This window comes from Jidongwangia harbinensis, assembly GCF_020216025.1.
Classification (GTDB): Bacteria; Actinomycetota; Actinomycetes; order Mycobacteriales; family Micromonosporaceae; genus Actinoplanes; species Actinoplanes harbinensis.
The window spans coordinates 54721-166959 of sequence record NZ_JAIWNC010000005.1 but is presented as its reverse complement, the minus strand read 5'-3'; the positions used below and the strand labels follow the sequence as shown (position 1 = coordinate 166959).

The window sequence follows — 112239 nt, the reverse complement described above, 5'->3', positions numbered from 1 at the left end:
ATCGCCGAGGTGGGCGTCGGCCTGGCCGCGCCGGACGGCGCGGTGGAGATCGACGCGGACGGCGGCATCGTGATGCCCGGGATGATCGACACCCACCGGCACATGTGGCAGACCGCGATGCGCGGATACGGCGCCGACTGGACCCTCACCCAGTACTTCGTCTGGTATTACCTCGAGTCCGGCAAGCTGTTCCGCCCCGAGGACATCCATGCCGGCAACCTGCTCGCCGCGATCGAGGCGGTCGACGCCGGCGTGACCACCACGGTCGACTGGTCGCACGGGCTGCAGACGCCGCAGCACGCGGACGCCGCGGTCGATGCGCTGCAGTCCGTGCCCGGGCGGTTCGTGCTGGCGTACGGCAACATCCAGCAGGGCCCGTGGGAGTGGGCCACGAGCGACGGCTTCCGTGACTTCGTCCGCCGCCGGATCTCCACCGGCAACGACATGCTCGGCTTCCAGATGGCGTTCGACGTCACCGGCGACCCGACGTTTCCCGAGCGGGCCGCCTTCGAGGTCGCCCGCGAGCTGGGTGTGCCGGTCACCACCCACGCCGGCGTCTGGGGCGCCACCAACGACGACGGCATCCGGCTCATGCACGAGAACGGCTTCATGACCCCGCAGACCGTCTACGTCCACGCCGCGACGCTGACCCACGACTCGTACCACCGCATCGCCGCGACCGGCGGGTCGGTCTCCGTCTCCACCGAGAGCGAGCAGAGCGCCGGCCAGGGTTACCCGCCCACCTGGACGCTCCGCGACCACGGCATCGGCGTCTCGCTGTCCATGGACACCAGCGTGTGGTGGAGCGGGGACCTCTTCTCGGCGATGCGGACCACGCTGGGCGCGGACCGTTCGCGGGAGCACATGGAGGCGCACAGCCGCGCCGACACGGTCACCCACCTGCACCTGCGTGCCGAGCAGGTGGTCGACTGGGCCACCCGGGGCGGCAGCCGGGCGCTCGGCATGGATTCCCTGGTCGGCAGCATCGAGGCCGGCAAGAAGGCGGACATCGTCCTGCTCAAGAACGACGACTCGCCGGTCATGTTCCCGATCCTCAACCCGTACGGCCACGTGGCGTTCCAGGCGCAGCGCGGGGACGTCGACACCGTCATGATCAACGGAAAGCTGGTCAAGCGGGCCCACAGGCTGGTCGACATCGATCTGGCCGCGGCGAGGCGGAAGGTCGGTGCCACGATCGAGCACCTGATCGGCGCCATGGGGGAGGAAGCCTGGGAGAAGGGTATGAACCCCGACGTCCCGGAGACCAAGGTGATGGACAACCCCTACACGTACACCGAGTGGAATGCCGGATCGGCCCAGTGGAAGCATTGAGTCTCATGGCGCTCGAAGGAGGCAGGATGGCACGCGATGACGCCGGTCCTGACTTCATCGAGGCACTGGCCCGGGGGCTGGAGGTGCTCCGCAGCTTCAAGCCCGGCCGGCCGGTGGCCACGCTCGCCGAGGTGGCCGCCGAGACCGGGCTGGCCCGGCCCACGGTCCACCGCATCCTGAAGACCCTCGAGGTCCTCGGCTACGTCCGCACCGCCGACCGTGGGTACGCGCTGCTGCCCCGGGTGCTCGAGCTGGGCATGACCTACATCAACTCGCTGGGCATGTGGGACATCGCCCGGCCCCACATGGAGAAGCTGGTCGCGCAGACCAACGAGTCGACCTCGATGGCGCAGCTCGACGGCAGTGACATCGTCTATGTGGCCCGGGTGGCGGTTCCGAAGATCGTCACGCTGTCGGTGACCATCGGGACGCGGTTCCCGGCGGTCGCCACCTCGATGGGCAAGGTGCTTCTCGCCGACCTCACCGCCGACGAGGTGGACGAGGTGCTGGAGGAGGCGAGCCGCTCGGGCATCGTGCCTCGCTGGCGTCCCACGCCGAACGAGCTGCACCGTGCCCTGCGGGAGGTGCGCGCCAAGGGCTGGGCGCTGGCCGACCAGGATCTGGCGCCCGGGGTCCGATCGATCGCCGCGGGCGTTCGCGACGGCGACGGCCGGGTGGTGGCCGCCATCAACGTCACCGTCCACGCCGCCGAGACGCCGGTCGAGAAGCTGACCGGGGAGTACCTTCCGCTGCTGTTGCACGCCGCGGCGGCCATCGGCAACGACTGGGCCCAACTCGACGCCCAGCCGGTGGCGCGGGGCGCCGGATAATGCCGCAATCAGGACATGAGTAATCACTCACGCGTTTCATAAGTGGCGCTACTGGCCGGAACCGGTTCCTTACGGGCAGGATCGCACCATGGCCTCCCCCCGGCATCTACTGCCCTTTCCGATCTCTCTGACCGGTGACGGCATCGAGTTGCGTGAGTGGACGCCGGACGACCTGGAAGACCTCGTCGAGCTGCTCGACGAGCCGGACATCGCCCGGTGGACGCCCATGCCGTCACCGTTCGACGTCGAAGCGGGCCTCGCCTATCTGAAGCGCGCTCACCAGGGCCGGCTGAACGGTCAGCGGATCCAGTTGGCGATCACCGCGGACGGGAGCAAGCCGCTCGGCGAGGTGCTGCTCTTCGGCGTGGACTCCGGGCTCAAGGAGGCCGAGCTGGGGTACCTGGTCGGCGCCGCGCATCGTCGGCGCGGCCTCGCGTCGGGTGCCCTGTCGCTGCTCGCCGAGTACGCCCAGGACACCCTCGGTTTGCGGAGACTGCTGCTGCGCATCGACCCGGCCAACACGGCCAGCACCTCGGTGGCCCGGCGGTGCGGGTTCCGGCTGACCGGTGAGCCGCCGATCCTGCAGGAGGGACCGTACGGGCCGAGCAGCCTGGACACCTGGGAACTGGTCGAATCGCAGGTGGTCAGCCGGCTCGAGCGGCTCAAAAATGTCGCAACCCGGCGGTACGGTCGACGCAACTGAGAACGCCGCTGGGCACCAGGTCTGACGGGAGGGTCGGTGTGGCTGCCGAGGTGACGGTGGACCGGACGCAGGTAATGGCCTACCGGGTGCGAGCGCTGGGGCTGGCCGAGCGCGGCAAGGAACGCCCGGGCGACCTTCCCCTGCTCGATCTGGGCGTGCAGGAATACATGCCAGGCTCGGTGCAGGTTGCGCTCGCCGCCCGCACCTCCGCCGACCTGTCCGACGACCGGCTGCTGCTGGTCTGGGCCGCGCGGGGAGCGCCGCACCTGCATCGGCGCACGGATCTCCGCGCGTTGGCGCGGGCCCTGTGGCCGTTCAGCGACGCCGATGCCACGGCGCGGATTCAGAGCCAGCAGATTCCCGAGGGGATGAAGCTGGGCATCGAGGCCTTCACCGTGACCGCCAAGGCCATGCGTGAGGTCGTCACCCGGTCGATGCCGCGCGGCGAGGTGAGCACCGAGGTGAGCAAGCGGGTGCCGGCCTCGCTGACGTACGACTGCCGGTCCTGCCAGGCCCGGCACATCGCCGGCAACGTCTGGCAGCACTCCGGTCTGCCCGGCGGGGTCCTGGTCGAGTCGCGCGGCAAGGATGCGAGTCTCGGGCCGATCGAGGGCTGGCCCGGCGTGCCCACCCGGAACGACGGCATCGAGCGGCTGATCACGCTGTACCTGACGATGCTCGGCCCGGCCACGCCGGTGGAGGTCGCGAAGTACTTCGGCAGTGCGGCGGCGGAGATCAAGAAGGTTTGGCCGGACGGCCTGACGGAGGTCAAGGTCGACGGGCGCAGGTCCTGGCTGCCGTCGCCGGCGTTGTCCGACCTCAGGTCGGCGAAGCCGGTGCCCGGCGTGCGGTTGCTTCCCGCGATGGATGCACTGCTGCAGGCGCGGGACCGTGACCTGCTGGTTCCGGAGCGGGCGCGGCAGAAGGAAGTGTGGAAGATGCTCGGCAACCCGGGAGTCGTGCTGCGGGACGGGGAGATCGCGGGGGTGTGGCGGTCCAAGACAGCCGGCCGGAAACGGGTCGATCTGACCGTGACGCCGTTCGGGTCGATGCCGGCCAAGGTGCGGAAGGCGGTGGAGGCCGAGGCGGGGGAGGTGGCGCGGGCGCGTGGCGTGACCGAGGCGCGAGTGAGTTTCAGCTGACTACGACGGGCCGCGGGGCGGGGCCCTCACCAGGCCGGCGGCAGTGGCTCCGAGTCAGCAGGCCGGTAGCGCGCCGGCCGGCAGCGGTACGCCAGCGCGCCGACCAGCACGGTCGCCCACAGCGCGGCGATCGTCGCGGCTATCCACCACCCGGCCAGCGCGAGCAGCAACGCGGTCGCCCAGATCACGGTCGCGGCCAGGGCCACCGAGAGCGGGACGCGTTCCCGGACCGGCTCGCCCGCCATGCGGGCACAGAAGTCCGGGTCGTCGTGCCGGAGCTGACGCTCGAGCTGCGCCAGCCGTCGGCTGTGTTCCTTGCTCAACATGTCGCCACCTTCCCCGGTCCCACAGCCGGTTGAGTGTCATGGATCGGGCAAGAAATCATCCCGGTCGATCTCCATTGTTACCCCCCTTGGTCAGTAGGGATGCGTCCGGATGTGCCTTTTTCCGTGCCGACTACCTATCGTCCAGTCAGCCGTCACCGACCGTTGTGGACAGTCGCTTCCGGGTGATCGCGTGACGCCCGAGAGGACATGCGAAAGGCGCGGAGCCGTTTGCGGGAACCCGCGCGGTGGTGGCTGGCGCGTTCGCCACGACCGGACCGCCTCTTCCGCCCGAGCCGGCGGGGAGCCGGGCGGGGGCCGGACGACTGGTCGGCGGCGGGGAAGCCGAGTCGCGTCAGCTCCAGCCTGCCCTACGTGTGGACTCCCGGCGGCCACCGCACCGGAAGTCCGCACGTGCCGATGGTGGCTGCAGGCTGTGCGGATGTGCGGCGGCCACCGCACCGGAAGTCCGCACGTGCTGATGGTGGCTGCAGGCTGTGCGGATGTGCGGCGGCCACCGCGCCGGAAGTCCGCACGTGCTGATGGTGGCTGCAGGCTGTGCGGATGTGCGGCACCCACCGCACCCGAACTCCACACGCACCATTGGTGCGCTGAAGGAACTGTGGCACTGCGCGAGCGGCGCGGACCTGCTACTGCCCGCGCTCAAAGCTCGAAAGTCGAGTCTGCTTCAACCACCAAAAACCCGCAGGGTCCACCGCTGGTTCGTGCCGCTCCGCGCGAGCCGGTCAGGGCCTGTGGTCAGGCGGTCAAGCCCCGCGTGAGCCGGTCATGGCCTACCCCTCGACCCGGGACAGCCACCGCGTCCGAGTCCGTCGATCTTGGACTTGTGGTGGTGACATAAGCCGCGTCGCACCGACAAGACAGGCACCACAAGTCCAAGATCGACGTCACGAGAGGGCGGGGAGAGGGGGGCGGGGGTGGGGTCAGGCGGTGCGGCGTTTGGCGGCGGCGGTGGCCAGGCGTTCCAGGACGTCGACCGTGGGCTGCCACCCCATGCAGGCGTCGGTGACCGACTGGCCGTAGGTCAGGTCGCCGCCCAGGTTCTGCCGTCCGGGCACCAGGAAGCTCTCCAGCATCACGCCGCTGATGCCGCGTTCGCCGGCCTCGACCTGACCGGCCACGTCGTCGGCGACCAGCGGCTGGCGCAGGTGGTCCTTGCCGCTGTTGCCGTGCGAGCAGTCGATGACCAGCCGCTCCGGCAGCTCGGCGCGGCGCAACAGCTCGAGTGACGCGGCGACGTCGGCCGCGCTGTAGTTCGGCTTGCCGCCGCCGCCGCGCAGCACCAGGTGGCAGTCGGGATTGCCGCTGGTGTGCAGGATCGCCGGCGTACCCGAGAAGTCGATGCCGGGGAAGACGTGCGGCGCGGCGGCCGCGTTGATCGCGTCGATGGCGGTGGAGATGCTGCCGTCCGGGCGGTTCTTCATGCCGATCGGCATGGAGAGGCCGGACGCGAGCTGGCGGTGGACCTGGGATTCGACGGTACGGGCGCCGATCGCACCCCAGGCGACGGTGTCCGCGATGTACTGCGGCGTGATCGGGTCGAGGAACTCCACGGCGACCGGCAGGCCGTGGCGTACCACCTCGAGCAGCAGGTTGCGGGCGATCCGCAGGCCGGTGCCGACGTCGCCGGTGCCGTCCAGCGCCGGGTCGTTGATCAGGCCCTTCCAGCCGACCGTGGAGCGGGGCTTCTCGAAGTACACCCGCATCACGATCAGCAGGTCGTCGGCGAGCCGGTCGGCCTCGGCGCGCAGCAGGGTGGCGTACTCGCCGGCGGCGACCGGGTCGTGCACCGAACACGGGCCGACCACCACCAGCAGCCGGGGATCTCGGCCGGTCAGCACGTCTTCCACTTGATGCCGGCTGTCCAGCACGGTGTCCTGCAGGTCGGGGGTGAGCGGGAGCTCGTGGTGGAGCAGCGCCGGGCTCATCAGCGGTACGACGGTCTCGATGCGCTGGTCCCGGACCCGGTGCCCGTTGGACACGTCTCCGGTGCTGGCAGTGTGGCGGAGCCGCTTGGGCGACACGGTCACGGCTGTCGATCCTTCCGCCGGTCGCCCGGGGGCCGGTGCCCCGTGCGTGAGCCGGCTGCTCGTCGCAAACGAAAAGGCAGCGACGGTCGTCGCTGCCTTGGCCGGCTCTGGCGGGTGTCTCAGGTCATGCGTGCATGGCCGAGGCACCGGACTGAGCCGGCCTCGTAAACCACGGATACATGCGGGACACGTGACCATCCTAGCGGATGACCGGATAGGAATCGGCCCGCCCTTGTGATCAGATGGTCGCCATGACGGACGTGAGCGCCCCGGACGTGCTGGACGCCCTGGCCGTGCTGGCCCCGAGCGAGCGGCGCCGGGCCGTCTCCCAGGTGGTGCTGCGGGTCTGGGAGACGCCGACGGTGCTGCTCCAGGAGATCCCGCCGGCCCAGGCGCTCGCGGCGATCGCGGTGATCGCGGCCGGGGTGCCGGAGTCGTACGGGCGGGCCTGGCGGGACGACCGCCTCGCCGCGGCGGCGCTGCCCGGGGTGAGCAGCGAGCTGGCCGGCCGGGCGTTGTGCGCGCTGGACGTCATCGTCGGCCGGGACCGGGAGTCGGTGCCGCTGCAGATGCACGTCAGCGACGGCGACGCGGCCCGCGAACTGCTCGACGACCTGCGTGACGTGCTGATGGAGGGCATCCGCCAGGGCCGGTGAGCGGCGGCCTCAGGCGGGCCGGCCAGGTCCCGGATCGGGACTGGCGGCCAGGATCTCCGCGGCCGGCGGTTGCCGGTTCAGCGGCAACCGGACCAGGAACTCGGTGTGCCCGGGCGCGGAGTCGACCGACACCGTCCCGCCGTGCGCGCTGACCACCGCGTGCACGATCGACAGGCCCAGCCCGGTGCTGCCGGCCGACCGCGATCGGGAGCCGTCGCCGCGGGCGAACCGTTCGAACACGTGCGGCAGCAGCGGTGCCGGGATGCCCGGGCCGGCGTCGGTGACGGTGAGCAGGGCGACGTCGCCGTCGGCGCGTACGCCCACCGTGACCGTGGTGCCGTCGGGCGTGTGGGTGCGCGCGTTGGCCAGCAGGTTGGCCAGCACCTGATGCAGCCGCGCGCCGTCGCCGACCACCACCACCGGGTCCTCGGGCAGGGCGAGCTGCCAGTCGTGTCGCGGCCCGGCGGCATGGGCGTCGCTGACCGCGTCCACCGTCAGCATGGTCAGGTCCACCGGCTCGTGGGCGAGCGGGCGGCCGGCGTCCAGCCGGGCGAGCAGCAGCATGTCCTCGACCAGCGTGGTCATCCGGTGTGCCTCGGACTCGACGCGCCGCAGCACGTGCGCCACCTCGTCCGGGACCGGGCGGCGGCTGCGCCGGCTCAGTTCGGCGTACCCCCGGATCGCAGCCAGCGGGGTGCGCAACTCGTGGCTGGCGTCCGCGACGAACTGGCGTACCTGGGTCTCGCTCCGGTGGCGGGCGGCGAGTGCGCTGCCGACGTGGTCCAGCATGCGGTTCAGCGCGGCGCCGACCTGGCCGACCTCGGTGCGCGCGTCGGCGTCGGGTTCCGGCACCCGCTGGGCGAGATCGACCTCGCCGCGGTCCAGGCGCAGTTCCGAGACGCGGGTCGCGGTGGCGGCCACCCGTTCCAGCGGCGCGAGCGTACGGCGGACGATCACCGCCCCCGCCCAGCCGGCCACCAGCAGCGCCAGCAGCACCACCCCGCCGGTGACCGCGGCGGCCTGGAGGAGCGTCTTCTGGGTCTCGGCCAACGGCAGCCCGACCACCACGACGGCGCCGCGTGCGCCGGTGCCGGCGACCACCCGGTAGTCGCCGACGCCGGTGCCGAGGTCCACGTCGACGGGCCGGGCGCCGGGCGGCACCGCGGCCAGCGTGGCGACCGCGGCGTCGGAAAGGGTCTCGTAGTCCAGGCGGGGCTGTGGCCCGGAGCCCACCGGGTCGGTGTCGCCCGGCCGGAACACCACCAGGCCACCGATCAGTACGGCGGTGTCCGGATCGCCGGTGTCAATCCTGGTCAGGACCACCGAACCGGGCGGCACCCCGGGCGGCGGGGAGTCGGCGAGCACGGGCCGGCCGGGCCACGGTCCGGGCCTGGACCCGGGGCCGCCGGTGACGCGCTGGGCCATCTCCGCCAGCTGGGCGTTGAGGCGGTCGTACAGGGAGGCATGCAGGTAGATCTCGGCGGTGCCGCCGACGACCAGGCCGAGCACCGACAGCAGGCCGATGATGACGGCGACCAGGCGGGTACGCAGCGACCACCCGCCCGGCCCGCGCCGGGCGGGTGTCGCCGGCGCCTCAGTCGGCGGGCTTGAGGACATAACCGGCCCCGCGCATCGTGTGGATCATCGGGGTGCGGCCGGCGTCGATCTTCTTCCGCAGGTACGAGATGTACAGCTCCACCACGTTGGCCTGGCCACCGAAGTCGTAGTTCCACACCCGGTCCAGGATCTGGCTCTTGCTGAGCACCCGGCGCGGGTTACGCATCAGGTACCGCAGCAGCTCGAACTCCGTGGCGGTGAGCGGGACCAGGGTGTCGCCGCGGCGTACCTCATGGCTGTCCTCGTCCAGCGTGAGGTCGCCGACCACCAGCTGGGACCCGGTCCGCATCGCCGAGCGGCCGGTCCGCCGCATCAGCCCGCGCAGCCGGGCGACCACCTCCTCCAGGCTGAACGGCTTGGTGACGTAGTCGTCCCCGCCCGCGGTGAGCCCGGTGATCCGGTCCTCCACCGAGTCCTTGGCGGTCAGGAACAGCACCGGTACGTCCGGTGTCTCGCCGCGCAGCCGGCGGAGCACCTCGAGCCCGTCGATGTCGGGCAGCATCATGTCCAGCACGACGGCGTCCGGCCGGAAGTCCCGGGCGGTCCGCACGGCGGTGAGCCCGTCGGGCGCGCTGCGTACCTCCCAGCCCTCGTAGCGCAGGGCCATCGACAGCAGCTCGGCCAGGGTCGCTTCGTCGTCCACCACCAGGACCCGGACCGGGGTGCCGTCGGGACGGCGGATCTCGCTGCCGGTCTCGGCGTTCGCCATCGTCATGCTCCCACTGTCGCGGGCCCGGCTTTGCGTCGGCTTTCCGCTTCCTGTGTACCAGCTGTGGGCGCCGCGCCCGCTATCGCCGGGCCACCGCGAAGGCCGCGTCGCGGAACTGCCCGGCGCCGTACTTGAGGCGTTCGGTCCAGTACGGCCGGTTCCAGTTCTCCCAGGTGACGTCGCCGGTGAACTGGTCGGTGCCGGAGGCGGACAGGACCACGCCGATGCCCGGGCTGACCCGGGTGGCGAGCGTGGCGACCCGGGCCGTGGTGGACTGCGGCACGCCGACCCGGTGCGAGGACGGATCGGCGAACCCGAGCATCGCCCAGGGCACCCGGACCACGACGTCCTCGCCGTCGTGCCACCACAGCGCGCGGCTGTCGTCGGCCGGGTCGCCGTACCGCAGCGCACCGGCGTTCTGGATCTCCACCGGCAGCCGCTGCCCGGTGGTGGGCACGACCAGGTCGCGGTTGACGATCAGCTCGAACGGTTTCCAGCCGGTCACCGCCGCTCCGCGCAGCGTGGCCGGTACCCGGTAGTCCAGCGGCATCGGGTCGAGCTGGTCACGCAGGTACGCCTGCCCGGTCCGGCCCACCAGGTCGAGCCGCAGCGCCGCGTCGGCCCGCCCGTCGCCGGAGCCGGGCGGCGGCGGCCCGGTCATGGCCGGCAGCACGTCGAAGCCGAGCGTCAGGGCGCCGGGCGGGGCGTCGCCCAGGCCGATCCGGAGATGCACGTACGACTCGTCGACGCGGCCGGTGACCCGGCGGGCCGGCCAGCCGCCGGCGGTGTCGTACCGGAAGTCGGCGGGTGCCTCCGGCTGCCCGGCCGGATCCATCGCGAGCAGGCCGAAGTGCTGCTCGTTGGTGAACACGTCGTGCCACAGCTGGCGGCGCTCCGGGTCCTGGTGGCCGATCGTGTTCCAGGTGAACTTGAACCACTCGTCGGCCCACCCGAACAGGAAACCGCCGGACAGCCCCTGGTCCTTGATCAGCTGCAGCATCTCGGCGTCGATCCGCATCGCGTCCCGCTCGCTGTGGTCACCCTGGGAGCGGCCGAGCGGGCCGTGGTGCGCGGACCCGATGGACGACGGCACGCCGAACTCGGTCACCACCGTGGGCAGGTCGCCGTGGTGCCGGCGCAGGGCGGTCAGATAGCCGGCGTACGGGTCGGCGCGGCCGGCGTACCGGAAGTCGCGCAGCGCGGGCTCGTGCCGCTGGAAGTCCGGGTAGTAGGGGTAGGCGTGGTAGCTGGCGAACGTGCCTCCCGGCCAGCGCGCGGTGGGCAGGACGTGGTTGGCGTCCACCCCGACCAGGTCCTCCTGCGCGAGTGGTTCGTCGGGGTGCCGCAGCGGGTCGGTGGTGGGCCAGTTGACGAACGCGATCGGGTGGCTGAGCCCGCGCTCGGCCACCGCCGTCGCCAGCTCGTCCATCCGGGCGGCCAGCCACCGTTCGGTGGGGCTGGCGGCGGCGGTGCTCCGGAAGTACCGGCCGGCGACGGCCGGGGCGCGGACGTTGCGCCGGTCGGACCGGTGGGTCGCGTCCGGGTCCCACTCGACGCCGATGATCCAGCCGGCCAGCCACGGCGTCACGTCGGTGTCCCAGGCGCCGCTGGCCCGGCCGCGCATCTCGGCCCGGCGCAGCGTGCCGGTCGCGGCGGCCACGGCGTCCCGCAACTCCTGCCGGAACGCCGTGGTGACCGCGGCGTCGTAGAGGTCGCCCTTGGTCACGTACGACTCGTCGGGCAGGTAGACGCCGTGCATCAGGTACAGCGGGCGGGCCGGGTTGGCCCGGTTGTAGGCGGCCAGTTCCCGGTAGAACGCCGGCGGGTGGATGGTGTAGATCCGCAGCACCCGGATGCCGAGCCAGCCCATCGCGGCGAACCAGGCACGGTACTGCTCGGCGCCGACGGACAGCTCACCTGGCTGGTGTCCAGGCGTGGTGCTGCCCAGGTTGATGCCGGGCAGGAAGGTCGCGTCGCCGCTCACGGTATGCAGGGCCAGCCGGCCGTCCGCGGCGGTGGCGAGCGTGTCGAGGCCGGCCACGCGCCGGTGCGCGGGCGCCCACGACGGCTCGTCCGGCGGCGGCGCGATGCCCTCCAGACCGGCCACGGCGATGTCCGGGGTGGTCTCCACCGGCATCGGGGTCGCGCCGGCCAGGGTCAGGCACATGGCGAGCGTGACGACGCCGATGACGGCGGCCTTGACCGGCCCGTACCGGTGTCGTTCGGGCGCTTGGACCAGATGACCCGGAAAGTCCCCCACAACGGCATTCTCCGCCGCCACGGTTGCAATATGCGGGGAATTGTCAGGAAGCTGGGGAGACGGAACACTCGCCGATCGGTCGATGTTGTGCCAGCGTGGAACCTTGTCGGCGACGCGAGCGTGGGGAGCGTGTTCGTGGATCTTCTCGGGGATTACCGCAGAGCGACCATGTTCTTCGAGTCGGGCGATCCGCTGGGCGCCGCCCGGCTGCTCGAACCGATTGTCGAGGCCGAACCGGACAACACCGCGGTCCGGCAGTTGCTGGCCCGGGCGTACTTCAACTCGGCGCAGCTGGCCGGTGCCGAGGCGCAGTTACGGGCGCTGATCGAGCGCGACCCGTCCGACCACTACGCGCATCACGTGCTCGGCCGCACGCTGGAGCGCGGCGGCCGGTTCCGGGAGGCGTTGCCGCACCTGCGGCTGGCCGCGGCGATGAAGCGGGACGACGACTACGCCGAGGCGGTCCGCCGGGCCGAGGCCTGGCTGGGAAAGTCCGGCGCCGACGCGGGCGGGGCGCAGTGACGCATAGGATCGCGCGGTGAAGCTGAAGCTGGACCTGCACGACATCTTCAACAAGGGCACCGAGATCGACAAGGCGCTGCGCGGCATCATCGACGAGGCGATCGAGAAGAAGGCCACGCTCGTCGAGATCATCCCGGGCAAGGGCAGCGGGCAGCTGAAGAAGAAGGTGCTGCGCTTCCTGGACCAGAAGGAGATCAAGCAGCTCTACCACCGGGTGGAGAAGGACGGCGACAACTGGGGCCGGCTCTTCATCCACTTCCGGTTCGCCTCCGGCCAGGACCGCGGCCGGCGCCGGCGCTAGTCGCTGTTGCGCGGTCGGTGATTGACGGCAGGCGGTTCGACCAACCGGCCTGAGTGCTGTTTTAACGGTCGTCTCAGATTCGCTCGATAGGCATATGCATCGGACAAGCGACGTAACCCGTATGCAGGAGGCTATCGATGGCAGTCAACGCAAGGCCGTCCGGACCGGCGTGGAAGTTCGGAGCGGCCACCATGGCGCTGGCGACGGCGTTCACTGCCGTCGCCGCCTGCGGATCAGATGCCGACAAGAGTCCGGCGCCCGCTGCGCCCGGCTCGCACAGCGCGCACGCGGGCGCGGCGCCGGCTCCACAGCAGCCGCTGCGCGCCGGCGAGCGGTTCGTCGACCTGAAGGTGCCCGAGGCCTACGCGCCCGCACCCCCGGAGGGTGGCGGCTCGGACGAGTACCGGTGCCAGATCATCGATCCGGGCCTGACCAAGACGCAGTTCCTGACCGGGACCCTGTTCACACCGTCGAACGTCGCCATCGCGCACCACGCCAACGTGTACGCGGTGCCGGCGAAGGGCGCTGCCGCGGCGCGCGAGCACGACGCGAAGACCCCCGGTGTCGGCTGGCAGTGTTTCGGCGGGACCGGCGTCCCCGGCTACGAGTGGGAACAGGAGACCGCGACGTGGGTGAACTCCTGGTTCCCGGGCGGCCCGGAGGACCTGTTCGACCAGGACGTCGGCCACAAGGTGGGGCCGGGCAGCCTGCTCATCCTGCAGACCCACTACAACCTGCTCGCGCTCGACGGCAAGCCGGCCGAGCCGGACCGCTCGGCGGTGCGGCTGCGGCTGAAGGACGGCACGCCCAAGACCCGGGCACTCGAAACGTGGACGCTCGACGCACCGACCGAGCTGCCCTGCACCGCCGACGAGTCGGGACCGCTCTGCGACCGGGCGGCCTCGATCGCGGACGTGACGAAGCGGTTCGGGGAGGACGTCGGCACCATGGCGGACCGTCAGGTGGAGGAGTGCACCCCGGGCGGCAAGCCGAAGCCCGGTAACACCCAGACCTGCGACGAGGAGGTGGAGGAGCCGGCGACGCTGTACGGCGGTTACAGCCACATGCACTATCTCGGGCGGTCCATCAAGCTCGAACTCAACCCGGGTACGCCGAAGGCCAGGGTCCTGCTGGACGTACCGAAGTTCGACTTCGACGCCCAGCGGCTGATCAAGCTGCCGTCGCCGGTGGACATCGGTCCGGGGGACACGCTGCGGGCGACGTGTACGCACGACGCGGGGCTGCGCAAACAACTGCCCCAGCTGAAGAAGCTGCCGCCCCGCTACGTGGTGTGGGGCGACGGCACCAGCGACGAGATGTGCACGAACATCATCTTCGTCTCCCCCCGCAAGTCCTGACGAAGCGCCGCGGCCCTCTAGACCGGGTACGTCCGGGCCACCGCCACCAGCTCGGAGGTGTGTGAGCCGAGGACGCCCACGTCGGCCGGGCGGGGCCGGAAACCGGGGAGGGCGCCCAGGCCGTCGCTGCCGTCCATCGCCCGCAGCCGGACCGGCCCGGCGGCCCGCACCGTGAGCACCGCCTCGACGCCGGCCGGCGGCGGCGCATGGAAGACGAAGCCGAACCCCCACGGCCCGCCCGCGGTCCGGTCGGTGGGCACCGGTCGCCCGCCCACGGTGGCCGCGGTGACCGGGGTGTCCGCGCCCACGTGCAACGCGACCAGCCGGACCGGGCGCTGGGGCGCCAGCCGCACGCGCACCGTGCGGCTGGCGCCCGACCGGGTGTCGCTCAGCACGGTCACGGTCGGCGCGGGGAGCGTCGCCGCCGGCTCCGCGGCCCGGGTGCGCACCTTCTCGTCGCCGAACGCCGGCAGGACGTCGGTGACCCGGCCCGGCGCGCCGCCGACGTACTGCGCGGTCCACCGGTGCAGCGTGCGTTCCCCGCTCAGCCACTGCGCCCGGCCGGTGTCGGCGTCCAGCGCGTACATCAGGTGGGTGAGCGACGGATGGGCCGCGTCGAACCGGTCCACGGCCAGGCCGGTCGCGGCGCACCCGACCACGGCCAGCGCCGCGACCAGGGTGGGCAGCGCACCGGCCCGGCGGGCCCGTAGCACCGCCAGGCCGCGCCGGCCGCCGGCCGCCGGATGCCACAGGTCGATCACCGGCAGCAGGGCGAGCCCGAGCAGCACGGTGAGGAACGCGCCGGCTCCGGCCAGATTCAGCCCGAGCGCCGGGAACAGCATGACCACGGTGGGCGCCAGGACCAGCAGGGCCACGGCGCCGCCCGCGGTGACCGCGAGGACCGCGCCCCAGCCGCCGCGCCCCGCGATCGCGGCGAGCCCGGCGAGCGCGCCGGCCAGTGCCGGCAGCGCGGCCAGGTAGGAGCCGCCCGGCGCGAACGCGGCCAGCGCCAGGGCGAGCACGGCCAGCCAGCCCAGGCCGCCCACGGCCAGCGCCACCGGGGTGATCCGGCGGCGGAGCAGGGCGTACCAGGCGAACACCACGGCCGCGGTCAGGGCCACCACGGCCAGCCGGAACCAGAGCGGGCGGTACGGATCGATGGGCAGTTGCCCGTAGCCGGGCCGGATCCGGCCGAGCAGCCACCACAGCACCTGGGCGAGCACCGGCGCGGCGACCATCGGTACCAGGGCGAGCAGGAAGCCGCCGGCCAGCCGCCCGGCGCCGGCCATCCCGCGGCGCCGGACCAGGCCGGCCAGCACCAGCACGGCCAGCACCGCCAGGCCGGCCAGCGGCCAGGTCAGCGCGCCCGGGTAGTGCACCAGCAGGCCGGGCACCGGGAAGTAGGTGGCGTCCCCGCCGGCGTCCACCGTCGCCAGGTCGCGGCCACCGAACGACCGGGTCAGCGACAGCAGATTGTCGCCGTGGTGCTGCAGGCTGTCGGTGTCCATGGCGGACGGCACGTCGGTGGGCGCGTGATAGACCGCGGACCCGTCGATGTACGCCGTGTTCAGTCCCGCGAAACCGGCCTCCCGGAACGGCGTGAAGTCGGTGTCGTTGGGCAGCAGCCGGTACACCTCGACGGCGAACGAGGTGCCGACCGGGGCGGGCACGTCCGCGTACGTACCGACCAGCCCGGCGTTGTCGCGCGACGTCTCGAACATGATCGCCGGCCCGCGGCTGCCGCGCGCCTCCACGTTGAGCACCACGCCGCCGCCCCGGGCCAGCGGGTGCTGGTCGACGAACGCCTTGGCGCCGCACAGGCAGGCCTCCTCGGCGTCGGTGAACACCAGCACCACGTCGTTGCGTGGCCGGGGCCCGGTGCTGAGCGCGCGGGCCGTCTCCAGCAGGGCCGAGGTGCCGGCCGCGTCGTCGTTGGCGCCCGGCCCGGTCTGCGCCGAGTCGTAGTGGGCCACCAGGAACACCCGGCCGGTGGGCGCGCTGCCGGGAATCCGGGCGACCACGTTGCGTACCCGGGCCAGCCCGACGCCGCCGGCGCTGGCGGACAGGTCGGCCCCCTGGACCGAGACGGTGTCCTGCACCTGCGGGTCGAGACCGAGACCGCGCAGCACGGTACGCAGATGGTCGCGTACCCGGTCGTTGGCCGCGCTGCCCGCCACGTGCGGCTCGGTGGCGATCGTGCGGACCTGTTCGAACGCGCGGGCCGCGCTGAACTCGCCGGCCGGCGCGCCGGCGTCGCGTGCGGCCGGCGGGCGCACCGCGGCCAGGGCCGCCGCTCCGGCGAGCGCCAGCAGCACGGTGGCGGCCAGCGCGGCCACCAGGCGGCGCCGGGGACGGACGAGGGCGCTGTCGGCCGCGGTAGGCATGGCCTCATTCAATCGTGTGTGCAACCTTCCTTGCCGGTACGACGTGTAGTGCGCATGACGAGCACCACGGAGAGCGCACGGAGGGGAAGGGGGCCGACGATGCCGGCGGCCGATTCCCCCACGAGCTTCGACGAGGTCTACGCCGCCCAGTACGCCGACCTGACGGTGCAGCTGTACGCGTACTTCGGCGACCTGCAGGAGGCCCAGGACGTCGTGCAGGAGGCGTTCTGCCGGGCGCTGCGCCGCTGGTCCTCGGTGTCGCGGTACGACGACCCGGTGGCCTGGGTGCGCCGGGTGGCGTGGAACCTCGCGGTCAGCCGCTGGCGGCGCTCGCGGACCGCGATGTCGTTCCTGCGCCGGCAACGCCGCCAGGAGCCGCAGGTCGACGGGCCGAACACGGACCGGGTGGCGCTGGTGGACGCGCTGGCCACGCTGCCGGCCACCCAGCGCCGCGCGATGGTGCTGCACTACCTGGGCGACCTGAGCATCGCCGAGATCGCCGACCGGGAGAACGTCGCGGTCGGCACCGTCAAGTCGTGGTTGCACCGGGGCCGTACCGGCCTCGCCGCCCAGCTGCGTCCGGACCACCCGGAGGTTCCCCGTGCCTGACGAGTTCACCCCGCTCTTCGCGGACCTGCGCGGCCGGGCGATCCCGCAGGTGCAGGCGCCCGGCGCCGTGGCCGCGCACCAGACGGTCCGCCGGCGCCGGGTCGCCACGTCGATGGTGACGGGGACGGCCGCGGCCTTGATCCTGGCCGCGGGCGCGACGTTCGCCGGCACGCAACGTGGACCCGATCGGGACCAGGTGCCGGCCGCGTCGCCGAGCGAGTCGATCAACCAGTCCGTGTCGGTCGCCGGCAGCCTGGTGCCCGGCGCGACCCACGTGAACCTGGTGGCGAGCAACGCGGAACCGGTGTTCGCCGACGTCGCGCAGGGCCGCTACCGGCTCAGCGTGGGCTGCCTCGGGTCGGCGCCGCTGCCCCTGAAGATCGTGTACCTGGGCGCGGTCCAGCACCAGGACACCGTGGCCTGCTCGGACGACGGCGTGGTCCGTGACTACGAGTTCGCCCTGACCAGGTCGGGCGTGGTGAGCGTCCGGTTCGACATGACGGCCCAGGCCGACGTGTACGCGATCAAGCTCACCGGGATCTGAGTGGAACCGTCCCGGTCCCGGCTGGCGGTGCTGGACGGCCTCCGCCTCGTCGCGGCCCTCGCCGTCCTGGCCTACCACTACACGGTCGCGTGGCGGATCGACGGGGTCCGGCTGCCGGAGTACTTCCTGCCGCGGACCGTGCACGTCACGGTCTACGGCTTCCTCGGCGTGGAGCTGTTCTTCCTGATCAGCGGATTCGTGATCTGCCGGAGCAGCTGGGGCCGGACGCTCGGGCAGTTCTTCGCGTCCCGGGTGAGCCGGCTGTACCCGGCGTACTGGGCGGCGGTCCTGCTCACCGGCGCCGTGGCACTCGCGTTCCCGCTCACCGGCGGGGTGGGCGACCCGGAGCGGCCGACCGTCGTCGACATCATGATCAACTGGACCATGCTGCAGCAGCCGCTCGGCCACCCGGCGGTCGACGGCGTGTACTGGACCCTCCTGGTGGAGCTGAAGTTCTACCTGATCATGGCCGTGGTGCTGATCCGGGGGCTGACGTACCGGCGGGCCGTGCTGCTGTGCGCCGGATGGATGACGGTGGCGGTGCTGGTGCCCTCGCTGCAGAGCCCGATCCTCGAGGCGCTGACGATCAGTGACTACGCGCCGTACTTCATCGGGGGCATCGCGCTCTACCTGATCCACCGGTTCGGTCCCACCCCGCTGCTCTGCGGCATCACCGGTTTCGCCTGGCTGGTCTGCCTGTCCCGGGTCGAGGACCGGATGGCCGAGGTCAACGCGGGGTTCCCGGTCCCGGGCTGGCCGGGCCTGGTGATCATCACGCTGTGCTATCTGGTGCTGCTGATGGTGGCGCTCGGCCGCACCGACCGGATCAGCTGGCGCCGGCTGACGGCGGCCGGCGCGCTGACGTACCCGTTGTATCTGCTGCACGCGCAGATCGGTCACACGATCATCCGGGCGGCGTACCGGCACACCCCGATCCCGGTGTGGCAGGCCGTCGCGGCCACCACCGTGCTGATGCTCGGCCTGGCCTGGCTGGTGCACCACTACGTCGAGCGGCCCCTGGGCCGCCGACTGCACACCATGATGCTGAGCGCCGGGTACCCGGCAGCGCGGTCCGGCCGGTGGCATAGCGTTGACGCGTGACCGTGCCGCTCGATCCAGCCGCCGTGGTGGCGGAGTTCATCGCCCGGGTCGGACAGTACGACCCCGCGCCGGACGCCGCCCCGGTGGCCGTGGTCGGAGTCCGCACCGCGCTCGGTGAGGGCGTGTACCCGATGAGTGATCACGTCGTCCGGGCGATGTGCCGTGCGCTGGTCGCCTACCACGACCCGGACGACCGCGGGAGGTGCACCAACTGCGGTGGCCACCGGCTCGACGAGAACCTGCACTGCCAGGACTGCGGGCGGCTGCACGGCATCCTCGGCCAGGTGATCGCCCAGCACGCGCGGCGGATCGCGGACGCACACGGCGACGACGTCCCGGGTCCGGGAACATGAGGTTCGCTCCACATGATCGCCGGACGGGTGGTCGGTGTTGTGCGCCCGCGCGGGTTGGTACACGATCAGCGGGTCACGCCCGGAACAGTCGAGTGGGGTATCGGCATGACTGAACGGTCGGTCGCGCCCCGGACGTACCCGGGGGCCGGCGCGGCGCCCGAGCGCCTGCGCGTCCTGCTGGTCGAGGACGACGAGGGCGACGCCTTTCTGGTACGCGAACTGCTGAGCGAGGCCGAGGCGCCGTTCGAGCTGACCATCGCCACCAGCATGCGGGAGGCCGCCACCAGCATGACCGGCGTCCAGTGCGTGCTGCTCGATCTCGGGCTGCCGGACGCCGAGGGCATCGACGGGCTGCGCCGGTTGCTGGCCATGGCCGGCAGCGCCGCGGTCTGCGTGCTGACCGGACGCTCCGACGAGCACCTGGGCGTCGCCGCGGTGGCCGAAGGGGCCCAGGACTACCTGGTCAAGGGCCAGGTGGACGGCGTGCTCCTGGTCCGGGCCCTGCGGTACGCGGTGGAGCGCAAGCGATCCGACGAGAACGCCCGCCGGCTGCGCGAGGTGGAACTGCGCCAGGACGAGTCGGCCCGCCTGGAACGCGGTCTGCTGCCCCAGCCGCTGATGGACACCACCCGGGTCGCGGTGCACACGTTCTACCGGCCCGGCCGGGCGCTCGGCCTGCTCGGCGGCGACTTCTTCGACGTCGTCCAGGTCGGCGAGGACCGGCTGCACGTCATCGTGGGCGACGTCTGCGGGCACAGCGTGGACGAGGCCGCGCTCGGCGTCGAACTCCGGGTCGCCTGGCGTGCCCTGGTGCTGGCCGGCGTGCCGGACGACCGCATCCTGCCCGCGCTCGAACAGGTGCTGATGACCGAACGCCGGGCCCGCGAGGTGTTCGCCACCGTGGCGTTCGTGGTGCTGGACCTGGCGGCCGACCGGGCCACCGTCCGGCTCGCCGGCCATCCGCCGCCGGTCGTGCTGGCTCAGGGCCGCGCCGCCCCGGTCAACGCGCGCACCGGCATCGTGCTCGGCGTACGACCCACCCCCACCCCCGCCACCGACGTGGAGTTCCCGGCCGATGACTGGTCCCTGCTGATGTACACCGACGGGCTGATCGAGGGCCACACCGGTGTGGGCAAAGAACGCCTCGACGTGGACGGCCTGTGCGGGCTGCTCGACGAACCGGAGGGCCGCGGCATGCCGCTGGACGGGCTGCCGGCCTGGCTGGTCGGCCGCGCCGAGCAGGGCAACGGCGGCCCGCTCGCGGACGACGTCGCGATGCTGCTGATCGCCCGCGGCGGCGGCCGGTGAACCCGCTGAGCCTGCGCACCTGGACGCTGCGCCGGCGGGTCGCGGCGCTCTGCGCCACGGTCGGTGTGCTGCTCACCATGCTGGGCGTGTTCGCGGCGTTCACCGCGGCGGAGAGCAACGAGCACCTGGACACCATCCTCTACAAGACCGGGCCGATGCGGGCCGCCGGGGAGAGCCTGAACACCGCGATGGTGGACCAGGAGACCGGCATCCGCGGGTTCGCGATCAGCGGACGGGAGGCGAACCTCCAGCCGTACCGGTCCGGGCGGGCGGCCGAGGACCGCTACCTGCGCGAGATCGAGGACCTGCTCGGTGCCGGTGACCGGGACATCCGGGCGGCCCTGGCGGACGTCCGGGTGCGCGCCGACCGGTGGCGGGCGGCCGTCGCCGAACCGGTGCAGGCCGCGGTCCGCACCCGGGGCCCGGAGGCCGGCCGGTCGCTGATCGAGGCGGCCAGCACCACCGAGTTCAACGGGGTCCGGGCCGCCATCAACCACCTGCAGGACGAGATCATGGTGATCCGCACCAGGTCCGCGCGGGTCGCCGAGAGCACCGCCGGCACGCTGGTCGCCATCGAGATCGCGGCGGCCGCCATCGTGGTGCTGGCCGGTGCGGCGCTGATGCTGCTGCTGGACCGGATGGTCAGCCGCCCGGTGCTGGAACTGGCCGAGCAGGTCCGCGAGGTGGCCGGCGGCGCGTACGACCGGCGGATCGCCAGCGAGGGGTCGCCCGAGCTGGCGCGCCTGGCCGAGGACGTGGACGGGATGCGTAAACAGATCGCCGCGGAGCTGAGCGAGGTGCGCGCGGCCCGGGCCCAGGTCGAGTGGGTCAACGACCAGCTCAAGACGCAGGCCGAGGAACTGGTCCGGTCGAACCGCGACCTGGAACAGTTCGCCTACGTCGCCTCGCACGACCTGCAGGAGCCGCTGCGCAAGGTGGCCAGCTTCTGCCAGCTGCTGCAGCGCCGGTACGCCGGCCAGATGGACGAGCGCGCCGACCAGTACATCGCCTTCGCGGTCGACGGTGCGCAGCGCATGCAGCGGCTCATCAACGACCTGCTGGCGTTCTCCCGGATCGGCCGGCTCACCAGCGGCTTCACCGACGTCGACCTGGACCGGGTGCTGTCCGAGGTGAAGAGCCAGCTGGAACCGCGGGCCGGCGACGACGCCGAGATCGTCTGGTCCGACCTGCCCACCGTGGAGGGCGAGGAGCCGCTGCTCACCACGCTGTTCGTCAACCTGATCGGCAACTCGCTCAAGTTCCGCCGGCCCGGCGTGCCGCCGCGGATCCGGATCAGCGCGGGGCAGGTCGGCGAGGAGTGGCAGATCAACGTCCGGGACAACGGCATCGGCATCGAGTCGGAGTTCGCGGACAAGGTGTTCGTCATCTTCCAGCGGCTGCACGCCCGGGACGCGTACGAGGGCACCGGCATCGGCCTGGCGATCGTCAAGAAGATCGTCGAATACCATGGCGGCCGGATCTGGCTGGACCTGGACGTCGACGAGGGCACGTCGATCTACTTCACCCTCCCGCTGCTGGCCGGCATCCCGGCGAAGGAACCCCTGAAGGAGGTCACCACGTGACCGGAGCGACACGCCAGGACGGCACGCCGATCGAGGTGCTGCTGATCGAGGACGACCCGGGCGACGTGCTCATGACCCAGGAGGCGTTCGAGGAGCACAAGGTACGCAACCGCCTGAACGTGGTGTCCGACGGTGCCGAGGCGCTGGCGTACCTGCGTCGCGAGGGCCGGTACGCGGACTCGGTCCGCCCCGACCTGATCCTGCTCGACCTCAACCTGCCGCGGCGCGACGGCCGGGAGGTGCTCGAGGAGATCAAGCAGGACGAGGACCTGGGCCGCATCCCGGTGGTGGTGCTCACCACGTCGGCGGCCGACGAGGACATCCTGCGCAGCTACCAGCTGCACGCCAACGCGTACGTCACCAAGCCGGTGGATTTCGAGCGCTTCATCGCGGTGATCCGGCAGATCGACGAGTTCTTCGTCAGCGTCGTGAAACTGCCGCCCCGTGCTTGACCAGGTAGCCGATCTGATCCGGGAGGTGGCGGCCACCATCGTGCTGCCGCGCTTCCGGCGGTTGCGGGACGACGAGGTGGAGCAGAAGTCCCCGGGTGACATGGTCACCATCGCCGACCAGGAGTCCGAACGCGCGCTGACCCGTGGCCTGACCGCCCTGCTGCCCGGCTCACAGGTGGTCGGCGAGGAGGCCGTGGCCGCCGACCCCGAGGTGCTGCAGCGGGTCGGTGACCGCGGCGCGGTGTGGATCGTGGACCCGGTCGACGGGACCAACAACTTCGCCGCCGGCAAGACCCCGTTCGCGGTGATGGTGGCGCTGCTGCGGGACGGCGAACCGGCCGCCTCGTGGATCCTGGACGTGGTCGACGAGCGGATGACCGTCGCCGAGGCCGGCAGCGGCGCGTACATCGACGGGGTCCGGGTGAAGACCCGGACCGACGACCCCGGCCCGGCCGCGCTGCGCGGCGTGGTCGCGCACAAATATCTCCCGGCCGAGCTGCGGGAGCGGTCCGCGCCGAACTATCCGCGGTTCGCCGGCGTCAGCGCGGGACACCACTGCGCCGGGTACGAATACCCCGCGGTCGCCACCGACGAGCAGCAGTTCGCACTGTTCTGGCGGATTCTGCCGTGGGACCACCTGCCGGGCACGCTGATCCTGCGCGAGGCCGGCGGCACGGTGCTGCACCTGGACGGCAGCGAGTACCGCCCCACCGACCGCGAACGTGGCCTTCTTGTGGCGTCCAATCCGGACGTGTGGCACACCGTGAACGAGACGCTGTTCCCCTAGATTCGTGCGCATGTCGGCGTACCTTGATGGGCTTTTCGGGTTGGGCGGGCGCCTCGCGGTGGTGACCGGAGGCAGTTCCGGGATCGGCCGTGCCATGGCGGTCGCGCTGGGGCGGGCCGGCGCGCGGGTCGTGCTGGTGGCCCGGCGGGCCGGGCCGCTGGCGGAGACGGTGGCGGAACTCGCCGGGCACGGCGCGGAGGCGGCGGCGGTCACCGCGGACCTCGCCGACCGGGCCGGTGTCGCGGCCGCGATCGACAGCATCTCCCGGTACGGCGCCCCGGACGTCCTGGTCAACGCGGCCGCGGTGAACCGGCGCCCGCCGCTGGACCAGCTCACCGACGACGACTGGGACGTCACCCTGGCCGCGAACCTCACCGCCCCGTTCCTGCTCGGGCAGGCGTTCGGCGCGGCGATGGCGGAGCGCGGCTGGGGGCGCATCATCAATGTCGTCTCGCAGCAGGCGTTCCGTGCCTACGGCAACAGTGGCGCGTACGGCGTGTCCAAGGCGGGCCTGGTGGCGTTGACCCGATCGCAGGCCGAGGCGTGGTCGCGGAGCGGCGTGTGCTGCAACGCGGTCGCGCCCGGGGTGGTGCACACGCCGCTGACCGAGGCGGTCTTCGCCGATCCTCAGAAGGCGGCGGGGCACGCCGCCCGCACGATGATCGGACGGAACGGCGTACCGGAGGATTTTGCCGGTTGTGTCGTTTTCCTGGCCGGCCCGGCGAGCGCTGCGGTTACCGGGCAAACACTCTTCGTCGACGGTGGATATTCGGCGACCTGAGCGTGCTGTATCCAGGTGCGCCCGCCGGGTAGAGTCGCCACCGCTTCACGACTTGGGAGGTCGATCGTGGCGGCGACGCTTCTCAGACGGCTGACGGCTGCCGTCGCTCTGCTCGTTGCGGCTTCCGCGTTGGCGGTGGCGCCCGGAACCCCGGCCGGGGCCGAGCCGGACGACCCGGAGGGCGGCAGCAAGACGCTGCGCGCTGCCCTGGAGTCCGCGGCCCGCGGCCACATCGAGGCGAAGAACCGCCTGGAGAACTCCAGGAAGCGCCAGAAGAAGCTGCGGACCGCGCTGGTCGCCGCGCAGCTGGACGTGAAGCAGATGCAGGTCCGGGTCGCCGAGGTCGCCAACCGGTCCTACCGCCTGGGCCGGTACAACGCCATGTCGATGCTGCTGAACGCCAGCACCCCGGACGTCTTCCTGGACCGCGCGCAGAACCTGGACATGATGGCCCAGCTCGACGGCCGCACGCTGGTGCGTTACCGCCAGGCCCTGGACACCCAGACCCGCGCCAAGACCGCGCTCGACCGGGAGGTCAAGGAGCAGCAGAAGCAGGTCACCGTGCTGGCCAAGAAGAAGAGGGAGGCCGAACTGGCGCTGGCCAGCGTCGGCGGCGGCCAGGTCGCGGGCGGCTACGTCAACGCCAACTCACCGCTGGCCAAGCGGGCGCCCCGCAACTCCGACGGCTCCTGGCCCAAGGAATCCTGCACGGTGAACGACCCGACCACGTCCGGCTGCATCACGCCGCGGCTGCTGCACGCCTACCAGCAGGCCCGCGCGGCCGGCTTCAAGCGGTACACGTCCTGTTTCAGCCAGCGGTCCTCCGGCGAACATCCCAAGGGACGTGCCTGCGACCACTCCGCCGCACCCGGCGGCTTCGAGAACGTCAACGCCTCCGGCGGCGACCGCACGTACGGCAACAACCTGGCGGCGTACTACGTGAAGAACGCCGACCGGCTCGGCGTGCTGTACGTGATCTGGTACCGGCAGATCTGGCATCCGAGCAACGGCTGGACCTCGTACAGCGGGTCCGGCGGCCCGAACGCCACCCACACGAACCACGTGCACCTGTCCGTCATCTGACCGGACCCGGATAGGTACTCTTCCGGCGATGGACACCACCGAACCCCCGCGTGCCCTGCCGAACAAGCTCGCCACCGCCCTGGTCTTCTTCGCCAGCGGTGCCGTCCTGGTCCTCGAGATCGTGGCGCTGCGCCTGGTCGGTCCGTACGTCGGCGTGACGCTGCAGGTGAGCAGTTCGGTGATCGGCATCGCGCTGGGCGCCATCGCGTACGGCACCTGGCTCGGCGGCCGGCTCGCCGACCGGTTCGACCCGCGCCTGCTGCTCGCTCCGGCGCTGATCCTCGCCGCGATCGGCACCGCGGTCACCTTGCCGCTGGTCCGCTGGGGCGGGGAGGTGCTCCGCGGCGGTGCCGCGCCCGCGGTCCTGCTGCTCGCCGCGATGGCGGTGTTCCTGCCCGCGTTCCTGCTCTCCGCGATCAGTCCGCTGGTGGTCAAGCTGCAGCTCGGTGACCTGCGCCGGACCGGTCAGGTGGTGGGCCGGCTGTCCAGCGTCGGCACGCTCGGCGCGATCACCGCCACGCTCGGCACCGGCTTCGTCGTGGTCGCCGCCATGCCGAGCAGCTGGATCCTGCTGACGCTGGCCGCGGTGCTGGCCGTCGCCGGGTTCGGACTGGGCTGGTGGCTGCGGCGGCAGGACCCGGCGGCGAGCCTGCCCGGCCGGGCGCGCACCCGGGCGGTGCTGGCCACCGTGGGGCTGGCCGGTGCCGGCCTGGGCGCGGTGGCGCCGACACCGTGCGACGTGGAGACCGCGTACCACTGCGCCCAGGTCACGAACGACCGCGACGCGCCCGGCGGACGGTTGCTGATCCTGAACTCGGCGCGGCACTCGTACGTCGACCTGAACGACCCGACGCACCTGGAGTTCGCGTACACGCAGTGGCTCGGCGCGATCACCGACATGGTGCGGCTGCCCGGCACCCCGATCGACGCGCTGCACATCGGCGGCGGCGGGTTCACGGTGCCCACGTACGTGCGGACCACCCGGGCCGGCAGTGACCAGGTGGTGCTGGAGCTGGACGGCGAACTGGTCGAGCTGGACCGGGAACTGCTCGGCCTGCGTACCGGTCCGGACCTGCGCGTCCGGGTCGGCGACGCCCGGGTCCACGTGGCCGAGGAGCCCACCGGCGGGTACGACCTGGTAATCGGCGACGCGTTCGGTCACCTGGTGGTCCCGTGGCACCTGGCCACCCGGGAGATGGCCGCGGACATCTCCCGGGTGCTGCGCGCCGACGGCATCTACGCGCAGAACGTCATCGACTACCCGCCGAACCGGTTCATCCGGGCCGAGCTGGCCACCGTGGCCGACGTGTTCCCGCACGTCGCGCTGGTGGCGCCGCCGGCCGCGCTGGCCGGTGAGACCGGCTCCAACTTCGTCATCGTGGCGTCCCGGTCGCCGCTGCGGCTGGACCAGATCCGCCAGCGCCTCGACCTGGTGGACGAGCCGGTGACGCTGCTGAGCGGTGCCGACCTCACCCGGTTCATCGACGGGGCCCGGGTGCTGACCGACGACTACGCCCCGGTGGACCAGCTGCTGCAGGGCTGAAACCGGCCGTCCGGGCACACCGCGCCGCATAACGCCGCCGCCGCCCGGACGGGTTTTCCGGTGCGGCATCCCGGCGACGAGAGTTCCCCTCACAATCGGCTTATGGGGCGGATGTGGCGAAGCGCGCAGCGCATCGGTGACCGCTACCGCCTCGTCGAGAAGCTCGGCACCGGCGGCATGTCGGTGGTCTGGCGCGGCTACGACGAGATCCTCGGCCGTGCGGTCGCCGTCAAGGTGCTCACCCCGCAACTCGCCCGCGACCACACGTTCCGGGACCGGCTCCGCCAGGAGGCGCTGGCCGCGGCCCGGCTGTGCCACCCGCACATCACCGGGATCTTCGACTTCGGCGAATCCCCGCTGTCCGAGCGGCTCACCGTGCCGTACGTGGTGATGGAACTGAACGAGGGCGAGTCCGTCGCCGCCCGGGTGAACCGCGACGGGCCGCTGCCCTGGCGGGACGCGGTCACCATGGTCGCCGAGGTGGCGTCCGCGCTGGCCACCGCGCACGCCCGCGGCGTCGTGCACCGCGACGTCACACCGGCCAACGTGATGCTCACCAGTGCCGGTGCCAAGGTGGTCGACTTCGGCATCTCGGCCCTGGTCGGGCAGCGTGACGCCGCCCCGGACGGCAGCCTGCTCGGCACGCCCGCGTACCTGGCGCCGGAACGTCTCGGCGGCCGCCCGGTGTCGCCGGCCACCGACGTGTACGCGCTGGGCCTGCTGCTCTACCGCACGCTCACCGGCCGGCTGCCGTGGCCGGCCGAGAACACCACCGAGGCGCTGCGCGCCCACCTGTACGCCGACCCGGAACCGGTGCCGGCCCTGCCCGGGATGCCGGCCGGGGTGGCCGACCTCTGCCTGAGCTGCCTGGCCAAGGACCCCGGCGACCGGCCGGCCGCGGCGGACGTGGCGCACCGGCTGGCCGCCGTGGTGGGCCTGCCGGCGATCATCGCCGACGCACCCGTGCGCGCCCCGGCCTCGCTGCTGCCGGCGCACCGGCCGCCGGGCGGGCGGCTGGCGTCGTGGTTCCCGGCGGACCGGGCGGCCGGGCGGGACCTGGCGTCGCACCGGGCGGCCGGGGTCCTGCGCCGGCTGAGCGCGTCGGTGCCCGGGCGGGCCATGCGCCTGCGCCTCGGGCTGCGGGTGGCCGCCGCGCTAAGGCTGGGCGGCGTGCAACCGCTCGGCGGCGGCCTGTTCGTCGGCGGGCGCGTCCCCCGCGACCTGCTCACCGGCGGCCGGGCCGGAGAGGCCCTGGTCGCCGGCCGGCACCGGGTGCAGGCGGTCGCGCTCACCGGCACCCTGCTCGCCGTGGTCGGTGCGACCTGGGTGTCCAACCGGGAACCCGCCGAGGTCGGTCCCGCCCAGGCCGCCGCGGCCGGAACCGGCGCCGCCTCCGGGGTCCTGCACCGCGCCGCCTGCAAGGTCCGCTACCAGGTGGAACGGGACACCGGAAGTGACTTCGAGGCGCGGCTCACCCTGGTCAACACCGGTGGGCAGGCGGTGGAGGACTGGCGGATGGAGTTCGCCTACCCGGGCACCCAGCGCCTCACCCGCCCGGCCGACGCGGTGACCCAGAAGGGCCGCCGGATCGTGGTGCGGGGGAGCGGTGACCTGGCCGCCGGACGGTCCGTGACGATGACGCTGCGCGGGGCGTACCGCAGCCGCAATCCGCTCCCGATCGCGTTCCGCCTGGACGGCCATCCCTGCGAGGCGGAGATCCTCGGCGCCGCCACGGTGCCGGTGGCGGAGACCCAGGCGGACCGCCGCCGCCCGCCCAAAGCCAAACCCCGACGGGGTACGACGTCCGTCCGCAAGTCGCCCGCCTCGCCACCGCCGGCCCCGGCAGCGCCGACCGTCCGGCCGACCCCGGCGCCGTCCCGTCCGCCGACCGCACCGCCGGCGCGGCCGCTGGAGAAGCCGTCGGAGCTGGAGCCCCGCCGGGCGGGCGGGTTCTCCGTCGCGGTCTGAACCTAGGTGCTCGCGGCGAAGTGCTCCACCTTGGCGGTGTCGCCGGCCACGATCAGGATCGACCCCTCCGGCACCACCGTCTCCGGACGGGCGTACGTGAAGTCCTCACCCGGCAGCTTGGTGCCCACCACCGTGACCCCCCACTTGCTGCGCAGGCCGATGTCGGACAGCGACCGCCCCACCGCGTCCTTCGGCGCGCGCACCTTGGCGATGGCGAAGCCGTCGTCGAACTCGATGTAGTCCAGCATCCGGCCGGTGATCAGATGCGCCACCCGCTCGCCCATCTCCGACTCCGGATAGATCACGTGGCGGGCGCCGACCCGGGACAGGATCTTCCCGTGCTTGGTGCTGGTCGCCTTGGCCCAGATCTCCGGCACGCCGATCTCGTTCAGCGTCAGGACGGTCAGCACGCTGGTCTCCAGGTTCGTCCCGATGCCCACCACGGCCCGGCCGAACTCGTGCACGCCGAGCTGGCGCAGCGTGTCGGTGTCCGTGGCGTCCGCCTCCACCACGTGGGTGAGCCGGTCGCCCCAGTCCTGCACGATGCGCGCGTCGGCGTCGACGCCGAGCACCTCGTGGCCCAGGTTCATCAGGGATTCCGCCACCGCGCCGCCGAACCGGCCCAGGCCGATCACCACGACGTTGTCGTCGCGTGCGTACTTGTCCTTGTCAGCCAACGAGTGGTCGCTCCTCGGGATAGCGGTACAACCGGCGACGGGTGTTCAGCGCGATCGCGGTGCCCACCGCGATCGTGCCGACCCGGCCGACATACATCAAGACGGTCAGCAGGATCTGCCCGGACGGCGGCAGTGTCGGCGTGATGCCGGTGCTCAGACCGGTGGTGGCGAACGCGGAGGTGACCTCGAACAGCGCCCGGTCGAACGGCACGTCGTCGGTCAGCGCGATCAGCCCCAGGGTGCCGGACGCGACCAGCGCCACGCCGAGCAGGGCCACGGTGACCGCCTGCCGCTGCGTCTCCTCGGCGATCCGCCGCTTGCTGATCACCACGTCCGGCTCACCCCGGACCTCGGCCCAGATCACGAACGCCAGCAGCAGGAACGTGGTCACCCGGATGCCGCCCGCGGTGCTGGCACTGCCGCCGCCGATGAACATCATCGCGTTCGTCACCGCGACCGTCTCGGCGTTCATGCTGCCCAGATCGATGCTGTTGAAGCCGCCCGACCGGGTCATGATGTCCTGGGTGAACGCGGCCAGCACCTTGGTGGGCGTGCCGAGCGGGCCGAGCGTGTTCGGGTTGGACCACTCGAAGGACAGGAAGATCAGGAAGCCGAGCGAGCTGAGCAGCACGGTGCCCCACACGGTGAGCCGGGTGTGGGTGGACCAGCAGCCCGGCTTGCGCCACTCCCGGGCCAGCTCGAACAGCACCGGAAAGCCGATCGCCCCGGTGAACACGCCCAGCGCCAGCGGCATGCAGATCCACCAGTCGCCGACGAAGCGCACCAGGCTGTCCGGGTACAGCGCGAAGCCGACGTTGTTGAACGCCTGCACCGCGTGGAAGACCGCCTCCCAGACGGCGCGGCCGAACGAGTAGTCGTACCCGAGCCAGAACCGCAGCGTGAGCACCACGCTGATGGCGCCCTCGGTGACGAGCATGACCAGGGCGACCCGGATCAGCACGCCGCCCACGTTGCCGTCGAACAGCCCGTTGCTCTCGGTCTGCGCCATCAGCCGGCTGCGCAGCCCCAGCCGGCGCGAGACCAGCAGGCCCAGCAGCGTCGCCAGCGTCATGATGCCGAAGCCGCCGATCTGCGACAGCACGGTGATCAGCACGTGGCCGAACGTCGACCAGTACGTCGGGGTGTCGACCACCGCGAGGCCGGTCACGCAGACCGCCGAGGTGGCGGTGAACAGGGCGGTCACGAACGGCGCGTGCCCCGGGTCGGCGCGCGCCGCGGGCAGCATCATCAGCGCGGTGCCGACGGCCACCGCACCGAGAAACGCGATCGGCACGATCCGGGCGGGATACCGCCACGGGGAGCGCTTGCGCACCCGGTACCTCCGTCCGCTCGTGTCGACCATGGTCATACCACCTGGCGGCGACAATTGCCCGCCGATCCCGCGGTACCCACCGTCGTGCGAACCGGATACCGTGACCTGATCCACTCCTCAGAAGGGGGATGTGATGCACCTCGGCATGGTGACGGTCTTCGCCTCGACGCGAGGACCCGCCGCGTAACTGCGCGGTTAGCGCTTCCTCGCCCGGGGCGGTCGGTCCGACCGTTTCTTCCCAGGCTTGAGGAGTTCCTTTTGCGTGCCCTGACTTCCGCGCGCCTCGGCGCGGACTTCACCAAACTGTGGACCGCGTCCGCGGTCTCCAACCTTGGCGACGGCGTGACCATGGTGGCCGGTCCACTGCTGGTCGCGTCGCTCACCACCGACCCGGCCGCCGTGGCCGGCGCGGCGTTCGCCACCCAACTGCCCTGGCTGCTGTTCGCCCTGATCAGCGGGGCGTGGGCGGACCGGGTCGACCGCCGGCGCCTGGTCGTCACGGTCAACGTCTGCCGCGCCACGATCATGGCGGTGCTGACCGTGGCGGTGGCCACCGGCGAGGCGTCGGTACCCCTGATCTATGCCGTGTCGTTCCTGCTGGGCGTCGGCGAGACCCTGGTGGACACGGCGTCGGCCTCGTTCGTGCCGGCGATCGTGCCGGTCGAGCGGTTGCCGGCCGCGAACTCGCTGCTGACCGGGACGTTCACGGTGGCGAACCAGTTCGCCGCCAAGCCGTTGGGGGCCTGGCTGTTCGTGATGGGTGCGGCGTTGCCGTTCGGGCTCAACGCCGCGTCGTTCCTGGCTTCCGCGGCGCTGATCGCCGGAATCCGGTCGGTGCGGCGGCCGGTGGGCGCTGGTCCGGCGGGCGCTGGTTCGGTGGCTGGTCCGGTGGCTGGTCCGGTGGCTCGGCCGGTGGACGCTGGGCCGGGTGCTGGTTCGGTGGACGGGCCGGTTGCCGCTGGGGCGGTGGCTGGTCCGGCGGGCGCTGGTTCGGTGGACGGGCCGGTCGCCGCGGCACGGCGGTCGCTGTGGACGGACATCGCCGAAGGTGTGCGCTGGCTGTGGGCGCACCGGCTGCTGCGCACGCTCGCCCTGACGATGGCGTTCGGCAACCTCGTCTTCTGCGCCGCGTTCGCGATCTTCGTGCTGTACAGCCGGGAGCGACTCGGCCTGTCCGGCGTCGGATACGGCGTGCTGCTCACCGCGTTCGCCCTGGGCGGCCTGGCCGGCACGGTCACCGCGCCGTGGCTGCTCCGCCGGGCCGGGGCGAGCACCCTGCTGCGGATCGGACTGCTTGTCGAGGTCGCGCTGCACGCCACCCTGGCGGCGACGACGGCACCCCTGGTCGCCGGGGCGATGATCGTCGTCTTCGGCATACACACCGTGGTCTGGGGCGTCGTGATCACCACGATCCGCCAGCGCGCCGTGCCGTCGGCCCTGTTCGGCCGGGTGACCGGCGCGTACGCACTCATGGACCTTGGCGGCGCGGCGCTCGGATCGCTGCTGGGCGGCCTGATCGCGCAGGCGTACGGCATCGTGGCCACGTTCTGGACGGCGGCCGCGGCGATGGGGCTGGTGGCCGTCGGCGCCTGGCGTTCGCTGGCTGCTGCGTCGGACGAGTTCCGGGACCCGGCAGCACAGCGGTAGCCGGGTCCCCGGTCGGCGGGCGGTCGCCCGGCATGCGGCCGCGCGCCGGCAGGTCTGGGCGGTCTCCGCGATCTCCGCCCGGATCCGACGTGACCGGACCGCGTCGCCTAAGGTCGCAGTCATGGCGAGGCTAGCGGTGGTCAGTGGGGGCGGAACCGGCATCGGCCGGGCGACAGCCGGGATGCTCGCCGGCGAGGGCTACGACGTGATCATCGTGGGCCGCCGGGCCGAGGTGCTCGCGGACGCGGTGAAGTGGATCGGCCCGCAGGCGTTCGCGGTCACCGCCGACCTGGCCGACCCGGACCAGGTCGGCGCCGTGGCGGACGCGGTCGCCGGCCGCGCGGTCGACGTGCTGGTCAACAACGCGGGCGCGTTCGTCGGCGGGGACGACAGCACCCCGGCCGGCCTGGCCGCGCGCTGGCACGCCGCCTTCGACTCCAACGTACTCACCGCCGTGCTGCTCACCGAGGCCCTGTACCCGCTGCTCCGCCGCCCGGGCAGCAAGATCATCCTGACCAGTTCGATCGCCGCTCAGCGGGGCGGCGGTGGCCCGTACTCCGCCGCGAAGGCCGCCCTGCACGGCTACGGCCTGGACCTGGCCGCGCGGCTGGGCGCGGAGGGCATCACGGCCAACGTGATCGCGCCCGGATACGTGACCGACAGCGAGTTCTTCGCCGGGCGGATGACCGAGGAGGGACACCGGCAGCGGGTCGCGGCCACCTTGGTAGGGCGCGCGGGGGTGCCGGACGACATCGCCGAGGCGGTGCGCTGGCTGGTCGGCCCGGGCGGCAGCTTCGTCACCGGGCAGATCATCAACGTCAACGGCGGTTCGGTGCTGGGCCGCTGACGCTCGCCGGGCCGGCTTTTCCGGCCGGTGTCGGTCTCCTTGCGGCCTCTCCGGCCGGTGTCGGTCTCCTTGCGGCCTCTCCGGCCGGTGTCGGTCTCCCCGCAGCCTCCTCGGCCCGTGTCGGTCTCCTTGCGACCTTTCCGGCCCGCGTCGGTCACCGTGCGGTGCTTCAGGCCCAAATGCCGGTCGCCCTTCCAGCCTTCCCGGCCCGCTCTGATCAACGTGCCGTGTCCTCGCACGCACCTCGGTCTGCCTGCCTGCCCGCGCGGCCTCGCGTCTATCGGCCGGCGCCGGTGAATGGCTCCTCGCCCTCCCGGTTCGCGCGGAACCGCAGCGCCGACCACCGGTCGTCGATCGCGACCTGACCGTTCGGCCGCATGCCGAACTCCGCCACGACGGGCCACAGGCTGTCCCGGTTGACGTCGCTCCGGTTCCCCTTCGGGTAGGCCACCCAGAGCACGCCCGGCGCGTGCAGGTCGGCCGCGTGCTCGGCGAGGATCCGGCGCGCCGAGGCGGCGTCCTCCACGAAGATCACCGCGGTGCTCGCGGTGACCAGCTTGTCGGTCTCGCGGACCCCGTCCGGCATCGGCGTCAGCAGTGCCGTGTGCGCGGGGTCCGACACCCAGACCGTGGTGTGCGGCTTGATCTGCAGTTTCTCGGCGATCGTCTGGCTCATGCCGCTCACGATTTCACGGGCCGCCCGGATCGGATCCCACTTTCCTCCGGCCTGTGGATAACTGCCGTCGGCCTGTGGACAACCGCTTTCTGTCGGGCCGGGCTGGTAGACATGCGGCGTGGCCGAGATGACGCAAGGGGCAGTGGGTGAGGCGGAGCGCGCCGCCGTGCGGGAGTGCGCGGAGGAGGTGCTGCGCAGGCTCGCCGGGGAGCACGCGGTGCTGCGGGAGGATCAGTGGCGCGCGATCGAGGCGCTGGTGGTCGACCGCCGGCGGGTGCTGTGTGTGCAGCGCACGGGGTGGGGCAAGTCCGCGGTCTACTTCGTCGCCACCGCGCTCCTGCGCGACGGGGTGACCGCCGAGGCCGGGGAGCCACCGGCCGGCCCGACCGTCATCGTGTCGCCGCTGCTCGCCCTCATGCGCAACCAGGTGGAGGCGGCGGCGCGCGCCGGCATCCGGGCCCGCACCATCAACTCGGCCAACCTCGACGAGTGGGACGAGATCACCGCCGAGATCCGGGCCGGTGCGGTGGACGTCCTGCTGATCAGCCCGGAGCGGCTCAACAATCCCGACTTCCGCGACAACGTGCTGCCCGGCCTGGCCGCGACCACCGGCCTGCTGGTCGTGGACGAGGCACACTGCGTCTCGGACTGGGGCCACGACTTCCGGCCCGACTACCGGCGACTGCGGACGTTCCTGGCCGGCCTCTCCGGGCGTACCCCCGTGTTGGCCACCACCGCCACCGCCAACGCCCGGGTCACCGCCGACGTCGCCGACCAACTGGGTGATGCGCTGGTGTTGCGCGGCCCACTGGACCGCGATTCGTTGCGCCTGGCCGTCCTGGAGCTGCCCCAGGCGGCGCACCGGCTGGCCTGGCTCGCCGATCATCTGGAGCGGCTGCCGGGTTCCGGCATCGTCTACACGCTGACCGTGGCCGCGGCCGCGGAGACCACCGAGTTCCTGCGGTCGCGGGGCTTCCCGGTGGCCTCCTACACCGGTCAGGTCGAGGACGCGGACCGGCGTGCGGCCGAGCAGGACCTGCTGGACAACAAGATCAAGGCGCTGGTGGCGACGTCCGCGCTCGGCATGGGCTTCGACAAGCCCGACCTGGGCTTCGTGGTGCACCTGGGCGCGCCGCCCTCGCCGATCGCCTACTACCAGCAGGTGGGCCGCGCCGGCCGGGCCGTCGAGCACGCCGAGGTGGTGCTCCTGCCCGGCCGGGAGGACGTGGCCATCTGGCGCTACTTCGCCTCGCTGGCGTTCCCGCCGGAGGAGCAGGTCCGCTCGGTCCTCGCCAACCTCTCACCGGACCGGCCACTGTCCACGCCCGCGCTGGAACCGCTGGTGGACCTGCGCCGCGCCCGGCTCGAACTGATGCTGAAGGTCCTCGACGTGGACGGCGCGGTGCGCCGCACCCGGGGCGGGTGGCTGGCCACCGGAGAACCATGGACCTACGACACGCAGCGCCTGCGCCGGGTCGCGGAGGCGCGGACCGCCGAGCAGCAGAGCATGATCGAGTACGCCGGCACGACCGGTTGCCGGATGGAGTTCCTGCGGCGCAGTCTCGACGACCCGGGCGCCGCGCCGTGCGGGCGGTGCGACAGGTGTGCCGGGCCCCAGTTCGACGCGGAGGTGTCGGCGGACTCGCTGGCCGCCGCGCACGCGTTCCTGGGCCGGCCCGGCGTCGAGATCGCCCCCAAGAAGCTCTGGCCGACCGGCATGGACTCGGTCGGCGTACCGCTGAAGGGCCGGATCGCGCCGGCCGAGCAGATCGCGCCGGGTCGCGCCGTCGGGCGCCTGTCCGACCTGGGGTGGGGTGACCGCCTGCGGGCACTGGTCGCGCCGGAGGCGCCGGACGGCCCGGTGTCCGACGAGGTGGTCGCCGCGGTCGTCGAGGTGCTCAAGGCCTGGGCGCACGGGGACGACCGGTGGGCGCAACGCCCGGCGGCGGTGGTCGCGGTCGGCTCGCACCGCCGCCCGGAACTCGTGCAGAGCATCGCCACCCGGGTGGCCACGATCGGCCGCCTGCCGCTGCTAGGCACGCTCACGTCGGCCCATGTGGGGGATGCCGGGCCGCGCGGCAACAGCGCGCAGCGGGTCCGGGCGTTACACGAGGCGTTCGGGGTGCCGCCGGAGATGGCGACCGCCCTCGCCGAGCTGGACGGGCCGGTCCTGCTGGTCGACGACCTGGTCGACTCCGGGTGGACGATGGTGCTGGCCGGGCGCGCGTTGCGGCGGGCGGGCGCTCCCGCCGTGCTGCCGCTGGCCCTGGGAGTGGCGGGCTGACCTCCGGTCACTCCGAGACGCCGGGCCGCAGCGGCGATGCGGCGGTCCAGGTCCGCGGATGGGCAGACCAGACGGCACGCCGGACCTAACGATGCAAAACGGTCTAAAGCGACGCTTGGCGGTCACGTGTCACCTTATACGGGAGGGGGGTATGCTTCGTGCATGTCTGACGACGTCACGACCTCACACGCAGGACCGCACGGCTACTCCGGAGACAAGCAGGCGCTGCTCGGGCGGCTGCGCCGGATCGAGGGGCAGATCCGCGGACTGCAGCGGATGGTGGACGAGGACACCTACTGCATCGACGTGCTCACCCAGATCTCGGCCGCGAAGAGCGCGCTGCACTCGGTCGCGGTGGGGCTGCTCGAAGACCACCTCGCGCACTGCGTCGTGGACGCCGCGCGGGCCGGCGATCCGAGCGCCAAGGTCAAGGAGGCATCGGACGCGATTGCCCGCCTCGTGCGGTCCTGAGTCCGTCGCGAGCAGATGAGGCGGCACGTCCGGCCGGTGGGTGACCGGGGCAGCGGCCGGACCTGACCGGGGACCACAATCGACAGAGACCACCCGATCCGGCCGCGCGGCGGGACGATGGCCGGGACCTCGAGTCCGGGCCCGAAGGGAATGACCATGGCAGTCACCAGCACCTACACCGTGACCGGAATGACCTGCGGGCACTGCGTCCATGCCGTCACCACCGAACTGACCGAACTTCCGGGCGTGGCCGACGTGCAGGTGGATCTCGGCACCGGCGCGGTCACCGTGACCAGCGCGGAGCCGCTGTCCGCCGACGCGGTCCGGGCCGCGGTGGACGAGGCCGGCTACGCACTCGCCGATGCCTGACACGGTCGAGGAGACTCCGCCCGCCGGGGACCGGACGAACTTCCGGCTCGCCGCGCTCGGCGCCGTCCTGGTGGTCGTGCTGTTCACGGCGTACGGCATCGGGCGGTTGAGCGAGGGCGGCACCGGCAACGCCGCACCGGAGGCGAGCGCGACCGCCGGCGAGCCGGCCCGGGACGGCGCGGGCGCGGCGGTGCCCGACGACACCGGTACGGCGCCGCACGAGCACGGCGGCGACGGGACGGTGCCGCACGAGCACGGCGGCGCCGGGCCGGTCACTCCGGTGGGCGGCGCGCAGACGGCCGGTGCGGAAGGCGTGGGGGGTCTGGCGGTCACCGCCGCGGGGCTGACCATCACCCCGCGCGGCACCACGTTCCCGGCCGGCCGGGCGCAACCGCTGCGCTTCGCCATCGCGGGGCCGGGTGGTGCGCCGATCACCACGTACGCCATCGTGCACGACAAGCCGCTGCACCTCATCGTGATCCGGCGCGACCTCACCGGCTTCCAGCACCTGCATCCGACCATGGCGCCGGACGGCACCTGGAGCGTCGACCTCACGCTCGCCGCGCCGGGCAGCTACCGCGCCGTCGCCGACTTCACCGCCATCGTCGGCGGTCGGCCGATCGCCACCACGCTGGGCGTCGACCTGACGGTCGCGGGAAACTACGCGCCGGTCCCGCTGCCCGCACCGGTCCGGCAGGCGGCCGTGGACGGATTCACGGTCGGGTACGAAGGAACGCCCAGCACCGGCTCCACCCAGCCGCTGCTGATGACCGTGGCCACCGCCGACGGGCGGCCGGCCGCGGTGGAGCCGTACCTCGGGGCGTTCGGGCATCTGGTGGTGTTGCGTGAGGGCGACCTCGGCTACGTGCACGTCCACCCGGAGGCGCAGCCGGTCGACGGCAAGCTGAAGTTCTGGCTCGCCGCGCCGGGGCCCGGCCGCTACCGGATGTTCTTCGACTTCAAGGTCGCCGGCCGGGTACACACGGCGGCCTGGACGGCCGTGGTCGGCTGACCGGCGTCCGGGCCGTCGTCGGGGGAGCGGTTGCGGTCAGTGGAGGAGTTTCGCCAGGGCGGGGGTCACGCCCCACTGGGCGGTCAGCGCCGCATACTCGGCCCGCTGCTCGTCGGTGGGTGCCGCCCCGGTGTGGCGGGCGCGCAGCAGCAGGTTGCGGGGCGTGTGGGCGGAGTCGACGAACTCGACCACGTCGACCCGGTACCCCCGCAACCGCAGCAGCGCCGACCGCAGCGAGTCGGTCAGCACATCGGCGTACCGTTCGCGCAGGATGGCGTGCCGGGTCAGCTCGCCGTACGGAGGCGGCGCGGTGCCGGCCTTGAGCTGGGCGGCGATGTCGTGGTGACAGCACGGGGCGGCCAGCACCCACCGGGCGTTCCAGTGCACCGCCCGGGCCAGCGCCTGGTCCGTCGCGGTGTCGCAGGCGTGCAGGGCCAGCACCAGGTCGGGCGGGTACGCCACCTCGGCGTCACTGATCGTGCCGGCCACGAACGTGACCCGGTCGGCGCAACCCAGCTGTTCGGCGACCGCCGAGTTGCGTACCCGCTGATCGTCGCGGACGTCCACACCCACCACCTGGACGTCCGCGCCCAGATCGGTCAGGTAGCGGTAGGCGGCGAACGTCAGGTACGCGTTGCCGCAGCCCAGGTCCACGACCCGCAGCGGCGACGGCAGACTGGCCGGGTCGTCCGGCAGCGTCGCGGCCAACGCGCGCAGGAAGGCGTCGACCTGGCGGCGCTTCGCGGCCGTCCCGCCCACCACGGCGAACAGCGGATCACCCGGGTCCAGCAGCCACTGCTTGGTGCGGTCGTGCTGCTGCGGCGCCGCGGGTGCGGTGGTGGCCGCGGCCCGGTGCACCTGGGCGTCGCCCTTCTTGGTGACCCGGACCTGCACGGTCGCCGACGCGGTCTCCACATGCCAGTTCCCGAACGGCTCCGCGAGCAGCGCGTCGACCGCGGCCGCGGCCTCCGAGCCGGGGGCGACATTCCGGGTGTACGGGCGGGCGCCGTCATCGGTGACGATCTGCAACCGCGGTCCGCCCTTGAGCGCGACCGGCCGCAGTTCCGCCCGGTTCACCGACGGGATGTGGCCGCGGCGCCGGCCGGCCGCGACCGCCCGGGTGAGGGCCGGGTCGAGCAGCAGGTCGCGTACTTCGGCGAGGGCGGTGTCGAGCGGCTGTGGCATCCGTCCATTCTGCCTCGGCCCACGTGTGGATCTCGAAATCCCGATCACCTTGTTAGGCTGACCTAACCCCAGAAGCGAGGTGCGGAACGATGGCCGTAGCCGACCCGTCCGAGTCGCAGCGTCTGTCCGCGCGCGTGCGGGCCGGCACCAGCGCCGATCACGACGCGGCGCAGGGCAGCGGCTTCCTGGACGCGCTCGCCGCGGGCCGGTTGCCGCGGGACGCGTACGTCGACCTGGCCGCCCAGCACTGGTTCATCTACTCGGCGCTGGAGAGTGCCGCGGTGCCGATGTCGGCCGACCCGGTCGCCGGCCCCTTCGTCCGGCCGGAGCTGGCGCGGGTCCCGGCCCTCGCCGCCGACCTGGGGCACCTGGCCGGCCCGGACTTCGCCGAACGGATCGTCGCACTGCCCGCCACCGTCGCCTACCAGACCCGCCTCGACGAGGTCGCGGCCCACTCGGCGCCGGCGTTCGTGGCACACCACTACACGCGCTACCTGGGCGACCTCTCCGGCGGGCAGTACCTGGGTCCGGCGATCGCCCGGGCGTACGGGCTGAACGGCGAGGGGCACCGGTTCTTCGTGTTCGACGGGATCCGGCCGCCGTCGTTTCGGGCCCGGTACCGCGAGATGCTGGACGACGTCGCCTGGTCGTCGGCCGACGAGGATGCGTTCCTGTCCGAGGTGCGGGAGGCGTACCGTCTGAATATTGCCGTTCTGGCCGAATTAACGGAGCGTTGGACCTCATGAGTGACCCGTTCCCGCCCGACGTGGTGATGCAGATCGCCCGGCACATGAACGACGACCACGCCGACGACAACGTGGTGATCGTCCGTGGTCTCGGTGGCGCGCCGGCCGCCACCGCGGCACGGATGTCCGGCCTGGACCCCGACGGCATGGACTTCGACGCCACGGTGGACGGTATCGCCGTCCCGATCCGGATTCCGTTCCCGGAACGTCTGACCGAACGCCGCCAGGTCCGGGCCGAGGCCGTCCGGATGTACCGCGACGCCTGCGCCGTCCTGGGCGTCGACCCCCGGCACTGACCCGTCGGTTTTCTCCTGCCGTCCTCGGCCCTCGATCCCGCTCCGTTCGCCCACCGAGGCGGGCCGGGCGGGCCGGGTCAGTCGTCTGCGGTGGTGCCGACGCCCGCCTCGGAGCCGCCCGTCATCTCGCCGCCGGCGGTGCCGGCTCCCGTCTCGGAGCCGCCCTCGCCGGTGGCGGTGTCGGTCGCGCTCCCGGCGCCGCGACTGCCGCGGCCGCCACGGCGACGCCGGCGGCGCGGGCGATCCGCGTCGTCCGAGTCGGTGTCGGTGTCGGCGCCCGCCGAATCGGTCGTGGCCACGGCGTCACCCTGGTCGGTGCCGTCCGCGAAGAGCGGAGCGGCGGCCGTGCGACGGCGGCGGGTGCGGGCCGGCTTCTGCTCCGCGGCCGGTTCGGCCGCGGTGTCGGCGCCGGTGTCGGTCGTGGACGGCGCGGCGGCGGTGGCGTCCGTAGCCGTTGCGTCGTCTTCCACCCGGCGCCGGCGACGCTGGCGCTTGGGGCGCTCGGCCGTCTCCTCGGGTGCCGGTGCGTCGGCCTCGCCGCGTCCGCGGGACCGCCCGCGGCCGGGGCCGCCCGCGCCGGGGCCGGACCGCCCGCGCCGCCGGGTGCCGCCGCCCAGATCTTCCTCGACCTCGGCCGACAGGCCCGCCCGGGTACGCCCCGCGGTGGGCAGCGTGCCGGACACGTCGGTGGGGATGTCCAGGTCGGCGTAGAGCGCCGGACTGGTGTGGTAGGTCTCCGGCGGCTGCGGCATGTTGAGGCCCATCGACTTGTCGATGAGCACCCAGCGCGGCATGTCCTCCCAGTCCACGAACGTCACCGCGACGCCGGTGGCGCCGGCCCGGCCGGTGCGGCCGATGCGGTGGGTGTACGTGTCCGGGTCTTCCGGGCAGTCGTAGTTGATCACGTGGGTGACGCCGGACACGTCCAGGCCGCGGGCCGCGACGTCGGTGGCGACCAGGACGTCGATCTTTCCGGTACGGAACGCGCGCAGCGCCCGCTCCCGCGCGCCCTGGCCCAGGTCACCGTGCACCGCGGCGACCGCGAAGCCGCGGAAGTCGAGGTCCTCGGCGACCCGGTCGGCGGCCCGCTTGGTGCGCGTGAAGATCATGGTGAGGCCGCGCTCGCGGGCCTGCAGCATCCGCGCCACCATCTCCAGCTTGTTCAGCGGGTGGGTGCGGTACACCACCTGCTTGGTCAGCGGGCTGGGGCCGGACTCGGCGGTGTGGCCGGCGTGGATGGTCACCGGGTGGTGCAGGAACCGGCGGGACAGCGCCACGATCGGGTCCGGCATGGTGGCCGAGAACAGCATGGTCTGCCGCTGCTCGGGCAGCATGGCGAGGATCTTCTCGACGTCGTCCAGGAAGCCCAGGTCGAGCATCCGGTCCGCCTCGTCGAGCACCAGGGCGCGGATCACGTTGAGCTTGAGCTGCTTCTGCTTGGCCAGGTCGAGCAGCCGGCCGGGCGTGCCGACCAGGATCTCGACGCCCCGCTTCAGGGTGTCGACCTGCGGCTCGTAGGCCACGCCGCCGTAGATCGGGAGCACCCGGACGCCCCGGGTGGCGCCGGCGGCGGCGAGGTCGCGGGCCACCTGCAGGCCCAGTTCGCGGGTGGGCACCACGACGAGTGCCTGCGGCTGGCCGTCGGCGCCCTCGCTGGGTGCGGTGACCCGCTCCAGCAGGGGCAGGCCGAAGGCGAGCGTCTTGCCGGTGCCGGTCGGCGCCTGGCCGATCATGTCGGTGCCGCGCAGCGCGATGGGCAGCGCGTACTCCTGGATGGCGAAGGCGTTGGTGATGCCGGCCGCGGCGAGTGCCGCCACGGTCTCGGCGCGCACGCCCAGCTCCGCGAAGGTGGGGCTGTCCGGGCGTACCGGTGCGCGGGTGAGCACGGGTACCAGAGCTGGTTCTGTTCCGTTGTCGATGTCGGTCATGGAGTTCTGCGGGTGCCTCTCGTGGTGCGCCCGTCGAAGTCCTGGGCGCGGTATGGGTAGGGCGCGGGCCACACGCGAGTTTGGTCTCGCGGGCCGCACGCGCGTCGCGGCGGCGAGGCGTCAACCCGGTCCGAATCATGACGTTCTGTCCGGGCCTGTACGGGTTGACGTCGGCGCGACAAGGTCAGTCTACCCGACCAGGAGATCTCGCACCTCGGACCGAAGACACGGCAGGGAACCCCGGGGTCGGGGTTCCCTGCCGTGACCGGTGTGTCTAGCGAGTGGTGAAGCCGAACGGCCGGTTGGACGACTCGGCGATCTCCACGTAGGCCACCTTGGCGATCGGGATGATCACCTTGCGGCCCTTCTCGTCGGTGAGCGCGAGCACGCTGTCCTTGGCCAGGGCCTCGCTCACCAACTGCTCAACCTCCGCCGGGGTCTGCGCACTCTCGAGCGTCAGCTCGCGCGGCGCGTGTTGCACGCCGATCTTGACCTCCACGGGGTCCTCCCTAACGAATTGGCCTACCGCCATGAAGGCTAGCCGATTTCGGACGGCGTTCCCGGTGACGACCCACCCTGCAGCGGGAAGCTGGCGATGCCCCGCCAGATCAGCGCCGCGGCCAGGGTCTCGGCGTCGTCCTTGGGGATTCGCCGGCCGGTCGCCAGCCAGTACTGCGCGGACTGTCCGGCGGCGCCCACCAGGCCGGCCGCGAGCAGCGCGGCGCTGTCCGGGTCGACTCCGGTGTCCGAGATGATGGTATCCGTCACCGCGGCGATGCAGCCCTGTTCGACCCGCTCCACCCGCTCCCGTACCTGCGGGTCGTTGCGCAGGTCGGACTCGAACACCAGGCGGAACGCCTCGCTCTCGTGGTCGACGAAGTCGAAGTACGCCTGCACGGCGCCCTTCACCCGCTCCTTGTTATCCGGGGTGGCGAGCATTGCGCTCCGCACCTTGGCGATTATCGCGTCACAGTGCGTGTCCAGCAGGGCCAGGTACAGCTCCAGCTTGCCGGGGAAGTGCTGGTAGAGCACGGGCTTGGAAACGCCGGCCCGCTCGGCGATGTCGTCCATCGCGGCAGCGTGGTAACCCTGCGCGACGAAGATCTGTTGAGCGGCGGCCAGGAGTTGCTTACGGCGCGCCGAGCGCGGCAGCCGGGTGGGACGGCCTGCCGTCTGCGCGCCGCCGGTCGCAGCGGTCATGGTGGGAAACCTCCGAGACGTCTTCCCCGCGATGTGTGGACGCGGTTTGCCCTAAACGCCGTGGTCCACGGCAGGGCGGGCAATTGTCGCGACGCTGCAACTTATCGCCACTGCAACCACACGGTAGCCTCAGCGGGGGCGACCGAGGAGCGCGCGGTGGATGAAACAGGGCATTCCGGTGACACCGGGGCCGCCGAGAGCGGCGCCGGTGCCGATTCACGTGACCGCACCCTGTTGAACGGCTGGTCCCGATCCGACGGCCCGTGGTCGAACGCCGGGTCGGCGCTCGACCCGGAGGAGGACGACGTCCCGAACTGGCGTCGCCCGTCCACGGAGGTGCGCCCGTTCACCCGGCAGAACCTTCCGCCGGAACACCCGTCGGGCGAGGTCCGGCCGTTCGGCGAGCGGCCGTTCGTGGACCGGCACCCCTCCGGAGAGGTACGCCCGTTCGGGTCGACTTTCCCTGCCCCGGAATCTTCCGCACCCCGTTTCACCTCGGGAGACCCGCATCCGCCGCAGGCGCCGGACACCCGGGACGTCGGCGCACCGCGCTGGTCGGAGAGCCGGTCGCGATACTCGGACCTGATGAACACACTGTCCGCCAACGGCGCCGAGCCCACCGGTCTCCCGGCCCCCGCGTACCCCGATCCCACCCGGACCGGCCCCGCCCAGCCCGGGCGCCCGGACTCGCTGGAGAACGACGACCGGCAGCTCGGTGCCCGCAGCCCGCTGGACGCGCCGGCGCCGAACAGTGCGCCGCCGTACCCGTACGAGGGTGATCTGGACGACGCCACCCGGAACGAACCGCCGGCCGCCCAGCAGCGCGCCGCGGTGCCGCTGGAGCGCCCGACCCGGCCGATCTTCCCGGCGGTCCGCCCGGCCACCCCCGGCGGGCGGCGTGCCGACTGGGCGGCCCCGGAACCGGCGCGCAACGACGCGGCCCGGCACGCGCTGGACCCGGCCACGCCGCTGGACGGCCTGCCCCGGGTCGAGCCGGCGCCCACCGACGACCGGGGTGCGTCCGCCCCGACGGCGCGGTCGTCGTACGATCCGGTCAGCTTCCCGCGCCGGCTGCGGTACGACTCCGCACCCCCGGCCGGATCCGTGCCACCCGCCGACGCTTCCACCGGATACGCCGCGCCCACGGCGTACACCGGATATCCCGGCCGGCCCGCCGGCGACCCCGGCGAGACTACGGCCGCCGACGCCATCGCCCGGGCGCTGCCCCAACGCGTCCCGGCCGAGCCGGACGTACCCACCGTCCCGGAGCCGCCGTCCGTGGAGCCACCGGCCGAGACCCCTGCGCTGGCCCGCATCGCGACGCACCTGCGTCGCGATGACGTGCTGTCCGAGTCGCAGGAGCGCCAGGAAGGCTTCGACGTCCAGGCCATCCTCGCCGCGGTACGCGAGGTCGAAGGCGTCCGCGACGCGTCGCTGCGGTCCACCCCGGCCGGCGCGCACAGCCTGCGCCTGGACCTCGCCGAGGGCGCCGACCCGGCCGAGGTGAGCCGTCACGTGGCCCGCCTGCTACAGGACCGGATGGGCCTGGACGCGGCCATGCAGGGTGACGGCGCGCCGCCACTGCCCGCGGCGCCGGCCTCGGGGCCGCCGGTCACCACGCCGTTCGTGCCGAGCCAGGCCGGCCCCGGCCGGGCGCCGACCGGAACCTCCACGGCGCCGGGCGAGGATCTGCAACGGCTGCCCACCGCACCGCAGGCCGGCCGGGCCGCCACCCTGCGTCCGGCCGAGCCGGAAGCCCCCGCCGAGCCCGTGGAGCAGTACGCGCCGGCCGTGCCGGTCGCGCCCGCCGCCGCCGTGCCCGGTGGCCCGATCGCACCCGTCGCCCCGGCGGCGTCCCGGCCGGCGGAGCCCGAACCGACCGGCGTCACCTGCGTACCGCCCCGGCCGCTCGATCCCGGCGACCAGCCCGGCCCGCGGGTGGTCATCGACAACGTGCAGGTCAACACGTTCGGCAACGAGGCGACCGTGGAGGTCCGGCTGAGTGCCGGCGGCCGTACCCAGTCGGGTGTCGCCACCGGGCCCGCCTTCGACGGATACCTGCTGCGGCTGTGCGCGATGGCCACCGCCACCGCGCTGGACGACCTGCTCGTCACGTCCAAGCACGACGACGGCCCGGCCCGGTGTTTCGTGGAACACGCCGCGGCGGTGCCGTTCGGGTCGCTCCAGGTGGCCGTGGTCGTGGTGCTGCTGTCCTGCGGAGGCTGGGTGGAACAGCTGTCCGGCTCCGCGGTGGTGGCCGGCGAGGACCGGTACGCCGCGATGGTCCGGGCCACGCTGGCCGCCGTCAACCGGCGACTTGAGGCACTCTTGGCCTGATGAAGGGCTGCATCCTCGCCGACGACGGCGCACTCCTGCCGGACGGCGCCGTACTGCCACCCTGGCCCGCCCGCCGGGTCCTGGTGGACGGCACCATGCTGCACGTACGCGACACCCCCGCGACCTCGCCCACCGCCGAGCCGGCGGTCTACGTACACGGCCTCGGTGGTTCCTCGCAGAACTTCACCGACGTGGCCGGCCTGCTCGCCGACCGCTTCGACGGCCAGGCGGTGGACCTGCCCGGCTTCGGCTACAGCGACCCGCACCCGCGCTACTCCATCCCGGCGTTCGCGGACCGCCTGATCACCTACCTGGACCACGCCGGCCGCGGCCCGGTCCACCTGGTCGGCAACTCGCTCGGCGGCTCCATCTCGGTCCGGGTCGCCGCCCTCCGTCCCGACCTGGTCCGCACGCTCACGCTGATCTCGCCGGCCATGCCGTTCCTGGACCCGCGCCGCACCGCGCAGGGCCGGGTGCTGCCACTGCTCGCACTGCCCCGGGCGGACCGGCTGCTGGCCTGGGCGTTCGCCCGGATGACCGTCGAGGAGATGGCCGAGCAGGTGCTGATCGCCTGCTTCGGCGACACCAGCCGGATCCACGAGCAGCGACGGGCCGAGGCGATCGAGGAGATCCGGCTGCGGTACACCGTGGCGCACTACCCGAAGGCGTACCTCGGCACCCTGCGCGGCCTGGTGTCGAGCTTCCTGCGGGCGTACCTGCCGGGGGCGAACTCGCAATGGCGCCTGGCGGCCCGCATCACCGCGCCCACCTGCGTGATCGGCGGCCTCAACGACAAGCTGGTGGACTCCCGGGTGCCGATCCAGGTGGCCCGGGCCATCCCGGACAGCCGGTTGCTCCTCCTGCCCGGCGTCGGCCACGTCGCGCAGATGGAAGTGCCCCGGCTGGTGGCCCGCGCCATCGTCGGCATGCTCGCCGACATCGGGTCGCCACTGGCGCGGGACGTCACCCGCTCCGCCTAGACGTTCGTCGAGACAACGGACGGCGGTTGTGTAACGCTGGCATTCGATGATCGACGTCCGTACGCCCGTCCACCCGGCCGTCCGCCGGATGCACCGGCAGCGGCGCCGGCGCTGGTGGTCCACCGGGCTCGGCGTGTTCACCCTGCTGCTCGCCGGCGGAGCCGTGCTGCCCCGGCTGACCCCGGCCCCACCACCGGCGCCGGTGGTCAGCACCACGCCGCGCGCGTTCGGCGCCGTACCGGTCCGGCCGTCCGCGTCGGCGCCCGCCCCGGCGTCGACCGCGGCGCGGGGTCCGATCCCGGCGCGCGGCACCGGCAAGTTCGGGTACGCGCCCGGCCGCGGCAAGGTGCTCGGCACGAAGGGCCCGGTGCGCCGCTTCCGGGTCGCCGTCGAACACGGCAGCGGCGAACCCGTGGCGGCGTTCGCCGCCGAGGTCGAGGCCACGCTGGGCGACAAACGCAGCTGGACCGGCGGCGGGCGCCTCCGGTTGCAGCGGGTGGCCGGCCGCGACGAGCACGACTTCACCGTCTACCTCGCCACCCGCGACACCGCCGCCACCATGTGCGAGCGTGGCGGCGTCAACATCAGAATCGGCGGTCGGCCGTACACCTCATGCCGCACCACCGGCCGCGCCATCCTCAACCTCGACCGGTGGCGTTCGTCGGCACCCACGTTCACCAGGGCGAAGGTCCCGCTGCGCACCTACCGGCAGTACGTGATCAACCATGAAGTGGGCCACGAACTGGGCAAACACCACCAGGGATGTCCTCAGCGAGGCGGTCCGGCGCCGGTGATGGTGCAACAGACGCTGACCCTGCGCGGATGTACGCCGAACGCCTGGCCCCGCCGTGGTGCCCGGGAACTGACGGGTCCCTCCAGGTTCTGAGAAGGCGTGGCCGTCGCCGCGAGCCGGATCGCGGCTCGTGTGCTCGTGGGCGCGGTGCGTCAGCCGGGCTGATTGCTTGCTGCGGGGACTCGCGAAACGCCTGTGGCGCGCCTCCACCCATGGCACCCTGGCTTATGTTATGGCAAAGCCGACAAAAGGTTCCGCAGAGCTACGGGCCGCCGCCGATGACTCTGCCCAGCCGAACCAGCCCACGGCGGCCGTCGAGCGTTCCCCACGACGCGGCACCGGCAGTGTGCCGGCCCGCACTTCCTCCGCTTCCGACGTCTCGGTGCGGGCCGCCGTGCCCCGGACCGGCACCGAACCGCCCCGAGCCGAACCGGACGCGATCGAACCGATCGGCATCGGATCGGGGGTGGTGGGACCGGCTGGACCGGACGTGACCGGACCGGGTGCGGCGGGCGGGCCGGGTGCGGCAGGCGGACCTGATGTGGCGGCCGCGCCGGATGCGGCGGCCGCGTTCGAGGCCGGTCGTCGAGCGGTTGCCGAGGCCGCCGGGAAGCTCGGCGGCACGGCGGCGGGGTCGAGGGAGGCGGCGGCTTCGGCTGCTCCGGCTGCTCCAGCTGCTCCGGCGGTGAAGGCTGCTCCGGCTGCTCCGGTTGCTCCGGTTGCTCCGGCTGCGAAGGCTGCGCCGGCGGTGAAGGCGGCTCCGGCGGTGAAGGCGGCTCCGGCGGCGAAGGCGACTCCGGACGTGAAGGCGGCGCCTGGGACGAACTCACCGTCGAGCGCCAAGAGCGCGGCAACGACGAAGGGTGCGTCCACTACGAAGGCTGTGGCTGGCCGGAAGGCCGCGCCCGATACCAAGGCTTCTCCTGCTGGGAGGAATGCGCCTACCGCCGTTGCCACGAAGAACACCTCCGCGACAGTCCGGCCAACCACGAAGCCGGCGGCGCCGGCAAAGGCCGTGCCGGGAGAGGCTGCGCAGACCGCGAAGGCCGCCCCGACCAGGCCCTCGGCGAAGGCTGCGCCGCCCGCGAAGGCCACACCGCCCGCGAAGGCCACACCGCCCGCGAAGGCCACACCACCGGCGAAGGCTGCGCCGACGGGGAAGGCCGGGTCGCCCGCGAAGGCCGCGCCGACGGGGAAGGCCGGGTCGCCCGCGAAGGCCGCGCCGACGGCGAAGGCCGCGCCGACCACGAAGGCGTCGCCCGCCAAGGCCCCGTCTCCGGCCAAGGCAGCCCCCGCAAACCACACCCCCACCGACAAGGCCGGCTCGCCGTCCAAGTCGGCCCAGGTCAGGAAGGCCCAGCCCGCTAGGACCTCGGCCTCGGACAAGACATCGAACGTCAAGTCACCCCCGGCCAGCGCGCCACGGGCCACACCTGCCAAGGCGAACGCAACACCCACCGAAACGAAGCGACCCCGCAAGACGGCATCCCACGGACCAGCCGAGATCGAGCCACCCACCACGAGTGCGGCCGGCGACCGCCCAACCGGGACGCCGGGGACCGGTGCCGCCAAGGCCGCGCCGCCCCGGAAGAGTCACGCCAAGCCGGAGCCGGCCACGGCCGACGAGGCGCCGACCAAACCGGCCGCGTTGAAGCGGACCCGGTCCCGGGCGGCCGAACGCACCGCGGCTCCGCGGATCGCACCCGCGCGTCCGGCCGAGGCCGAACCGCGCCCAGATCCGACAAGCCCCGAACCCCACCCGAACCCGACCCCGGCCACGGCACCGAGCCTGTCCGCGACGCCGCAGTCGACCGCGACATCGGATCAGTCCGTGGCGCCGCAGCCGACCGCGACGACGGATCCGTCCGTGACACCGCAACGGACCGTGACACCGCAACCGGCCGCCTCGCCGCACACCGACCCACCCGCGGCCGACAACCCCACGACAACGGTCAGACTCCGCCCGGAGCCCGGCGACATAGCCGCACCCGTCCCGGCAAGCCCCGTCTCGGCAAGCCCCGTGCCGGCAAGCCCCGTCCCGGCCCACCCGGAGGCCGCGACCCCCGAGGCCGCAAACCCGGAAGCCACGGAGCCGGCAGGAGCCGAGCAGCCAGGAGGAGCCGAGCAGCCAGGAGGAGCCGAGCAGCCGACCGGAACCGAGCAGCCGACCGGCACCGAGCAGCCAACCGGCACCGAGCACACGGCAGGCCCCGAAGCCCTCGCCCCGACACCAGACCCCGAACCGACCCCGGACGACGGCCACACCGACGACGCCGCGCCCCCGACCCGTCGCCCGTCCCTCGGCCGGTCCGGTGGGATCGTGGCGCCGTCGCGTACCCCGTCGCACACCCGCCCGGCCGCGGGCCGGCCTCCGGCCACGTCCCGGGCGCCGGCCGGGCCGCCCGAGGCGGTGCGGCCGCCGATCGTCGTCCTGCCGCGTGACGACGCCGCGCCGGCCGCCGCCGGCCGTCGCTCGCTGCAACGCCGGCGGCTCGTGGTGGTGCTCGCGTTCGTGCTGCTGGCGGCGTTCGTGGTGGTGGTCGGGTCGCTGATCCGGGGTGACGGTAGCCGCCGGGCGGCGGTTCCGCCGGTGGCGTCCGTGCCGGCCGGCCCGCAGCCCAGCGCCGCGGTGGCGCCGACCACCACTGCCGCCGCCGCGGCGGTCGCGCCGCCGGACGTGGTGGGGGAGTTCACGTTCGCCGGCGGGTACGGGTCGGTGCTGGGCACCGGGGGCGCGCTCCGGCCGTTCAAGGTGAGCGTGGAGACGGTGCTGGGGCTGGGCGACGGTGCGGCGTTCGCGGCCGAGGTGGAGCGGATTCTGGGCGACCCGCGCGGCTGGATCGCCGGTGGCGACGTGCGGTTGCAGCGGGTGCCGGCCGCGGCGGCCTCGGACTTCACCGTGTACCTGGCGTCGCCGGACACGTCGGAGCGAATGTGCCGGGCGGGTGGCCTGGAGACCGGCGGGTTCTCGTCCTGCCGGCTGCCCGGTCAGCTGGTGATCAACCAGGACCGCTGGCAGGACGCGGTGCCCGACTACGGCGCGCCGCTGGAGACGTACCGGGCGTACGCCGTCAATCATGAGGTGGGGCACCAGCTCGGGTACGAGCACGAGTCCTGCCCCGGTCCGGGGCAGCCGGCCCCGGTGATGCAGCAGCAGACGTACGGTCTGAACGGCTGTGTCGCGAACGCCTGGCCCTACATCGACGGCCGCCGTTACCCGGGTCCGCCGGCCGACTGACGGTATTCCCCATCCCGCATGTCGGGCCGGTGTTCCACGTCATGTCCGTTCACGGCGACAACGAGCAACAATGGGGCAGCGCACCTTACCGCCAACCCGGGGAGTACACCGTGTCCCTGCCCCCGCTCGTCGAGCCTGCCGCCGAGCTCTCCGTCGACGAGATCCGCCGCTACTCGCGCCACCTGATCATCCCGGACGTCGGGATGGACGGCCAGAAGCGGCTGAAGAACGCCAAGGTGCTGGTGGTCGGCGCGGGCGGCCTCGGTTCGCCGGCCCTGCTGTACCTGGCCGCCGCCGGCGTCGGCACGCTCGGCATCGTGGACTTCGACACGGTCGACGAGTCCAACCTGCAACGCCAGGTCATCCATGGCGTCTCCGACGTGGGCCGGCCCAAGGCCGAGTCCGCGGCCGCGAGCATCCGCGAGATCAACCCGCTGGTCGAGGTGGTCATCCACAACACCGCGCTGGACCGGGACAACGTCCGGGAGATCTTCAGCGGGTACGACCTGATCGTCGACGGCACCGACAACTTCGCCACCCGGTACATGGTCAACGACGCCGCGGTGCTGCTCGGCAAGCCGTACGTCTGGGGATCGATCTATCGCTTCGACGGCCAGGCGTCGGTCTTCTGGGAGGAGCACGGCCCGTGCTACCGGTGCCTCTACCCGGAGCCGCCGCCGCCCGGCATGGTCCCGTCCTGCGCCGAGGGCGGCGTGCTCGGCGTGCTCTGCGCGTCGATCGGGTCGATCCAGGTCAACGAGGCGATCAAGCTGATCACCGGGATCGGTGAGCCGCTGGTCGGCAAGCTGATGGTCTACGACGCCCTGGAGATGGAGTACCGCAAGATCCGGGTACGCAAGGACCCGGCCTGCGCGCTGTGCGGTGACAACCCGACCGTCACCGACCTGCTGGAGGACTACGAGGACTTCTGCGGTGCGGTCTCCCCGGAGGCGCAGGAGGCCACGCTCGACGCGACGATCACGGCCAAGGAGCTGAAGGAGTGGCAGGACTCCGGCAAGGACGTGTTCCTGGTCGACGTCCGTGAGCCCGCCGAGTACGAGATCGTCCGCATCCCCGGCGCGACGCTGATCCCGAAGGGGGAGATCCTCTCCGGCGATGCGCTGTCCCGGTTCCCGCAGGACCGGCAGATCGTGCTGCACTGCAAGTCCGGCGTGCGGTCGGCGGAGGCGCTGGCCGCGCTGAAGGCGGCTGGGTTCAAGGACGCGGTGCACGTCCAGGGCGGCGTCGTCTCCTGGGTCAACACGGTGGATCCGTCGCTGCCGTCGTACTGACCGGCGGTGCGGCTCCGGCCAGCGGATCAGCGGGCTGAGCTGTACCGTCTCCGTCGTGGTGGATATCGATGCCGCAATCGGGTACGTGGTGGCGCACGGTGATCCGGTGGAGCGCGCCCGGCTGGCGTTCCTCCGCACCGGCGCGCCGCCGCCACCGCACATCGTGGATCGGATCGGCGCCGGTCAGACTCAGTCCGGCGGGTGGCCGCCGTCCGGCGAGGGCGTGACGTCGTCGGTGGACGCCACCTGTTTCCGGCTCGGTGAGCTGGACGATCTCGGCGGTCTGCGCGGTCCCGCGGTGGAGCGGGCGCTGGCCTGGCTGGTCGGTGTGCAGCGCCGGGACGGCACCTTCCAGGAGGACGAGGCGCTGGCCGTCGAGGCGCCGGCCTGGGCCCGGCCGGGCGATCCGGAGGCCACGCTGTACCTGACCGCGGTGGCCGGCTTCTGGCTGGCGGTCGCCGAGCTGGAGGCGCACCCGCGCCGGGATGCGCCGGCCCGGCACGGCCCGGCGATGGCGGAGGCCGCGCGGTACGTGGCCGCCCGGTTGCGCCCGGACGGCACCTGGCCGTCGTTCCTGGCCGCCGGCTGGCACGCCGCGGGCTTGCTGCACGAACAGCAGTACTTCTACGAGTCGGCGCGGATCCAGCTGGTGCTGGGCGACCGGCTGGGCGACATGTCCCCGGCCGACACGGCGTCGATGGCGGCCGCGCTGCGCCGGCTGAACCTGGGCGACGACTGGCTGCTCACCGCCGCCCGCAAACGGCTCGGTGAGACGCAGCGGGCGGACGGCGGCTGGGACAGCGACGAGGGCCCGCTGTTCGACGTCAACACCACGCTGGTCGCGATCCGGGCGGTACTGTCCTGACCCGGCGCTACCGCCGTACCTCGGTGAGCTGGTGGGTGCTCACGTACCCGTGCTGTACCGCCAGGTCGCCGAGCCGCTGCCAGGCCTCTTCCGAGGTCGCCTGCAGGTCGAGCAGCTCGTCGAGCTGCTTTCTGCTGATCAGCCCGGCCCGGATCAGGCGGTGGCCGATCCGGCGTTGCGCGAGCACCTGGCGGGACGCCTCGGCCGCGGACTGGGCCAGGACGTGCACCAGGGGCGCGACCGAGATGGTCAGGGTGAGGCTCGCCCACAGGTACAGCGACCAGTACGAGTGGTCCAGCAGCACGCCGCTGGCCAGGCAGGCGGTGCAGCCCGGCCACGCCCAGCATGAGGTAGTGCTGGGCTCGGCCGAGGACCGGCCGGTACCGCACGGCGCCGGCCTGCGTCCGGGCGGGGCCGGCGATCTCGGTGGCGGTGCGGCCGTACAGCCTGCCGGATACCCGGCGTTCGACGGTGTCGGTCCCGGAACTGCCGTCGTCCGCACTCTCGGTCATGACTCACGCCATCGGCGGCCGCCGCTCCGACTTGACGGTTCGGTCCGACATGAGCGGACAGTCACTGGCCGAACGGCGGTCCGGCGGATCAGCCGTAAGCGCTATCACTCAGGGTTATACGGGCCATTGGTTCAAGGCGGACATGTAACGCATAGTTATGTTCGGTCCTGATGGGCCGGGGCGAGACGAAGATCCGCTGGGCGATGAAGATGGTCGCTCCAGTCCGGCGGGGAGTCAGTAGCGAAACCGGCGCCTGCGAAGCGAACTCACTTCGGAGGGAAAGCCATCATGCGCAAGTCCGTGAAGCGTGGCATCGTCGTCGGAATCGCCCTCGCCGTGACCGTCGGCACCGGCGCCGCCTGGGCTGCCTGGACCGCCTACGGCACCGGCAACGTGTACGCCAAGGCCGACACGGTCGTGCCGCTGGAACTGGTGGCGGCCACCGCCGACGCCACGCTGTACCCGGGTGCCACCGGCGACGCCATCATCAAGGTCAAGAATTCGAACAAGTTCCCGGTCGCCGTCACCAACGTCACCTGGAAGCCGTCCGACGGTGTCCGGGCCACCGGTGGCATCGGCTTCTGCAGCAACACCGGTGTGTACTTCGGCGACTTCAGCACCGGCCCGGTCGGCAGCAACGGCATGCTGGCCGGCGCCCGGCTGATGGCCGCCGCGGGTGGGCAGCTCAAGATCGGCGGAGGTGAGACCGTGCAGTTCACGCTGGCGAACGCGGTCCGCATGATCAATAACGTGGACAACGGCTGCCAGGGCGCCACGTTCAGCATCCCGGTATCGGTGATCGGTTCCAGCGAAGCCAGCTGAGCCGATCCCCGGTGGCGGGGCCCGCTGACCCCGAGCCTCGCCACCGGCCGTTCCCGGAAGGCAACCCATGACGATCCGGTACGTCCTGACCAGCGCCGGGCTGACCACGGCGCTCCTGGTGACCACCCCGGCGGCGGCGCTCGCGGCCTGGGACACGCCCGCCGGTAACGCCGATGTGACCGCTCGGGCCGCCGTGGTGCCGGCCCTGCGGGCTCCGATCGCGGTCGCGGACGGGCCGGTGGTGACCGTGGCCTGGAGCCGGGCGACGTTCGCGGCGGTCCGCGGTTACCGGGTCACCCGCACCGACGCCCGGACCGGGGACGTCGTGACCGCCCGGAACGGCTGCTCCGGACTGCTGACCGAGCCGGGCTGCGTGGAGCGGGGCGTGCCCGACGGCCACTGGGAGTACGCCGTCGAGGCCGTGGTCGGCGCGAACTGGCGCTCGGAGCGGGCGGTTAGCAAGATCATCCAGGTGTTCCGCGTCGAGCCGGACGGTGCTCCGGAGCGGCAGGTCGAGCCGATGCCGACGGGAAAGCCGGCGCCGAACCCGAACCCGGAGCCGACGCCCGACCCGGACCCGAAGCCGGAGCCGACGCCGGACCCTGAGCCGACGCCGGACCCTGAGCCGACGCCGGACCCTGAGCCGACGCCGGACCCGGAGCAAACACCGAAGCCGGAGCAAACGCCGAAGCCGGTGCAAGAGCCGGAACCGGAACCGGAAATCAAGCCGGACCCGGAGCGGAAGCCGGACCCGGAGCGGAAGCCGGACCCGGAGCGGAAGCCGGACCCGGAGCGAAAGCCGGACCCGGAGCGGAAGCCGGACCCGGAGCGGGCCCCAGAGCCGCAGGCGGAGCTGGAGCCGTCAGCGGGTGTGGCCGTTGCCGGTGACGATGTACTTGGTTGAGGTCAGCTCCGGCAGACCCATCGGTCCGCGGGCGTGCAGCTTCTGCGTCGAGATGCCGATCTCGGCGCCGAAGCCGAACTCGCCGCCGTCGGTGAACCGGGTCGACGCGTTGATCATCACGGCGGCCGCGTCCACCCGTGCCGCGAAGCGCCGGGTGGTGGTCGCCGACTCGCTGACGATGGCCTCGGTGTGGCCGGTGCCGTAGCGGCGGATGTGGTCCAGCGCGTCCTCGAGCGTGTCGACGACCGCCACCGCCAGGTCCGCGGACAGGTACTCGGTGCGCCAGTCCTCGACGGTCGCGGGCACCACGTCGTCGCTGTAGTTCGCCACCCGCGGGTCGCCGTGCACGGTGACGCCGGCCGCGATCAGCTCCTCCAGCACCAGCGGCAGGAACGAGTCGGCGATTGCGGAGTGCACCAGCAGCGACTCGGCGGTGTTGCAGGTGGACAGCCGCTGGGTCTTCGAGTTCACCACCACGGCCAGCGCCTTCTCCAGGTCGGCGGCCTCGTCCACGTACACGTGGCAGTTGCCGACGCCGGTCTCGATCACCGGCACCGTCGACTCCTCCACCACGGTCTTGATCAGCGACGCGCCGCCGCGCGGGATCAGCACGTCGACCAGGCCGCGGGCACGCATCAGTTCCTTGACCGAGTCGCGGCTGGTGGCGTCCAGCAGCTGGATGGCGTCGGCCGGCAGGCCGGCGTCGGTCACCGCCTTGCGCAGCACCGAGACGATCGCCGCGTTCGAGCTGAACGCCGAACCGGACCCGCGCAGCAGCGCCGCGTTGCCCGACTTCAGGCAGATGCCCGCCGCGTCCGCGGTCACGTTCGGACGGCCCTCGTAGATCATCCCGACCACGCCGAACGGCACCCGCACCTGGCGCAGTTCCAGGCCGTTGGCCAGCGCGGAGCCGCGGACCACGTCGCCGACCGGGTCCGGAAGCGCGGCCAGCTGACGCAGGCCGTCGGCCATCGCGGCGACCCGCTCGGCGGTCAGCGACAGGCGGTCGATCATCGATTCCGACAGACCGGCGGTACGGGCGTTCGCGACGTCCACGGCGTTCGCGGCGACGATGTCGTCGGCCCGCTCGACCATCCGGTCCGCCATCAGCAGCAGCGCAGCGTCCTTCTCCGAACGAGTCGCGGCGGCCAGGTCGATCGCGGCGATCCGCGCGTCGGACGCCTGCTGAAGCACACTCATCATCTGGCCTTTCCGAGGAGGACGAGGTCGTCGCGGTGGACGACCTCTCGTTCATAGCCCGGGCCGAGCGCCGCCGCCAGTTCCGGAGTGGACCGTCCCAGCAACGCGGGCAGTTCCACCGCGTCGTAGTTCACCAGCCCGCGGGCCACCGGCGCACCCGAACCGGCGTCGACCAGATCGACCGGGTCGCCGGCCGCGAACGAGCCGTCGACCGCGGTGATGCCGGCCGGCAGCAACGACTTGCGCCGGGCCACCACGGCCGCCACCGCACCCGCGTCCAGGTGCAGCCGGCCGCGCGGCGCGGTGGCGTGGGCCAGCCAGAACAGCCGGGCGGTCGGCCGGTGCGCCACCGGCTGGAACAGGGTGCCGATCTCGTCGCCGGCCAGCGCGGCGCCGGCCAGCGGCGCGGCGGTCAGCACGACCGGGATGCCGAAGCCGGTGGCGATCCGCGCGGCCTCGACCTTGGTGACCATGCCGCCGGTGCCGACCCCGGCGCGCCCGGCCCGGCCGAGCTGGACGTCCGCCAGGTCGGCGTCGTCGCGTACCAGCGCGATGCGGCGCGACGCCGGGTCGGACGGGCTGCCGGTGTAGAGCGCGTCCACGTCCGAGAGCAGGACCAGCAGGTCGGCGTGGACCAGCGCGGCGACGAGCGCGGCCAGCCGGTCGTTGTCACCGAACCGGATCTCCTCGGTGGCGACCGTGTCGTTCTCGTTGACGATGGGCAGCGCCCCGAGGTCGAGCAGTTTGCGCAACGTCCGGTACGCGTTGCGGTAGTGCACCCGCCGGGTCACGTCGTCCACGGTGAGCAGCACCTGCCCGACGGTCAGCCCGTGGCGGGCGAGGCCGGCCGCGTACCGTCCGATCAGCAGCCCCTGCCCGACGCTGGCCGCGGCTTGCTGGGTGGCCAGGTCGCGCGGACGCCGGGGCAGGTTGAGCGGGGCCAGCCCGGCGGCGATCGCGCCGCTGGACACCAGCACCACCTCCCGGCCGCCCGCGGCCAGTCCACCGAGCACGTCGACGAGGGCATCGACGCGCTGGTCGTCGATCCCGCCCGCCGCGGTGGTCAGCGAGGACGAGCCCACCTTCACCACCACCCGGCGTGCCCCGGTCACCACATCGCGCACTCGACCATTCTGCGCGCACGGCCGGAGACGACCTGCTCGAGATCCCATATCGTGGCGTCGGTGACACCCCAGGAGTACGTGGAAGAGGTGCTGGCCCTCGTCGAGCGCATCCCCGAGGGCAAGGTGATGTCGTACGGTGCGATCGCCGACGCCCTGGCCGACCGCTCCGGCCGCAACTCCGCCCGCCAGATCGGCACCATCATGGCCCGGCACGGCGGCGGCGTCCCGTGGCACCGCGTGGTCACCAGCGCGGGCCGCACCCCGCCCGGCCACGAGCAGGAGGCCCGCCAACGGCTGCTGGCCGACGGGGTGCCGCTCCGCGGCGACCACGTCGACATGACCCGGGCCGCCTGGACCCCGTAGCCGCCGCCCGCCGTTCCCGAGCGGCGTGCCGCCCGCGGGCCGATTCCCGCGAGGCATTGTCCGCGTCGTCCAGGCCCGGTTGCGCAGCTCGTCGGCCCGCGGTGCCCCAGCCGGTGGCAAGCCGGTGGCCCGCCTTAGTCCGATATGCGGCTTCCGCGCGGCAGATCTTGGAGGCCTGGGCAGATCTTGGTGGCGAATCGCCCTCCTGGGGGCCATTCCGCTCCAAGATTCGGCTGAGCCTCCAAGATCTGCGGTTGTTGAGGCCGCCCGGGGAGTGCGAAGCGGGAGAAATCCGGACGTAGTGAGCGGGTCACAAGCCGGATCCGGCGGGTGGTCACCCAGTGATCAACCGAAGCGGCCACACGCCGTGCGCAGTATCCCGACAAATCCAGACATGTCGAGCGGCGGCGGCTCCGGCTCAGAGCGCCCGCCCGGTCCCCGGCTCAGCGCAGCTCTCGGTCCCGGCTCAGAGCAGCCGGCCGGTTCCGCCCCGGCGGGGGTCGCCGGCCGCGCCGCCCAGGCCCACCGCGGTCACCCCGCCGAAGTAGTGGTTGCTCTCCGACCAGCGGTTGATCCGCCAGCCGGCGTCGGCCAGCGCGGTCAGTTCGTCCTCGGGAAGTCCGGGTTCGGCGTGCACGGTGTCGTCGACCACGTGGAACCGGGGACGGGCGATGGCGGCCGGCATGTCCAGACCGTCCACCAGCACGCCGAGCAGCGTGTCCACCAGGGCGGTGCGGATCCGGGACGCCCCGGCGGACCCGGCCGCGGCGATCAGGTGGTCGGCGTCGTCCGTGACCACCAGGGGACACATGTTGGACGACATGCGGCGGCCGGGGGCCAGGTCGTCGGTGAGGAGTTCGCCCTCGCCGAGCATCGAGTTCATGTTCACGCCGAGCCCCGGAAGCCACACCGCGGCGCCCAGCCCCAGCGTCGTGGTGATGACGCAGGCGTTGCCGTCCGAGTCGACGACCGACACGTTGGTGGTGTCGCCGATCTTCTGCCGTCCCCGGTCGCGCAGCGCGGCGGCCACGGCGACCGCGCGCTCCGGGCGGGGCAGGTCCGCCACGTCGGGCGGCAGGGCCGCGATGGTGTCCACGGTGCGGTTCAGGTCGTGCCGGGCGTGGACCCGGTATCCGGCCAGGGAGGCGTGGTCGACCGCGGTCTCCTGGACGCGGTACCCGGCGAGGTCGGCCCGGCCCAGCGCGCCGCCGCCGGCCCGGACCGCGTCCACCAGGACGTCCGCGAACGAGCCGGTGTAGAAGACCGCCGGGCCCTCCGCCGCCAGGCCCTCCATGGCGGTCGCCAGGCCGGGGTGGAAGAGCAGGTCGCCACCCTGCAGCAGGGTGCCGTTCGGGGTGTAGCAGGCGGCGCCCTCGCCGTACGCCAGGGCCGGCGCGCAGGACACCAGGGTGTGCGCCTGGGCGGCGGGGAGGACCACGCCGGTGCGGGCCAGGGCGGCGGCCGGGGCCACCACCTCGGCCCACGGCAGGCGGCCCCAGCGCCGGTGCACCTCGCCGCAGCCGGCCGGCACGCCGGGCACCGCCACGCTGGCGCCGCCGATCGAGTACACCTGGGGCACGCCGCCGAAGAACACGTCCACCGCGACCATCGGGCCGGGTCGGCGGTCGGCGTCCAGACCGGGTACCGAGACGAAGAAGTCCAGGCAGGTGACCTCGCCGGAGGCCGCGTCGAAGTAGGTGGCGAAGCCGCCGCCGCCCAGGCCGGTGTAGATGGTCTCGGCGACGCAGCACACCAGCACCGCGGCGACCGCGGCATCGGCGGCGGTACCGCCGGACCGGAGGATCTGCACCCCGGTCTCCGCGGTCACCGGATGACTCGCGGCCACCCCGGCCGCGACGCGACTGTCGCTGTCCATTGGCCGAAGCGTAGGCGCAGCACGCCCACGATGGTTAACATCCGCGTCCATGACCGCCGCCGGTCCCTCCCCGGACGTACCCGCGCTGCCGCGCCGGGTGCTGGCCGGGTACGCGACCGGGTCGCTGGTCACCGGCGCGTTCGGGACCGTGCCGGGTCTGCTGCTCCTGCCGTACCTCACCGACACGCTCGGCGTGGCGGCCGGCGTGGCCGGTCTGCTGGTGCTGCTGCCCAAGGCGTGGGACGTGCTGCTGAACCCGGTGGCCGGGCGGCTCTCCGACCGGCGCGGCGACCGGCGCCCGTTCCTGCTCGGAGCCGGGTTGGCGCTGGGCGTGCTGTTCGCCGCGATGTTCGCCGGCCCGATCGGCAGCGGTCCGGCGGCCGCCGCGTACGTCGCGTTCGCGTTTCTCGCCACCGCCACCGCGTTCGCGCTGTTCCAGGTGCCCTACGTGGCGATGCCGGCCGAGCTGACCGACGGCTACGCCGAACGTACCCGGCTGACCACCTGGCGGGTCGCGGTGCTGGCGCTGGCCATCCTGGTCTCCGGCGCGCTGGCCCCGCTGGTCGTGGAACAGACCGGCGGTGGCCTGAGCGGCCACCGGTGGGCCGGGCTGTTCGTCGGCGCGCTCATCGTGGTGGGCGCGCTCGGGACCTTCTTGGGTACGCGGACCGCCGAGTCCCGGGCGCCCGCGGCGAGCGAGCCGAGCCTGCGCGCCCAGCTGGCGGTGGCCGCCGGCAACGCGTCGTTCCGGGCACTGCTGCTGTGCTCGGTGATCCAGGCCGTCGGGGTCGCCACCATGCTCGCCGGCGTCCAGTACTTCGCCGATCACGTGCTCCGGCGGGAGGCCGGCGCCACGCTGCTGTTCGCCGCGTTCGTCGGCCCGGCCCTGCTGATCATGCCGCTGTGGTCGCGGATCGGCGCCGGGCTCGGCAAGCGCCGCTCGCTGATCGTGGCGTCGCTGCTGTTCGCGGCCGGGGCGCTGGCCCTGCTGGCGGCGCCCGGCCTGCCCCCGGCCGGGGTCTACCTGACCGTGGCCGTGATCGGCTGCGGGTACGCCGGCCAGCAGGTGTTCGTGTTGAGCATGCTGCCGGACTGCATCGCCGCGGACACCGAGCGGACCGGGCGCCGCCAGGCGGGCGTGTTCACCGGGCTGTGGACCGCGGGGGAGACGCTCGGGCTGGCGCTCGGTCCCGGCCTGTACGCGCTGGTGCTGCAGCTGTTCGGCTACGTCTCGTCGGCCACCGGGGAGGCGGCGGCGCAGGACGACACCGCCCGCCTGGGCGTGCTGCTGGGCTTCACGGTGCTGCCCGCGGTGCTGGTCGGTGCCGCGGTGGTGCTGTTGCGGGGTTACGCCGACGCCCGTCGGTTACCGTCACCGGCATGATCGACGCGTTGCCCGCCACCGGGGTGCCGGCCGAGCAGGTGCTGACCGAGCTGCGGGAGTTGCGGGCGGCCGATCTGCCCACGCACGGCGGGCGGCTGTTCGCGTACGTGTACGACCCGGCGGTGGACGGGCTGGACGGGCTGGCGCACGCCGCGTACGCCATCTCGGCGCACGTCAACGGCCTGGATCCGACCGCGTTCCCGTCGCTGCTGGCGATGGAGAACGCGCTGGTCGGCGCCGCGGCCCGGCTGCTCGGCGGGGACGGTGCCACGGTGGGCAGCGTGACCGGCGGCGGCACCGAGTCGCTGCTCCTGGCGGTCAAGGCGGCCCGGGACTCGCGCCCGGAGGTGACCGCGCCACGGCTGGTGGTGCCGTCCACCGCGCACGCCGCGTTCGCCAAGGCCGCCCACTACCTGCGGGTCGCGCTGGACGTGGTGCCGGTCGGCCCGGACCTGCGGGCCGACCCGGCCGCCACGGCCGCGGCGATCCGCCCGGAGACGGTGCTGGTCGCGGCGTCCGCGCCGTCGTACGCGCACGGCGTGGTGGACCCGGTTCCGGAGATCGCCGCGGTGTGCGTGGAGCGGGACGTGCGGTGCCATGTGGACGCCTGCTTCGGCGGCTGGGTGCTGCCGTACCTGCGGCGGCTCGGCGCCGACCTGCCGGCGTTCGACTTCGCCGTGCCCGGCGTCACCAGCATCTCGGTCGACCTGCACAAGTACGCGTACGCCCCGAAGGGGGTGTCGGTCCTGCTGCACCGCGACGAGGCGCTGCGGCTGCCGCAGTACTTCGCGTACGCGGGCTGGCCCGGCTACACCATGGTGAACCCGGTCATCTCGTCCACCCGCTCGGGCGGGCCGATCGCCGCCGCGCTGGCGGTGCTGCGCCACCTGGGCGACGCCGGCTACCTGGCGCTGGCCGAGCAGACCCGGTCCGCGGTACGGGCACTGGCGGACGCGGTCGAGGCCACCGACGGCGTGCGGCTGTTCGCGCCGCCGGAGACCACGGTGGTCTGCCTGGCGTCCGACGGGGTCGACCTGTTCGTGCTCGCCGACGAGCTGGCCGCCCGGGGCTGGCACACCCAGCCGCAGATGGCGTACGCGGACCTGCCGCCGACCATCCACCTCACCGTGACCGCCGCGGTCGGCGCCACCGTCGCCGAGTTCGCGCCCGCCCTGGCCGACGCGGTGGCCGCCACCCGGGCGCGCGGCCCGGTCCAGCTCCCGCCCCCGCTGCTGGCGGCCGCCGCCACGCTCACCCCCGAGCAGGTCGATCCGGAGCTGATCGCCGGCCTGGCCGCCACCCTCGGCCTGGCGGACGGTGCCCTGGGCCCGATGGCCGCGGTCAACACGCTGCTGAACGCCGCTCCGCCGGCCCTGCGCGAGGCTCTGCTGGCCGGCTTCCTGAGCCTGCTCCAGCGTCCCGGCCGGTAAGGGGTAGGTTGGGCGTCGTGGCCGGTCTGCCAGGAGTACTCGGGGAACCCATCAGGTTCGTGCTGAACTGGGGTCGCCGCTACTCGCTCTGGGTCTTCAACTTCGGCCTGGCCTGCTGCGCGATCGAGTTCATCGCGACCAGCATGGGCCGGCACGACTTCATCCGGCTCGGCGTGATCCCGTTCGCGCACGGCCCGCGCCAGGCCGACCTGATGGTGGTGTCCGGCACGGTCACCGACAAGATGGCGCCGGCGATCAAGCGGCTGTACGACCAGATGCCCGAACCGAAGTACGTCATCTCGTTCGGCTCCTGCTCCAACAGCGGCGGCCCGTACTGGGACTCGTACTCGGTCACCAAGGGCGTCGACCAGATCATCCCGGTGGACGTCTACGTGCCCGGGTGCCCGCCGCGGCCCGAGGCGCTGCTGCACGGCATTCTGCGGCTGCAGGAGAAGATCGCCGCCGAGCAGTCCGGCCCGGGCGGGGTCTCGCGGCCGGACCCGTTGCGGGATTCGGCCGCATTGACTGCCCCGAAGGTCGTACCTCCGGTGCCGTCCGGCGGCTAATCTGCGGATCATGAGCGACCGGTCCCGGGCGGATTTCATCGTCGATGTGCTGACCAGGGAGTTCGGTGCCCTCATGGCGCAGGACCCGGGTGCCTTCCGGCGGAAGTTCCGGAAGATGGCGGCGACGCCGTTCGCGTTCTACCGGGGCAGCGCGTCGCTGTTCTACGCCGACCTGTCCGGGGCGTACCGCGACCCGAGCTTCCTCGACGAGCGGACCAGCCGGGTGTGGATCCACGGCGACCTGCACGCGGAGAACTTCGGCACGTACATGAACTCGTCCGGGCAGCTGGTCTTCAACGTCAACGACTTCGACGAGGCGTACGTCGGGCCGTTCTCCTGGGATCTCAAACGGTTCGCGGCCAGCGTCGCGCTGATCGGGTACGCCAAGGCGCTCTCCGACTCCGCGATCACCGGCCTGGTCACCACGTTCGCCGAGTCGTACCGCACCGAGCTGGGGGCGATCGCGGCCGGCGGCGACGACGCCATCGGTTCGATCACGCTGGACAACGCGGACGGCGTGCTGCGCCGGGTCCTCCAGCAGGCGCGCCTGAACACCCGGGTGGAAATGCTGGCCGGGCAGACCACCATCGACTCCTACGAGCGCCGGTTCTCCACCGGGGACGGCGTGTTCGAGGTCGACGAGCCGACCGCCGCGCGGGTCCGGGCCGCGTTCGAGGCGTACCTGACCACGTTGCCGGACCGGCGGCCGGTGTCCACCGTGATCAAGGACATCAAGCTGCGCAAGGGCGTCGGCATCGGGTCGGCCGGCCTGCCGTCGTACAACCTGCTGCTGGAGGGGCACACCCAGGCGCTGGAGAACGACGTGGTGATCTACATGAAGCAGGCCCAGGTGCCCGCGGTGGCCCGCTGGATCGACGACGAGCGGGTCCGCGGCTACTTCCGGCACCAGGGGCACCGCACCGCCGAGTCGCAGCTGGCGCTGCAGGCGCACGCCGACCCGTGGCTGGGCTACACCGAGTTCGACGGGGTCGGCCAGCTGGTCGCCGAGGTGTCGCCGTACGCCGCCGACCTGGACTGGTCCGACGTGAACGAACCGGAGGAGCTGACCGGCGTGGTCGCCGACCTGGGCCGGGCGGTGGCGCGGATGCACTCGGTCGCCGACGACGAGTCCAGTCACGACCTGGTCGACTTCTCCACCGAGGAGGCGATCGTGGCGCAGGTCGACCGGGACCCGGCCGGGTTCGTCGCGCACCTGGTCGACTTCGCGCACCGGTACGGTGACCAGGCCCGCGAGGACCACCAGGACTTCGTCGACCTGTTCCGCAACGGGCGCCTGCCCGGCCTGGAGTAAGTCCGGGACAGCGGAGACCGCCCCCGGCGGTCTATCATCCCCCCGCCTGGCTCGAATCGACGGCCGTCGTGCCGAGAGGAGCCCGGATCCACACGGGGAGGTCATTTCTCATGTCCGCACGCAGGTGGGACCGCACGCGCACCGCCGTCGCGGTCGCCGCGGTGACCATGGTGACGCTGGCCGGCACGACCGCCGCGCAGGCCGTGACCGGCGCCGACGAGGGTGCCAACGAGGGCTACCGGTTCGCGGCCCGGATCCAGATCGGCGGCGAACTCGGGCGGGGCTGCTCCGGCGCGCTGGTCGCGCCCCAGTGGGTGCTCACCGCGAAGGCCTGCGTGGGCGCCGGCACCCCGGCGGGCATCCCGGCCGAGGCGGTGACCGTCACGGTCGGGCGCACCGACCTCCGCGCCACCACCGGATCGGTCCTCCCGGGCACCTGGCTGGCGCCGCACCCGGACCGCGACGTGGTGCTGATCCGGCTGTCCACCCGGGTGACCGACGTGCCGGTGGTCCCGATCGGCACCGCCGCGCCGCGCACCGGCGACGAGCTGCGCCTGCTCGGCTTCGGCCGGACCGCGACCGCCTGGGTGCCGGACCGGCTGCACGGTGCCACCGCGGCGGTCGGCGCGGTCGGCGCCGCGACGCTGGACCTCACCGCCACCTCCCCGAGCGGTGCCACGGTGTGCAAGGGCGACGCCGGTGGTCCCGCGGTGCGCACCTCCGGCGGGCGGACCGAGCTGGTCGCCGTGCACCACCTCTCCGGTCAGCAGGGCTGCCTGGACGCGTCCGGCACCACCCCGCAGGTGGTGGAGACCCGCGTCGACGACCTCGCCGGCTGGATCGCCGCGACCGCGGTCGCCGGGTGCAGCACGGCGGGCGCCACGCTCGGCGCCGACCAGGACGGGGTCAGCTCGGCGATGGGCGACTGGACCGGCGACTGCTCGGCCGACATCCTGAACCAGAACACCGCGGGCGAACTGCACGTCTTCCGCGGCACCGGCAACCTGTCCGGCCTGTTCCCGAGCCCGCGCCGCAAGGTCGGCGCCGGCTGGACGCTGACCGCGATGCCCCGGATGATCTCCGGCGACTTCAACGGCGACGGCCGCACCGACCTGATCGGCCAGAACGCCGCCGGCGACCTGCGGGCCTGGCCGTCCACCGGCGACCTGTCCGCGGACGACCGGCTGTTCCCGGCCACCAGCGGCGTGCTGGTCGGCACCGGCTGGCGCACGACGCAGGTGGAGAGCATCGTCACCGCGGACGTGGACGGCGACGGCCGCACCGACATCATCGGCCGCTACGCCGACGGCCGGCTGCGCACCTGGCGCTCCACCGGTGACCTGTCCGCCGACGGGCGGCTGCTCACCGGCGCGAGCTGGCAGTCGCCGAAGGTGTTCACGCCGGCCGCGTACCCGCGCCTGCTCGCCGCGGACGTCACCGGCGACCGGCGGGCCGACCTGATCGCCCAGGACGCCGACGGCCAGCTGTTCGCCTGGTCGTCCACCGGGGACTTCACCGGCGCCACGCCGCTGTGGCAGGAGCCGGCCCGGCTGATCGGCACCGGCTGGAAGGAGTCGCAGGTCCCGCTCATCGCGACCGGCGACGTGACCGGGGACGGCCGGGCCGACCTCGGCGCCCGGTACACCGACGGCCGGCTGCGGTTCTGGGCGTCCACCGGTGACCTGTCCGCCGACGGCCGGCTGCTGGCCGGGGCGAACTCGCTGATCACCGGCACGTTCACCGCGGCCGCGTACCCGCGGATCCTGATCGGCGACGCGGACCATGACGGCCGGGCCGACGTGGTGTTGCAGGCCAGCGACGGCCGGCTGCTCGCGTACCGGTCCACCGGCGACGCCTCCGCGGACGGGCGGCTGTTCCCCGGCCCGGCGGCCGGGGTGGGCGTCGGCTGGACCGTGGCGGCGTACCCGCGGATCTTCTGAGGGGGGTGCGGCCGGGTCCGCCCGGCCGCACCATCGCAGCGCGGGAAGCCCGCCGGGCCGGTCGGCCGGACCGGCAGGTCCTAGGATCATCGGCATGACGCCCGAAGAGGTCGGCGAGCGACTCGTCGCGTTGCTGGCCGCCGACAGTGCCGAGGCCGCCGACCCGGGCGGTGACGTCGTCGCCGGGGTGTCCGGCGGCGGCACCGGGCACGACCGGGCGGTGATCGACGTGCCGGCCGCCCGGTGGTGGGCCGCCGTCGACGCGGCCCGCGACCCGGGCGCGCTGGGCTGCGACTTCTTCGACTGGCTGTCCGCGGTCGACGAGGCCGAGCAGGGTCTGCGGGTGGTGACGCACCTGTGGTCGACGCGCCGCCGGCACGGGCTGCTGCTGCGCGCCCTGCTGCCCCGGGACAACCCGGTCATCGAGTCGGTGGTGGACCTGTTCCCGGGCGCGGCCTGGCACGAGCGCGAGACGCACGAGATGTTCGGCGTCGGGTTCGCGCGGCACCCGGACCTGCGGCCGCTGCTGCTGCCGCCCGGGTTCGAGGGCCATCCGCTGCGCAAGGAGTTCGTGCTGGCCGCGCGCGTGGCCAAGGCGTGGCCGGGCGCCAAGGAACCGGGGGAGTCGGAGGCCGGCGCGGCCAAGCGCGCCCCGATGCGCCCGCCCGGCGTGCCCGATCCGAACGAGTGGGGTCCGCTCAAGGGCAAGGTGCCGCCGCCCGAGACGCCGGCCCGCCGCGCGCCCGGCGACCGCCCGGCCCGTCCGCCGCGCGGCGACCGCCCGGCCCGCCCGGCTCCCGACCAGGAGGGCGACTGATGCCGCTCTGGCTCGACCTGACCGTGCGGGTGGTCGCGGTGGTCGCCGCGTTCCTGGTCCTGCCGCTCGTCGTCGGCCAGGCCGAACACAAGGTCATGGCGCACATGCAGGCCCGCCTCGGCCCGATGTACGCGGGCGGCTTCCACGGCTGGGCCCAGCTCATCGCGGACGGCGTGAAGTTCGTGCAGAAGGAGGACATCACGCCACGGGACGCGGACCGCCGGGTGTTCGAGCTGGCCCCGATCGTCGCGCTGTTCCCGTACCTCCTGGTGTTTCTCGCGATCCCGCTCGGGCCCGGCAGCCTGGTCGCCCAGTCCATGGACATCGGCCTGTTCTTCGTCCTGGCCGTGCTCGGCGTCGGCGTGGTCGCCGTGCTGATGTCCGCGTGGGCGTCGGCGAACAAGTACAGCCTGCTCGGCGGCCTGCGCGGCGCGGCCCAGCTGCTCGGGTACGAGCTGCCGCTGGTGCTGGCCGCGGCCAGCGTGGCGATGGCCGCCGGCACGCTCAGCCTGCCCGGCATCGTCGACGCCTGGTCGCCGTGGTGGCTGCTCTGGCAGCTGCCCGCGGCCGTGGTCTTCTTCGTCTCCGGGGTCGCGGAGATCCGCCGGCCGCCGTTCGACATGCCGATCGCCGACTCCGAGCTGGTGTTCGGCTACATGACCGAGTACACCGGGCTGCGGTTCGCGTTCTTCCTGCTCGCCGAGTACGTCGGCATCGTGGTGATCGCCGCGCTCACCACCGTGCTGTTCCTGGGCGGTTGGCACGGGCCGTTCGCCGAGCAGCTCGGCTGGCTATGGACGCTGGCGAAGACGTTCGCGGTCTCCTTCGTGATCATCTGGATGCGGGTGACGTTCCCCCGGTTGCGCGAGGACCAGCTGCAACGGCTGTGCTGGCTGGTCCTCGTCCCGGTGGCGCTGGCTCAGCTGGTGCTGACCGCGGCGGTCAAGGTGCTCACCTGAGCGGTTCCTGCCGTTGCCGCAGCGCGTTCCGCACGGTGTCCGGCACCCGTACCCGCTCGTCGTCGCGCAGGAACCGGCTCAGCTCGTCGACCGACGGCTCCCGGGTCAGCTCCGCGAGCCGGTCGAAGAGCGCCTCGTCCACCGGGTCGGTGGGCTCCGGCATCACGCCCCAGCAGTCCCACGGCAGCACCTCCACCCCGGTCAGCGCGGCCGCGTCCCGGGCCAGGTTGCCGGCGATCCACCACGCGCCGGCCTCATTGATGCTGCTCAGCCCGAACCGATCGGGGTCGGCCGCGCCCGAGCGGTACCGCGTCCAGGCGTCGCCGGCCACCACGAACCGGTCCCGCGGCACGTCCGTGACGTCGAAGGTGATGCTGAACAACCCCCGTTGCTTCTCGTCCAGCTGGGCGTCGGCGAGCCGCCACCGGTCCTGACCGGCGTCATACCATTCGGCCACCCAGTGGTCCTCGTGGAACCCGTCGCCGCCGAAGTAGTTGCCGAACCCGCACCGGGCCCGCGCCGGCACGCCCCGCGCCCGCAGCATCGCCACGGTCAGCACGGTGAACCCGCGGCAGTTGCTCGCCACCCGCCGCTCCGGCGGCCGGGCCTGGTCCAGCGGCCGGTCGTCGACCGACACGACGGCGTCCAGGATGGCTTCCACCGGACGCAGGTGCACGGTGGCCCGGGACTCGTCGGTCAGCGTGACGCCGTACTCATGGGCGAGGAACTCGTGGATCAGCAGTCCCTGCGCGACCCGGGCCAGCCCGGCCACGTCGCCGGGCAGCCCGTCGAACAGTGACTCGTACTTGCCGGCGAACGTCAGCAGACCCGGTTCGGTGTAGGACGGCATGGTGGTCTCCCTCCGTGGTTACGAACACGGTAAGGAGACCCCCTGACACAATGTGAGAGTCAAGCCCCGGTTCACAGGTGCGAGCGACCCCGTACCGGAAGATCTGCCGGGGGTGTGCTCGCGTCGAATGAGGTGACGGGGCAGGATATGCGTTTGTGACTGACGACGGAGAACGGAGCACTCCCGGCCAGGGGCTGATCAACGGGCTCGCCGTCACGCTCAAGACGATGGTCGGGCGGTCGACCACCCAGCAGTACCCGGACGTCGAGCCGGACCTGCCGCCCCGCTCCCGCGGCGTGATCGCGCTGCTCGAGGAGAACTGCACGGTCTGCATGCTGTGCGCCCGCGAGTGCCCGGACTGGTGCATCTACATCGACTCGCACAAGGAGGAGGTCGTCGTCCCGGGCGCCGCCCGCCCCCGGCAGCGCAACCAGCTGGACCGCTTCGACATCGACTTCTCGCTCTGCATGTACTGCGGCATCTGCATCGAGGTCTGCCCGTTCGACGCGCTCTACTGGACGCCGGAGTTCGAGTACTCCGAACTCGACGTGCTCGACCTGCTGCACGACAAGAACCGCCTCGGCGCGTGGATGCCGACCGTCCCGCCGCCGCCCGCGCACGACGTGCTCGGCGAGCCTTCCAAGGAGGAGGCCACGGCGGCGCGCAAGGCCGCCGGCCCGGGCGCGGCCACGCCCGCCAAGACCGCACGACCGGCAGCGGTACGCCCGGCGCCGTCACCGACCGCAACACCGGGTCCCGGGTCCGACGCGCCCGCGCCGGGGCCGGGTCCCGATGCGGGCGCAGCGCCGGGAGCGCCGGAGTGACCGTCGCGGACGCGCTTCTGCTCGCGCTCGGCGTCATCGCGGTGGGCTCGGGCGCGCTTGTGGTGACCAGCACCCATCTGGTCCGGGCCGGCCTGTACCTGGTGATCAGCCTGGGCGCGATCGCCGGCCTCTATCTGGTGCTCGGCGCCGAGCTGGTGGCCTGGGTGCAGGTCCTGGTGTATGTGGGCGCGGTCGTGGTGCTGCTGCTGTTCGCGGTGATGCTGACCCGGGCGCCGATCGGCCCGTCCGACGACCTGGACCGGCCGGCCTGGCCCGCGCTGCTGGTCGGCGCGGGCGTCGGCCTCGGGCTGGCGGTGCTGCTCGCCGACGCGTTCCGGTGGACCGTGTACGCGCTGCCCGAGCCGGGCACCGCGCAGCGGATGGGTGAGCAGATCTTCGGCGGCTGGGTGCTGCCGTTCGAGATCATCTCCATCCTGCTGCTGGCCGCGCTGATCGGGGCGATCGTGCTGTCCCGGCCGGACATCGGCGCCCGCACCGGCGAACCGGCGGAGGACTGATGCACGCCGTCATCCCGTACGTCACCGCGGCACTGCTGTTCGGACTCGGCGTGTACGGCGTGCTGCGCCGGCGCAACGCGATCCTGGTGCTGATGGCGGTCGAGCTGATGCTCAACGCGGTCAACCTGATCCTGGTCACCGCGGACGTGACGGTCCGCGCCGCCCTGGACCGGGTGCAGATCGAGGCGTGGGCGTACCCGAACGGCGAACCGTACTCCGGCGGGGTCTTCGCCCTGTTCGTCATCGTGCTGGCGGCCGCCGAGGTGGGCGTCGGACTGGCCATCGTGCTGCAGTTCTACCGCCTGCGGCAGGCGGTCGCGGTCGACGAGGTGGCGCTGCACGCCGACGAGGCGGTCCGGTGAAGGCGTTACTCGTCGCGCTGCCCGCGGCGCCGCTGCTGGCCGGCCTGCTCGGCCTGCTGCTGCCGCCCGGCGACACCGGCCGGCGCAGGTTCGCTGCCGCGCTGGGCGTCGCCGGAGCCGCCGTGGCGCTGGTCCTGACCGTGATGCTGCTGGCCGCGGCGGACGACCCGGTCCAGACCGGTGCCCGCTGGGTGTCGCTCGGCGACCTGGACGTCACGCTGACGTTCTCAGCCGGCCGGGCCGCGCTCTACGTCGCGCTCGCGGTCACCGTGGTCGCGCTCGCGGTCCAGGTCTACTCGATCGCCTACCTGCACGACGACCCCCGGTACGCGCCGTACGCCGCCCAGGTCAGCCTGTTCACCGGCGCCATGCTGCTGGTGGTCACGTCCGGCGACCTGATCCTGCTGCTGGTCGGCTGGGAGGTGATGGGCGCCTGCTCGTACCTGCTGATCGGGCACGACCGCCGGCTCCCGGAGGCGCCCGCCGCCGCGGTCAAGGCGTTCCTGGTGACCCGGGTGGGCGACGTCGGTTTCCTGCTCGGCATCGCGATCCTGGGCGTCTCGGCCGGAAGTTTCCGGATCGCCGACGTGCTGGCCCACGAGCACGAGGCCGGCCCGCTGCTGGCCGCGCTGCTGCTGGTGCTGGCCGGGGTGGCCGGCAAGAGCGCGCAGTTCCCGCTGCACACCTGGCTGCCCGACGCGATGGCCGGCCCGACCCCGATCTCCGCGCTGATCCACGCCGCCACCATGGTCGCGGCCGGCGTGTACGTGGTGTTCCGGCTGTTCCCGCTGTTCGAGTCGTCGCCCACCGCGCTGGCGGTGCTCGGCGTGATGGCCGCGGTCACGCTGCTGCTGGGTGCGCTGTCCGCCACCGCCCAGGACGACCTCAAGCGGGTCCTGGCCTGGTCCACGGTGAGCCAGATCGGCTACATGACCGGTGCGCTGGCCGTCGGCTCGCCCGCCGCGGCGCTGTTCCACCTGCTCACCCACGCCGCGTTCAAGGCGCTGCTGTTCCTGGCCGCGGGCGCGGTCATCCACGCGGTCGGCACCAACCTGCTGTCCCGGATGGGTGGCCTGCGCGAGCACCTGCCGGTGACGTTCTGGTCGTTCGTGGTCGGGTTGGGTGCGCTGGCCGGGCTGCCGCCGCTGGCCGGTTTCTGGTCCAAGGAGAACGTGCTGATCGCCGCCGCGCACGCGACTGAGGGCGGCACCACCACGCCGGTCTGGGTCGGCTGGGTGGTGTGGTCCGCCGCGCTGGCCGGCGTCGCGGTCACCGCCTGGTACGCCACCCGCCTGCTGCTGCGCGCGTTCTTCGGCGTGGCCCGGCCGCCCACCGCGGACTGGCACGTCGGGTTCGACGACGCCGCGTACGCCCGCCCGGACACCCCGCACGACCCGCCGGCGTTGATGCGCTGGCCGCTGCTGGTGCTCGCGGTCCCGGCCGCGCTGCTCGGGCTGGCCGCGTTCCTGCCCGGCTTCCGTACCGCCCTGGAACTCGACGAACCGCACCTGGAGGTGGCGATCGTGCTGCCGCTGGTCCTGCTGGCGCTGGGTGCCGGAGCGGCGTGGTGGCAGTGGCGGGCCGCGCCCGGCGCGGACCCGGCCCTCGCCCTCGGCCGGCTGCGCCCGCTGTTCGCGGCCGGCTTCCACCTGGACGCGGTTCAGGACCGCCTGGTGGTACGCCCGGTCCGGGCGCTGGCGAACGCGGTGCGGGCGGTCGACGAGCGGGTGGTGGACGCCGCCGTCGAGGGCACCGGCGTGGCCACCACCCGGGCCGGGACGCTGCTGGCCACGGCCCACCGGGCGGCGCTGCCCCGGGCGGCGGTGGCGGTCTTCACCGGCGCGCTGCTGCTGGGCGTGGCCGCCGCCATCTACGGGGTGGCGTCGTGACCAGTTACACCTTCGTCTTTCCGCTGTGGTCCCAGGTGCTGCTCGTGGCGCTGCTGGCCGTGCCGGCCGCCGGTGCCGTGCTGGTCGCCCTGCTGCCGGACCGGCCCGGCCGGATCACCGCGGCCGTCGTCGCGGCGGTCACGTTCGCGCTGACCATTCCGCTGGGGTTCGCCCGCACCTCCGACTTCGGCTGGTTCGCGTACACCACGTCGATCGACGGACCTCCGGTCGTGCCGTGGACCGGTCTGCGGGTGTCCTGGGTACCGGCCCTGGAGGTCGACTTCCATCTGGGCGTGGACGGGCTCTCGTACCCGCTGATCGTGCTCACCGGCCTGCTGACGCTGCTGTGCTGCCTCTACACCGTGCGGACCGTCCCGCCGGGCGGCTCCGGGCGCAGCCTGGCCGCCCTGCTGCTGGTCCTCGAGGTCGGCATCCTGGGCACCTTCCTGGCGCTCGACCTGGTGCTGTTCTTCGTGTTCTTCGAGGTCGTGCTGCTGCCGATGTACGCGGTGATCGCCGGCTGGGGCGGCCCGGACCGGCGGCGCGCGGCCCGCAAGTTCGTGCTCTACACGCTGTTCGGCTCGGTCCTGCTGCTGCTCGGCGTGTTCACCGTGGTGGTGGCGGCGGAGACCGCGGACCTGATGGCGCTGGCCGGTGGCCTGGGCCTGTCCCGGACCACCCAGTACGTGGCGTTCGCGCTGTTCGCCGTCGCGTTCGCGGTGAAGGCGCCGCTCTGGCCGCTGCACACCTGGCTGCCCGACGCGCACACCGAGGCGCCCACCGTGGGCAGCGTGATCCTGGCCGGCGTGCTGCTGAAGATGGGCACCTACGGCCTGATCCGGGTGGGCGTGGGCGTGGCACCGGAGGGTGCGGCGTGGGCGGCGCCGGTGCTCGGGGTGCTGGCCGTCGCCGCGATCATCATCGGGTCGCTGGTGTGCCTGCGGCAGACCGAGCTGAAGCGGCTGATCGCGTACTCCAGCGTCGGGCACATGGGTTTCGTGCTGCTCGGCATCGCCACGCTGACCGTGACCGGGGTGCAGGCGGCGCTGCTCGGCAACATCGCCCACGGGGTGATCACCGGCCTGCTGTTCTTCCTGGCCGGGGCGATCAAGGACCGGGCGCACACCGGCGACCTGGCCGGGCTGGGCGGTCTGCGGGAGTCCGCGCCGCGGCTGGCCGGCCTGCTCGGGTTCGCCGCGCTGGCCTCGCTCGGGCTGCCCGGCCTGGCCGGCTTCTGGGGCGAGGCGTTCGCGGTGGTCGCCGCGGTGGAGCGGGGCGGTCCGCTGTGGACCACGCTGGCCGTGATCGCCGCGGTGGGCGGCGCGCTGACCGCCGCGTACTTCCTTCGCCTGCTGCGCCGGGTCACCCACGGCCCGGCGGTGGCCGACCTGCCGCACCCGGGGGTGACCCGGGTGGAGTGGGCGGCCTGGAGTCCGCTGATTCTGCTGGCCCTGCTGATCGGGCTGTTCCCGGCGCTGGTCCTGGCCGGGGCGACGGACCCGGTGACCGCGTTGACGGAGGCCCTGCGGTGATCCAGTCGGTGAATCACGTCGCGCTGCTGCCGCTGTACGCCGCGGCCGGCACCGCGATCCTGGTGCTGGTCATGGAGCTGGCCACCGGCCGCCGCGGTGCGGTCCTCGGCTCGGCGATGGCCGGCGGGCTGGTCACCGCGGTCTGCGCGTTCGGGGTGAGCGGCCGGACCGCGTCCACGTTCTGCACCGGTGCGGCCTGCTCCTGGGTGCTCAGCCCGTCCGCCGGCGTGGTGGCGGCGCTCTTCGCCGGCCTCACCGTGGGCGTGCTGGCCCTGTCCGCCCCGGCGCTGCGCGTCGGCACCGCGCCGGCCGGCGAGTTCTGTTTCCTGCTGGCCTGCGCGATGACCGGCGGCGTGGTGATCGGCTACGCCGGCGACCTGATCACGCTGATCGTCGGGCTGGAGACGCTGACCCTGCCGCTGTACGTGCTGGTCGGGCTGCGCCGGTTCGCCCCGCGGGACCGGGTGACCACCGAGGGCACCTCCGCCGCCGTCACGTTCTTCCTGGTCAGCGTGATCTCCACGGCGATCGCCCTGCTCGGTGCGGCCCTGCTGTACGCGTCCACCGGCGCCCTGCACCTGTCCCTGTTGAGCACAGACCGCGGCCTGTTCGGCGAACTGACCTCGGTGGGCGCGGCGCTGCTGGTGATCGGGCTGGCGTTCAAGGTGGCCGCGGTCCCGCTGCACGCCTGGGCCCCCGCCACCTACGACGGCGCCCCGCTGCCGGTGGCCGCGTACCTGTCCACCGCCTCGAAGCTGGGCGGCGTGGTGGCGCTGGCCCTGGTGGTGCCCCGCCTGGACACGGGTCCGCTGGTGGCGGTGCTGGCAGTGCTCACCATGACGGTCGGGAACCTGGTCGCGTTGCGCCAGACCCGGATGGTCCGCCTGCTCGCCTGGTCGTCGATCGCTCAGGCCGGATACATCCTCGCCCCGCTGGCGGCGGGTGCGGCCGGGGTCGGGGCGGCTCTGGCGTACGCCGGCTTCTTCGTGGTTCTGGAGTTCATCGCGTTCGGCACGCTGGTGGCGTTGCGCCCGCCCGGCGCGGACGGCGGCGACCTGGCGTCGTACCGCGGCACCGCCCGCCGCTCCCCGTGGCCGGCCGCCGCGTTCGTCCTGGCCCTCGCCGGACTGGCCGGCCTGCCTCCGGGCCTGGCCGGGCTGTTCGCCAAGGTGACCGTGGTCGACTCGCTGATCGGCTCCGGCTGGGGCTGGCTGGCGGGCGTGGTCGCGGTGAACGCGGTGATCGCGCTGGCCTACTACGTGCGCGCCGCCGCCGTCCTGTACTCCGGCCCGGTCGGCGTCCCGGTCGCCGACCTGCGCCCGCCCCGGCTGCCGGTTCCGCGGCCGGTGGCGACGGTGCTGGTGGCCGCGGTCGCGGTCGCGCTGCTGCTGGGCTTCGCGCCGCAGGCACTCTTCTCCGCCCTCGCCTAGCGCCGCCACGCACAGGCATCTCACAGCTACCCAGGGATGACTTCTACGGTTGGCGAGGTTGTATCGGGTGCGGGCTCACGAGGTCCGCAGTCCGAAGGAGTAACTGTGCACAGCCATCGCAACGGCCTCAAGACGGCCGCTCTGCTGGGTCTGCTCACCGCGATGATTCTGGCGCTGGGCGCCTGGCTCGGCGGCAGCGGCGGCCTGGTGTTCGCCGTCGTCCTCTCGCTGGCGTTGAACGCCGGCACCTATTTCTTCTCCGACCGGATCGCCCTGCGCGCGATGCGGGCCCGGCCGGTCAGCGAGGCCGAGTTCCCCGCGTTGTACCAGATCGTCCGCGAGCTGGCGACCAGTGTCGGGCAGCCGATGCCCCGGCTGTACGTCAGCCCGTCCCGGCAACCGAACGCGTTCGCGACCGGCCGGAGTCCGAAGCACGCGGCGGTGGCGGTCACCGTCGGCATCACCGAGATCCTGGATCGGCGTGAGCTGCGCGGCGTCATCGGCCACGAGCTGTCCCACGTGTACAACCGGGACATCCTGATCTCCAGCGTGGCGGCCTCGCTGGCCGGCATCGTCACGATGTTCGCCCAACTGGCGATCTTCCTGCCGCTCGGCGGCGGGGACGACGAGGACGGCCCGAACCCGGTCTCGCTGCTGCTCATGCTGATTCTCGGGCCGCTGGCCGCGAGCGTCATCCAGCTGGCGATCAGCCGGAACCGGGAGTTCCAGGCGGATGCGTCCGGTGCCACGCTGACCGGCGACCCGCTGGCGCTGGCCAGTGCGCTGGAGAAGATCCACTACGGGGCTCAGCGGCTCCCGATGCCGGCTGACGGGCAGCTGACCAGCGCGGCGCATCTGATGATCGCCAACCCGTTCCGGGGTGGTGGCGTCGCGGCGCTGTTCTCCACCCACCCGCCGATGGCCGAGCGGGTCCGGCGGCTGCACCACCTGGCCGCGATCACCGGCACCGGGCCGGTGCAGTTCCAGCGCTGAGACGCGGGTGACGTCGCTGACATCCGGGCATATTTCCGGTGAGTGAACCGGGCCCCGCCGGTTAGGGTCGGTAGGCGATTGAGTCGTTACCGAAACCTGGAGGTGGGGCCCGTGACCGCGTTGCGTCAGTACCTTGGCGTGTGGCAGTTGCCGGGCGGCCCGGTCCTGCTGGTGGTCGGCATCTTCGCGCGGCTCGGCATCGGCATGACCCCGCTCGCCCTGCTGCTGCTGGTGCAGCAGGCCACCGGGCGGTATGCGGCGGCCGGTCTGGCCGGCGGCATCTATGCGCTGGCGGGGGCCGCGGTCAGCCCGGTCGCGGGCCGGCTCGCCGACCGCATCGGGCCGACCCCGATCCTGCTCGCCACCGCGGTGCTGCATCCGCTCGCCCTGGTCGGGCTGCTGCTCATCAGCCGGGGCGGCGCCGGGGCGCTGACCCTGATCTTCGTGATGTCGGCGCTGGCCGGCGCCACCTATCCGCCGCTCACCGCCGCGATCCGCCGCGCGTGGAGCGACATGACCGACGTGGGCAGTGGCCGGCACGCGCTGCGGTCCGCCGCCATGGCCGCCGAGACGTCGCTGTTCGAGCTGGTCTTCGTGCTCGGCCCGATGCTGGTGGCGGCGCTGGTGGTGCTCACCGGCGACCCGGCGGCCGCGCTGGTCAGCGCCGCGGTGGCGACGTTCGCCGGCACGTTCTGGATCGCCTGGCTGCCGGTCATGCGGCACTGGACCCGGCACGGGTCCACCGAGGCCACCCGTGGCCTGGGCCCGCTCCGGGTCGGCGGCTTCCCGGCGCTGCTGTCCTGCGTCGCGGCGCTCGGCGTCGCGTTCGGCGCGGCCGCGGTGATCGTCCCGGCGTACGCGGAGCGGCACGGCGGCGGCGACGGCCTCGGCGGCCTGCTGCTGGGGATCTGGGGCATGGGCAGCGCGATCGGCGGCATCTGGTTCGGCACCCGCCGGCCCGCGATGCCGCTGACCCGCCAGTTCGCCTGGCTGCTGTCCGGCGTGGCGGTGAGCTTCGGGGTGCTGGCCGTGATGCCGAACCCGACCGCCCTCGGCGTGGCCCTGGTGGTCGGCGGTGCCACCATCGCGCCGGCGCTGACCGTGGAGAACAACCTGGTGGGCCGGATCGCCCCGGCCGGCATGCTGAACGAGGCGTACACCTGGATCGTCACCGTCTCGGTCGGCGGCAGCGCGGCCGGCGGCGCGGTGGCCGGCGTGATCGTCGACCAGCCCGGCGGGCTGCCGTGGGCGTTCGTCTTCGCCGGTGTGGTGGTGCTGCTCGCGGCGATGGTCGCCGGGGTGCGCACCGGCCCGATGGCCCGGGCGGACGAGCGCGCCGCCGAGCGCCTGCGCCAGGCCCTGGCCGCGGGCTGACCAGCTGTTTCGCCGCTGGTCTACTCAAGATCAACTTAAGGCTGACCACAGATCGCGTTTATTGACCTTGGTGGCGGGGCTGGGAAGGCTGGTCGGGACACCGATCGAACCCCGTTAAGGAGCCCCTCCGCCATGGGCCTCTCCCGCAAGCTCCTGGTCGGCGCGTCGGCCGCCGCGCTCACGGCGGCCGGCGTCGCGCTCGCCCCGACCAGCGACGCCGCCGCCACCTGCGGCGTGCTCTTCGACGACTTCGCGTACACGTCGCGCACCGACCCGGCGTTGCGCCAGCACGGCTGGAGCATCCGCGGCACCGCGGGCGGTCCGGGCGTCCCGGGTGCCGCCTGGCGCGCGGACAACGTGTCGTTCCCGACCGTGGACGGTGAGCGGGTGGCCCAGTTGACCGCGCGCACCGACGGCACCGCGGCGGGCACGTCGCACGCCGAGTTCTCGCTGGGCGAGCGGCGGTTCTTCGAGGGCACCTACCTGGCCCGGATCAAGTTCGCCGACACGCCGGTCAGCGGCCCGGACGGCGACCACGTGAACCAGACCTTCTACACGATCTCGCCGCTCGCCGCGCCGCGCGACCCGCAGTACTCCGAGTTGGACTTCTCCGAGTACCTGCCGAACGGCGGCTGGGGCGAGGCCGGGCCGATCAACTACCAGACCACCTGGTACACGTACGTGGCTGAGCCCTGGTACGCCGACAACAAGAGCAGCAAGCAGCCCGGGAGCATCGCCGGCTGGCACGACGTGATGGCCACGGTCGGCGGCGGCCACGTGCGGTACTACATCGACGGCGTCCTGGTCGCCGACCACTCCGGCAAGGTCTACCCGCGGCAGAACATGTCGATCGACTTCAACCAGTGGTTCATCGACCTGACCGGCCGCTCCGGCCGCGGGACCAGCGTCTGGCAGGAATCGGTGGACTACGTCTTCCACGCCAAGCGCCAGACGCTCACCCCGGCGCAGGCGAGCGCGCGGGTGGCCGGCCTCCGCGGCGCCGGTACCACGCACACCGACAACGTGGTCGCCGCCAACGACTGCGAGGCCGGCGCCACGCCGGTTCCGGGGAAGTCGACGTCCGCCACATCGCCGAGCAGGCCGGCCGCCGCGCCGCCCGCCCGGCCGTCCGCGGCCCCGTCGAGCAAGGCGCCGGCGGCGCCCGCGACATGGGCGGCCGGTGTCACCTACCGGGCTGGCCAGGTCGTCACGTATCAGGGAGTCCGGTACCAGAGCCGACGGGCGCACAAGTCGGTCACCGGTCAGACGCCGAGCCGCTCGCGTACCCTCTGGCAGCGGCTCCGGTAGCTCACCGGGCGACCTGCTCCTCCGCCTCGGCCCGGACCCCGCCGGGCAGGTCGTCCGCCGCCAGCAGCCGGTGCAGGACGTCGTCGGTCCGGCCCAGCCAGCCCGGGAGGGTCTCCGCGATGGTGATGCCGTGCGCCGGCCGGTCCAGCACCCGCACCGGGTCGCCGGCCCGTACCTCGCCGGCCTGCACCACCCGCAGGTACGCGCCTGGCCGCCCGGCCGCGGTGAACCGCTTCACCCAGTGCGGCACGGCCATCTTGGCCTGGAACGTGCTGCACGGGATGCGCGGCAGCGTGGCCTGCAGCACCAGCTCCGCGCCGATCTGCCAGGTCTCGCCGACCACCGCGCCGTTGACGTCGACCCCGGCGAGCGTGAGGTTCTCACCGAACCGGCCGCCCGGCAGTTCCACGCCCAGTTGCTGTTCCCACCAGTCGTAGTCCTCCCGGGCGTACGCGTACACCGCCTGGTCGTCGCCGCCGTGGTGGGCGACGTCGAAGATCTGGTCGCCGACCAGCCCGCTGTGCAGTCCGGTGGTCTTCGGGCCGGGCGGCCGGACCAGCACGGCATGCTCGACCGGCTGCTTCGCGATGCCGGTGATGCCGACCCTCTTGGCGGTGCTGGGTTCCGGGACGGCCAGGTTGACCGAGAGGACGGTGCCTGCATTCATGCGGTGAACTCCATGACGGTGCGGTCCTCGACGGGGCGGTAGCCCAGCCGCTGGTACAGGGCGTTGCTGGTGGGATTGGCCAGGTCGGTGAAGAGCACCACGTCGGTGGCGCCGCCGTCCAGGGCGGCCCGGCTGACCGCGGCGGTCACCGCGCCACCGTAGCCCCGGCCACGCCGGTCCGGCGGCGTGTAGACGGCGGCGACCCGTACCATCCCGGCGTCGGTCCGGCTCACCCCGGCCATGGCCACGGGTTCGCCGTCGACCTCCCAGAGCGTGAGGCCGCCGTACTCGAGCTTGTCGTCCACCAGGTCCGGCCCGCCCCGGGCCGGCTCGCCGATGTCGGCGTGGAACGCGCGGTACCAGTCGATCAGCACGGCCCGGTCCGCGGCGCCGGCCACCCGTGCCCGGCCCGGCGGCGGGTCCGGCACGGTCAGCGTCGCCAGCCGGTACAGCCGGGTGCGGCGGCCGGTCCGGGCGGTACCGCCGGTGCGCTGCCGCCAGGTCGCGGCGAACGTCTCGGCGTCGGCGCTGCGCGCGTTCACCCCCGGCAGCGGGCGGTCGACCAGCGCCCCGGCCAGGGCCGGCACCGCGTCGGGCGGCGCCGATGTCAGCAACAGCGGGTGCGGCGGCGTCTGCAGGAAGGCGCCCTGCACCTCCCCGGCGGTGGTCGTCCACCAGCCGTACACCGGGCGGTCCGGACCGAAGGCGTACGGCCCGCGCGCCTGCAGGGTGGCCGCGAGCGTCAGCGGGACCGTGTTCTCCACCGGCCGCCGCCGGAGAAAGTCACCGGCGTTCGCCACGAAGTCGTCCACCCGGTCGGTGGTGTGCCAGCCCATGCCTCATCCTCGATCAGGACCGGCCGTGCGCGCACATGTTTTTCAGCGGGCGGGCGGCTCGTTCCAGACCTTCGCGACGCGGGCGAGCGTGTCCCGGCGCGTCTCCGGCGCGTACGCCGTGCCGGCGAGCATGAGTTCGTCCGCGCCGGTGCGCTCGACCAGAGCGTCCAGCCCGGCGACGACCTCCTCGGCGGTGCCGGCGTACTGGGTGCCCGGCAGCTGGTCCAGCACCGCCCGGTCGAGGTCGGACAGCTCCACCGCGGCGGCGTCCTCCGGCGAGATGATCGGCCCGAGCCGTCCGGTGCGCAGGCTCAGTGCCATGATCCGGCTCGGCCCGGCCAGGAACTGCGCCTCCTCGGTGGTCCCGGCCGCGATCACCGACGCGCTGACCATGGCGTACGGCTCGGCCAGCACCGGCGACGGCTGGAACCCGTCGCGGTACAGGCGTAGGGCACCGTCCACGTCGGAGGACATGGCGAAGTGGTACGCGTAGCAGAACGGCAACCCGAGCGCCGCGGCCGCCTGCGCGCCGTAGGTGGACGAGCCCAGCAACCACACCTCGGGGTACGTCTCCGGCGCCGGCGTGGCCCGCAGCCGGCCGATCCGTTCCGGCGCGGCCCGCTGGTCGCCGAGCAGCGCCAGCACCGTGGACAGGTGCTCCGGGAACTGTTCGACGGTCAGGTGCGGCGAGACCCCGCGCAGCGCGGCGGCGGTGGCCTGGTCGGTGCCCGGCGCCCGGCCGATGCCCAGGTCGATGCGGTCCGGGTACAACGCCTCCAGCAGCGCGAACTGCTCCGCCACCACGAACGGCATGTGGTTGGGCAGCATGACGCCGCCGGACCCGACGCGGATCCGGCCGGTCCGCGCGGCGACCGCGGCGATCAGGACCGGTGGGCTGGTGGAGGCGACGGCGGGCATGTTGTGGTGCTCGGCGACCCAGAACCGGGCGTACCCCAGATCGTCCGCGGCCTGGGCGATGTCGATCGTGCCGCGCAGCGCGTCCGCGCTGCTGTGCCCGGCCCGGACGGTGGCAAGATCAAGAACAGACAGCGGTACGCGTGGCATGTCGCGAACGTACACCCGTGCGGACCCGGTCGACCGCCGACGCGGTGCAGGTCACGTCGCCTTCCGGGTGCGGATCATCTGCACCCCGACGGTGACCGTGGCGAGCGCGGCACCGGGCACCAGCGTCCAGACCGGCCACGGGTAGACGTAGCCGTCGACGGTCATCGCGACGAGCACCCACACCACCAGGTTGATCACGGCCAGCGCGCCCCAGATGGTCCAGAGCACCATCAGCGCGGTCGGCATCCGGCGGGCCGCGCGCTTGACCTCGGCGATCCGGCGGGCGTTCACGTCGGCGGCACTGAGCCCGGGCTGCGGCAGGTCGGACACCAGGTGGAGCAGCTCCGCGTAGGTGCGGGCGGCGTACGTCTCCTTGACCCGGTCGTCGTACTCGTGCAGCGACAACCGGCCCTCGTCCAGCGCCGCCTGGAGCCGGTCGGCGATCTGCTGCCGGTCGGCGTCCGACGCGCGCAGGTCGACCGGGTCGCCCTGCGCGCCGGGCTTCGCGACTTCCTTGGCCATCCGACGCTCCTTTACGCACCCCCGTATTACGAGTCAGGCTAACCGGTGCGGACGATCGGAGACAGATGCGATACGACGAGGTGCTCCCGGCTCTCCGCGCCGCCTACGACGGCGGCGCGGCGGAACGCGACGGCATGCCGAAGCAGCAGTTCAAACTGGACGAGCGGGCCGCGTTCCTGGACCGGCTGCGGGTGGCGGAGGCCCGGTCGCTGCTGGAGATCGGCGCCGGAACCGGTCAGGACGCGGCCTTCTTCGCCGCGGCCGGGCTGCGGGTGGTGGCCCTGGACGCGTCACCCGAGATGGTGGCCCGGTGCCGGGGCAAGGGCCTGGAGGCGCACGTCCGCGACGCCCGCCGCCCCGGCTTCCCGCCGGCCTCGTTCGACGCGGTCTTCACCCTGAACTGCCTGTTGCACGTGCCCAACGCGGACCTGCCCGAGGTGCTGCGCGCGGTGCGTGACGTGGTCCGGCCGGGCGGGCTGGTCTACGTCGGGCTGTGGGGCGGGAGGTCCTCGGAGGGGGAGATCGAGACGGATCACCTGGTACCGAAACGGTTCTTCGCCCTGCGCACGGACGAGGAGATCATCGGGTACGCCGGTGCGGCGTTCGAGGTGCTCGACTTCCACACCGTCGACCACGGCGGCCTGCACTTCCAGTCGCTCACGCTGGTCCGCCCGCTCGACGGCTGACCGGGACGCTCAGCTCACCGGCGCACCGACCCGGTCGTGCCGGCCGGCTGGTACGTCATGCAGAGCACGCCGCGGTCCTTCGGCCAGTCCAGCGCATCCGGTGACTCGGCGAGCAGCCGGTCCGACCCGCGGGGCGCGGCGCCGGTGTATCCCTGGAAGCGACTCTCGCAGCCGTCGTGGGCGGCCTGCTGCGCCTTCGCGTCGCCCGGCCAGGGCCCGTCCGGCAGGGTGAACTGGGCGAAGACCTCGCTGGTGTGCTCCACCGAGCACGGCGCCACGTCGACGTACGTGCCGTACTCGTTCTTGATGTCCTTGATGCAGTCACCGACGCGCAGGTCGGCGACCGCGATGGAGCGTTCGCCCCGGATCGCGCCGGTGGCGTCGCGGTCCGGACCCTGCGCGATGTTCGTCACGACCCCCGCGACCACGGCGCCCGCGATGACCAGCACCCAGATGCCGTTGATGACGAGCGCGGCGATGGCGAAGCGGCGGCCCCGGCGGTCGCCGTTCCGCCTGGTCTGCACGACGGCGAGGATGCCGAAGGCGGTGCTGAGCAGGATCGCGCAACCGAACATCGACATGGTGAGCGCGGCGATGGCGAAGCCGTTGGTCTTGCCGTTCCACAGCGGCCGCTGCGGCGGCGGGCTCATCGGGTACGGCGGCGGGCTCATCTGGTACGGCGGCGGGCTCATCTGGTACGGCGGCGCGACGACGCCCGGTGCAGGCTGGTGATCCACGGCGGGCACGGTAACAGCGGCGGCGGTTCCCCGCTGCCCCTGGTGGAACCGCGCGGTCAGGCCGGTTCGCCGAGATCCCGGGTGATCCACCCGGGCGTGTCGAAGCGCACCGGCGTCGCGCCCACCAGCGCCGCCAGCTGTGTCTCGAAGGTCTCCAGTTCGGCGGCACCGATCTGCCGGGCCCACTGGTCGCGCAGCTCGTCGAAGATCGCCTCGCCGTGCCGCAGGACGTCGAAGCCGAGCGCGGTGACCTGCAGGCGCTTGCGGCGGGCGTCGAGCGGGTCGGTCTCGCGCGCCACGTACCCCCGCTCCTGCAGGATCGCGATGGTCTTCGCCGCGGACTGCTTCGAGATCGACAGGCGGCGGCCCAGTTCGGAGGCGCTGTCCGCGCCCGCGGCGATGGCCCGCATGGCGAAATCGTGGACCGGCCGGACGTCCGGATGGCCGCGCCGGGCCAGTTCGGCGATCGCGGCGTCCACGAGCGTGCGGAAGCCGCCGAGCAGCAGCAGAGCGAGATCAGCGCCGGAGCGGGACATGACGGAAGGCTACGACACCTGGACAAAGACAACCTGGCTGTCTATCGTTAGACACCCAGGTTGTCTAATCGAGGAGTTTCCATGACCGTCACCCACCACCGCGTCGAGGTCAACGGAACCGACCTGCACTACGTGTCCGCCGGCCCCACCGGGTCCCCGATCCTGCTGGTCCACGGCTTCCCGGAGACCTGGTGGACCTTCCACAAGCTGATCCCGCTGCTCGCCGCGGAGCACCGCGTCTTCGCCGTCGACCTGCGCGGCTTCGGCGACTCCGCCAACGGCCCCGGCGAGTACGACAGCACGACCGCGGCCGAGGACCTGCACCAGCTCATCGCCCACCTGGGCGTGGGCCCGGTCCACCTGACCGGCCAGGACATCAGCGGTGCCACGGTCTTCCGCCTGGCCACCACCCATCCGGAGGACGTGCTCAGCCTCACCGCCATCGAGATGGGCCTGCCCGGTTTCGGTCTCGAGGCACTGGCCGACGTCACCCACGGCGGCGCCTGGCACATCGGCGTGCTGGCCGCCCCCGGCATCCCGGACATGCTGCTGGCCGGCCGCGAATGCGAGTTCCTCGGCCGGTTCGCGTTCCCCGCCCTGACCGCTGTCGACGGCGCGATCACCGACGCCGACATCGCCGAGTTCGCCCGCACCTACGCCCGCCCCGACGGCTGGCGCGGCGCGGCCGGCCTCTACCGGTCGATGCTGCGGGAGGGCGACGACATCCGGGCCTTGGCCGAGTCACCCGGCCTGACCGTCCCGGTCCTGGCGGTCGGCGCCGGCGGCGGCCCCTTCACGGCCCGGACCATGTCCCAGGCCGCGTCCGCCGACATCAGCACCGTGACGCTCGACGGTGTGGGCCACTACGCTGCGATGGAGGCCCCCGAGGCGCTCGCCGGGGCCATCACCGATTTCATCGGGGGCTTACGGTGACCGAGCACGACACGGACATCGACTACGACGCGCTCTACCGGGACACCGCCGACTCGGGCGGCCCGCCCTGGGACATCGGCGCACCGCAACCCGCACTCGAGAAACTCCTCGACGACGCGGTGCCCGGCCCGGCAGTCCTCGACCTCGGCTGCGGCGCCGGCGACCTGGCCATCGCCCTGGCCCGCCGCGGCCACGACGTGACCGCCGTCGACAAATCCGGCGTGGCCATCGAGGCGGCCCGCGCCAAGGCCGCCGCCGAGGGCCTGACCATCCACTTCGAGACCCAGGACGCCACCCGGCTGCACCTGCGGTCCGCCCCGTTCGACACGGTGTTCGACTCCGGCCTGCTGCACAGCCTCGACCGCCAAGGCGGCGACAACGCCCAGCGGTACCTGTCTCTGCTGCCCGGCCTGGCCGCCCCCGGCGCGACCGTCTTCGTGCTGGCCGTGTCCCCGCAGGCCGGCCAGGGCTGGGGCCTGACCGAGGAATACCTGCGGGCGAGTTTCGCGGAACCGACCTGGACCGGCACCCGGATCGAGGAGATCGACGTCGCCGCCGAGACCGACGGCCGGCAGCTGACGTTGTCCGGCTACCTGCTCCGCACGACCGCGCCCCATCGACTCGCCACCTACGGGACGCTGGCCCCCGGCCGCCCGAACCACCACCACCTCGCCGACCTGCACGGCCGCTGGCTGACCGGCGAGGTCCACGGAAGGCTGGTCGAGGCCGGCTGGGGAGCGGATCTCGGTTATCCGGCGCTGATCCCCGACCCCGCCGGACCGGCCGTACCCGTCCAGGTCCTCGAGTCGGCCGACCTGCCGGCACACTGGTCCCGCCTGGACGAGTTCGAAGGCCCCGGCTACCGACGCGTGACAACAACCGTCTCGACCGCCCACGGCGACGTGACGGCCTCGATCTACGTTCTCCGCGAACGGGACGGCTGACGCGGACGAGATTCGCGGGTCCAGCTGGCAGGCGCTGACGCTATGACACCGACGCCCGTGCCGGTGAGTGCCTCAGCGGCGCTCTTGGAGCGCGTTTACGCAGCTCGCGCCCAGCCGATGTCGGTGTAGGTGGCAGGCAAGGACTCGGACTCTGTGGCCTTCGCGACGGATGCGCGGTCCTCCGCAGCCACGGCCATGTTCCCGAGCACCTACAGGAGTCGGAGCCGCATGGGGGTGGCGCCTGGACGTACGAGGTGGACTTGCGCGCCTTCAGCCTGCTCTTCCTCCAGCACCTTGAGCACTGCCACCGACTGACGGATCACCTCGGTGATCGTCGTTCCCTTCGCGGCGGCGAGCTCTCGAAGGGTCTGTGAGGTGATCGGCGAGACGTTGATCGAAAGACGATCGTACTGCTTCTCGACGGGCGTCTGGGCGTCAGATGGGCTCATGAACCGTCTCCTATCAACATGCTGGGCGCATCCAGTACACCACCTTTGTGTCACAAGGACAATAAGTTCGGCGCCTCGGCTGCATCCGTGGATGACGGCGCGTGTCAGGTGCTCTGAACAGTGCAGAGTGGAACTCTCGGGCCGTGATCGTTGAGGAGGCAGGGATCGGCCCGCGCACCATGCCCTCCATGGCGCTCGCTGGAGTTTATGTCACCTTGACAAAATGCGTATCCTAGGCGTACTGTGTACAGACTTCCTCAACATCTGCTAGTGTCGCGTTGTCCTTCGGGAGCGCGACAGCTTGACGGCGCTCCGACCAAGCCAAGGAAGGCGGGGCGGCCATGACAAGCGAACCTCCCGACGGCGAAGCAACAGCCGGAGAGGACTCCGGACGGGACGCCTCGGCGGAGCGGCGCAACCTGGAAGAGTTCGTCCCGCCGGGGCACGCGCCGGCCTGGTCTCTTGAACCGGTACGTCGCTGGCATCCTGATCGCATTCGAGCCTGGCTCATCGCCTCGTCCATCGCGGTGACAGCGCTCATGCTTGCCGGGCTCTTCGTCCTGATCCTGCTCGACATCACGGGCGAGCGACTGCTCGTCTGGCAGGCTGCGATGACGTCAGTGATCACCCCAGTGGCTGGTGTGACCGGTTACTACTTCTCACGTGTGGGCGGCAAAGATGGCAATCACTGGTGAGCCCAGCCGCTGCCTGTCAGTGGCGATCATCGGAAGCTTCCGCAAGCACCATGCCGAGGTGGTAGCCGCTGGCCGCGCGTTCCGCTCTCAGGGAATCGACGTCATGTCGCCGCCGGATTCGGAGGTGCTTGACCCCTCCCTGGACTTTGTGCGATTCGCGTCGGATCCGACGAGTCTCGCCGATCACGAGCTGCAGGCCCGAGCGCTGCATCGCATCCTGAGCGCATCGTTCGTCTACGCCGTACTACCCGGCGGGTATCTGGGCCGTACCAGCGGTTTCGAGATGGGCCAGGTCATTCGCGGGCAGGTGCCGTTGTTCTTCTCGGATTTCCCGCCCGTTGATCTGCCTATCCTCGTCCATCCGTCGGCCGTGGTCGACGCCGCAACGCTGGCGGGCGAGGTCGCCCACGAGGGACCGCAGGTCCTGCGGAAGGGCCATCTCGAGGTACGCTGGCCGATGATCTCCGACGATCGAGTCGGCTGAGCCGAATCGTGATCCGTGGAGAGCAGTAATGTCCACAGGAACCGGTCGCGAACACGAGACCCTGAGGTTGGCCGTTGATCTCGTCGTTCTCACGGTCCGCGAGCACGCCCTGCAGGTCCTGCTGATCCACCGTGGCAACCAGCCGTTTCTCGGCCAACCCGCCCTGCCCGGCGGTTTCCTGCGCCGGCACGAGGACCTTGCCGGTGCTGCGGTGCGGGAACTGGGCGAGGAGACCGGCCTCGACGGCTCGATGCTTCATCTTGAGCAATTCGCCGCATATAGCGATCCTGGTAGAGATCCACGCGGACGGGTGGTGTCCGTGGCGCATCTCGCGATCATGCCGGACCTACCGCTACCGATCGCAGGTTCGGATGCCCGGGACGCCGGTTGGTTGCCCGTGACGAGGGTGCGCGGCACGCTCGCCTTCGATCACGACCGGATCCTCGACGACGCGGTGGAGCACGCCCGGGCGAGGCTCGAACATACAACCCTTGCCACGGCGTTCTGCGCGGCGGAGTTCACCATCGGAGACTTGCGAGACGTATATGAGGTGGTCTGGGGAGTGACGCTTGATCCCCGCAACTTCAGTCGCAAGGTCATGCATACCGACGGGTTCGTAGAACCAACGGGAGCGAAGAGGATACCGGCGGTAGGCCGACCCGCGGCGTTGTACAGGGCCGGCGCCGCCATCGTGCTCAACCCACCCATCCTTCGAAGCTCCGCTACGTGATGAAGGACCACGGGTGATGCGGGTGCCTAGATGCCCCTCTTCGTTGGCGAAGCGGGGCCGCTGACGGGCGACGACCGTGGTTCCTGGTGTCGGGCGGCCGCGGCGCCGGCTGCCGGAGCAGCTCGGGGCAGAGCAACGCCGGTTCAATGCTCATGATCATCGAGGATCGGCGCGTTGATCAGCTCGCCGCCCCCTCAGGTCTCCCACGAGATGAGGCCGGAGCGGTAGGCCCAGATGACCGTCTGCACGCGGTCGCGGGTACCGATCTTGGCCATCGCGCGGCTCAGGTGGCTCTTCACGGTGCTCACCTCGACCACCAGTTCGGCCGCGATCTCCGCGTTGGAGAGGCCGTCGGCGAGCAGCCGCACGATCTCCGCCTCACGCGCGGTGAGCACGTCAGATCCGGTGTCCGCCGGGGTGGCGGCCCGACGGCGGCGGGCGAACTCGACGATCACGCGCCGGGTGACGGCCTGGTCGACCATGCCCTGACCGGCGGCGAGCCGGCGGATCGCGTCGAGGAGGGTGTCGACGTCCGCGTCCTTCAGCAGGAACCCGCTCGCGCCGGCCTCCAGCGCGCCGAAGACGTATTCGTCCAGCTCGTACGTGGTCAGCACGAGCACCGCCGGTGCCGGGTCGAGCGTGCCGACAATCTCGCGGGTCGCGGTCAGGCCGTCGCCGCCGGGCATGCGCACGTCCATGCAGACCACGTCCGGCCTTAGCAGGCGGGCCATCCGGACGGCGTCGGGGCCGTCGGTGGCCTCGCCGACCACGGTGATGTCGTCGGCGAGCTCGATCAGCGAACGGAACCCCGCGCGCAACATCGCCTGGTCGTCCGCGAGCAGCACGGTGATCATGCGTCGCCGCCCGGGTGCGGGACGGTGAGCCGCACGCACCAGCCGCCGCCGTCGGCCGGCCCGGCCTCCAGCACGCCGCCGATCAGTGCGGCGCGCTCCCGCATGCCCACGAGGCCGAAGCCGCGGTGCCGGCGGTCGCGGTGCAGGGGCGCGCCGGTCGCGGGCCCGTTGTGGATCTCCATTGTGGTCTCCGACTGCCCGTGGGTGAGCGTGATCGTCACCGGTGCCCCGGGAGCGTGCTCGCGCGCGTTGGTCAACGCCTCCTGCGCCACCCGGTAGAGCGCCAGCTCCACGGCCGGGTCCTGAACGCCGGGCGTGCCCTCGACGGTGAGCACGGCCTCGCCGCCGGACACCAGCCGGTCGATCATCGCAAGGCCGCCGCCGTCGGGCAGGTGCGGGTCCGCGCTGTCGTCCTCCCGCAGCGCGCCGACGATCAGCCGCAGGTTGTGCAGCGTGTTCCGGCCCTCCTCGCGGACCGCGAGGGCGTGCTCACGGGCCGCCGCGGGGTCGCGGTCCAGCAGCCGTTCGACGAGGGTGGCCCGCACGATCAGCGAGGTGAGGTGGTGCGCGGCGACGTCATGCAGCTCGCGGGCGGTGCGGGCGCGTTCGGCGGTCAGCACCGCCGCGGTGCGGGCCCGGTGCGCCTCCGCGTCCGCGGCAGCACCCGCGGCGACCGCCTCGGTGTAGCGGCGCCGCATGGTCACGTGCGCGCCGAGCAGGGCGGCGCCGACGTAGACCAGCAGCGACAGCGCGAGGTGCACGGTGAGCTCGGTCAGCTCCGTCGCCGGCTCGCGCAGCGGGGCCAGGTTCAGCCCGGCGTGCGCGCCGACCTCCACGCCCGCGGTGATCACGGCGAGGGTGAGGGCGGTGCGCGCGCTCAACAGGGTGCCGCAGGTGTAGACCGCGACGACGAGCCCGATGCCGCGCAGCCCGGTCCCGTACGGGGCGGCAGCGGAGATCGCAACCTGCAGCACCAGCATCAACGTCAGGCAGGTCATCGGGCTTACCCGGCGCAGGCAGATCAGCAGCGTCTGGGCCACCATCAGCGCCAGCACGACGGGGCCGGTGGGCGCGCCGTCCCGCGCGGAGAGCCACAGCAGCAGCGCGGTGAACGGCGCGGCGGCCACGGCCAGCGCGCCGTCCCGGATCAGGTGCCTCCGCATCGCGTCCCTCCCCTCACCGGCCCGGCACGGCCGACCGCCGTGCCGGGCCCTGTCTGCTCCGCGGCTCAGCGGTGCGCGGCCAGCCAGGCGTTGATGTCCCGCAGCACCACCTGGCCCGGGTTGCCCGGCACCGGCTGGTACTCCGGCGACACGTTCATCAGATGACTGACGCCGGAATAGGTGATCAACTTATGGTCCCGGTTGCCGGCCGCGGCGAGCGCGGCATCCGCGACAATCGCACCGCGGACCGGCGTCTGGATGTCGGTCTCCCCGTTGAGCAGCAGCACCGGTCCGTTGTACCGGGGCAGTTCCCGGGCCGGCATCGCGAACCGGCCGAAGTCGGTCAGGTACTTTGCCAGCCGCTCGGACATGCCCGTCAAATGCGGGAACCGGTCGAAGCCGACCGCCGCGCGGACGACCGGCTCGACCTCGGTGTCGATCGCCAGCCGGCCGTCGCCGTCGGCGTCGGTCGCCCGGCTGGTCAACACGGCCCGGAACTGCCCCGCCACGTCGTCGGGCAGGCCGACCAGGCCGTTGGTGACCTCGGTCGCGCTCAGGCTGCCGTCGCCGTCGAAGTCGAACTCCTCGTGCAACTGCCCCAGCGTTCGGCCCACGGCCTGGTAGTAGATCGCCTCACGCGGGGTGGCACCGACCACGCCCATCATGACGACCCCGGCGGGCTTCCTGATGCCGTAGGCGCCCGGGTCGGCGACCAGATTGCCGGCGACCTGGGTACCCTCGCTGTGGCCGAGCAGGAAGACCTTGGCCGGATCCACGCGCTTCGACACCGCCGCGAACCGGACCACAGCCGCCGCGTCGCGCACCGTCTGCTGATAGGGCCGGTCCGGGTCGAGAAACGCGGGATTGTCGCTCAACTTCGGGCCGACGCCGACCACGCCACGCTTGTGGAAGCGCAACACCGCGAAGCCGCCCCGGTTGACCGAACGCGCGACCGACCCGAACGTCGCCACGCCCGGCGCGAGCGTCTGATCCATGTCGTGTTGGCCGCTGCCGTGCAGCAGCACCACCACCGGGAGGCGGCCCCGCGCACCCTTCGGGTAGGTCAGCTCGCCCGTGGCCGACCATCCGCCGTCCATCGGGATCGTGACAGACTCGCGGACGATCCCGGCCCACTCGGTGGCCGGCCGGTCCGTCGCCGGCCGGTCCGTCGCCTGGGCGCGGGCGAGCGGCACCAGGCCGACGGCGAGCGCGGCGACGGCCACCGCGGCGATTCTCTTCAGCTTCATGAGTTCCCCCAGGTCGGCGTCGTTTTCGACACCCCAGAGCCTGCCGCCGGGCGTGCTCGGGTGCATCCGGCGGAGGCGGGAAGTGCCGCTTGCGACCTCCGACGGAGGGGGCCACCGCACGACGGAGGCCGGCGGTGGGTTGCTTGAGCGCTCGGCTGAACCTGTGGACGCTTTGCGGATGTCCTAGCGGTCACCGACTGGAGTTGGTACCAGGGGCCGAAGCCGTTGCGGCGGGTGGAAGCTACGGCGGGTCCGTCGCTTGCCGGATCGATCGGTGAGCAGCAGACGATGAGGGTCTCCAAATGGCATGCCGAGCGCCGCCGGAGTCACGGAATAAACGCAGTTCAGCGAGCTATAAAGTCGCGAGAATACGCTGGCCTAGGAGCGTTCCAAACCTGAGTGCTGTCGCCTGAGCGCTACAACTATTGGGCGCTTGGACTCTCGGGCGCTGTGACCTGTTGAGTCCCAGTTGATGCTTGACGGATTGGCCTAGGGACGGCTCCGCGGCCGGTCCCAGCCCGCAGTGGGGAATTCGGGGGTGGGCCACGCCGGGTCAGGACGGAAATCTAGCCACGTGCCATCGAAGGGAAAGCCCCCTGCCTCGATGTCCATGCCGACCCGCTCGCCTTCGGCTCGGATCTCCTTCGCTCCGTCCTCTCCCCAGTACGCCGGATGCCCGATGCGCTCTTGGTACTCATCCTCGTCCTTCCAGCGCCAGTCGCGACCTGGCGGCACCACTAGGTCAAGGGCGTGGTCGAAGGTGTCCACGCCGGCGAGGTTGCCGTCCCGCCATACGGCGGGAGGCGCCTCCAGGTTGACGTACCAGCAGTTCAAGGTGAAATCAGGGTTGAACATCCACCACACCGAGTGGGCACGCCCGGGCCTGAAGAGGTGCAGCACGTGCAACCCGGTCCATGTCATGGGAGCCAACTGCCACTGGACCATGTGCCGCTCTCGAAAAGGGGACCTCTCGGCGGTCACGACCATCAACGGTCCGGCGCAAGAGGTACGGCGTGCCGATCGGCCGCCAGGTCAGAATTCCTCGCTCTTCTTCGGACACCAGCAGTTGCGGCATCACGAGCACCAGTGATCCATCGCCTCGGAAGTCCCGGTACAGGATCTGATCAACCACGAGCCGACGCTATCGATCATGTCAAGCATCAGGTGGGACGCCAGTGTCAAGCATCAACCGTGACGGGACAGGTACGTCATTGGTGATACTGCCGAATTGGCCTGTTCTGGATCAAGGCGCCGCGCAAGCGCGGCGCTGGCCGGCCGCGCTCGGCCTGCTGGCGGCCTCCGGCCGGCATCGGCCGGCGCACCGGCCGATTCGTGTGCCTGATGTTGATGCTGCCAGGCGCGTGTCCGCTTACGGGCGGCGGTTCCAGCGCTCGATGTGGGCCTCGAACCAGGCGGCCGCGATGGCGGCCACTTCCCTCGGATCGCTGGCGAGATCGATGCTGAGCCCATCGGGCGGCCCGGTGTCGATGAGCGCTTCGGCCGCGCGGACCCCGTCGTCCCAGTTGAGGCAGGAAGGGCTCCAGCCGCCCCGGAGCTGGGTTCCGTCGTAGTCGACGCGCAGCGTCTCCCGGACAGCATTGCCTTCTACGAAGTCGTAGGAGACCAGCATCCATGGTCCACCGTCAGGGTCCTGGTGGTACCAGTCCTGTAGCTCAGGGATACGCCGGCGCATCTCCTGGAAGAAGATCTCTTCGTGTTCCAGCGGATCGAGTTCGCGCATCTGGGAACGGTCTCAGATCCGGGGCGTGCCTCCGGCGGGGATCTCGGGTTTCTGGGATGGTGGCCGCCATCCCGCCCACCGCCGAACCAGGCAAGCCGAGCAGACCGCCGCCGGGACCGCCAGCGTCTGACTATCTCTACCGGTGCGTAAGCCGTGGCGGCCCCGGCGGCGGCCCGCTCCCCGGTGGGTTGTTCGACGGTGGACGGGATGGCTTGAGAGGCACTGTTTGGGGGAGCGTGCGGCATGATCGACCTGCCCACGATCCGCCCACAACTGCTCGCGACGAGCCGGATTCGGCTGGACCGAACTGGACTCGACAAGAACGGCCCCGGAGCGCGTTTCCGCAGCTCACGGGGCCGTTATTGGTGCCTGTGGCGGGTAGAGGATTCGAACCTCTGTAGCTTTCGCGACGGATTTACAGTCCGCTCCCATTGGCCGCTCGGGCAACCCGCCTGGGCATGCCGCTACGGTCTCCCGAAGCAGCGGAGAACAGAATAGCCGTACGCCGGTCCGGATCCACAACGGGGTACGGTCGGCATGTCGGGGGCCCGGACACCGCCCCCGCCGACATCGATCACCGGCCCACCGCAGGAGTCAATCATGGCAGCCAGCCCGTCGTTCGACATCGTGAGCAAGGTCGACCGGCAGGAGGTCGACAACGCGTTCCACCAGGCGGAGAAGGAGCTTGGCACCCGGTTCGACTTCCGGGGTACGGGCACCAGCATCGCCTCTTCGGGGGAGTCCGCGTTCACCATCACCTCGGAGACCGAGGAGCGGGCCGCCGCCGCGCTGGACGTGTTCAAGGAGAAGCTGGTCAAGCGGAACATCTCGCTGAAGTCGCTGGACGCGGGGGAGCCGCGGCAGTCCGGCAAGACGTACAAGGTCGACTGCAAGGTGCTCGAGGGCATCGAGAGTGACAAGGCCAAGGCGATCAGCAAGAAGATCCGCGACGAGGGCCCGAAGGGCGTGCAGGCGCAGATCCAGGGTGACCAGCTCCGGGTGACCGGGAAGAAGCGGGACGACCTGCAGGCCGTGATCGCCCTGCTCAAGCAGGAGGACTTCGGCGTCGCCCTGCAGTTCACCAACTACCGCTGAGCGGCCGCGCGATGATCGAGCCGGTCGTCGACCTGGCATGGGTACGGGCACACCGGGGAAGCCTGGTGCTCGCGGACGTGCGTTACTACCTCGACGGCCGGTCCGGTCGTGCCGCCTACGAGCAGGGCCATCTTGGCGCCGTGTTCGTCGACGTGGACGCGGACCTGGCGGCGCACGGTGGCCCGCCCGCCGACGGCCGGCACCCGTTGCCTGAGCCTGCGGTCTTCGCGGCGGCGATGGGCGCGCTGGGCATCGGCGATGCGGACACCGTGATCGGGTACGACGACGCGGGCGGTGTGATGGCCGCCCGGCTGGTGTGGATGTTGCGGGCCATCGGTCATGAGGCGGCGTTGCTGGACGGCGGCGTCGGCGGGTACGACGGGGAGTGGGAAACCGGGGCTTCCCGCCGTACCCCGGCTGTCTTCACTCCCCGGCCGTGGCCGGCGGACCGGCTGGCCGGCATCGACGACGTGGCCGCGGAGCCCGGGCCCGGCGGGAATCCGCCGGTGGTGCTGGACGCGCGCCAGCCGGAGCGGTTCCGGGGCGAGACCGAGCCGATCGATCCCCGGGCCGGGCACATCCCGGGTGCGCGCAACCTGCCCTGCCGGGACAACGTGGACGCGGCGGGTCGGTGGCTGTCCGCGGACGCGTTGCGGGAGCGGTTCGCCGAGGTGGGCGTCTCGGCGGGTACGGAGGTCGTGTCGTACTGCGGCTCCGGAGTGACCGCCTGCCACAACCTGCTGGCGCTGGAGCGTGCGGGTCTGCCGCCCGGCCGCCTGTATCCGGGTTCCTGGTCCCAGTACAGCAACACGGAACGCCCCGCGGCCACCGGATCCGGACTGGCGTAGCCGGCCGCCCGCGGGGCTCGGCTCACGGGTCAGTCCGGGCGGCCGGCCAATCCCCGCGCCGCCTGCGCCTCGTCCGGGTCGAAGCCCGCATATCCCCCGATGGCATGCTGCCGCGACTGCTCCTCGATCCACCGCTGGTGCCCCTCCCAGGCCGCCTGCTTGCTGCTCCCCAGCGCCACTCCGATCTGCGTCCAGGATGCGCCCGCCCCGCGCGCCGTCCGGACCATCGCCTGCCGCCCGTATCCGGCCTTGCGGATCACCACTTCGCTCAGCGCCAGGAGTTCCAGCGCCTCCTGTTGGGTCAGCGGCGGGTGGTCGGTGTCGTCCATCGCGGCGAGGGCCTCACGCATCCGGAGGTCGTCGTAACGCGCCGTAGCGGTGGAGAGGGTGTGTTCGCGCTCCAGGTCGTCCGGGGAAGCCATGTCGATCAGTCTTTCGTCAGGGTGGCTTGACGTCAAGGAAACCTGACGCGGAATGGCGGCCGCCGCTCACATCTGCCGCTAAATCGGGCGCAAACCGTTCAATCTTGCGGGCTGGTGTCCCGTTCGCGACTCAACCGTTCAGACAGGATTTCGGTATGTGCGGCTTCGACCCGCTCATGGACGGTGTCTGACACACAGCGCGTGTGGCACCATCATGTGACCCCCCACCGGATGCCACTTGTTCAGTACAGGAGTTGGACATGTCTGCAAGGAAGCTGAGCCGCTTCGCCGGCTTGGTTTTCGTGCTCGCCGCGTTCCTCGGCGGCGTTGGCGCCGCCGCTGAAGGCGCCCAGCACGGGACCGGTGGCTCGAACGACTCCGCCGCCGTCACAGTCGCTCCCGCCTTCGGGCCCGACATCATCTGGGGCTGACTTTCGAGTCGGAGCCCCACTGACCCGGCCGACCGACTGACCCGAGGAGTGCGATGTCTGGGCGTCGGTCGGCTGCACGTCGTTCATCGCAGTACGCCTGGCTGATCACGTACCCGCTGGCCCTGTTCGCCGCGATCTGCACCGCGGTCTTCTGGGCCGCCGACCCGCACTGGTATCGCAGCTGGCTGGGCGGCCTTCTCGCCCTGGCCGCTCTGGTCGTCGCCAACATCGGCGTCTTCAACGTGGTGATCCGCCGGCAGGGCTTCTTCGTGGTCGTCACGGAGATCCCCCTGGTCCTGGCGCTCTACTTCCTGCCCCCGGTCACGGTGATCCTGGCCGGCACGCTCGCCACCCTGGTCGCCCAGCTGCGGTCCAGCCTCGGCGTCACCAAGATGTCGTTCAACCTGGCCAAGGCCGCGGCCGCCACCTCGGCGGCGCTGATCGTGGTCGCCCTGCTGCCGCCCATCCGCGGCGCCGGGCCGGGCACCTGGGGCATTCTCTTCGCGGCCGGCATGGCCAGCGCGATCCTCGGCCCGCTGGCGTTCGCCGGCGTGATGAGCGTGGTGCAGGGCCGGCACGCCGGTCAGGAGGCGCTGCGCGCGGGACTGCCGACGCTGGTCACCGCGGCCATCAACATCGTGATCGGCCTGGTGTTCCTGGTCGCGCTGGACGCCACCGCCTGGGCCGCGGTGCTGCTGGCCGTGCTGCTCGGCGCGCTGGTCCTGGTCTTCCGGTCGTTCGCCGAGTTCCTCCGCCAGCACCGCACGCTCACCGAGGTGTACGAGCTGACCCGTGCGGTCCGCGAGCAGGGCAACGCCGGCGGCCTCGCGGACGCGCTGCTGGGCCGGGTGCGGGCGCTGATGCGATCCGAGTACGCCACGCTCTGGCTGCCCGCCCAGGGCCGGCACCCGGAGGTGCTGCTCACCGCGCGGGTCGACGACGAGGGGCTGCTGGACATCTCGCCGATGCCCGCGGTGATCCGGGAACGGGCCGTCGCCGGCCGGCACGCGGTGGCGGTGGGCGCGCAGTTCCCGGACACCGAGGAGTTGCGGCCGACGCTGGGCGACGCCCGCCTCAAGGAGGTCATCGCGGTTCCGCTGCGGTCCGGGCAGACCACCATCGGGTCGCTCGAGGTGGTCAACCGGCTCAGCGACATCCGCACCTACCGCGCGGCCGACGTCCAGGTGCTGGAGACCATCGCGGCACACGTCGCGGTCGCGGTGGAGAACTCGCGCCTGGTCGACCGGTTGCGGTACGACGCCTACCACGACCGGCTCACCGCCCTGCCGAACCGCCGCCGGGTCACCGACGCGCTGGCGGAGTCGGTCAAGGTGCGCGCGCCGGGCGAGGTGGTCGCGGTGATCTCCTTCGACGTGGACGGCCTGCGGGACGTCAACGAGTCGATGGGTCACGCCGCCGGGGACAAGCTGCTCGCCGAGGTGGCTCAGCGGCTACGCGGCATCGCCGGGCCCGGTGCGCTGGTCGGCCGGATCGGCGGCGACGAGTTCGTGGTGACGCTCCGGGCCGAGAGCACCGGGGCCACCGTGCAGCTCGCCACCGAGATGCGTGAACAGCTGCGCGGGCCGATGGTGGTCGGTTCGCTGACGCTGGACGTGGACACCGCGGTCGGCGTGGCCGTCCAACCGGACCACGGCGACGACCCCGAGGCCCTGCTGCGCCGCGCCGAGCTGGCCGCCAACGCGGCCAAGGTGGTGCCGTACGGCGTGCAGCTCTTCCACCCGGCGCTCGAGTCCCGGGCGGTGCGCCGGCTCGGCCTCGCCGCCGACCTGCGCCGCGCGCTGGAGGACGGCGAGCTGGAGGTCTACTTCCAGCCCAAGGTCACCATCCGGGACCGGCACCTGGTCGGGGTGGAGTGTCTGGCCCGCTGGCAGCATCCGGCGCACGGCGAGGTGGCGCCGGAGGACTTCATCGCGGTCGCCGAGCACACCGGACAGCTGTCCCGGCTCACCGAGGTGGTACTCACCGAGGGCCTGCGGCGCTGTCGGGAGTGGGCGGACGCGGACCGGCCGCTGTCCATCGCGGTCAACCTGTCCGCCCGCACGCTGCTCGACCCGCGCTTCCCCAGTTCGGTGCACGAGCTGCTCAAGCAGTACCGGGTGAACGCCGGTCAGGTCACGTTCGAGATCTCCGAGCCGGGCATGCTGGGCGACATCGAACGCACCCTGCCGGTGCTCTATCAACTTCGCGATCTCGGGGTACGCCTGTCGGTCGACGACTTCGGCACCGGCGCCTCGTCGCTGTCCTATCTGCGGCAGTTGCCGGTGCAGGAAGTCAAGATCGACGACAGCTTCGTCCAGGGCATGGTGACCGACTCCGGCGATCTGGCCATCGTCCGGGCGGTGATCAGCCTGTCCCGGGAGTTCGGCCTCACCGCGGTCGCCGAGGGCGTGGAGAGCGAGCTGACGCTCGAGGTGCTCGAGGAGATGGGCTGCGAGATCGGCCAGGGATACCTGTTCAGCCGGCCGCTGCCGTACGAGCGCCTGGAGGCCTGGTTCAGCGCCCAGACCGAGCCGGAGAGCACCCCCACCGGCGAGGTACGCAGGCTCCGAGCGGTGATCTGACACACCGGGGGATCCGATTTCACCCCGGCTCAGGCGCCGTGTACTCTTACCCCTGCGCAACACGCGAGAGATCGCGCGCGCCCCCTTAGCTCAGTCGGCAGAGCGTCTCCATGGTAAGGAGAAGGTCTACGGTTCGATTCCGTAAGGGGGCTCTTACCGGGTGCGAAACCTGGCGCGGCGGTGTAGCTCAGATGGCAGAGCAAGCGGCTCATAATCGCTGTGTCGCCGGTTCAAGTCCGGCCACCGCTACTCCAAGTCGGGATCCCTGTCCGGGATCCCGCTTTGCATGTCTGCGTGGCGAGCGTCTACGCTGGTATGCCGGTAGAGAACCGACGTGAGAACGAATCCGTGAGCAGGAAGGCACCCCGCCGTGGCCAAGGCGACCGACGTCCGTCCGAAGATCACCCTGGCGTGTACGGAGTGCAAGGACCGGAACTACATCACCCGTAAGAACCGCCGTAACGACCCGGACCGCATCGAGCTGAAGAAGTTCTGCCCCCGGGACGGCAAGCACACCCTGCACCGCGAGACGCGCTGACCGCGTACCTCGACGTTCGCGAAGCGGCGGTGACCTTTCCGGTCACCGCCGCTTCTGCCGTTCCCGGCACCGGGCCGGTAGTTTCAGGGCATGCCTCTGGACCCATCCTTCGTCGGCCGTAGCTGGCCACCCACCGCGCCCTACCTCGTCGGTCGCGAGAAGATCCGCGAGTTCGCCGCCGCCATCGGTGCCGCCGAGAGCGAGTACCACGACCCGGAGGCGGCCCGGGCGATCGGGTACGCCGACGTGGTGGCCCCGCCCACCTTCCCGGTCGTGATCACCATGGCGTCGAGCCGGCAGATCGTCGACGACCCCGCGCTGGGCATCGACTACAGCCGGGTGGTGCACGGCGACCAGAAGTTCGCGTACGTCCGGCCGGTCGTCGCCGGCGACTCGCTGGTCTGCGTGAACTCGGTGGAGTCCATCACCAGCCGGGGCGGGCACGACTTCCTCACCACCCGCACCGACGTCTCCACCGAGGCCGGCGAGCCGGTGCTGACGGTGTGGTCGAAGCTGGTCCAGCGCGGCCCGGAAGACGGAGGCACGGCATGAGCGAGATCCTCGAACCGCAGACCTTCCGGGTGACCCGGGCGGACCTGGTGCGGTACGCCGGCGCCTCCGGCGACTTCAACCCGATCCACTGGAGCGAGCGCATCGCCACCCAGGTCGGGCTGCCCGGGGTGATCGCCCACGGGATGTACACGATGGCCCTGGTGGGCCGGGCCGTCACCGGCTGGGCCGGCGCGGCGGACGCCGTGGTGGAGTTCAGCGTGCGGTTCAGCCGCCCGGTACCGGTGCCGGACACCGACTCCGGCACCGAGGTGGTGGTCTCCGCGGTGGTCAAGGACGTCACCGACGACGGGCTCACCAAGCTCGCCCTGACCGCGACCTGCCACGGCGAGAAGGTTCTGTCGATGGCGCAGGCGACCATCCGCAAGAGGTAGGGGCGGGTTGGGAAAGTCATCGGCGTACCCGTACACTGGTCCGCCGTGGGGTAACTGATCCCTGCCTTCGTGTCCGAGGGTGGGACCCGCACAGGGGTGTAGCTCAATTGGCAGAGCAGCGGTCTCCAAAACCGCAGGCTGCAGGTTCAAGTCCTGTCACCCCTGCGCACAGAACTGCTTCAAAGTCCGGATTGACGTGCCCGCCGGTGGGCGGTCAGCACGCTCCGGCGCGGGGACAGGCGCCGAGACGGACGACAATCACCGACGACGGAAGAGGGCGAAGTGGCGAGGAAGCGACCCGGTGACGACGCCGCGGGCGATCGCCCCGACGACGAGGTCTACTCCGACGACGAGAACGCCGCCGATGACGACGTCGTGGCGGAGGACGAGGAGCCGGTCAGCCGCGGTGGCGGCACCGCCGTGCGCGAGCGTACGGCCAACTCGGACAGCCCTGCCTCGAAGAAGGGCGTCCGCCGTGGCGGCTTCTTCGGGCGCATTGGTGGTTTCTTCCGCGAGGTCGTCAGCGAACTCCGTAAGGTCATCTGGCCGACCCGGAAGGAACTGCTGACCTACACCGGCGTCGTGATCACCTTCGTGGTGATCATGACGGCGATCGTGGTCGGCCTGGACTTCGTCTTCGCCAAGGGCGTCCTGTGGACGTTCGGCGACTAGTACAGACATTCATGGAAGTGAGCAAGCGTGCCTGAGTACGACGACGAGACCGGCGAGACCACCGACGAGCAGTCGTCGGAGGCCACGGCGGACGGTGACGAGTCGGTCGAGGCCGCCAGCACCCCCGAGCCCACGGCCGAGGCCGACGTCGAGGTCGAGGAGGTTTTCGATCCCGTCGCGGAGCTGCGGCAGAAGCTGCGGTACGCACCCGGCGACTGGTACGTGGTGCACTCGTACGCGGGTTACGAGAACAAGGTCAAGACCAACCTCGAGACCCGGATCACCAGCCTCGACATGGAGGACTACATCTTCCAGGTCGAGGTGCCGACCCGCGAAGAGGTCGAGGTCAAGAACGGCAAGCGCCTCCAGGTGCAGAACAAGGTCTTCCCGGGCTACATCCTGGTCCGGATGGATCTGACCCCCGAGTCGTACTCGTGCGTGCGCAACACGCCCGGGGTCACCGGCTTCGTGGGTGCCACCGACCGGGTCGACCGGCCGGCGCCGTTGTCCCTGGACGAGGTGCTGAAGTGGCTGGCCCCGGCCGTCGAGGCCGAGGAGAAGAAGGCGAAGCCCGAGATTCGGGTGCTCGACTTCGAGGTGGGCGACTCCGTCACCGTCACCGACGGCGCGTTCGCGTCGCTGCCGGCGTCGATCAGCGAGATCAACGCCGACCAGCAGAAGCTGAAGGTCCTGGTGTCCATCTTCGGCCGGGAGACTCCGGTCGAGCTGAACTTCAACCAGGTCGCCAAGATCTAGCAAGACCGCTAGTGGGAGGGGCCGCGGACCGCGCGGCCCCGCCATCAACCACAGGAGTACGAGAACATGCAGCGCAGCAAGGGCTACCGCAAGGCAGCCGAACTGATCGACGCCAACAAGCTGTACGAGCCCGCGCAGGCGATCAAGCTGGCCAAGGAGACGAACCCGGCCAAGTTCGACGCCACCGTCGAGGTCGCCATGCGTCTGGGCGTCGACCCGCGTAAGGCCGACCAGATGGTCCGCGGCACGGTCAACCTGCCGCACGGCACCGGCAAGACCGCCCGGGTGATCGTGTTCGCCCAGGGCGCGAAGGCCGAAGAGGCCGTCGCGGCCGGCGCCGACGAGGTCGGCACGGACGAGCTGGTCGCCCGCATCCAGGGCGGTTGGCTGGACTTCGACGCCGCCATCGCCACCCCGGACCAGATGGCCAAGATCGGCCGGATCGCCCGGATCCTCGGCCCGCGTGGTCTCATGCCCAACCCGAAGACCGGCACCGTCACCATGGACGTGACCAAGGCCGTCAACGAGATCAAGGGCGGCAAGATCACCTTCCGGGTGGACAAGCACTCGAACCTGCACATGATCATCGGCAAGGCCTCCTTCTCGGCGGAGCAGCTGGTGGACAACTACGCCGCCGTGCTCGACGAGGTGCTGCGGGCCAAGCCGTCCTCCGCGAAGGGCAAGTACCTCCGCAAGGTGACCGTCACCACCACCATGGGCCCCGGCGTACCCGTCGACCCGAACGTGGTGAAGAACTTCCGCGAGGGTGCCGACGCCTGACCGGCGCCGCGATACGACGGAAAGGAGCCTCCGGCGACGGGGGCTCCTTTCTTCTTTCCGGGAGGCTGCGGCGGTGCGTTTCGATCAGGTCTGGTTCCGGTACGGCCGCCGGGCCGGCTGGACCCTGCGCGCCGTGGACGCGGTGGTACCGCCCGGCCGTACCGTGGTGGTGCTCGGCCGCAACGGCGCCGGCAAGTCCACTCTGCTCCAGCTCGCGGCCGGCGTCCTGACCCCGGTCCGGGGCACAGTCCGGGACCGTCCGCCGGTGGTCGGCTGGGTGCCGGAACGGTTCCCCGCCGACCAGCCGTTCACCGCCGGGCAGTACCTCCAGCGCATGGCGGCGCTGCGCGGGCTGCGCGGACCGGCCGAGGTGGAGCGTTGGCTGGACCGGCTGAAGCTCACCGAGCACTGCGGCACCCGGCTGGCCGACCTGTCCAAGGGCACCGCCCAGAAGGTCGGCCTGGCCCAGGCCCTGCTGGTCCGGCCCGGCCTGCTGGTGCTCGACGAACCGTGGGAGGGTCTCGACTCGGTGGCCCGCACCCTGATCCCGGAACTCGTCGCCGACGTGACCGCGGCCGGGGGAGCGGTGCTGGTCAGCGACCACCGGGGCGAGATCGCCGGGCTACCGGACGCGATCCGCTGGCAGGTCACCGACGGCGCCGTACGCCCGGACGACGACGCTGCCCCGGACCACGTGGTGGTGGAGGTGGCGGTGCGCCGGTCCGAAGCCGACCAGACGGTGACCCGGCTGCGCGCCGACGGCCACCGGGTGCTCGGCATCCGCGACCCGCACGCCGACGACACCGCCGGGCGGGCCCGATGATCGCGCTCACCCGGATGCGGATCGCCGCGTTCCTGCGCAGCGGGCGGGCGCTGGCACCGCTGATCGCCGGCCTGGTCGTCCTCGGCCTGATCTACGGCGGCGGCTCCTCGGCAGCGGCCCCCGCATACGGGTACTCCGCCGTCATGCTCTTCCCGGTGCTGGCCTGGCAGACCAAGCTGCTGCTGGACGCGGAACCGGACGTGCAGCGCCGGCTGGCCCGCCTGGCGGTCGGCGCCGGCCACGAGGCGTCCGCCGGCCTGCTCGCCGCCGCGATCCTGGGCGTGGCGTACTGCGCCGCCGCGATGCTGGCGCCGCTGCCGTTCCACGGCATCCGGGACCGGCTACCCGGTACCGCCGAGCCGGCGCTCGCCACCGGAGTGGCCGTGGGCGTCCTGGCCCACCTGCTCGCCCTGCTCGCGGCGCTGGCGCTGGGCGCGCTGGCCAGCCGCGCGGTCACCGGCACCATCCGCAACGGCCTCACGGTGCTGGTGCTCGGTGCGGTGCTGGCCGTCGTGCTGGGGCTGGGCGACTCCGTCGCCCCGTGGCTGGCGCCGCCGCTGATGGCCACCGCCCGCGCCGCCACCGAGGTTCCGCTGCCGGACCTCGGCCGGTTCACGCTGCTGACCGCGTGGGCCGCGGGCTGGGCGACCGCCGCGCTGGCCGGCTACGCCGTCCTGCGCCGCCGCCGCGCCTAGGCACCGGCGCCGGAGCGCTGCACCGATACACCAGCGCCGGCACGGCCCGATTTGGCGACGGGCGCGGGGCCGCGTACTCTGACTAGCTGAAGTTCCACCCAAAGACCGCTGGTCGCCGCCTCCTCCGTCCTCTCGACAGAGGTCGCGGCCGAAGGTCCCGCAGCATGCGGGCGACCCGCGCAGGGAGAACGGTTCGTGATCAGCGTCTGCGCCCCGTGCGCGGCCGCCGTCCCGCCCCGTGCGCCCTGCGCCGGGGCGTTTCTCATGTGCGGGCCCGTCGGCCAGACCGGCGGCCGGAGCATTGAGAGGAGGGACATGGCGGACAAGCCGGTCCGGGCCGACAAGGCCACTGCCGTCGCCGAGCTCACGGAACAGTTCCGTAGCTCGTCGGCCACCGTGTTGACCGAGTACCGCGGCCTCACCGTCGCGGAGCTCACCGAACTGCGGCGGGCACTGGGCGGCCAGACCAAGTACTCCGTGTCGAAGAACACGCTCGCGAAGCGGGCGGCCAGCGACGCGGGCATCGACGGCCTCGACGCGCTGTTCACCGGTCCTACCGCGCTCGCCTTCGTCAGCGGCGACCCGGTCGAGGCGGCCAAGGGCCTGCGGGCCTTCGCCAAGGCCCACCCGGTCCTGGTGATCAAGGGCGGCGTCTTCGAGGGCAAGGCCATCTCGGCCGACGAGGTCAGCAAGATCGCGGACCTCGAGTCCCGCGAGGTTCTGCTGGCCAAGCTGGCCGGCGCCATGAAGGGCAACCTGACCAAGGCGGCGGGCCTGTTCCAGGCTCCGTTGTCGCAGGTCGCGCGCCTGGCGGCCGCACTGCAGGAGAAGCGCGAGAAGGACGGTTCCGCGGCCGAGTAAGGACGCGGACGACACACTTTTTGATCAAAGCTAGGAAAGGTTGCCAGATATGGCGAAGCTCAGCACTGACGAGCTGCTCGACGCGTTCAAGGAGATGACGCTGATCGAGCTGTCCGAGTTCGTCAAGCAGTTCGAGGAGACCTTCGAGGTCACCGCGGCTGCCCCGGTCGCCGTCGCGGCCGGCCCGGCGGCCGGTGGCGCTGCCCCCGAGGCCGCCGTGGAGCAGGACTCCTTCGACGTCGTCCTCGAGGGCGACGGCGGCAAGAAGATCCAGGTCATCAAGGTCGTGCGTGAGCTGACCGGCCTGGGCCTCAAGGAGGCCAAGGACGCCGTCGAGGCCGCCCCGAAGGCGATCCTCGAGGGTGTCAACAAGGAGAAGGCCGAGGCCGCCAAGGCCAAGCTCGAGGGTGAGGGCGCCAAGGTCACCCTCAAGTGACCTGACGCTCATCGCGTTCTGCCGGTGGCAGGTGCCCTTCGGGGTGCCTGCCACCGCCGCGTTCCGGGCTGATTCCGCAGGTCAGGTTGCTGACTGACAAACCTGGCCAAGCCCCGCTTTTGGTGCGCTATGGTCGCTATGCCGCGCTCGACGGGCGACGGCGCGCGGTGCAGCCCTTGACTGAGTGTCCGCTGACAGGCACGCTGACATCAGCAAGTTTCCGCGCTTGCAACAGCCCACCCGTGGGTGACCGGCCCGACCAGTCGGGCTCTCGCACGGATGGCACCGAGGAGAGACGCCGCGTTCCGAGCGGCCCCGCAGAGGCACCCGGCCGGGAAGCGCCGGGATGGCCCGCCGGGGATCGTTCCGCAGCGCCCCACGGTGAGGGCTGGACAGCGGTTGGCCGAGCGGCTACACTGCTAGTTTGCGCTGCCTTCTGTCCGGAGCCCTGCCAGCACATTCATGTGGATGGTTGCTGGGGGGTCCATTGGAGTGCACGCAGACAGTTGCATACCGCAGCTGACAGCCGCATCAGCAGCACCGGTCCTCGGAAGGACGCATCTTGGCAGCTTCCCGCCCTGCGAAGACCAGCCGTACGTCGAGCGCTTACGCTCCCCGCCGTATCTCTTTCGGCAGGATCACCGAGCAACTTGAGGTTCCCAACCTCCTCGCCATCCAGACGGAGTCGTTCGACTGGCTGGTCGGAAACGAGGCTTGGCAGGCCCGATCGACGGACGACCCGCACGCCCACTCGGGCCTCGCAGAGATCCTCGAAGAGATCAGTCCCATTGAGGACTTCTCCGGCACAATGTCGCTGTCCTTCTCGTCCCCACGCTTCGACGAGGTCAAGGCCTCGATCGAGGAGTGCAAGGAGAAGGACCTGACCTACTGCGCCCCGCTGTTCGTGACCGCGGAGTTCACCAACAACAGCACCGGCGAAATCAAGAGCCAGACGGTGTTCATGGGTGACTTCCCGATGATGACCCCCAAGGGGACGTTCGTCATCAACGGCACCGAACGCGTCGTGGTGAGTCAGCTCGTCCGCTCGCCGGGCGTGTACTTCTCGAAGGAGCCGGACAAGACCTCCGACCGCGACCTGTCCAGCGTCAAGGTCATCCCGAGCCGGGGCGCCTGGCTCGAGTTCGACATCGACAAGCGCGACACGGTCGGCGTCCGCATCGACCGCAAGCGCCGGCAGGCCGTCACCGTCCTGCTCAAGGCGATCGGGTGGTCCGCGGACCAGATCCGGGAGCGGTTCGGCTGGTCCGAGCTGCTCATGACGACGCTGGAGAAGGACCACATCGCCGGGCAGGACGAGGCCCTGCTCGACATCTACCGCAAGCTCCGCCCTGGCGAGCCCCCGACCCGGGAGAACGCGCAGACCCTTCTCGACAACCTCTTCTTCAACCCGAAGCGGTATGACGTCGCCAAGGTCGGCCGATACAAGTTCAACAAGAAGCTCGAGATCGACGTACCGATCGTCCGCGGCACCCTCACCGAAGAGGACGTCGTCAAGACCGTGGAGTACCTCTGCCGGCTGCACGCCGGTGAGGAGGGCTACGAGGCCGATGACATCGACCACTTCGGCAACCGGCGCCTGCGTACCGTCGGCGAGCTCATCCAGAACCAGGTCCGCGTCGGCCTGTCCCGGATGGAGCGCGTCGTCCGGGAGCGGATGACCACGCAGGACGTCGAGGCGATCACGCCGCAGACCCTGATCAACATCCGCCCGGTGGTGGCGGCGATCAAGGAGTTCTTCGGTACGTCGCAGCTGTCGCAGTTCATGGACCAGACCAACCCGCTGGCGGGTCTGACCCACCGGCGCCGGCTGAGCGCGCTCGGCCCGGGTGGTCTGTCCCGGGAGCGGGCGGGCTTCGAGGTCCGTGACGTGCACACGTCCCACTATGGCCGGATGTGCCCGATTGAAACCCCGGAAGGCCCGAACATCGGCCTGATCGGTGCGCTTTCCACGTTCGCGCGGGTGAACCCGTTCGGCTTCATCGAGACGCCGTACCGCAAGGTGGAGAACGGCATCGTCACCGACCAGGTGGACTACCTGACGGCCGACGAAGAGGACCGCTACATCAAGGCGCAGGCCAACGCCCCGCTCTCCAGCGACGGGTCGTTCGCCGAGGACCGCGTCCTGGTCCGCCGTAAGGGCGGTGAGGTCGACTACGTGCCCGGCACCGAGGTCGACTACATGGACGTGTCGCCGCGGCAGATGACCTCGGTCGCGACCGCGATGATTCCGTTCCTCGAGCACGACGACGCGAACCGCGCCCTGATGGGCGCGAACATGCAGCGTCAGGCGGTGCCGCTGGTCAAGGCCGAGGCGCCGCTGGTGGGTACGGGCATGGAGTACCGCGCCGCGGTCGACGCCGGTGACGTGGTCGTCGCCGAGGTCGGCGGCGTGGTCGAGGACCTCTGCGCCGACTACGTGACGGTGCACCAGGACGACGGCCACCGTCGTACCTACCTGCTGCACAAGTTCCGCCGCAGCAACGCCGGCTCCTGCGTCAACCAGAAGCCGGTCGTGTTCGAGGGCGACCGGGTCGAGGCCGGCCAGGTCATCGCCGACGGACCGTGCACCGACGACGGGGAGATGGCCCTCGGCCGCAACCTGCTCGTCGCGTTCATGTGCTGGGAGGGCCACAACTACGAGGACGCGATCATCCTGTCGCAGCGCCTCGTGCAGCAGGACGTGCTCACCTCGATCCACATCGAGGAGCACGAGGTCGACGCGCGCGACACCAAGCTGGGCCCGGAGGAGATCACCCGCGACATCCCGAATGTCAGCGAGGAGATGCTCGCCGACCTGGACGAGCGGGGCATCATCCGGATCGGCGCCGAGGTCGTCCCCGGCGACATCCTGGTCGGCAAGGTCACGCCCAAGGGCGAGACCGAGCTGACCCCGGAGGAGCGGCTGCTGCGGGCGATCTTCGGAGAGAAGGCCCGGGAGGTCCGGGACACCTCGCTGAAGGTGCCGCACGGCGAGACCGGCACGGTCATCGGCGTCCGCACGTTCTCGCGTGAGGACGGCGACGAACTGCCGCCGGGCGTCAACGAGCTGGTCCGGGTGTACGTGGCGCAGAAGCGCAAGATCCAGGACGGCGACAAGCTCGCCGGCCGCCACGGCAACAAGGGCGTCATCTCGAAGATCCTCCCGATCGAGGACATGCCGTTCCTGGAGGACGGCACCCCGGTCGACATCGTGCTCAACCCGCTCGGCGTGCCGAGCCGGATGAACATCGGCCAGGTCCTGGAGACCCACCTCGGGTGGGTGGCCAAGACCGGCTGGGAGGTCGACGGCGAGGACGCGGACTGGAAGCGGCAGCTCCGGGCCATCGAGGCCCACGAGTCGCCGGCCGACAGCAACGTCGCCACGCCGGTCTTCGACGGTGCCCGCGAGGACGAGATCAAGGGCCTGCTCGAGTCGACGCTGGTCAACCGCGACGGAAAGCGGCTGGTCAACAGCGACGGCAAGGCGCAGCTGTTCGACGGTCGTTCCGGTGAGCCTCTGCCGGACCCGATCGCCGTCGGCTACGTCTACATCCTGAAGCTGAACCACCTGGTCGACGACAAGATCCACGCACGGTCGACCGGCCCGTACTCGATGATCACGCAGCAGCCGCTGGGTGGTAAGGCGCAGTTCGGTGGACAGCGGTTCGGCGAAATGGAGTGTTGGGCCATGCAGGCCTACGGGGCGGCCTACGCCCTGCAGGAACTGCTGACCATCAAGTCCGACGACGTGCTGGGCCGCGTGAAGGTCTACGAGGCCATCGTCAAGGGCGAGAACATCCCGGAGCCGGGAATCCCCGAGTCGTTCAAGGTGCTGCTCAAGGAGCTGCAGTCGCTGTGCCTCAACGTTGAGGTGCTGTCCAGCGACGGCGTGGCCCTGGAGATGCGCGAGACCGACGACGAGGTCTTCCGGGCCGCGGAAGAACTCGGCATCGACCTGTCCCGACGCCCGAACGAGGGCGTCAGCAGCGTCGAAGAGATCTGACGGAGGGCGTCCCCGGCGAGCCTGAGCTTGCCGGGGACGCACCCCGCCGGCCTGGAAACCACTGAGCATAGAAATACGAGGGATAGACCAAGTGCTCGACGTCAACTTCTTCGACGAGTTGCGCATCGGCCTGGCGACCGCGGACGACATTCGTCAGTGGTCGCACGGCGAGGTCAAGAAGCCCGAGACGATCAACTACCGCACGCTCAAGCCCGAGAAGGACGGACTCTTCTGCGAGAAGATCTTCGGTCCTCAGCGGGACTGGGAGTGCTACTGCGGCAAGTACAAGCGGGTCCGGTTCAAGGGCATCATCTGTGAGCGCTGCGGCGTCGAGGTGACCCGGTCCAAGGTCCGTCGTGAGCGCATGGGCCACATCGAGCTGGCCGCGTCGGTCACGCACATCTGGTACTTCAAGGGTGTGCCGAGCCGGCTGGGCTACCTGCTCGACCTGGCGCCCAAGGATCTCGAGAAGATCATCTACTTCGCCTCGTACGTGGTCACCAGCGTGAACGCCGAAGAGCGTCACAAGGACATGTCCACCATCGAGAACGAGATCTTCGCCGAGAAGCGGCAGTCCGAGAACAGCCGCGACTCGGAGATCGAGAAGCGGGCCGCCAAGCTCGAGCAGGACCTTGCCGAGCTGGAGGCCGAGGGCGCCAAGGCGGACGTGCGTCGCAAGGTCAAGGAGGCTGGCGAGCGCGAGATGCGCCAGATCCGGGACAAGGCGCAGCGCGAGATCGACCGCCTGGACGAGGTGCTCGACACCTTCCGCAAGCTCGACTCCAAGCAGCTGGTCACGGACGAGCTGCTCTACCGCGAGCTGCGGGACCGCTTCGGCGAGTACTTCACCGGTGGCATGGGCGCCGAGGCGATCAAGGCGCTGCTGGAGAACATGGACCTCGACGCCGAGGCCGAGTCGCTGCGGGAGACCATCCGCAGTGGCAAGGGCCAGCGCAAGATCCGTGCGCTCAAGCGGCTCAAGGTTGTCGCCGCGTTCCTGAACACCCGCAACTCGCCGCTCGGCATGGTCCTGGACTGTGTCCCGGTCATCCCGCCGGACCTGCGCCCGATGGTGCAGCTCGACGGTGGCCGGTTCGCCACCAGCGACCTGAACGACCTGTACCGCCGGGTGATCAACCGCAACAACCGGCTCAAGCGCCTGATCGACCTGGGCGCGCCCGAGATCATCGTCAACAACGAGAAGCGGATGCTGCAGGAGGCCGTCGACGCACTGTTCGACAACGGCCGCCGCGGCCGGCCGGTCACCGGCCCGGGTAACCGTCCGCTGAAGTCGCTGTCCGACATGCTCAAGGGCAAGCAGGGCCGGTTCCGGCAGAACCTGCTGGGCAAGCGCGTGGACTACTCCGGCCGTTCCGTCATCGTCGTCGGCCCCCGGCTCAAGCTGCACCAGTGCGGCCTGCCGAAGCAGATGGCGCTAGAGCTGTTCAAGCCGTTCGTGATGAAGCGCCTGGTGGACCTGAACCACGCGCAGAACATCAAGTCGGCCAAGCGGATGGTCGAGCGTCACCGCCCGGTCGTGTGGGACGTCCTGGAAGAGGTCATCAGCGAGCACCCGGTGCTGCTGAACCGCGCGCCCACCCTGCACCGTCTGGGCATCCAGGCCTTCGAACCGCAGCTGGTCGAGGGCAAGGCGATCCAGATCCACCCGCTCGTCTGTACGGCGTTCAACGCCGACTTCGACGGTGACCAGATGGCGGTGCACGTGCCGCTGTCGGCCGAGGCGCAGGCCGAGGCCCGAATCCTGATGCTGTCGTCCAACAACATCCTCAAGCCGGCCGACGGTAAGCCGGTCACCATGCCCACCCAGGACATGGTCATCGGTCTCTACTACCTGACCCACCTCACCACCGGTGGCAAGGGCGAGGGCCGGGTCTTCAGCTCGGACGCCGAGGCACGGATGGCGTTCGACAACGGCGAGCTGCACCTGCAGACGCCGGTGAAGATCCGCCTGAAGGACGTCGTCGGCGTGGACAACGGTGCCGGCAAGGCGCCGTTCGAGACGCCCGAGGACTGGACGCCGGGCGAGCCGCTGCTGATCGAGACCACCCTGGGACGGGTGATCTTCAACGAGACGCTGCCGCCGGGCTACCGGTACGTCAACTACGAGATCCGCAAGGGTCAGCTCTCGCAGATCGTCAACGACCTCGCCGAGCGGTTCCCGAAGGTCGCGCTGGCCGCGACCCTGGACGCGCTCAAGGAGGCCGGCTTCCACTGGGCCACCTGGTCCGGTGTGACGATCGGCATGGGCGACGTCATCGGCCCCCCGCGCAAGCCGGAGATCCTCGCCCGCTACCAGATCGAGGCGGACCGGATCGACAAGCAGTACCAGCGGGGTCTGATGACCGCCGAGGAACGTCGCGGCGAGCTCATCGAGATCTGGACCAAGGCGACCAACGAGATCTCCAAGGAGATGGAGACCGCGCTGCCGCAGGAGAACCCGCTCTGGGTGATGATCAACTCCGGCGCTCGCGGTAACCTCCTCCAGCTCCGGCAGATCGCCGCGATCCGTGGTCTGGTGGCCAACCCCAAGGGCGAGATCATCCCGCGGCCGATCACGTCGTCGTACCGCGAGGGTCTGACCGTGCTGGAGTACTTCATCTCCACGCACGGTGCCCGTAAGGGTCTGGCCGACACCGCGCTGCGTACCGCCGACTCGGGTTACCTGACCCGGCGTCTGGTGGACGTGTCGCAGGACGTCATCATCCGCGAGGAGGACTGCGGCACCGACCGCGCGATTCCGATGCAGGTGGCGGACAAGCTGGACGGCGGCAAGCTGGTCGTGCACACGCACGCCGAGACCGGTGTGCACGCGCGGACCATCGCGGACGACATCACCGACCCCGAGGGCAACCTCGTGGTCTCCCGTGGTGACGACCTCAACTCCATCCTGGTCGACAAGCTCGTCGCCGCCGGCGTCGAGAACGTCCGGGTGCGCAGCGTCCTGACCTGCGAGTCGAAGCTCGGCGTGTGCGCGGCCTGCTACGGCCGTTCGCTGCCGACCGGCAAGTCGGTCGACATCGGCGAGGCGGTCGGCATCATCGCCGCCCAGTCCATCGGTGAGCCCGGTACGCAGCTGACCATGCGTACCTTCCACACCGGTGGTGTCGCGGGTGAGGACATCACCCAGGGTCTGCCGCGTGTGCAGGAAATCTTCGAGGCCCGCGTACCCAAGGGCAAGGCGCCCATCGCCGACACCCCGGGACGCATCCGCATCGAGGACGGCGAGCGCTCGCGGAAGATCATCGTGATCCCGGACGACGGCAGTGACGAGATCGTGT

Annotated in this window: 107 protein-coding genes and 4 tRNA genes (2 of these 111 cut by a window edge); 78 read left to right on the top strand and 33 right to left on the bottom strand. The window is 72.0% G+C overall.

Annotation, left to right across the window (positions count from 1 at the left end; translation table 11 throughout):
• From LDL48_RS09475 to LDL48_RS09460, 4 genes are all read left to right on the top strand, one after another.
• A protein-coding gene (locus LDL48_RS09475; protein ID WP_225254649.1) for an amidohydrolase family protein crosses the window boundary here: on the top strand, positions 1 to 1332 show its 3' portion. 114 nt of this gene lie to the left of the window's left edge; 1332 of the gene's 1446 nt are visible here — the last part of the coding sequence; the start codon falls outside the window, past its left edge; it ends in the stop codon at positions 1330 to 1332.
• 26 nt (positions 1333 to 1358) lie between these two features.
• Positions 1359 to 2162 carry an IclR family transcriptional regulator domain-containing protein gene (locus LDL48_RS09470; protein ID WP_225254648.1) on the top strand — a complete coding sequence of 268 codons (804 nt, stop codon included), beginning with the start codon at positions 1359 to 1361 and terminating at the stop codon, positions 2160 to 2162.
• A gap of 88 nt (positions 2163 to 2250) precedes the next feature.
• Positions 2251 to 2865 carry a GNAT family N-acetyltransferase gene (locus LDL48_RS09465; protein WP_225254647.1) on the top strand — a complete coding sequence of 205 codons (615 nt, stop codon included), beginning with the start codon at positions 2251 to 2253 and terminating at the stop codon, positions 2863 to 2865.
• 38 nt (positions 2866 to 2903) lie between these two features.
• Complete coding sequence (locus tag LDL48_RS09460; protein WP_225254646.1) at positions 2904 to 4007, top strand: DNA glycosylase AlkZ-like family protein; 1104 nt, start codon at positions 2904 to 2906, stop codon at positions 4005 to 4007.
• 26 nt (positions 4008 to 4033) lie between these two features.
• On the opposite strand, the gene LDL48_RS09455 is transcribed toward LDL48_RS09460, so the two are convergent.
• Both LDL48_RS09455 and LDL48_RS09450 read right to left on the bottom strand, forming a co-directional pair.
• Positions 4034 to 4333 (bottom strand): DUF3040 domain-containing protein, encoded by a 300-nt coding sequence (locus LDL48_RS09455; RefSeq protein ID WP_225254645.1) that lies wholly within the window; start codon positions 4331 to 4333, stop codon positions 4034 to 4036.
• A 941-nt stretch (positions 4334 to 5274) separates the two neighbouring features.
• A complete protein-coding gene (locus LDL48_RS09450; protein ID WP_372472082.1) occupies positions 5275 to 6375 on the bottom strand; it encodes a 3-deoxy-7-phosphoheptulonate synthase in 1101 nt (366 codons plus the stop codon).
• A gap of 257 nt (positions 6376 to 6632) precedes the next feature.
• Between LDL48_RS09450 and LDL48_RS09445 the strand changes: the two genes are divergently transcribed.
• A complete protein-coding gene (locus LDL48_RS09445) occupies positions 6633 to 7037 on the top strand; it encodes a hypothetical protein (protein ID WP_225254643.1) in 405 nt (134 codons plus the stop codon).
• A gap of 9 nt (positions 7038 to 7046) precedes the next feature.
• Here LDL48_RS09445 and LDL48_RS09440 read toward each other — a convergent pair whose 3' ends face one another.
• The 3 genes from LDL48_RS09440 to LDL48_RS09430 form a co-directional block, all read right to left on the bottom strand.
• Positions 7047 to 8654, bottom strand: a complete 1608-nt coding sequence (locus LDL48_RS09440) for a sensor histidine kinase (RefSeq protein ID WP_225254642.1) — start codon at positions 8652 to 8654, stop codon at positions 7047 to 7049.
• Positions 8632 to 9369: a response regulator transcription factor gene (locus LDL48_RS09435; RefSeq protein WP_225254641.1), complete on the bottom strand. Its 738-nt coding sequence runs from the start codon at positions 9367 to 9369 to the stop codon at positions 8632 to 8634. Before LDL48_RS09435 ends, LDL48_RS09440 begins: the two co-directional genes overlap by 23 nt.
• A gap of 73 nt (positions 9370 to 9442) precedes the next feature.
• A complete protein-coding gene (locus tag LDL48_RS09430) occupies positions 9443 to 11623 on the bottom strand; it encodes a hypothetical protein (protein WP_225254640.1) in 2181 nt (726 codons plus the stop codon).
• Positions 11624 to 11758: 135 nt separating this feature from the next.
• Between LDL48_RS09430 and LDL48_RS09425 the strand changes: the two genes are divergently transcribed.
• The 3 genes from LDL48_RS09425 (at position 11759) to LDL48_RS09415 (ending at position 13804) form a co-directional block, all read left to right on the top strand.
• Positions 11759 to 12145, top strand: a complete 387-nt coding sequence (locus LDL48_RS09425) for a tetratricopeptide repeat protein (RefSeq protein WP_225254639.1) — start codon at positions 11759 to 11761, stop codon at positions 12143 to 12145.
• Positions 12146 to 12161: 16 nt separating this feature from the next.
• The gene (locus LDL48_RS09420) at positions 12162 to 12446 is read left to right on the top strand and encodes a Smr/MutS family protein (RefSeq protein WP_225254638.1); all 285 of its coding nucleotides are present in this window, start codon (positions 12162 to 12164) and stop codon (positions 12444 to 12446) included.
• A 137-nt stretch (positions 12447 to 12583) separates the two neighbouring features.
• A complete protein-coding gene (locus LDL48_RS09415; RefSeq protein ID WP_225254637.1) occupies positions 12584 to 13804 on the top strand; it encodes a monooxygenase in 1221 nt (406 codons plus the stop codon).
• A gap of 17 nt (positions 13805 to 13821) precedes the next feature.
• Here LDL48_RS09415 and LDL48_RS09410 read toward each other — a convergent pair whose 3' ends face one another.
• Complete coding sequence (locus LDL48_RS09410; RefSeq protein WP_225254636.1) at positions 13822 to 16188, bottom strand: M28 family peptidase; 2367 nt, start codon at positions 16186 to 16188, stop codon at positions 13822 to 13824.
• A gap of 99 nt (positions 16189 to 16287) precedes the next feature.
• Here LDL48_RS09410 and LDL48_RS09405 point away from each other — a divergent pair, with 99 nt between their 5' ends.
• The 12 genes from LDL48_RS09405 to LDL48_RS09350 all read left to right on the top strand — a co-directional run bounded on the left by LDL48_RS09405 (position 16288) and on the right by LDL48_RS09350 (position 28300).
• Positions 16288 to 16797 carry an RNA polymerase sigma factor gene (locus tag LDL48_RS09405; RefSeq protein WP_225254635.1) on the top strand — a complete coding sequence of 170 codons (510 nt, stop codon included), beginning with the start codon at positions 16288 to 16290 and terminating at the stop codon, positions 16795 to 16797.
• Entirely contained in the window at positions 16790 to 17341 is a 552-nt protein-coding gene (locus tag LDL48_RS09400; RefSeq protein ID WP_225254634.1) for a hypothetical protein, read from the top strand. The genes LDL48_RS09405 and LDL48_RS09400 overlap by 8 nt, the downstream gene beginning before the upstream one ends.
• A complete protein-coding gene (locus LDL48_RS09395; protein ID WP_225254633.1) occupies positions 17342 to 18442 on the top strand; it encodes an acyltransferase family protein in 1101 nt (366 codons plus the stop codon).
• Positions 18439 to 18795, top strand: a complete 357-nt coding sequence (locus tag LDL48_RS09390) for a hypothetical protein (protein ID WP_225254632.1) — start codon at positions 18439 to 18441, stop codon at positions 18793 to 18795. Before LDL48_RS09395 ends, LDL48_RS09390 begins: the two co-directional genes overlap by 4 nt.
• 105 nt (positions 18796 to 18900) lie before the next feature.
• Entirely contained in the window at positions 18901 to 20103 is a 1203-nt protein-coding gene (locus LDL48_RS09385; protein ID WP_225254631.1) for a PP2C family protein-serine/threonine phosphatase, read from the top strand.
• 5 nt (positions 20104 to 20108) lie between these two features.
• Entirely contained in the window at positions 20109 to 21686 is a 1578-nt protein-coding gene (locus LDL48_RS09380; RefSeq protein WP_443667670.1) for a sensor histidine kinase, read from the top strand.
• Positions 21683 to 22138: a response regulator gene (locus tag LDL48_RS09375; RefSeq protein WP_225254629.1), complete on the top strand. Its 456-nt coding sequence runs from the start codon at positions 21683 to 21685 to the stop codon at positions 22136 to 22138. The genes LDL48_RS09380 and LDL48_RS09375 overlap by 4 nt, the downstream gene beginning before the upstream one ends.
• On the top strand, positions 22131 to 22925 hold the full coding sequence (locus tag LDL48_RS09370; protein ID WP_225254628.1) for an inositol monophosphatase family protein: 795 nt from the start codon (positions 22131 to 22133) through the stop codon (positions 22923 to 22925). Before LDL48_RS09375 ends, LDL48_RS09370 begins: the two co-directional genes overlap by 8 nt.
• Positions 22926 to 22935: 10 nt before the next feature.
• Positions 22936 to 23706 (top strand): SDR family NAD(P)-dependent oxidoreductase, encoded by a 771-nt coding sequence (locus LDL48_RS09365; RefSeq protein ID WP_225254627.1) that lies wholly within the window; start codon positions 22936 to 22938, stop codon positions 23704 to 23706.
• Positions 23707 to 23772: 66 nt separating this feature from the next.
• Positions 23773 to 24789: a coiled-coil domain-containing protein gene (locus LDL48_RS09360; protein ID WP_225254626.1), complete on the top strand. Its 1017-nt coding sequence runs from the start codon at positions 23773 to 23775 to the stop codon at positions 24787 to 24789.
• Positions 24790 to 24817: 28 nt separating this feature from the next.
• On the top strand, positions 24818 to 26332 hold the full coding sequence (locus tag LDL48_RS09355; RefSeq protein ID WP_225254625.1) for a fused MFS/spermidine synthase: 1515 nt from the start codon (positions 24818 to 24820) through the stop codon (positions 26330 to 26332).
• Between the two features lie 102 nt (positions 26333 to 26434).
• Positions 26435 to 28300, top strand: coding sequence for a protein kinase domain-containing protein (locus LDL48_RS09350; RefSeq protein ID WP_225254624.1), 1866 nt, complete (start codon positions 26435 to 26437; stop codon positions 28298 to 28300).
• Between the two features lie 2 nt (positions 28301 to 28302).
• Here LDL48_RS09350 and LDL48_RS09345 read toward each other — a convergent pair whose 3' ends face one another.
• Together LDL48_RS09345 and LDL48_RS09340 are read right to left on the bottom strand one after the other, a co-directional pair.
• Positions 28303 to 28977: a potassium channel family protein gene (locus LDL48_RS09345; RefSeq protein WP_225254623.1), complete on the bottom strand. Its 675-nt coding sequence runs from the start codon at positions 28975 to 28977 to the stop codon at positions 28303 to 28305.
• Positions 28970 to 30271 (bottom strand): TrkH family potassium uptake protein, encoded by a 1302-nt coding sequence (locus LDL48_RS09340; protein ID WP_225254818.1) that lies wholly within the window; start codon positions 30269 to 30271, stop codon positions 28970 to 28972. The genes LDL48_RS09345 and LDL48_RS09340 overlap by 8 nt, the downstream gene beginning before the upstream one ends.
• Positions 30272 to 30568: 297 nt before the next feature.
• On the opposite strand from LDL48_RS09340, the gene LDL48_RS09335 reads away from it, so the two are divergent.
• Positions 30569 to 31957, top strand: coding sequence for an MFS transporter (locus tag LDL48_RS09335; RefSeq protein WP_225254622.1), 1389 nt, complete (start codon positions 30569 to 30571; stop codon positions 31955 to 31957).
• Between the two features lie 121 nt (positions 31958 to 32078).
• A complete protein-coding gene (locus tag LDL48_RS09330) occupies positions 32079 to 32804 on the top strand; it encodes an SDR family NAD(P)-dependent oxidoreductase (RefSeq protein ID WP_225254621.1) in 726 nt (241 codons plus the stop codon).
• 277 nt (positions 32805 to 33081) lie between these two features.
• On the opposite strand, the gene LDL48_RS09325 is transcribed toward LDL48_RS09330, so the two are convergent.
• A complete protein-coding gene (locus LDL48_RS09325; RefSeq protein ID WP_225254620.1) occupies positions 33082 to 33480 on the bottom strand; it encodes a hypothetical protein in 399 nt (132 codons plus the stop codon).
• A 127-nt stretch (positions 33481 to 33607) separates the two neighbouring features.
• On the opposite strand from LDL48_RS09325, the gene LDL48_RS09320 reads away from it, so the two are divergent.
• The 4 genes from LDL48_RS09320 (at position 33608) to LDL48_RS09305 (ending at position 37616) form a co-directional block, all read left to right on the top strand.
• Positions 33608 to 35764: a DEAD/DEAH box helicase gene (locus LDL48_RS09320; RefSeq protein ID WP_255627765.1), complete on the top strand. Its 2157-nt coding sequence runs from the start codon at positions 33608 to 33610 to the stop codon at positions 35762 to 35764.
• 162 nt (positions 35765 to 35926) lie between these two features.
• Positions 35927 to 36235, top strand: coding sequence for a metal-sensitive transcriptional regulator (locus LDL48_RS09315; protein WP_225254619.1), 309 nt, complete (start codon positions 35927 to 35929; stop codon positions 36233 to 36235).
• A 156-nt stretch (positions 36236 to 36391) separates the two neighbouring features.
• A complete protein-coding gene (locus tag LDL48_RS09310; RefSeq protein WP_225254618.1) occupies positions 36392 to 36604 on the top strand; it encodes a heavy-metal-associated domain-containing protein in 213 nt (70 codons plus the stop codon).
• Positions 36597 to 37616, top strand: a complete 1020-nt coding sequence (locus tag LDL48_RS09305; RefSeq protein WP_225254617.1) for a DUF8832 domain-containing protein — start codon at positions 36597 to 36599, stop codon at positions 37614 to 37616. Before LDL48_RS09310 ends, LDL48_RS09305 begins: the two co-directional genes overlap by 8 nt.
• 36 nt (positions 37617 to 37652) lie before the next feature.
• Here LDL48_RS09305 and LDL48_RS09300 read toward each other — a convergent pair whose 3' ends face one another.
• The gene (locus LDL48_RS09300) at positions 37653 to 38801 is read right to left on the bottom strand and encodes a class I SAM-dependent methyltransferase (RefSeq protein ID WP_225254616.1); all 1149 of its coding nucleotides are present in this window, start codon (positions 38799 to 38801) and stop codon (positions 37653 to 37655) included.
• Positions 38802 to 38890: 89 nt separating this feature from the next.
• On the opposite strand from LDL48_RS09300, the gene LDL48_RS09295 reads away from it, so the two are divergent.
• Positions 38891 to 39547, top strand: a complete 657-nt coding sequence (locus LDL48_RS09295) for a biliverdin-producing heme oxygenase (protein ID WP_225254615.1) — start codon at positions 38891 to 38893, stop codon at positions 39545 to 39547.
• Positions 39544 to 39843 (top strand): DUF2470 domain-containing protein, encoded by a 300-nt coding sequence (locus LDL48_RS09290; protein WP_225254614.1) that lies wholly within the window; start codon positions 39544 to 39546, stop codon positions 39841 to 39843. The genes LDL48_RS09295 and LDL48_RS09290 overlap by 4 nt, the downstream gene beginning before the upstream one ends.
• Positions 39844 to 39920: 77 nt before the next feature.
• On the opposite strand, the gene LDL48_RS09285 is transcribed toward LDL48_RS09290, so the two are convergent.
• The 3 genes from LDL48_RS09285 to LDL48_RS09275 all read right to left on the bottom strand — a co-directional run bounded on the left by LDL48_RS09285 (position 39921) and on the right by LDL48_RS09275 (position 42971).
• Complete coding sequence (locus tag LDL48_RS09285; protein WP_225254613.1) at positions 39921 to 41771, bottom strand: DEAD/DEAH box helicase; 1851 nt, start codon at positions 41769 to 41771, stop codon at positions 39921 to 39923.
• A gap of 274 nt (positions 41772 to 42045) precedes the next feature.
• Positions 42046 to 42270 carry a DUF3107 domain-containing protein gene (locus LDL48_RS09280; RefSeq protein WP_225254612.1) on the bottom strand — a complete coding sequence of 75 codons (225 nt, stop codon included), beginning with the start codon at positions 42268 to 42270 and terminating at the stop codon, positions 42046 to 42048.
• 38 nt (positions 42271 to 42308) lie between these two features.
• Complete coding sequence (locus tag LDL48_RS09275; protein WP_225254611.1) at positions 42309 to 42971, bottom strand: TetR/AcrR family transcriptional regulator; 663 nt, start codon at positions 42969 to 42971, stop codon at positions 42309 to 42311.
• Between the two features lie 156 nt (positions 42972 to 43127).
• On the opposite strand from LDL48_RS09275, the gene LDL48_RS09270 reads away from it, so the two are divergent.
• From LDL48_RS09270 to LDL48_RS09260, 3 genes are read left to right on the top strand one after another with little or no spacing between them, the layout of a single operon-like run.
• Positions 43128 to 45308: a Daple gene (locus tag LDL48_RS09270; RefSeq protein WP_225254610.1), complete on the top strand. Its 2181-nt coding sequence runs from the start codon at positions 43128 to 43130 to the stop codon at positions 45306 to 45308.
• Positions 45308 to 46288 carry an alpha/beta fold hydrolase gene (locus LDL48_RS09265; protein ID WP_225254609.1) on the top strand — a complete coding sequence of 327 codons (981 nt, stop codon included), beginning with the start codon at positions 45308 to 45310 and terminating at the stop codon, positions 46286 to 46288. The genes LDL48_RS09270 and LDL48_RS09265 overlap by 1 nt, the downstream gene beginning before the upstream one ends.
• Positions 46289 to 46334: 46 nt before the next feature.
• Positions 46335 to 47174 (top strand): DUF3152 domain-containing protein, encoded by an 840-nt coding sequence (locus tag LDL48_RS09260; protein ID WP_225254608.1) that lies wholly within the window; start codon positions 46335 to 46337, stop codon positions 47172 to 47174.
• Between the two features lie 132 nt (positions 47175 to 47306).
• Here the strand turns inward: LDL48_RS09260 and LDL48_RS09255 are convergent, their stop codons facing one another.
• Positions 47307 to 48482, bottom strand: a complete 1176-nt coding sequence (locus LDL48_RS09255; protein ID WP_225254607.1) for a hypothetical protein — start codon at positions 48480 to 48482, stop codon at positions 47307 to 47309.
• Between the two features lie 919 nt (positions 48483 to 49401).
• On the opposite strand from LDL48_RS09255, the gene LDL48_RS09250 reads away from it, so the two are divergent.
• The 3 genes from LDL48_RS09250 to LDL48_RS09240 are packed head-to-tail and all read left to right on the top strand — an operon-like array spanning position 49402 to position 52476.
• Complete coding sequence (locus tag LDL48_RS09250; RefSeq protein WP_225254606.1) at positions 49402 to 50319, top strand: DUF3152 domain-containing protein; 918 nt, start codon at positions 49402 to 49404, stop codon at positions 50317 to 50319.
• Between the two features lie 41 nt (positions 50320 to 50360).
• Complete coding sequence (gene moeZ / locus LDL48_RS09245) at positions 50361 to 51611, top strand: adenylyltransferase/sulfurtransferase MoeZ (protein WP_225254605.1); 1251 nt, start codon at positions 50361 to 50363, stop codon at positions 51609 to 51611.
• A gap of 55 nt (positions 51612 to 51666) precedes the next feature.
• Positions 51667 to 52476 carry a prenyltransferase/squalene oxidase repeat-containing protein gene (locus LDL48_RS09240; RefSeq protein WP_225254604.1) on the top strand — a complete coding sequence of 270 codons (810 nt, stop codon included), beginning with the start codon at positions 51667 to 51669 and terminating at the stop codon, positions 52474 to 52476.
• A gap of 7 nt (positions 52477 to 52483) precedes the next feature.
• Here the strand turns inward: LDL48_RS09240 and LDL48_RS09235 are convergent, their stop codons facing one another.
• A complete protein-coding gene (locus LDL48_RS09235; RefSeq protein ID WP_225254603.1) occupies positions 52484 to 52780 on the bottom strand; it encodes a cyclic di-GMP-binding domain-containing protein, MshE-related in 297 nt (98 codons plus the stop codon).
• A 496-nt stretch (positions 52781 to 53276) separates the two neighbouring features.
• Here LDL48_RS09235 and LDL48_RS09230 point away from each other — a divergent pair, with 496 nt between their 5' ends.
• The gene (locus LDL48_RS09230) at positions 53277 to 53810 is read left to right on the top strand and encodes a hypothetical protein (protein WP_225254602.1); all 534 of its coding nucleotides are present in this window, start codon (positions 53277 to 53279) and stop codon (positions 53808 to 53810) included.
• A 67-nt stretch (positions 53811 to 53877) separates the two neighbouring features.
• Positions 53878 to 54714, top strand: a complete 837-nt coding sequence (locus LDL48_RS09225; RefSeq protein ID WP_225254601.1) for a procyclic acidic repetitive family protein — start codon at positions 53878 to 53880, stop codon at positions 54712 to 54714.
• On the opposite strand, the gene LDL48_RS09220 is transcribed toward LDL48_RS09225, so the two are convergent.
• Positions 54673 to 55914 (bottom strand): glutamate-5-semialdehyde dehydrogenase, encoded by a 1242-nt coding sequence (locus tag LDL48_RS09220; protein ID WP_225254816.1) that lies wholly within the window; start codon positions 55912 to 55914, stop codon positions 54673 to 54675. The genes LDL48_RS09225 and LDL48_RS09220 overlap by 42 nt on opposite strands.
• A complete protein-coding gene (proB, locus tag LDL48_RS09215) occupies positions 55914 to 57086 on the bottom strand; it encodes a glutamate 5-kinase (protein ID WP_225254600.1) in 1173 nt (390 codons plus the stop codon). Before proB ends, LDL48_RS09220 begins: the two co-directional genes overlap by 1 nt.
• Positions 57087 to 57098: 12 nt before the next feature.
• Between proB and LDL48_RS09210 the strand changes: the two genes are divergently transcribed.
• A complete protein-coding gene (locus LDL48_RS09210; RefSeq protein WP_225254599.1) occupies positions 57099 to 57401 on the top strand; it encodes an MGMT family protein in 303 nt (100 codons plus the stop codon).
• Positions 57402 to 57867: 466 nt separating this feature from the next.
• On the opposite strand, the gene LDL48_RS09205 is transcribed toward LDL48_RS09210, so the two are convergent.
• Entirely contained in the window at positions 57868 to 59277 is a 1410-nt protein-coding gene (locus LDL48_RS09205) for a gamma-glutamyltransferase (protein WP_225254598.1), read from the bottom strand.
• A 49-nt stretch (positions 59278 to 59326) separates the two neighbouring features.
• On the opposite strand from LDL48_RS09205, the gene LDL48_RS09200 reads away from it, so the two are divergent.
• From LDL48_RS09200 to LDL48_RS09170, 7 genes are all read left to right on the top strand, one after another.
• Entirely contained in the window at positions 59327 to 60661 is a 1335-nt protein-coding gene (locus LDL48_RS09200) for an MFS transporter (protein WP_225254597.1), read from the top strand.
• Complete coding sequence (locus LDL48_RS09195) at positions 60658 to 62091, top strand: pyridoxal phosphate-dependent decarboxylase family protein (RefSeq protein ID WP_225254596.1); 1434 nt, start codon at positions 60658 to 60660, stop codon at positions 62089 to 62091. The genes LDL48_RS09200 and LDL48_RS09195 overlap by 4 nt, the downstream gene beginning before the upstream one ends.
• Positions 62092 to 62108: 17 nt before the next feature.
• Positions 62109 to 62657, top strand: a complete 549-nt coding sequence (locus LDL48_RS09190; protein WP_308016441.1) for an NADH-quinone oxidoreductase subunit B — start codon at positions 62109 to 62111, stop codon at positions 62655 to 62657.
• A 10-nt stretch (positions 62658 to 62667) separates the two neighbouring features.
• On the top strand, positions 62668 to 63969 hold the full coding sequence (locus tag LDL48_RS09185; protein ID WP_225254595.1) for a DUF2252 domain-containing protein: 1302 nt from the start codon (positions 62668 to 62670) through the stop codon (positions 63967 to 63969).
• A gap of 110 nt (positions 63970 to 64079) precedes the next feature.
• The gene (locus LDL48_RS09180) at positions 64080 to 65909 is read left to right on the top strand and encodes an FG-GAP-like repeat-containing protein (protein ID WP_225254594.1); all 1830 of its coding nucleotides are present in this window, start codon (positions 64080 to 64082) and stop codon (positions 65907 to 65909) included.
• Positions 65910 to 66003: 94 nt separating this feature from the next.
• Complete coding sequence (locus tag LDL48_RS09175; protein ID WP_225254593.1) at positions 66004 to 66726, top strand: NADH-quinone oxidoreductase subunit C; 723 nt, start codon at positions 66004 to 66006, stop codon at positions 66724 to 66726.
• Positions 66726 to 67685 carry a complex I subunit 1/NuoH family protein gene (locus LDL48_RS09170; RefSeq protein WP_225254592.1) on the top strand — a complete coding sequence of 320 codons (960 nt, stop codon included), beginning with the start codon at positions 66726 to 66728 and terminating at the stop codon, positions 67683 to 67685. The genes LDL48_RS09175 and LDL48_RS09170 overlap by 1 nt, the downstream gene beginning before the upstream one ends.
• Here LDL48_RS09170 and LDL48_RS09165 read toward each other — a convergent pair.
• Complete coding sequence (locus LDL48_RS09165; RefSeq protein WP_225254591.1) at positions 67678 to 68535, bottom strand: transglutaminase-like domain-containing protein; 858 nt, start codon at positions 68533 to 68535, stop codon at positions 67678 to 67680. The genes LDL48_RS09170 and LDL48_RS09165 overlap by 8 nt on opposite strands.
• A gap of 155 nt (positions 68536 to 68690) precedes the next feature.
• Here LDL48_RS09165 and LDL48_RS09160 point away from each other — a divergent pair, with 155 nt between their 5' ends.
• From LDL48_RS09160 to LDL48_RS09120, 9 genes are all read left to right on the top strand, one after another.
• A complete protein-coding gene (locus LDL48_RS09160) occupies positions 68691 to 69359 on the top strand; it encodes a NuoI/complex I 23 kDa subunit family protein (RefSeq protein ID WP_225254590.1) in 669 nt (222 codons plus the stop codon).
• Positions 69356 to 69877: an NADH-quinone oxidoreductase subunit J family protein gene (locus LDL48_RS09155; RefSeq protein WP_225254589.1), complete on the top strand. Its 522-nt coding sequence runs from the start codon at positions 69356 to 69358 to the stop codon at positions 69875 to 69877. Before LDL48_RS09160 ends, LDL48_RS09155 begins: the two co-directional genes overlap by 4 nt.
• Entirely contained in the window at positions 69877 to 70239 is a 363-nt protein-coding gene (gene nuoK, locus LDL48_RS09150) for an NADH-quinone oxidoreductase subunit NuoK (RefSeq protein WP_225254588.1), read from the top strand. Before LDL48_RS09155 ends, nuoK begins: the two co-directional genes overlap by 1 nt.
• Entirely contained in the window at positions 70236 to 72128 is a 1893-nt protein-coding gene (locus LDL48_RS09145) for an NADH-quinone oxidoreductase subunit 5 family protein (protein WP_225254587.1), read from the top strand. Before nuoK ends, LDL48_RS09145 begins: the two co-directional genes overlap by 4 nt.
• Positions 72125 to 73660, top strand: a complete 1536-nt coding sequence (locus tag LDL48_RS09140) for a complex I subunit 4 family protein (RefSeq protein ID WP_225254586.1) — start codon at positions 72125 to 72127, stop codon at positions 73658 to 73660. The genes LDL48_RS09145 and LDL48_RS09140 overlap by 4 nt, the downstream gene beginning before the upstream one ends.
• Complete coding sequence (locus LDL48_RS09135) at positions 73657 to 75090, top strand: NADH-quinone oxidoreductase subunit N (protein ID WP_225254585.1); 1434 nt, start codon at positions 73657 to 73659, stop codon at positions 75088 to 75090. The genes LDL48_RS09140 and LDL48_RS09135 overlap by 4 nt, the downstream gene beginning before the upstream one ends.
• A gap of 105 nt (positions 75091 to 75195) precedes the next feature.
• Positions 75196 to 76083: a zinc metalloprotease HtpX gene (htpX, locus tag LDL48_RS09130; protein WP_225254584.1), complete on the top strand. Its 888-nt coding sequence runs from the start codon at positions 75196 to 75198 to the stop codon at positions 76081 to 76083.
• 111 nt (positions 76084 to 76194) lie between these two features.
• Positions 76195 to 77457, top strand: a complete 1263-nt coding sequence (locus tag LDL48_RS09125; RefSeq protein WP_225254583.1) for an MFS transporter — start codon at positions 76195 to 76197, stop codon at positions 77455 to 77457.
• A gap of 132 nt (positions 77458 to 77589) precedes the next feature.
• Positions 77590 to 78765, top strand: a complete 1176-nt coding sequence (locus tag LDL48_RS09120; RefSeq protein ID WP_225254582.1) for a carbohydrate-binding protein — start codon at positions 77590 to 77592, stop codon at positions 78763 to 78765.
• A 1-nt stretch (position 78766) separates the two neighbouring features.
• Here the strand turns inward: LDL48_RS09120 and LDL48_RS09115 are convergent, their stop codons facing one another.
• Genes LDL48_RS09115 through LDL48_RS09100 form a run of 4 tightly spaced genes read right to left on the bottom strand, consistent with a single transcriptional unit; the run spans position 78767 to position 81855 of the window.
• A complete protein-coding gene (locus LDL48_RS09115) occupies positions 78767 to 79432 on the bottom strand; it encodes an MOSC domain-containing protein (protein ID WP_308016440.1) in 666 nt (221 codons plus the stop codon).
• Positions 79429 to 80268 (bottom strand): GNAT family N-acetyltransferase, encoded by an 840-nt coding sequence (locus tag LDL48_RS09110; protein ID WP_225254581.1) that lies wholly within the window; start codon positions 80266 to 80268, stop codon positions 79429 to 79431. Before LDL48_RS09110 ends, LDL48_RS09115 begins: the two co-directional genes overlap by 4 nt.
• 42 nt (positions 80269 to 80310) lie before the next feature.
• Positions 80311 to 81333, bottom strand: a complete 1023-nt coding sequence (locus LDL48_RS09105; RefSeq protein WP_225254580.1) for an LLM class flavin-dependent oxidoreductase — start codon at positions 81331 to 81333, stop codon at positions 80311 to 80313.
• Positions 81334 to 81384: 51 nt separating this feature from the next.
• The gene (locus LDL48_RS09100) at positions 81385 to 81855 is read right to left on the bottom strand and encodes a DUF1707 SHOCT-like domain-containing protein (RefSeq protein ID WP_225254579.1); all 471 of its coding nucleotides are present in this window, start codon (positions 81853 to 81855) and stop codon (positions 81385 to 81387) included.
• A gap of 65 nt (positions 81856 to 81920) precedes the next feature.
• On the opposite strand from LDL48_RS09100, the gene LDL48_RS09095 reads away from it, so the two are divergent.
• Positions 81921 to 82541, top strand: a complete 621-nt coding sequence (locus LDL48_RS09095) for a class I SAM-dependent methyltransferase (protein ID WP_225254578.1) — start codon at positions 81921 to 81923, stop codon at positions 82539 to 82541.
• Positions 82542 to 82555: 14 nt separating this feature from the next.
• Here LDL48_RS09095 and LDL48_RS09090 read toward each other — a convergent pair whose 3' ends face one another.
• Together LDL48_RS09090 and LDL48_RS09085 are read right to left on the bottom strand one after the other, a co-directional pair.
• Positions 82556 to 83278, bottom strand: coding sequence for a septum formation family protein (locus tag LDL48_RS09090; RefSeq protein WP_225254577.1), 723 nt, complete (start codon positions 83276 to 83278; stop codon positions 82556 to 82558).
• A 56-nt stretch (positions 83279 to 83334) separates the two neighbouring features.
• Complete coding sequence (locus LDL48_RS09085) at positions 83335 to 83814, bottom strand: MarR family winged helix-turn-helix transcriptional regulator (protein WP_225254576.1); 480 nt, start codon at positions 83812 to 83814, stop codon at positions 83335 to 83337.
• 81 nt (positions 83815 to 83895) lie between these two features.
• Between LDL48_RS09085 and LDL48_RS09080 the strand changes: the two genes are divergently transcribed.
• Together LDL48_RS09080 and LDL48_RS44425 are read left to right on the top strand one after the other, a co-directional pair.
• Entirely contained in the window at positions 83896 to 84747 is an 852-nt protein-coding gene (locus tag LDL48_RS09080; protein ID WP_225254575.1) for an alpha/beta fold hydrolase, read from the top strand.
• Positions 84744 to 85691, top strand: a complete 948-nt coding sequence (locus tag LDL48_RS44425; protein ID WP_225254574.1) for a methyltransferase domain-containing protein — start codon at positions 84744 to 84746, stop codon at positions 85689 to 85691. The genes LDL48_RS09080 and LDL48_RS44425 overlap by 4 nt, the downstream gene beginning before the upstream one ends.
• Before the next feature lie 209 nt (positions 85692 to 85900).
• On the opposite strand, the gene LDL48_RS09070 is transcribed toward LDL48_RS44425, so the two are convergent.
• Positions 85901 to 86140, bottom strand: a complete 240-nt coding sequence (locus LDL48_RS09070; protein ID WP_225254573.1) for a hypothetical protein — start codon at positions 86138 to 86140, stop codon at positions 85901 to 85903.
• A 341-nt stretch (positions 86141 to 86481) separates the two neighbouring features.
• Here LDL48_RS09070 and LDL48_RS09065 point away from each other — a divergent pair, with 341 nt between their 5' ends.
• From LDL48_RS09065 to LDL48_RS09055, 3 genes are read left to right on the top strand one after another with little or no spacing between them, the layout of a single operon-like run.
• Positions 86482 to 86835: a hypothetical protein gene (locus tag LDL48_RS09065; RefSeq protein ID WP_225254572.1), complete on the top strand. Its 354-nt coding sequence runs from the start codon at positions 86482 to 86484 to the stop codon at positions 86833 to 86835.
• A 19-nt stretch (positions 86836 to 86854) separates the two neighbouring features.
• Complete coding sequence (locus tag LDL48_RS09060; RefSeq protein WP_225254571.1) at positions 86855 to 87319, top strand: hypothetical protein; 465 nt, start codon at positions 86855 to 86857, stop codon at positions 87317 to 87319.
• A gap of 28 nt (positions 87320 to 87347) precedes the next feature.
• Positions 87348 to 88049, top strand: coding sequence for an NUDIX hydrolase (locus LDL48_RS09055; protein ID WP_225254570.1), 702 nt, complete (start codon positions 87348 to 87350; stop codon positions 88047 to 88049).
• A 194-nt stretch (positions 88050 to 88243) separates the two neighbouring features.
• Here LDL48_RS09055 and LDL48_RS09050 read toward each other — a convergent pair whose 3' ends face one another.
• The 6 genes from LDL48_RS09050 to LDL48_RS09025 form a co-directional block, all read right to left on the bottom strand.
• Complete coding sequence (locus LDL48_RS09050; protein ID WP_225254569.1) at positions 88244 to 88903, bottom strand: response regulator; 660 nt, start codon at positions 88901 to 88903, stop codon at positions 88244 to 88246.
• A complete protein-coding gene (locus tag LDL48_RS09045) occupies positions 88900 to 90066 on the bottom strand; it encodes a sensor histidine kinase (protein WP_225254568.1) in 1167 nt (388 codons plus the stop codon). The genes LDL48_RS09050 and LDL48_RS09045 overlap by 4 nt, the downstream gene beginning before the upstream one ends.
• Before the next feature lie 65 nt (positions 90067 to 90131).
• The gene (locus tag LDL48_RS09040; RefSeq protein WP_225254567.1) at positions 90132 to 91313 is read right to left on the bottom strand and encodes an alpha/beta hydrolase; all 1182 of its coding nucleotides are present in this window, start codon (positions 91311 to 91313) and stop codon (positions 90132 to 90134) included.
• A gap of 489 nt (positions 91314 to 91802) precedes the next feature.
• A complete protein-coding gene (locus tag LDL48_RS09035; RefSeq protein ID WP_504785486.1) occupies positions 91803 to 92300 on the bottom strand; it encodes a ribonuclease FAU-1 family protein in 498 nt (165 codons plus the stop codon).
• A gap of 382 nt (positions 92301 to 92682) precedes the next feature.
• Positions 92683 to 93054, bottom strand: a complete 372-nt coding sequence (locus tag LDL48_RS09030; protein WP_225254566.1) for a hypothetical protein — start codon at positions 93052 to 93054, stop codon at positions 92683 to 92685.
• Positions 93055 to 93426: 372 nt separating this feature from the next.
• Positions 93427 to 93507, bottom strand: a tRNA-Tyr gene (locus LDL48_RS09025).
• A gap of 147 nt (positions 93508 to 93654) precedes the next feature.
• On the opposite strand from LDL48_RS09025, the gene LDL48_RS09020 reads away from it, so the two are divergent.
• The gene (locus LDL48_RS09020) at positions 93655 to 94149 is read left to right on the top strand and encodes a YajQ family cyclic di-GMP-binding protein (protein ID WP_225254565.1); all 495 of its coding nucleotides are present in this window, start codon (positions 93655 to 93657) and stop codon (positions 94147 to 94149) included.
• Between the two features lie 11 nt (positions 94150 to 94160).
• Positions 94161 to 94997, top strand: a complete 837-nt coding sequence (locus LDL48_RS09015; RefSeq protein ID WP_225254564.1) for a sulfurtransferase — start codon at positions 94161 to 94163, stop codon at positions 94995 to 94997.
• Positions 94998 to 95026: 29 nt separating this feature from the next.
• Here the strand turns inward: LDL48_RS09015 and LDL48_RS09010 are convergent, their stop codons facing one another.
• On the bottom strand, positions 95027 to 95419 hold the full coding sequence (locus LDL48_RS09010; RefSeq protein WP_225254563.1) for a hypothetical protein: 393 nt from the start codon (positions 95417 to 95419) through the stop codon (positions 95027 to 95029).
• A gap of 260 nt (positions 95420 to 95679) precedes the next feature.
• On the opposite strand from LDL48_RS09010, the gene LDL48_RS09005 reads away from it, so the two are divergent.
• From LDL48_RS09005 to LDL48_RS08925, 17 genes are all read left to right on the top strand, one after another.
• Positions 95680 to 95850: a hypothetical protein gene (locus LDL48_RS09005; protein ID WP_225254562.1), complete on the top strand. Its 171-nt coding sequence runs from the start codon at positions 95680 to 95682 to the stop codon at positions 95848 to 95850.
• Positions 95851 to 95903: 53 nt separating this feature from the next.
• Complete coding sequence (locus LDL48_RS09000; RefSeq protein ID WP_225254561.1) at positions 95904 to 98432, top strand: putative bifunctional diguanylate cyclase/phosphodiesterase; 2529 nt, start codon at positions 95904 to 95906, stop codon at positions 98430 to 98432.
• Positions 98433 to 98511: 79 nt separating this feature from the next.
• Positions 98512 to 98584: transfer RNA gene (locus tag LDL48_RS08995), tRNA-Thr, on the top strand.
• Positions 98585 to 98608: 24 nt separating this feature from the next.
• Positions 98609 to 98681, top strand: a tRNA-Met gene (locus LDL48_RS08990).
• Between the two features lie 121 nt (positions 98682 to 98802).
• Complete coding sequence (rpmG, locus tag LDL48_RS08985; RefSeq protein WP_071803282.1) at positions 98803 to 98970, top strand: 50S ribosomal protein L33; 168 nt, start codon at positions 98803 to 98805, stop codon at positions 98968 to 98970.
• A gap of 90 nt (positions 98971 to 99060) precedes the next feature.
• Complete coding sequence (locus tag LDL48_RS08980; protein WP_225254560.1) at positions 99061 to 99522, top strand: MaoC family dehydratase N-terminal domain-containing protein; 462 nt, start codon at positions 99061 to 99063, stop codon at positions 99520 to 99522.
• Entirely contained in the window at positions 99519 to 99914 is a 396-nt protein-coding gene (locus LDL48_RS08975) for a MaoC family dehydratase (RefSeq protein ID WP_225254559.1), read from the top strand. Before LDL48_RS08980 ends, LDL48_RS08975 begins: the two co-directional genes overlap by 4 nt.
• Before the next feature lie 92 nt (positions 99915 to 100006).
• Positions 100007 to 100079 (top strand) — tRNA-Trp (locus LDL48_RS08970).
• 117 nt (positions 100080 to 100196) lie between these two features.
• Entirely contained in the window at positions 100197 to 100586 is a 390-nt protein-coding gene (secE, locus tag LDL48_RS08965) for a preprotein translocase subunit SecE (RefSeq protein ID WP_225254558.1), read from the top strand.
• 27 nt (positions 100587 to 100613) lie between these two features.
• Complete coding sequence (gene nusG, locus LDL48_RS08960; protein WP_225254557.1) at positions 100614 to 101342, top strand: transcription termination/antitermination protein NusG; 729 nt, start codon at positions 100614 to 100616, stop codon at positions 101340 to 101342.
• A gap of 66 nt (positions 101343 to 101408) precedes the next feature.
• Positions 101409 to 102122, top strand: a complete 714-nt coding sequence (gene rplA / locus LDL48_RS08955) for a 50S ribosomal protein L1 (protein WP_225254556.1) — start codon at positions 101409 to 101411, stop codon at positions 102120 to 102122.
• Between the two features lie 73 nt (positions 102123 to 102195).
• Positions 102196 to 102945, top strand: a complete 750-nt coding sequence (locus tag LDL48_RS08950) for an ATP-binding cassette domain-containing protein (protein ID WP_225254555.1) — start codon at positions 102196 to 102198, stop codon at positions 102943 to 102945.
• Positions 102942 to 103640, top strand: coding sequence for a hypothetical protein (locus LDL48_RS08945; protein ID WP_225254554.1), 699 nt, complete (start codon positions 102942 to 102944; stop codon positions 103638 to 103640). The genes LDL48_RS08950 and LDL48_RS08945 overlap by 4 nt, the downstream gene beginning before the upstream one ends.
• 315 nt (positions 103641 to 103955) lie before the next feature.
• On the top strand, positions 103956 to 104501 hold the full coding sequence (rplJ, locus tag LDL48_RS08940) for a 50S ribosomal protein L10 (RefSeq protein WP_225254553.1): 546 nt from the start codon (positions 103956 to 103958) through the stop codon (positions 104499 to 104501).
• Positions 104502 to 104550: 49 nt separating this feature from the next.
• Positions 104551 to 104937: a 50S ribosomal protein L7/L12 gene (gene rplL / locus LDL48_RS08935; protein ID WP_225254552.1), complete on the top strand. Its 387-nt coding sequence runs from the start codon at positions 104551 to 104553 to the stop codon at positions 104935 to 104937.
• Positions 104938 to 105499: 562 nt separating this feature from the next.
• The gene (gene rpoB, locus LDL48_RS08930; protein WP_225254551.1) at positions 105500 to 108940 is read left to right on the top strand and encodes a DNA-directed RNA polymerase subunit beta; all 3441 of its coding nucleotides are present in this window, start codon (positions 105500 to 105502) and stop codon (positions 108938 to 108940) included.
• Between the two features lie 91 nt (positions 108941 to 109031).
• Positions 109032 to 112239, top strand: partial view of a DNA-directed RNA polymerase subunit beta' gene (locus tag LDL48_RS08925; protein ID WP_225254550.1) — the 5' portion only. 683 nt of this gene lie beyond the right edge of the window; 3208 of the gene's 3891 nt are visible here — the first part of the coding sequence; its start codon is at positions 109032 to 109034; its stop codon lies beyond the right edge, outside the window.

Bases quoted from the DNA above. Each gene is read 5' to 3' on its own strand.
- LDL48_RS09040 (WP_225254567.1), bottom strand. From the start codon at position 91,313: ATGAAGCTGAAGAGAATCGCCGCGGTGGCCGTCGCCGCGCTCGCCGTC.
- rplL (WP_225254552.1), top strand. From the start codon at position 104,551: ATGGCGAAGCTCAGCACTGACGAGCTGCTCGACGCGTTCAAGGAGATG.
- LDL48_RS08975 (WP_225254559.1), top strand. From the start codon at position 99,519: ATGAGCGAGATCCTCGAACCGCAGACCTTCCGGGTGACCCGGGCGGAC.
- LDL48_RS09225 (WP_225254601.1), top strand. From the start codon at position 53,878: ATGACGATCCGGTACGTCCTGACCAGCGCCGGGCTGACCACGGCGCTC.
- moeZ (WP_225254605.1), top strand. From the start codon at position 50,361: ATGTCCGTTCACGGCGACAACGAGCAACAATGGGGCAGCGCACCTTAC.
- LDL48_RS09205 (WP_225254598.1), bottom strand. From the start codon at position 59,277: ATGGACAGCGACAGTCGCGTCGCGGCCGGGGTGGCCGCGAGTCATCCG.
- LDL48_RS09295 (WP_225254615.1), top strand. From the start codon at position 38,891: ATGGCCGTAGCCGACCCGTCCGAGTCGCAGCGTCTGTCCGCGCGCGTG.
- LDL48_RS09110 (WP_225254581.1), bottom strand. From the start codon at position 80,268: ATGGGCTGGCACACCACCGACCGGGTGGACGACTTCGTGGCGAACGCC.
- LDL48_RS09260 (WP_225254608.1), top strand. From the start codon at position 46,335: ATGATCGACGTCCGTACGCCCGTCCACCCGGCCGTCCGCCGGATGCAC.
- LDL48_RS09080 (WP_225254575.1), top strand. From the start codon at position 83,896: ATGACCGTCACCCACCACCGCGTCGAGGTCAACGGAACCGACCTGCAC.
- LDL48_RS09275 (WP_225254611.1), bottom strand. From the start codon at position 42,971: ATGACCGCTGCGACCGGCGGCGCGCAGACGGCAGGCCGTCCCACCCGG.
- LDL48_RS09290 (WP_225254614.1), top strand. From the start codon at position 39,544: ATGAGTGACCCGTTCCCGCCCGACGTGGTGATGCAGATCGCCCGGCAC.
- LDL48_RS09405 (WP_225254635.1), top strand. From the start codon at position 16,288: ATGCCGGCGGCCGATTCCCCCACGAGCTTCGACGAGGTCTACGCCGCC.
- LDL48_RS09065 (WP_225254572.1), top strand. From the start codon at position 86,482: ATGACAAGCGAACCTCCCGACGGCGAAGCAACAGCCGGAGAGGACTCC.
- LDL48_RS09175 (WP_225254593.1), top strand. From the start codon at position 66,004: ATGACGCCCGAAGAGGTCGGCGAGCGACTCGTCGCGTTGCTGGCCGCC.
- LDL48_RS09055 (WP_225254570.1), top strand. From the start codon at position 87,348: ATGTCCACAGGAACCGGTCGCGAACACGAGACCCTGAGGTTGGCCGTT.
- LDL48_RS09230 (WP_225254602.1), top strand. From the start codon at position 53,277: ATGCGCAAGTCCGTGAAGCGTGGCATCGTCGTCGGAATCGCCCTCGCC.
- LDL48_RS09020 (WP_225254565.1), top strand. From the start codon at position 93,655: ATGGCAGCCAGCCCGTCGTTCGACATCGTGAGCAAGGTCGACCGGCAG.
- LDL48_RS09195 (WP_225254596.1), top strand. From the start codon at position 60,658: ATGATCGACGCGTTGCCCGCCACCGGGGTGCCGGCCGAGCAGGTGCTG.
- LDL48_RS09095 (WP_225254578.1), top strand. From the start codon at position 81,921: ATGCGATACGACGAGGTGCTCCCGGCTCTCCGCGCCGCCTACGACGGC.
- LDL48_RS09050 (WP_225254569.1), bottom strand. From the start codon at position 88,903: ATGATCACCGTGCTGCTCGCGGACGACCAGGCGATGTTGCGCGCGGGG.
- LDL48_RS09455 (WP_225254645.1), bottom strand. From the start codon at position 4,333: ATGTTGAGCAAGGAACACAGCCGACGGCTGGCGCAGCTCGAGCGTCAG.
- LDL48_RS09465 (WP_225254647.1), top strand. From the start codon at position 2,251: ATGGCCTCCCCCCGGCATCTACTGCCCTTTCCGATCTCTCTGACCGGT.
- LDL48_RS09180 (WP_225254594.1), top strand. From the start codon at position 64,080: ATGTCCGCACGCAGGTGGGACCGCACGCGCACCGCCGTCGCGGTCGCC.
- LDL48_RS09185 (WP_225254595.1), top strand. From the start codon at position 62,668: ATGAGCGACCGGTCCCGGGCGGATTTCATCGTCGATGTGCTGACCAGG.
- proB (WP_225254600.1), bottom strand. From the start codon at position 57,086: ATGGGATCTCGAGCAGGTCGTCTCCGGCCGTGCGCGCAGAATGGTCGA.
- rplJ (WP_225254553.1), top strand. From the start codon at position 103,956: ATGGCGGACAAGCCGGTCCGGGCCGACAAGGCCACTGCCGTCGCCGAG.
- LDL48_RS09030 (WP_225254566.1), bottom strand. From the start codon at position 93,054: ATGCGCGAACTCGATCCGCTGGAACACGAAGAGATCTTCTTCCAGGAG.
- LDL48_RS09350 (WP_225254624.1), top strand. From the start codon at position 26,435: ATGGGGCGGATGTGGCGAAGCGCGCAGCGCATCGGTGACCGCTACCGC.
- LDL48_RS09435 (WP_225254641.1), bottom strand. From the start codon at position 9,369: ATGACGATGGCGAACGCCGAGACCGGCAGCGAGATCCGCCGTCCCGAC.
- LDL48_RS09315 (WP_225254619.1), top strand. From the start codon at position 35,927: ATGTCTGACGACGTCACGACCTCACACGCAGGACCGCACGGCTACTCC.
- LDL48_RS09115 (WP_308016440.1), bottom strand. From the start codon at position 79,432: ATGAATGCAGGCACCGTCCTCTCGGTCAACCTGGCCGTCCCGGAACCC.
- LDL48_RS09310 (WP_225254618.1), top strand. From the start codon at position 36,392: ATGGCAGTCACCAGCACCTACACCGTGACCGGAATGACCTGCGGGCAC.
- LDL48_RS09470 (WP_225254648.1), top strand. From the start codon at position 1,359: ATGGCACGCGATGACGCCGGTCCTGACTTCATCGAGGCACTGGCCCGG.
- LDL48_RS09100 (WP_225254579.1), bottom strand. From the start codon at position 81,855: ATGGCCAAGGAAGTCGCGAAGCCCGGCGCGCAGGGCGACCCGGTCGAC.
- LDL48_RS09265 (WP_225254609.1), top strand. From the start codon at position 45,308: ATGAAGGGCTGCATCCTCGCCGACGACGGCGCACTCCTGCCGGACGGC.
- LDL48_RS08980 (WP_225254560.1), top strand. From the start codon at position 99,061: ATGCCTCTGGACCCATCCTTCGTCGGCCGTAGCTGGCCACCCACCGCG.
- LDL48_RS09105 (WP_225254580.1), bottom strand. From the start codon at position 81,333: ATGCCACGCGTACCGCTGTCTGTTCTTGATCTTGCCACCGTCCGGGCC.
- LDL48_RS09045 (WP_225254568.1), bottom strand. From the start codon at position 90,066: ATGCGGAGGCACCTGATCCGGGACGGCGCGCTGGCCGTGGCCGCCGCG.
- LDL48_RS09440 (WP_225254642.1), bottom strand. From the start codon at position 8,654: ATGTCCTCAAGCCCGCCGACTGAGGCGCCGGCGACACCCGCCCGGCGC.
- LDL48_RS09120 (WP_225254582.1), top strand. From the start codon at position 77,590: ATGGGCCTCTCCCGCAAGCTCCTGGTCGGCGCGTCGGCCGCCGCGCTC.
- LDL48_RS09010 (WP_225254563.1), bottom strand. From the start codon at position 95,419: ATGGCTTCCCCGGACGACCTGGAGCGCGAACACACCCTCTCCACCGCT.
- rplA (WP_225254556.1), top strand. From the start codon at position 101,409: ATGCAGCGCAGCAAGGGCTACCGCAAGGCAGCCGAACTGATCGACGCC.
- LDL48_RS09000 (WP_225254561.1), top strand. From the start codon at position 95,904: ATGTCTGGGCGTCGGTCGGCTGCACGTCGTTCATCGCAGTACGCCTGG.
- LDL48_RS08945 (WP_225254554.1), top strand. From the start codon at position 102,942: ATGATCGCGCTCACCCGGATGCGGATCGCCGCGTTCCTGCGCAGCGGG.
- LDL48_RS09200 (WP_225254597.1), top strand. From the start codon at position 59,327: ATGACCGCCGCCGGTCCCTCCCCGGACGTACCCGCGCTGCCGCGCCGG.
- LDL48_RS09365 (WP_225254627.1), top strand. From the start codon at position 22,936: ATGTCGGCGTACCTTGATGGGCTTTTCGGGTTGGGCGGGCGCCTCGCG.
- LDL48_RS09355 (WP_225254625.1), top strand. From the start codon at position 24,818: ATGGACACCACCGAACCCCCGCGTGCCCTGCCGAACAAGCTCGCCACC.
- LDL48_RS09165 (WP_225254591.1), bottom strand. From the start codon at position 68,535: ATGCCGTCCTACACCGAACCGGGTCTGCTGACGTTCGCCGGCAAGTAC.
- LDL48_RS09085 (WP_225254576.1), bottom strand. From the start codon at position 83,814: ATGTCCCGCTCCGGCGCTGATCTCGCTCTGCTGCTGCTCGGCGGCTTC.
- nuoK (WP_225254588.1), top strand. From the start codon at position 69,877: ATGCACGCCGTCATCCCGTACGTCACCGCGGCACTGCTGTTCGGACTC.
- LDL48_RS09325 (WP_225254620.1), bottom strand. From the start codon at position 33,480: ATGAGCCAGACGATCGCCGAGAAACTGCAGATCAAGCCGCACACCACG.
- LDL48_RS09385 (WP_225254631.1), top strand. From the start codon at position 18,901: ATGACTGAACGGTCGGTCGCGCCCCGGACGTACCCGGGGGCCGGCGCG.
- LDL48_RS09415 (WP_225254637.1), top strand. From the start codon at position 12,584: ATGGCAGTCAACGCAAGGCCGTCCGGACCGGCGTGGAAGTTCGGAGCG.
- LDL48_RS09445 (WP_225254643.1), top strand. From the start codon at position 6,633: ATGACGGACGTGAGCGCCCCGGACGTGCTGGACGCCCTGGCCGTGCTG.
- LDL48_RS09035 (WP_504785486.1), bottom strand. From the start codon at position 92,300: ATGGTCGTGACCGCCGAGAGGTCCCCTTTTCGAGAGCGGCACATGGTC.
- LDL48_RS09220 (WP_225254816.1), bottom strand. From the start codon at position 55,914: ATGAGTGTGCTTCAGCAGGCGTCCGACGCGCGGATCGCCGCGATCGAC.
- LDL48_RS09285 (WP_225254613.1), bottom strand. From the start codon at position 41,771: ATGACCGACATCGACAACGGAACAGAACCAGCTCTGGTACCCGTGCTC.
- LDL48_RS09300 (WP_225254616.1), bottom strand. From the start codon at position 38,801: ATGCCACAGCCGCTCGACACCGCCCTCGCCGAAGTACGCGACCTGCTG.
- LDL48_RS09410 (WP_225254636.1), bottom strand. From the start codon at position 16,188: ATGCCTACCGCGGCCGACAGCGCCCTCGTCCGTCCCCGGCGCCGCCTG.
- LDL48_RS09330 (WP_225254621.1), top strand. From the start codon at position 32,079: ATGGCGAGGCTAGCGGTGGTCAGTGGGGGCGGAACCGGCATCGGCCGG.
- LDL48_RS09305 (WP_225254617.1), top strand. From the start codon at position 36,597: ATGCCTGACACGGTCGAGGAGACTCCGCCCGCCGGGGACCGGACGAAC.
- LDL48_RS09005 (WP_225254562.1), top strand. From the start codon at position 95,680: ATGTCTGCAAGGAAGCTGAGCCGCTTCGCCGGCTTGGTTTTCGTGCTC.
- LDL48_RS09070 (WP_225254573.1), bottom strand. From the start codon at position 86,140: ATGAGCCCATCTGACGCCCAGACGCCCGTCGAGAAGCAGTACGATCGT.
- LDL48_RS09015 (WP_225254564.1), top strand. From the start codon at position 94,161: ATGATCGAGCCGGTCGTCGACCTGGCATGGGTACGGGCACACCGGGGA.
- LDL48_RS09320 (WP_255627765.1), top strand. From the start codon at position 33,608: ATGACGCAAGGGGCAGTGGGTGAGGCGGAGCGCGCCGCCGTGCGGGAG.
- LDL48_RS09170 (WP_225254592.1), top strand. From the start codon at position 66,726: ATGCCGCTCTGGCTCGACCTGACCGTGCGGGTGGTCGCGGTGGTCGCC.